Source organism: Paraburkholderia edwinii, assembly GCF_019428685.1.
Classification (GTDB): Bacteria; Pseudomonadota; Gammaproteobacteria; order Burkholderiales; family Burkholderiaceae; genus Paraburkholderia; species Paraburkholderia edwinii.
Genome location: NZ_CP080095.1, coordinates 2,299,414 through 2,414,756 on the forward strand (window position 1 = coordinate 2,299,414; position 115,343 = coordinate 2,414,756).

General features: G+C 63.6%; 92 protein-coding genes, 3 tRNA genes and 1 pseudogene (1 of these 96 running past the window's edge). 55 read left to right on the forward strand and 41 right to left on the reverse strand.

Annotation, left to right across the window (positions count from 1 at the left end):
• The first annotated feature begins 157 nt into the window (after positions 1 to 157).
• The 5 genes from rimO (at position 158) to KZJ38_RS10250 (ending at position 5,912) form a co-directional block, all read left to right on the forward strand.
• The gene (gene rimO / locus KZJ38_RS10230; protein WP_425518339.1) at positions 158 to 1,618 is read left to right on the forward strand and encodes a 30S ribosomal protein S12 methylthiotransferase RimO; all 1,461 of its coding nucleotides are present in this window, start codon (positions 158 to 160) and stop codon (positions 1,616 to 1,618) included.
• Between the two features lie 3 nt (positions 1,619 to 1,621).
• Positions 1,622 to 2,560 carry a sugar kinase gene (locus tag KZJ38_RS10235; protein WP_219799931.1) on the forward strand — a complete coding sequence of 313 codons (939 nt, stop codon included), beginning with the start codon at positions 1,622 to 1,624 and terminating at the stop codon, positions 2,558 to 2,560.
• A 194-nt stretch (positions 2,561 to 2,754) separates the two neighbouring features.
• Positions 2,755 to 3,939, forward strand: a complete 1,185-nt coding sequence (bktB, locus tag KZJ38_RS10240; protein ID WP_219799932.1) for a beta-ketothiolase BktB — start codon at positions 2,755 to 2,757, stop codon at positions 3,937 to 3,939.
• Positions 3,940 to 4,010: 71 nt separating this feature from the next.
• A complete protein-coding gene (locus KZJ38_RS10245; RefSeq protein ID WP_219799933.1) occupies positions 4,011 to 4,655 on the forward strand; it encodes a hypothetical protein in 645 nt (214 codons plus the stop codon).
• A 60-nt stretch (positions 4,656 to 4,715) separates the two neighbouring features.
• Positions 4,716 to 5,912, forward strand: coding sequence for a cystathionine beta-lyase (locus tag KZJ38_RS10250; RefSeq protein WP_219799934.1), 1,197 nt, complete (start codon positions 4,716 to 4,718; stop codon positions 5,910 to 5,912).
• Between the two features lie 130 nt (positions 5,913 to 6,042).
• Here the strand turns inward: KZJ38_RS10250 and serB are convergent, their stop codons facing one another.
• Positions 6,043 to 6,888, reverse strand: a complete 846-nt coding sequence (gene serB, locus KZJ38_RS10255) for a phosphoserine phosphatase SerB (RefSeq protein WP_219799935.1) — start codon at positions 6,886 to 6,888, stop codon at positions 6,043 to 6,045.
• A 372-nt stretch (positions 6,889 to 7,260) separates the two neighbouring features.
• Between serB and ku the strand changes: the two genes are divergently transcribed.
• From ku to KZJ38_RS10270, 3 genes are all read left to right on the forward strand, one after another.
• Complete coding sequence (ku, locus tag KZJ38_RS10260) at positions 7,261 to 8,256, forward strand: non-homologous end joining protein Ku (RefSeq protein ID WP_219799936.1); 996 nt, start codon at positions 7,261 to 7,263, stop codon at positions 8,254 to 8,256.
• Positions 8,257 to 8,293: 37 nt separating this feature from the next.
• Positions 8,294 to 11,287 carry a DNA ligase D gene (gene ligD / locus KZJ38_RS10265; RefSeq protein ID WP_219799937.1) on the forward strand — a complete coding sequence of 998 codons (2,994 nt, stop codon included), beginning with the start codon at positions 8,294 to 8,296 and terminating at the stop codon, positions 11,285 to 11,287.
• A gap of 142 nt (positions 11,288 to 11,429) precedes the next feature.
• Complete coding sequence (locus KZJ38_RS10270; RefSeq protein ID WP_219799938.1) at positions 11,430 to 11,732, forward strand: hypothetical protein; 303 nt, start codon at positions 11,430 to 11,432, stop codon at positions 11,730 to 11,732.
• A gap of 62 nt (positions 11,733 to 11,794) precedes the next feature.
• Here KZJ38_RS10270 and KZJ38_RS10275 read toward each other — a convergent pair whose 3' ends face one another.
• Positions 11,795 to 12,745, reverse strand: coding sequence for a LysR family transcriptional regulator (locus KZJ38_RS10275; protein ID WP_219799939.1), 951 nt, complete (start codon positions 12,743 to 12,745; stop codon positions 11,795 to 11,797).
• 121 nt (positions 12,746 to 12,866) lie between these two features.
• On the opposite strand from KZJ38_RS10275, the gene KZJ38_RS10280 reads away from it, so the two are divergent.
• Both KZJ38_RS10280 and KZJ38_RS10285 read left to right on the forward strand, forming a co-directional pair.
• Positions 12,867 to 13,883 carry a zinc-binding alcohol dehydrogenase family protein gene (locus KZJ38_RS10280; RefSeq protein WP_219799940.1) on the forward strand — a complete coding sequence of 339 codons (1,017 nt, stop codon included), beginning with the start codon at positions 12,867 to 12,869 and terminating at the stop codon, positions 13,881 to 13,883.
• Between the two features lie 144 nt (positions 13,884 to 14,027).
• Positions 14,028 to 14,609: a DUF6013 family protein gene (locus tag KZJ38_RS10285; protein WP_425518340.1), complete on the forward strand. Its 582-nt coding sequence runs from the start codon at positions 14,028 to 14,030 to the stop codon at positions 14,607 to 14,609.
• A gap of 17 nt (positions 14,610 to 14,626) precedes the next feature.
• Here the strand turns inward: KZJ38_RS10285 and KZJ38_RS10290 are convergent, their stop codons facing one another.
• Positions 14,627 to 15,424 (reverse strand): ABC transporter permease, encoded by a 798-nt coding sequence (locus KZJ38_RS10290; RefSeq protein ID WP_219799941.1) that lies wholly within the window; start codon positions 15,422 to 15,424, stop codon positions 14,627 to 14,629.
• 140 nt (positions 15,425 to 15,564) lie between these two features.
• A pseudogene (locus KZJ38_RS10295) lies at positions 15,565 to 16,263 on the reverse strand (ABC transporter ATP-binding protein); the annotation flags it as partial.
• A gap of 180 nt (positions 16,264 to 16,443) precedes the next feature.
• Here KZJ38_RS10295 and KZJ38_RS10300 point away from each other — a divergent pair.
• Positions 16,444 to 18,981: an AsmA family protein gene (locus KZJ38_RS10300; RefSeq protein ID WP_219799942.1), complete on the forward strand. Its 2,538-nt coding sequence runs from the start codon at positions 16,444 to 16,446 to the stop codon at positions 18,979 to 18,981.
• A 283-nt stretch (positions 18,982 to 19,264) separates the two neighbouring features.
• On the opposite strand, the gene KZJ38_RS10305 is transcribed toward KZJ38_RS10300, so the two are convergent.
• Positions 19,265 to 19,756: a hypothetical protein gene (locus tag KZJ38_RS10305; RefSeq protein ID WP_219799943.1), complete on the reverse strand. Its 492-nt coding sequence runs from the start codon at positions 19,754 to 19,756 to the stop codon at positions 19,265 to 19,267.
• A gap of 654 nt (positions 19,757 to 20,410) precedes the next feature.
• Between KZJ38_RS10305 and KZJ38_RS10310 the strand changes: the two genes are divergently transcribed.
• From KZJ38_RS10310 to KZJ38_RS10320, 3 genes are all read left to right on the forward strand, one after another.
• The gene (locus KZJ38_RS10310; protein ID WP_219799944.1) at positions 20,411 to 22,024 is read left to right on the forward strand and encodes a sensor histidine kinase; all 1,614 of its coding nucleotides are present in this window, start codon (positions 20,411 to 20,413) and stop codon (positions 22,022 to 22,024) included.
• A 109-nt stretch (positions 22,025 to 22,133) separates the two neighbouring features.
• The gene (locus KZJ38_RS10315; protein WP_219799945.1) at positions 22,134 to 22,625 is read left to right on the forward strand and encodes a response regulator; all 492 of its coding nucleotides are present in this window, start codon (positions 22,134 to 22,136) and stop codon (positions 22,623 to 22,625) included.
• Between the two features lie 167 nt (positions 22,626 to 22,792).
• A complete protein-coding gene (locus KZJ38_RS10320) occupies positions 22,793 to 24,775 on the forward strand; it encodes a hybrid sensor histidine kinase/response regulator (RefSeq protein ID WP_219799946.1) in 1,983 nt (660 codons plus the stop codon).
• Here KZJ38_RS10320 and mscL read toward each other — a convergent pair.
• The 5 genes from mscL to mfd all read right to left on the reverse strand — a co-directional run bounded on the left by mscL (position 24,772) and on the right by mfd (position 32,951).
• Positions 24,772 to 25,218, reverse strand: coding sequence for a large conductance mechanosensitive channel protein MscL (gene mscL, locus KZJ38_RS10325; protein WP_219799947.1), 447 nt, complete (start codon positions 25,216 to 25,218; stop codon positions 24,772 to 24,774). The two genes, KZJ38_RS10320 and mscL, sit on opposite strands and share 4 nt — an antisense overlap.
• A 104-nt stretch (positions 25,219 to 25,322) precedes the next feature.
• On the reverse strand, positions 25,323 to 26,345 hold the full coding sequence (locus tag KZJ38_RS10330; RefSeq protein ID WP_219799948.1) for a threonine/serine dehydratase family protein: 1,023 nt from the start codon (positions 26,343 to 26,345) through the stop codon (positions 25,323 to 25,325).
• A 57-nt stretch (positions 26,346 to 26,402) separates the two neighbouring features.
• Positions 26,403 to 27,713: an acetylornithine deacetylase gene (argE, locus tag KZJ38_RS10335; RefSeq protein ID WP_219799949.1), complete on the reverse strand. Its 1,311-nt coding sequence runs from the start codon at positions 27,711 to 27,713 to the stop codon at positions 26,403 to 26,405.
• A gap of 182 nt (positions 27,714 to 27,895) precedes the next feature.
• Positions 27,896 to 29,401, reverse strand: a complete 1,506-nt coding sequence (locus tag KZJ38_RS10340; RefSeq protein ID WP_246641709.1) for a M20 family metallopeptidase — start codon at positions 29,399 to 29,401, stop codon at positions 27,896 to 27,898.
• Positions 29,402 to 29,408: 7 nt separating this feature from the next.
• Positions 29,409 to 32,951, reverse strand: a complete 3,543-nt coding sequence (gene mfd, locus KZJ38_RS10345; protein WP_219799950.1) for a transcription-repair coupling factor — start codon at positions 32,949 to 32,951, stop codon at positions 29,409 to 29,411.
• 215 nt (positions 32,952 to 33,166) lie between these two features.
• On the opposite strand from mfd, the gene ispD reads away from it, so the two are divergent.
• Entirely contained in the window at positions 33,167 to 33,895 is a 729-nt protein-coding gene (ispD, locus tag KZJ38_RS10350; RefSeq protein WP_219799951.1) for a 2-C-methyl-D-erythritol 4-phosphate cytidylyltransferase, read from the forward strand.
• A gap of 31 nt (positions 33,896 to 33,926) precedes the next feature.
• Positions 33,927 to 34,406, forward strand: coding sequence for a 2-C-methyl-D-erythritol 2,4-cyclodiphosphate synthase (ispF, locus tag KZJ38_RS10355; RefSeq protein WP_219799952.1), 480 nt, complete (start codon positions 33,927 to 33,929; stop codon positions 34,404 to 34,406).
• A gap of 201 nt (positions 34,407 to 34,607) precedes the next feature.
• Here the strand turns inward: ispF and KZJ38_RS10360 are convergent, their stop codons facing one another.
• The 4 genes from KZJ38_RS10360 to ompR form a co-directional block, all read right to left on the reverse strand.
• Positions 34,608 to 35,132, reverse strand: coding sequence for a carboxymuconolactone decarboxylase family protein (locus KZJ38_RS10360; protein WP_219799953.1), 525 nt, complete (start codon positions 35,130 to 35,132; stop codon positions 34,608 to 34,610).
• Positions 35,133 to 35,208: 76 nt separating this feature from the next.
• Positions 35,209 to 35,757, reverse strand: coding sequence for a peroxiredoxin (locus KZJ38_RS10365; protein ID WP_219799954.1), 549 nt, complete (start codon positions 35,755 to 35,757; stop codon positions 35,209 to 35,211).
• A 381-nt stretch (positions 35,758 to 36,138) separates the two neighbouring features.
• Positions 36,139 to 37,488 carry an ATP-binding protein gene (locus tag KZJ38_RS10370; protein ID WP_219799955.1) on the reverse strand — a complete coding sequence of 450 codons (1,350 nt, stop codon included), beginning with the start codon at positions 37,486 to 37,488 and terminating at the stop codon, positions 36,139 to 36,141.
• A 43-nt stretch (positions 37,489 to 37,531) separates the two neighbouring features.
• A complete protein-coding gene (gene ompR, locus KZJ38_RS10375; protein WP_007585880.1) occupies positions 37,532 to 38,266 on the reverse strand; it encodes an osmolarity response regulator transcription factor OmpR in 735 nt (244 codons plus the stop codon).
• 228 nt (positions 38,267 to 38,494) lie between these two features.
• On the opposite strand from ompR, the gene KZJ38_RS10380 reads away from it, so the two are divergent.
• Entirely contained in the window at positions 38,495 to 38,830 is a 336-nt protein-coding gene (locus KZJ38_RS10380) for a hypothetical protein (protein WP_219800222.1), read from the forward strand.
• 90 nt (positions 38,831 to 38,920) lie between these two features.
• A complete protein-coding gene (locus KZJ38_RS10385; RefSeq protein ID WP_219799956.1) occupies positions 38,921 to 40,012 on the forward strand; it encodes a DUF1501 domain-containing protein in 1,092 nt (363 codons plus the stop codon).
• A 135-nt stretch (positions 40,013 to 40,147) separates the two neighbouring features.
• Here the strand turns inward: KZJ38_RS10385 and KZJ38_RS10390 are convergent.
• A tRNA-Leu gene (locus tag KZJ38_RS10390) sits at positions 40,148 to 40,234 on the reverse strand.
• Between the two features lie 294 nt (positions 40,235 to 40,528).
• On the opposite strand from KZJ38_RS10390, the gene hpnD reads away from it, so the two are divergent.
• From hpnD to KZJ38_RS10405, 3 genes are all read left to right on the forward strand, one after another.
• Positions 40,529 to 41,362, forward strand: a complete 834-nt coding sequence (hpnD, locus tag KZJ38_RS10395; protein WP_219799957.1) for a presqualene diphosphate synthase HpnD — start codon at positions 40,529 to 40,531, stop codon at positions 41,360 to 41,362.
• A 461-nt stretch (positions 41,363 to 41,823) separates the two neighbouring features.
• Complete coding sequence (locus tag KZJ38_RS10400) at positions 41,824 to 42,621, forward strand: class II aldolase/adducin family protein (RefSeq protein WP_219799958.1); 798 nt, start codon at positions 41,824 to 41,826, stop codon at positions 42,619 to 42,621.
• A gap of 6 nt (positions 42,622 to 42,627) precedes the next feature.
• Complete coding sequence (locus KZJ38_RS10405) at positions 42,628 to 43,668, forward strand: 2-dehydropantoate 2-reductase (protein ID WP_219799959.1); 1,041 nt, start codon at positions 42,628 to 42,630, stop codon at positions 43,666 to 43,668.
• Between the two features lie 227 nt (positions 43,669 to 43,895).
• On the opposite strand, the gene KZJ38_RS10410 is transcribed toward KZJ38_RS10405, so the two are convergent.
• Together KZJ38_RS10410 and KZJ38_RS10415 are read right to left on the reverse strand one after the other, a co-directional pair.
• On the reverse strand, positions 43,896 to 44,351 hold the full coding sequence (locus KZJ38_RS10410; RefSeq protein WP_219799960.1) for a MarR family winged helix-turn-helix transcriptional regulator: 456 nt from the start codon (positions 44,349 to 44,351) through the stop codon (positions 43,896 to 43,898).
• A gap of 64 nt (positions 44,352 to 44,415) precedes the next feature.
• Positions 44,416 to 45,570, reverse strand: coding sequence for a glycerate kinase (locus KZJ38_RS10415; RefSeq protein ID WP_219799961.1), 1,155 nt, complete (start codon positions 45,568 to 45,570; stop codon positions 44,416 to 44,418).
• Between the two features lie 621 nt (positions 45,571 to 46,191).
• Between KZJ38_RS10415 and tig the strand changes: the two genes are divergently transcribed.
• From tig to KZJ38_RS10455, 8 genes are all read left to right on the forward strand, one after another.
• Positions 46,192 to 47,541, forward strand: a complete 1,350-nt coding sequence (gene tig / locus KZJ38_RS10420; protein WP_219799962.1) for a trigger factor — start codon at positions 46,192 to 46,194, stop codon at positions 47,539 to 47,541.
• A 159-nt stretch (positions 47,542 to 47,700) separates the two neighbouring features.
• The gene (clpP, locus tag KZJ38_RS10425) at positions 47,701 to 48,372 is read left to right on the forward strand and encodes an ATP-dependent Clp endopeptidase proteolytic subunit ClpP (protein ID WP_075157265.1); all 672 of its coding nucleotides are present in this window, start codon (positions 47,701 to 47,703) and stop codon (positions 48,370 to 48,372) included.
• 226 nt (positions 48,373 to 48,598) lie between these two features.
• Positions 48,599 to 49,870 carry an ATP-dependent Clp protease ATP-binding subunit ClpX gene (gene clpX / locus KZJ38_RS10430; RefSeq protein WP_219799963.1) on the forward strand — a complete coding sequence of 424 codons (1,272 nt, stop codon included), beginning with the start codon at positions 48,599 to 48,601 and terminating at the stop codon, positions 49,868 to 49,870.
• Between the two features lie 187 nt (positions 49,871 to 50,057).
• The gene (gene lon, locus KZJ38_RS10435) at positions 50,058 to 52,481 is read left to right on the forward strand and encodes an endopeptidase La (protein ID WP_219799964.1); all 2,424 of its coding nucleotides are present in this window, start codon (positions 50,058 to 50,060) and stop codon (positions 52,479 to 52,481) included.
• Between the two features lie 358 nt (positions 52,482 to 52,839).
• A complete protein-coding gene (locus KZJ38_RS10440) occupies positions 52,840 to 53,112 on the forward strand; it encodes an HU family DNA-binding protein (protein WP_075157262.1) in 273 nt (90 codons plus the stop codon).
• Positions 53,113 to 53,272: 160 nt separating this feature from the next.
• Positions 53,273 to 53,348: transfer RNA gene (locus KZJ38_RS10445), tRNA-Val, on the forward strand.
• 67 nt (positions 53,349 to 53,415) lie between these two features.
• A tRNA-Asp gene (locus KZJ38_RS10450) sits at positions 53,416 to 53,492 on the forward strand.
• 149 nt (positions 53,493 to 53,641) lie between these two features.
• Complete coding sequence (locus tag KZJ38_RS10455; protein ID WP_219799965.1) at positions 53,642 to 55,582, forward strand: SurA N-terminal domain-containing protein; 1,941 nt, start codon at positions 53,642 to 53,644, stop codon at positions 55,580 to 55,582.
• Positions 55,583 to 55,740: 158 nt separating this feature from the next.
• On the opposite strand, the gene KZJ38_RS10460 is transcribed toward KZJ38_RS10455, so the two are convergent.
• Together KZJ38_RS10460 and KZJ38_RS10465 are read right to left on the reverse strand one after the other, a co-directional pair.
• Entirely contained in the window at positions 55,741 to 56,082 is a 342-nt protein-coding gene (locus KZJ38_RS10460) for a hypothetical protein (protein WP_219799966.1), read from the reverse strand.
• A gap of 118 nt (positions 56,083 to 56,200) precedes the next feature.
• Positions 56,201 to 56,974 (reverse strand): arylesterase, encoded by a 774-nt coding sequence (locus KZJ38_RS10465; protein ID WP_219799967.1) that lies wholly within the window; start codon positions 56,972 to 56,974, stop codon positions 56,201 to 56,203.
• On the opposite strand from KZJ38_RS10465, the gene KZJ38_RS10470 reads away from it, so the two are divergent.
• The gene (locus KZJ38_RS10470; protein WP_219799968.1) at positions 56,973 to 57,659 is read left to right on the forward strand and encodes an ABC transporter ATP-binding protein; all 687 of its coding nucleotides are present in this window, start codon (positions 56,973 to 56,975) and stop codon (positions 57,657 to 57,659) included. The genes KZJ38_RS10465 and KZJ38_RS10470 overlap by 2 nt on opposite strands.
• A 179-nt stretch (positions 57,660 to 57,838) precedes the next feature.
• Here KZJ38_RS10470 and pgi read toward each other — a convergent pair whose 3' ends face one another.
• Entirely contained in the window at positions 57,839 to 59,461 is a 1,623-nt protein-coding gene (gene pgi, locus KZJ38_RS10475; RefSeq protein WP_219799969.1) for a glucose-6-phosphate isomerase, read from the reverse strand.
• Between the two features lie 443 nt (positions 59,462 to 59,904).
• On the opposite strand from pgi, the gene KZJ38_RS10480 reads away from it, so the two are divergent.
• A complete protein-coding gene (locus tag KZJ38_RS10480) occupies positions 59,905 to 60,765 on the forward strand; it encodes a CPBP family intramembrane glutamic endopeptidase (RefSeq protein WP_219799970.1) in 861 nt (286 codons plus the stop codon).
• Between the two features lie 42 nt (positions 60,766 to 60,807).
• Here KZJ38_RS10480 and KZJ38_RS10485 read toward each other — a convergent pair whose 3' ends face one another.
• Entirely contained in the window at positions 60,808 to 62,439 is a 1,632-nt protein-coding gene (locus KZJ38_RS10485) for an NAD(P)H-hydrate dehydratase (protein WP_246641754.1), read from the reverse strand.
• Between the two features lie 232 nt (positions 62,440 to 62,671).
• Positions 62,672 to 63,973: an FAD-dependent oxidoreductase gene (locus tag KZJ38_RS10490; RefSeq protein WP_219799972.1), complete on the reverse strand. Its 1,302-nt coding sequence runs from the start codon at positions 63,971 to 63,973 to the stop codon at positions 62,672 to 62,674.
• Between the two features lie 348 nt (positions 63,974 to 64,321).
• Between KZJ38_RS10490 and purL the strand changes: the two genes are divergently transcribed.
• The gene (gene purL / locus KZJ38_RS10495; RefSeq protein WP_219799973.1) at positions 64,322 to 68,434 is read left to right on the forward strand and encodes a phosphoribosylformylglycinamidine synthase; all 4,113 of its coding nucleotides are present in this window, start codon (positions 64,322 to 64,324) and stop codon (positions 68,432 to 68,434) included.
• Positions 68,435 to 68,555: 121 nt separating this feature from the next.
• On the opposite strand, the gene KZJ38_RS10500 is transcribed toward purL, so the two are convergent.
• The 7 genes from KZJ38_RS10500 to KZJ38_RS10530 all read right to left on the reverse strand — a co-directional run bounded on the left by KZJ38_RS10500 (position 68,556) and on the right by KZJ38_RS10530 (position 77,190).
• Positions 68,556 to 69,989, reverse strand: coding sequence for a virulence factor family protein (locus KZJ38_RS10500; protein ID WP_219800223.1), 1,434 nt, complete (start codon positions 69,987 to 69,989; stop codon positions 68,556 to 68,558).
• Between the two features lie 107 nt (positions 69,990 to 70,096).
• A complete protein-coding gene (gene mprF / locus KZJ38_RS10505) occupies positions 70,097 to 72,712 on the reverse strand; it encodes a bifunctional lysylphosphatidylglycerol flippase/synthetase MprF (RefSeq protein ID WP_219799974.1) in 2,616 nt (871 codons plus the stop codon).
• 365 nt (positions 72,713 to 73,077) lie between these two features.
• Complete coding sequence (locus tag KZJ38_RS10510) at positions 73,078 to 73,860, reverse strand: peptidylprolyl isomerase (protein WP_219799975.1); 783 nt, start codon at positions 73,858 to 73,860, stop codon at positions 73,078 to 73,080.
• 217 nt (positions 73,861 to 74,077) lie between these two features.
• Positions 74,078 to 74,392, reverse strand: a complete 315-nt coding sequence (locus KZJ38_RS10515; RefSeq protein ID WP_219799976.1) for a BolA family protein — start codon at positions 74,390 to 74,392, stop codon at positions 74,078 to 74,080.
• Positions 74,393 to 74,396: 4 nt separating this feature from the next.
• Positions 74,397 to 74,927, reverse strand: coding sequence for a septation protein A (locus KZJ38_RS10520; protein WP_219799977.1), 531 nt, complete (start codon positions 74,925 to 74,927; stop codon positions 74,397 to 74,399).
• A 131-nt stretch (positions 74,928 to 75,058) separates the two neighbouring features.
• Positions 75,059 to 75,502 (reverse strand): peptide-methionine (R)-S-oxide reductase MsrB, encoded by a 444-nt coding sequence (gene msrB / locus KZJ38_RS10525; RefSeq protein ID WP_219799978.1) that lies wholly within the window; start codon positions 75,500 to 75,502, stop codon positions 75,059 to 75,061.
• Between the two features lie 113 nt (positions 75,503 to 75,615).
• Entirely contained in the window at positions 75,616 to 77,190 is a 1,575-nt protein-coding gene (locus KZJ38_RS10530; RefSeq protein ID WP_219799979.1) for a protein adenylyltransferase SelO, read from the reverse strand.
• Positions 77,191 to 77,371: 181 nt separating this feature from the next.
• Between KZJ38_RS10530 and KZJ38_RS10535 the strand changes: the two genes are divergently transcribed.
• From KZJ38_RS10535 to KZJ38_RS10550, 4 genes are all read left to right on the forward strand, one after another.
• Positions 77,372 to 79,075 (forward strand): 3-(methylthio)propionyl-CoA ligase, encoded by a 1,704-nt coding sequence (locus KZJ38_RS10535; RefSeq protein WP_219800225.1) that lies wholly within the window; start codon positions 77,372 to 77,374, stop codon positions 79,073 to 79,075.
• 186 nt (positions 79,076 to 79,261) lie between these two features.
• Positions 79,262 to 81,352 carry a 3-hydroxyacyl-CoA dehydrogenase NAD-binding domain-containing protein gene (locus KZJ38_RS10540; protein ID WP_219800227.1) on the forward strand — a complete coding sequence of 697 codons (2,091 nt, stop codon included), beginning with the start codon at positions 79,262 to 79,264 and terminating at the stop codon, positions 81,350 to 81,352.
• Between the two features lie 78 nt (positions 81,353 to 81,430).
• Positions 81,431 to 82,117 carry a bifunctional nicotinamidase/pyrazinamidase gene (gene pncA / locus KZJ38_RS10545; protein ID WP_219800228.1) on the forward strand — a complete coding sequence of 229 codons (687 nt, stop codon included), beginning with the start codon at positions 81,431 to 81,433 and terminating at the stop codon, positions 82,115 to 82,117.
• 81 nt (positions 82,118 to 82,198) lie between these two features.
• Positions 82,199 to 83,029, forward strand: coding sequence for a DMT family transporter (locus KZJ38_RS10550; protein WP_219800229.1), 831 nt, complete (start codon positions 82,199 to 82,201; stop codon positions 83,027 to 83,029).
• Position 83,030: 1 nt separating this feature from the next.
• Here KZJ38_RS10550 and KZJ38_RS10555 read toward each other — a convergent pair whose 3' ends face one another.
• Both KZJ38_RS10555 and KZJ38_RS10560 read right to left on the reverse strand, forming a co-directional pair.
• On the reverse strand, positions 83,031 to 83,531 hold the full coding sequence (locus KZJ38_RS10555) for an LEA/WHy family protein (protein WP_219799980.1): 501 nt from the start codon (positions 83,529 to 83,531) through the stop codon (positions 83,031 to 83,033).
• 242 nt (positions 83,532 to 83,773) lie between these two features.
• The gene (locus KZJ38_RS10560; protein ID WP_219799981.1) at positions 83,774 to 84,067 is read right to left on the reverse strand and encodes a GYD domain-containing protein; all 294 of its coding nucleotides are present in this window, start codon (positions 84,065 to 84,067) and stop codon (positions 83,774 to 83,776) included.
• Positions 84,068 to 84,365: 298 nt separating this feature from the next.
• Between KZJ38_RS10560 and KZJ38_RS10565 the strand changes: the two genes are divergently transcribed.
• The 5 genes from KZJ38_RS10565 (at position 84,366) to KZJ38_RS10585 (ending at position 89,120) form a co-directional block, all read left to right on the forward strand.
• The gene (locus tag KZJ38_RS10565; protein ID WP_219799982.1) at positions 84,366 to 84,668 is read left to right on the forward strand and encodes a Dabb family protein; all 303 of its coding nucleotides are present in this window, start codon (positions 84,366 to 84,368) and stop codon (positions 84,666 to 84,668) included.
• Between the two features lie 7 nt (positions 84,669 to 84,675).
• Positions 84,676 to 85,164: a PaaI family thioesterase gene (locus KZJ38_RS10570; RefSeq protein WP_219799983.1), complete on the forward strand. Its 489-nt coding sequence runs from the start codon at positions 84,676 to 84,678 to the stop codon at positions 85,162 to 85,164.
• 29 nt (positions 85,165 to 85,193) lie between these two features.
• Complete coding sequence (locus KZJ38_RS10575; protein WP_219799984.1) at positions 85,194 to 86,192, forward strand: NADP-dependent oxidoreductase; 999 nt, start codon at positions 85,194 to 85,196, stop codon at positions 86,190 to 86,192.
• Positions 86,193 to 86,450: 258 nt separating this feature from the next.
• On the forward strand, positions 86,451 to 88,136 hold the full coding sequence (locus KZJ38_RS10580; protein ID WP_219799985.1) for a hypothetical protein: 1,686 nt from the start codon (positions 86,451 to 86,453) through the stop codon (positions 88,134 to 88,136).
• Between the two features lie 114 nt (positions 88,137 to 88,250).
• Positions 88,251 to 89,120, forward strand: a complete 870-nt coding sequence (locus KZJ38_RS10585; protein WP_219800231.1) for an SDR family oxidoreductase — start codon at positions 88,251 to 88,253, stop codon at positions 89,118 to 89,120.
• A gap of 49 nt (positions 89,121 to 89,169) precedes the next feature.
• On the opposite strand, the gene KZJ38_RS10590 is transcribed toward KZJ38_RS10585, so the two are convergent.
• Positions 89,170 to 91,299, reverse strand: a complete 2,130-nt coding sequence (locus KZJ38_RS10590) for a prolyl oligopeptidase family serine peptidase (protein WP_219799986.1) — start codon at positions 91,297 to 91,299, stop codon at positions 89,170 to 89,172.
• Positions 91,300 to 91,510: 211 nt separating this feature from the next.
• Between KZJ38_RS10590 and KZJ38_RS10595 the strand changes: the two genes are divergently transcribed.
• Positions 91,511 to 92,488, forward strand: a complete 978-nt coding sequence (locus KZJ38_RS10595) for an alpha/beta hydrolase (protein ID WP_219800233.1) — start codon at positions 91,511 to 91,513, stop codon at positions 92,486 to 92,488.
• 22 nt (positions 92,489 to 92,510) lie between these two features.
• Here the strand turns inward: KZJ38_RS10595 and KZJ38_RS10600 are convergent, their stop codons facing one another.
• Together KZJ38_RS10600 and ygfZ are read right to left on the reverse strand one after the other, a co-directional pair.
• Entirely contained in the window at positions 92,511 to 93,338 is an 828-nt protein-coding gene (locus KZJ38_RS10600) for an NRDE family protein (protein WP_219799987.1), read from the reverse strand.
• Positions 93,339 to 93,573: 235 nt separating this feature from the next.
• Entirely contained in the window at positions 93,574 to 94,689 is a 1,116-nt protein-coding gene (gene ygfZ / locus KZJ38_RS10605; protein WP_219799988.1) for a CAF17-like 4Fe-4S cluster assembly/insertion protein YgfZ, read from the reverse strand.
• Between the two features lie 80 nt (positions 94,690 to 94,769).
• Between ygfZ and mltG the strand changes: the two genes are divergently transcribed.
• The 10 genes from mltG to KZJ38_RS10655 all read left to right on the forward strand — a co-directional run bounded on the left by mltG (position 94,770) and on the right by KZJ38_RS10655 (position 105,665).
• Positions 94,770 to 95,780 carry an endolytic transglycosylase MltG gene (gene mltG, locus KZJ38_RS10610; RefSeq protein WP_219799989.1) on the forward strand — a complete coding sequence of 337 codons (1,011 nt, stop codon included), beginning with the start codon at positions 94,770 to 94,772 and terminating at the stop codon, positions 95,778 to 95,780.
• The gene (gene tmk, locus KZJ38_RS10615) at positions 95,780 to 96,400 is read left to right on the forward strand and encodes a dTMP kinase (protein ID WP_219799990.1); all 621 of its coding nucleotides are present in this window, start codon (positions 95,780 to 95,782) and stop codon (positions 96,398 to 96,400) included. Before mltG ends, tmk begins: the two co-directional genes overlap by 1 nt.
• 11 nt (positions 96,401 to 96,411) lie before the next feature.
• Positions 96,412 to 97,461: a DNA polymerase III subunit delta' gene (locus KZJ38_RS10620; RefSeq protein ID WP_219799991.1), complete on the forward strand. Its 1,050-nt coding sequence runs from the start codon at positions 96,412 to 96,414 to the stop codon at positions 97,459 to 97,461.
• Between the two features lie 112 nt (positions 97,462 to 97,573).
• Entirely contained in the window at positions 97,574 to 98,365 is a 792-nt protein-coding gene (locus KZJ38_RS10625) for a TatD family hydrolase (protein ID WP_219799992.1), read from the forward strand.
• Positions 98,366 to 98,520: 155 nt separating this feature from the next.
• Positions 98,521 to 99,222: an ankyrin repeat domain-containing protein gene (locus KZJ38_RS10630; protein WP_246641756.1), complete on the forward strand. Its 702-nt coding sequence runs from the start codon at positions 98,521 to 98,523 to the stop codon at positions 99,220 to 99,222.
• Between the two features lie 64 nt (positions 99,223 to 99,286).
• Entirely contained in the window at positions 99,287 to 99,643 is a 357-nt protein-coding gene (locus tag KZJ38_RS10635; RefSeq protein WP_219799994.1) for a Rap1a/Tai family immunity protein, read from the forward strand.
• Between the two features lie 417 nt (positions 99,644 to 100,060).
• Complete coding sequence (locus tag KZJ38_RS10640; RefSeq protein ID WP_219799995.1) at positions 100,061 to 101,446, forward strand: mechanosensitive ion channel family protein; 1,386 nt, start codon at positions 100,061 to 100,063, stop codon at positions 101,444 to 101,446.
• Between the two features lie 152 nt (positions 101,447 to 101,598).
• Positions 101,599 to 103,074, forward strand: coding sequence for an alpha,alpha-trehalose-phosphate synthase (UDP-forming) (otsA, locus tag KZJ38_RS10645; protein ID WP_219799996.1), 1,476 nt, complete (start codon positions 101,599 to 101,601; stop codon positions 103,072 to 103,074).
• A 110-nt stretch (positions 103,075 to 103,184) separates the two neighbouring features.
• Positions 103,185 to 104,303, forward strand: coding sequence for an AAA family ATPase (locus tag KZJ38_RS10650; RefSeq protein ID WP_219800235.1), 1,119 nt, complete (start codon positions 103,185 to 103,187; stop codon positions 104,301 to 104,303).
• A gap of 291 nt (positions 104,304 to 104,594) precedes the next feature.
• The gene (locus KZJ38_RS10655) at positions 104,595 to 105,665 is read left to right on the forward strand and encodes a glycosyltransferase family 4 protein (RefSeq protein WP_219799997.1); all 1,071 of its coding nucleotides are present in this window, start codon (positions 104,595 to 104,597) and stop codon (positions 105,663 to 105,665) included.
• A 112-nt stretch (positions 105,666 to 105,777) separates the two neighbouring features.
• On the opposite strand, the gene KZJ38_RS10660 is transcribed toward KZJ38_RS10655, so the two are convergent.
• The 5 genes from KZJ38_RS10660 to KZJ38_RS10680 all read right to left on the reverse strand — a co-directional run bounded on the left by KZJ38_RS10660 (position 105,778) and on the right by KZJ38_RS10680 (position 108,981).
• Complete coding sequence (locus KZJ38_RS10660; RefSeq protein WP_219799998.1) at positions 105,778 to 106,020, reverse strand: hypothetical protein; 243 nt, start codon at positions 106,018 to 106,020, stop codon at positions 105,778 to 105,780.
• Positions 106,021 to 106,171: 151 nt separating this feature from the next.
• Complete coding sequence (locus KZJ38_RS10665) at positions 106,172 to 106,435, reverse strand: hypothetical protein (protein WP_219799999.1); 264 nt, start codon at positions 106,433 to 106,435, stop codon at positions 106,172 to 106,174.
• A 318-nt stretch (positions 106,436 to 106,753) separates the two neighbouring features.
• Positions 106,754 to 107,341 (reverse strand): BPSL1445 family SYLF domain-containing lipoprotein, encoded by a 588-nt coding sequence (locus tag KZJ38_RS10670; protein WP_219800000.1) that lies wholly within the window; start codon positions 107,339 to 107,341, stop codon positions 106,754 to 106,756.
• A gap of 362 nt (positions 107,342 to 107,703) precedes the next feature.
• Entirely contained in the window at positions 107,704 to 108,246 is a 543-nt protein-coding gene (locus KZJ38_RS10675) for a hypothetical protein (protein WP_246641711.1), read from the reverse strand.
• A 438-nt stretch (positions 108,247 to 108,684) separates the two neighbouring features.
• Positions 108,685 to 108,981 (reverse strand): PsiF family protein, encoded by a 297-nt coding sequence (locus KZJ38_RS10680; protein WP_219800001.1) that lies wholly within the window; start codon positions 108,979 to 108,981, stop codon positions 108,685 to 108,687.
• 298 nt (positions 108,982 to 109,279) lie between these two features.
• On the opposite strand from KZJ38_RS10680, the gene KZJ38_RS10685 reads away from it, so the two are divergent.
• Both KZJ38_RS10685 and KZJ38_RS36470 read left to right on the forward strand, forming a co-directional pair.
• Positions 109,280 to 109,576: a YciI-like protein gene (locus tag KZJ38_RS10685; protein WP_219800002.1), complete on the forward strand. Its 297-nt coding sequence runs from the start codon at positions 109,280 to 109,282 to the stop codon at positions 109,574 to 109,576.
• Positions 109,577 to 110,411: 835 nt separating this feature from the next.
• Entirely contained in the window at positions 110,412 to 112,043 is a 1,632-nt protein-coding gene (locus tag KZJ38_RS36470; protein WP_246641712.1) for a transposase, read from the forward strand.
• Positions 112,044 to 112,360: 317 nt separating this feature from the next.
• Here KZJ38_RS36470 and KZJ38_RS10695 read toward each other — a convergent pair whose 3' ends face one another.
• Entirely contained in the window at positions 112,361 to 113,899 is a 1,539-nt protein-coding gene (locus KZJ38_RS10695; RefSeq protein WP_219800003.1) for a mannose-1-phosphate guanylyltransferase/mannose-6-phosphate isomerase, read from the reverse strand.
• A 69-nt stretch (positions 113,900 to 113,968) separates the two neighbouring features.
• On the reverse strand, positions 113,969 to 114,391 hold the full coding sequence (locus KZJ38_RS10700; protein WP_219800004.1) for a hypothetical protein: 423 nt from the start codon (positions 114,389 to 114,391) through the stop codon (positions 113,969 to 113,971).
• A 48-nt stretch (positions 114,392 to 114,439) separates the two neighbouring features.
• On the opposite strand from KZJ38_RS10700, the gene KZJ38_RS10705 reads away from it, so the two are divergent.
• A protein-coding gene (locus KZJ38_RS10705; RefSeq protein ID WP_219800005.1) for an undecaprenyl-phosphate glucose phosphotransferase crosses the window boundary here: on the forward strand, positions 114,440 to 115,343 show its 5' portion. The gene runs 521 nt beyond the window's last position; the window shows 904 of its 1,425 coding nt (coding positions 1-904); the start codon lies at positions 114,440 to 114,442; the stop codon falls past the right edge of the window.

The following is a 115,343-nucleotide window of genomic DNA, read 5'->3' on the forward strand; positions in this document are numbered from 1 at the left end:
TTAGCAAATTTGCTATCCACGCACAAGCCCTGCGTGCGGAACAGCGAATGGGGGAAAGCGGCCGGGGCAACCGCGGAGAAAGCGACGGGGGCGACTGTGGGGAAAACGGGCTGACTCATTTGAACTCTGTCCTTTGGCAACTGCCGCTGCGGGTAAAATGCGGACAGCCAGTCTCTCTACGCGGCGATTTTTTCGCCCCTCGTCCGGAAGTAATAAGTTGAACGCCAATACAAACCCCACAGAGCCCGGGAATAAGCCATCGGCAACGCCGAAGGTAGGATTTGTCTCCCTCGGCTGCCCGAAAGCCCTGGTCGATTCCGAACAGATCATTACGCAACTGCGCGCCGAAGGTTACGAGATCTCCGGCACGTATGACGGCGCCGACCTCGTCGTCGTCAATACGTGCGGTTTTATCGACGAAGCGGTGCAGGAAAGTCTCGATGCGATCGGCGAAGCGCTGACCGAAAACGGCAAGGTCATCGTGACCGGCTGTCTCGGCGCGAAGAAAAGCGCGAGTGGGTCGGGCCTGATCGAGGAAGTGCACCCGAAAGTGCTCGCGGTAACCGGTCCGCATGCGGTCGGCGAGGTGATGCAGGCAGTGCACAGCCACTTGCCGAAGCCGCACGATCCGTTCGTTGATCTCGTGCCCGCGGCCGGCGTGAAGCTCACGCCACGGCACTATGCGTATCTGAAGATTTCCGAAGGGTGCAATCACCGTTGCACCTTCTGCATCATTCCGTCGATGCGCGGTGATCTCGTGTCGCGCCCCGTCGCCGAGGTGATGCTCGAAGCGGAAAATCTGTTCAAGTCCGGCGTCAAGGAACTCCTCGTGATTTCGCAGGACACGAGCGCGTACGGTGTCGACGTCAAATACCGCACCGGCTTCTGGAACGGCAAGCCGATCAAGACGCGCATGACGGATCTCGTCGCCGCGCTCGGTGAACTCGCCGCGCAGTACGGCGCATGGGTTCGGCTGCACTACGTCTATCCGTACCCGAGCGTCGACGAAGTGATTCCGATGATGGCCGAAGGGCCGTTCAAAGGCCACGTGCTGCCGTATCTCGACGTGCCGTTCCAGCACGCGCATCCCGAGGTGTTGAAGCGCATGAAGCGCCCGGCCAATGCGGAGAAGGTGCTTGAGCGCGTGCGCGCATGGCGCGACATCTGCCCCGATCTGACGATCCGCAGCACGTTTATCGCGGGCTTTCCAGGCGAAACCGAAGCGCAGTTCGAAACGCTGCTCGACTTTATCCGCGAGGCGGAACTCGACCGCGTCGGCTGCTTCGCCTATTCGCCGGTCGAAGGCGCGAGCGCGAACGAACTCGACGGTGCGCTGCCCGACGCGGTGCGCGAGGAACGCCGCGCGCGCTTTATGGAAGTGGCCGAGCAGGTCTCCGCGAAGCGCATCGCGCGCAAGGTCGGCAAGACGCTGAAGGTGCTCGTCGACGAAATCAATGCAGACGGCGGCATCGGCCGCACTGCCGCCGATGCGCCGGAAATCGACGGCGTCGTCTATATCGCGCCGACGACGAAAGCGTCGAAGCGCTACAAGGTCGGCGATTTCGTTTCGGTGAAGATCACGGGCGCGGACGGCCACGATCTGTGGGGCGAGGTCTGAGCGATGGCCAATGACGCGCGCGCCGCGGCGCCCGAGATTCTCGCGCTCGGCGAGGCGATGATCGAATTCAACCAGGCGCAGCCGGGCCTGCCGACGTGGCTGCAAGGCTTCGGCGGCGACACGTCGAATTTCTGCATCGCGGCCGCGCGTCAGGATGCATCGGCGGGTTTCGTCTCAGCGGTGGGCAACGACCGGTTCGGCGAGTTGCTGCTCGAGTTGTGGCGCGGCGAACGCGTCGATACCTCGTGCGTGCGCGTCGACGAAAGCGCGCCGACCGGTGTGTATTTCGTGTCGCACGGTTCGACGGGGCATCATTTCGATTATTTGCGCGCGGGTTCGGCCGCGAGCCGTTACGCGCCGCACGATCTGCCGCTCGATACGATTGCTGCGGCAAAGGTCGTGCATCTGTCGGGTATCAGTCTTGCGATCAGCGTCACTGCCTGCGATGCGGCGTTTGCCGCAATCGCGCATGCGCGCGCGCATGGCGTGCGCGTCAGCTTCGATACGAACCTGCGGTTGAAGCTGTGGCCGCTCGCGCGGGCGCGTGCGGTGATGCTCGAAGCGATACGGCAATGCGACATCTGTCTGCCGAGCTGGGATGATGTCACCGTGCTCACGGGGCTGACGGACCGCGACGAGATCGTCGACTTCCTGCTCGCGCAGGGGCCGCGCATCGTCGCGATGAAGCTGGGCAGCGAAGGCGCGTATATCGCGACACGCGACGAGCGTCGCGTCGTGCCGGCGCTGCTCGTGAACGCCGTCGATGCGACCGGCGCGGGCGACTGCTTCGGCGGCGCGTTCGTCGCGCGTCTCGTGGCCGGCGACGATGCATTTGCCGCGGCGCGTTACGCAAACGCGGCGGCTGCGCTGTCGACGCAAGGTTATGGCGCGGTCGCGCCGATTCCCGATCGCGAGACGGTCGAGCAGTTGCTTGCGGCGTAGTGGCGCGGCATCGGCGCATGGCGCGCCGCGAACTCGCGCGACAAGCCGCGCAACGAGATTGCAACGGGCGATTGTGCGAGGAAGCGACGCAACTGAATCGGGTAACTGAACTGAGCGGCAAAGCGATCCCCCGCGCGGGCTCGCTGCTATCGGTCGGAACCCGGATCAAGCCCATCAGGAAGGAGGAGCGAGCAATGCAACGTGAAGTAATCGTGGCAAGCGGCGTACGGACGGCGATTGGCGACTTCGGCGGCAGCCTGAAAGATTTCGCGCCGACGGATCTGGCCGCGCGCGTCGTGCGCGAAGCGTTGTCGCGTGCGAGCGTGGCCGGCGACGAAGTCGGGCACGTCGTGTTCGGCAACGTGATCCACACCGAACCGAAGGACATGTACCTTGCACGCGTCGCGGCAATCCAGGGCGGCGTGACGCAGCACGCACCGGCGCTCACGGTGAACCGTCTGTGCGGTTCGGGGCTGCAGGCGGTCGTGTCCGCCGCGCAAAGCGTGCTGCTGGGCGACGCGGACATCGCGCTCGCCGGCGGCGCCGAAAGCATGAGCCGCGCGCCATACATCATGCCGGCCGCGCGGTTCGGCCAGCGCATGGGCGACGCGCGTGTCGTCGATATGATGCTCGGCGCGCTCAACGATCCGTTCCAGACCGTCCACATGGGCGTCACCGCCGAAAACGTCGCGCAAAAGTACGGCATCACGCGCGATGCGCAGGACGCGCTCGCACTCGAATCGCATCGCCGCGCGGCGCATGCCATCGCAGGCGGTTATTTCAAGGACCAGATTCTGCCGCTCACGATCGCCGCGAAGAAAGGCGAGACCGTGTTCGACACCGACGAGCACGTGCGCACCGATGCAAAAGCGGAAGACTTCGCCAAACTCAAGCCGGTATTCGCGAAGGAGAACGGCACGGTGACGGCCGGCAATGCATCGGGCCTCAACGACGCGGCCGCTGCGCTCGTGCTGATGGAACGCGGCGTCGCCGAAAAGCGCGGCATCGAGCCGCTCGGACGTCTCGTCGCGTACGCGCATGCAGGCGTCGATCCAGCGTATATGGGTATCGGCCCGGTCCCGGCCACGCGCAAGGTGCTCGAGCGCGCCGGCCTGACGGTCGCGGATCTCGACGTGATCGAAGCGAACGAAGCGTTCGCGGCTCAGGCGTGCGCGGTCAGCAACGAACTGGGCCTCGACTCCGCGAAGGTCAATCCGAACGGCTCGGGCATTTCGCTTGGGCATCCGATCGGTGCGACCGGCGCGTTGCTGACGGTCAAGGCGTTGTATGAATTGCGGCGCACCGGCGGCCGCTATGCGCTGGTGACGATGTGCATTGGCGGCGGGCAGGGTATTGCTGCGATCTTCGAGCGCGTATAGAACGCTTGCATCGAGTCGCAACCGCAACCGCAGCACAAGCAAGCATGACGAAAGAACCACAGGAATCACGAATGCAGCATACGAAGCCGAATGAGATTCGCGCAACCGTGCGCGGCACGCTCCGGACGATCGCCGTTGCGCTGGTCGTTGCGAGCGCAACGATGGCGCCCGCGGCGCATGCGCAAAGCAATGCGGTGAAGGAACTGGCCGCGCCGCCGCCGATCCAGTTGCCGCTGAAGCCGAGCGCCGAATTCGCGAAGTTTCCGCGCTACGCCGGCATGCTCGGTGCGCGGCAGATCGTGTTGCGGCTCGGGCCGAAAACCGACGATCCGTCCGGCGTGCATGGCGAATATCAGTTCACCGACAACGGCGAGGTGATCCTGATCGCCGGCGACCGCACGGACGATACACTCGAAGTCGAAGAGTCGAACGACGGCACGCATATCACCGGCAACTGGGTCGGCAAGTTCGCCGCCGACGGCACGCTGACTGGCGAGCGTATGAACGTCGACGACTCGAACCCGCAGGAATTCGATTTGCGCCCGCTCGCGGCAGGGGCGGCCATACCACCGCCGACTGCACCCGCGGCGCCTGCAGCGCCCGCAGCAGCGGCGCCCGCCGCCCCAACAGCAACGACGCCGTCGCAGCAGCAAAGCGGCGCGCAAACCGGCGGCCAGGCCGTCAACGGCGTGAGCAACCTGCGCACTGGCGAATAACTTCAACGAGAAAAGCAGATCGGCAAAGCCCGGCCGGTCAAACCCCAGCGGAAAACGAATATGAGCCAATCCCCTCCGAAACACGGTTTGCAGACACGCATCGTCCATCCAAAGGATGACCTGACGCCGGGTTTCGAATCGTTATCGGTTCCGGTTGCACGTGCGTCGACGGTGATCTTCCCGGATCTCGCGACGATGCGTGCGCTCGACTGGCGCAATGACGCGCAGTGGCGCTATGGCCTGCACGCGACGCCGACCGCGATCGTGCTCGCACAGCGGCTCGCGGCGATCGAAGGCGGCAATCACACGCTGTTGCAGCCGTCGGGGCTGTCGTCGATCTCGAATGTGTACTTCGGGTTCGTGAAGTCCGGCGACGACGTGCTCGTGCCCGATAACGCGTACTCCCCGAATCGCGATCACGGCGACTGGCTCGCGCGCGACTTCGGCGTGACCGTGCGCTACTACGATCCGATGATCGGCGCGCGTATCGCCGATCTGATCCAGCCGAACACGCGCTTGATCTGGCTCGAAGCGCCGGGCTCGGTGACGATGGAAGTGCCCGATATTCCTGCCATCACGGCGGTCGCGCGCGCGCACAACATCGTGACAGCGATCGACAACACATGGTCCGCGGGCATTGCGTTCCGGCCGTTCGACCATGGCGTCGACATCTCGGTGCAGGCACTGACGAAGTATCAATCGGGCGGTGCGGATGTGCTGATGGGCGCGACGATTACGGCAGACAAGGCGCTGCATCACAAGCTGAAACTGGCGCGTATGCGCATGGGCCTAGGCGTCTCGTCGGATGACTGCTCGCTGGTTCTGCGCAGCCTGCCGACCATGCAGGTGCGCTTCGAGCAGCACGACCGCACCGCGCTCTCGCTCGCCAGGTGGTTGAAGACGCGCCCTGAGATCGCCGCGGTGCTGCATCCCGCGCTGCCCGATTGCCCGGGCCACGAGTTCTATCAGCGCGATTTCACTGGCGCCGGCGGCCTGTTTTCGGTCGTGTTCGACGAACGCTACAGCGCCGCGCAGATCGATACGTTCTGCGAGTCGCTCGAACTGTTTGCGATCGGCTGGAGCTGGGGTGGGGTCGCGAGCCTCGTGATGCCGTACGACGTCGCGTCGATGCGCAGCGCGTCCGCATGGCCGTACCGCGGTACGCTGGTGCGTTTCTTCATGGGGCTCGAGGACGAGGCGGACTTGCGCGCGGATATCGAACACTGCCTCGGTGCACTTGAGGCGCTTGCCGGCTGACAGCAGCGCTGAATCGCGCGCGAAATGACGCGGCCATGCGCCGCGTTCAGTCGAGAACGGCTCGTCGCCGCGCAAGGCGGCCCGGCAAACGCATATCAAGCACGCGCGGCAGCTCGGGCCGCCCGCGTACTCAAGCTGAAAAAAGCCTTAGCAACCCGTCGAGCCCGACGTAATTGAACGCGACGCTCGCCGCTTCGCGCACCACGGGCTTCGCGCGAAACGCGACGGAAAGCCCCGCATCGGCCATCATCTTCAGATCATTCGAACCGTCGCCGAGTGCGATCGCACGGCTCGGTTCGATGCCAAGCGTCGCGCACGTTTCGCGCAGCGTGCGCGCCTTGACATCCGCGTTGACGATCTCACCGAGCACGCGCCCGGTCAGCTTGCCGTCGACAATTTCCAGCGTATTCGCGCGCGTGAAATCCAGCTTCAGGCGCGCCCGCAGTTTTTCGGTGAAGAACGTGAAGCCGCCCGACACGAGCAGCGTCTTGAGCCCCGCGGCCTTCGCGCCCGCGAGCATCCGTTCGGCGCCCGGCGACAGCTGCAGCCGTTCTTCGTAGACGCGCTCGAGCGCACTCGCATCGAGCCCCTTGAGCAACGCGACGCGCCGCGTGAGGCTCTCGTTGAAGTCCTTGATCTCGCCGCGCATCGACGCTTCGGTAATCGCGGCGACTTCGGCCTTGAGCCCGCAAAAATCGGCGATTTCGTCGATGCATTCGATCGTGATCAGCGTCGAATCCATATCCATCGCGACGAGGCCGAAGTTCGTGAGGCGCTGGCCCGGTTCGACGAACGCGTAGTCGAGCTGATGGGTGCCGCAGTACACCTCGAGATCCGCGCGCTGGGCCACGTTGACGTTGTCGACGCGAATCGCGTGTTCATCGATGACGACGGCCGGCGAGCCGTGCGCAAGCGCGGCAAGCGGTTTGCGATGATCGGCGGAAAGCGGCACAGGGCTTTGAATGACGAGGTTCATGTCGACGCGGAAAAGGGCTGGAAAGCAGGGGCCACAAAGCACGGCTAAAAAGCGCGCGCAAAAATGATGCAGAAAATCTGCGTGTGGCGCAGAAAATCTGCATATTGTAACGGGTGCGGCTCGGTCCCCCGGCAGGGTTGCGACTTGCGCATATATCGACGCGTACCGCAGCGCGGCCGTCGCTTCGCCGCGAGGCTTGGTGCCCAACATTCGCCGCAACCGGCCCCGCATGTTTTGCCGCCCGCCGCGCAACTCTTACAGCCCGCCCACGGCGCGATACGCACACGAATCTGCGCGCCTGCGCGGCGACGCACGGAAAGCCGCGTGGCATGCTTGCTGCTTCAACCGAAGTCTGAACCTCGGGAGCGCACGATGGCACATATGATCTGGAAGGGCGCAATCAGCTTCGGTCTCGTGCACGTGCCGGTGCAGCTGTACCCGGCGACGCAATCGGAGAAGGTCGGCTTTAATCTGCTCGACAAGCGCTCGATCGACCCGATCGGCTACAAGCAGATCAACAAGCGCACCGGCAAAGAGGTTGCGCGCGAGAACATCGTGCGCGGCTTCGAGTACGAGAAGGGCAAGTATGTCGTGATGTCCGATGCGGAAATTCGTTCTGCGAACCCGGAATCGACGCAGACGGTCGACATTCTCGCGTTCGTCGAAGCGCCGGAAATCTCGTTCCTGTATCTCGATACGCCTTATTACCTGACGCCCGATCGCAAGGGCGAAAAAGTCTATGCGCTCCTGCGCGAGGCGCTCAGGGAGAGCGGCAAGGTCGGCATTGCGAACGTCGTGATGCATAACAAGCAGCATCTTGCCGCGCTGATTCCGATCGGGCCGGTGCTCGCGCTGAATACGTTGCGCTGGGCCGGCGAGGTTCGATCGTACGACGAACTGAAACTGCCGGACGAAAATCGCAAGAAGGCCGGCGTCACGCCGCGCGAACTCGAGATGGCGAAAAAGCTGATCGACGATATGAGCGACACGTGGGACCCGTCCGCGTACCACGACACGTTTCACGACGACATCATGGCGCTCGTCGACCGCAAGATCGGCGAGGGCAAGACCGAGGAAATCGGCGAGGTCGAGGAGCCGGCCGAAACGCGGCCGAGCGCTGACATTCTCGATCTGTCGGAGCTGCTCAAGCGCAGCCTCGGAAAAGGGAAGGCCACGCGGAAGACGGCGGCGAAAGCGACAGGCAAAGCCACAGCGAAGTCCGCGCGTGCGCGCGCGAACGGCAACGAGGAAGCCGATGATGATGCGGAAGAAGAAGCCCGTCCCGCACCGCGCCGCGCCGCAAAGAGCAAGACGCCTGCGCGGCGAACCGCAAGCAGTCCGAGCGCGCGCAAACGCCGCGCTGCCTAGGCGTGCCGCCTCATGGAGCCAACCGTCACGATGAATCATGGCCGACAAACTCGAGACCTATCACCGCAAACGACGCTTCGATGAAACACCCGAACCGTCCGGTGCGACCGCGCGGCGCAAAACCGGCAGCCGCAGCGCGGGCGCCGCGCGCAAGTCGACGCACGCGCTTGCCTTCGTCATTCAGGAGCACGATGCGCGGCGTCTTCACTACGATTTCCGGCTCGAACTCGACGGCACGCTGAAATCGTGGGCGGTGCCGAAAGGACCGAGCCTCGATCCGTCGGTGAAGCGCCTCGCCGTGCACGTTGAAGACCATCCGCTCGACTATGGGTCGTTCGAGGGCACGATTCCGGAAGGCCACTATGGCGCGGGCGACGTGATCGTCTGGGACCGCGGCACGTGGGAGCCCGTCGGCGGCGAGGACGAGGCGCGCGCGGCCTACGAAGCGGGCAAGCTCAAGTTCCAGTTGCACGGCGACAAGCTGCATGGCGGCTGGACGCTCGTGCGCAGCCATATGCGCGGCAGCGGCGACAAGGAGCAGTGGCTGCTCATCAAGGAGCGTGACGGCGAAGCGCATGGCGAAAGCGAATTCGACGTGCTCGATGCGTATCCGGGCAGCGTGCTGTCCGATGCGCCGGGTGCGCGAGATACAGGTGCTGCAGATGGCGATGGCAAAGCCGGTCGAGTCGCGGCAAAAGGCGCGCAGGGCACACGCAAGCGCGCGACTACGCAAGGCGCGCACGGACCCAGCGACAGCGCCGCCAACGGTAGCCGGACCTCGCGTCGCAAAGTGGCCGCTTCGCTCGGCGCCACCGCGCTCGCGCAGCCGAACACGACACGCCGTGCGAGCGCCGCGAAGCGCGCCGGCCACCCCGACATCGTCGCGACGCGCAACAGCGAGTCGCTGCGCGAACTCGCCCAAACACCCGCGATCGAAGGCGCGAAAAAGGCCTCGCTGCCCACCGCGATGAAACCGGAACTCGCCACGCTCGTGGATACGCCGCCTGCCGGCGATGCATGGGTCTATGAGATCAAGTTTGACGGCTACCGAGTGCTCGCCCGCATCGATCGTCGCCAGGCCAAGGACCCGGTGCGCATCTTCACGCGCGCGGGCAACGACTGGACCGAAAAATTCAGCAAGCAGGCGAAGGCATTCGCGAACGTCGGCGTCGACACCGCCTGGCTCGACGGCGAAGCCGTAGTGCTCGACGAGCATGGCGTACCGAGCTTTCAGGCGCTGCAAAACGCATTCGATACGCACCGCGAACGCGACATCACCGTGTACCTGTTCGATGTGCCGTACCTGAATGGCTACGACCTGCGCGAGGTGCCGCTCGAACAACGCCGCGCCTTGCTGCGCGCGCTGCTCGAACCGCTCGACGACGACGCGTTGCGCTACTCGGCCGACTTCGGCACCGACGCTGACGCACTGCTTAAAAGCGCGTGCGAGATGTCGCTCGAAGGCATCATCGGCAAGCGGCGCGACAGCCGCTATGCGTCAGGCCGCTCGTCGGCGTGGATCAAGCTCAAATGCCGGCGGCGCCAGGAGTTCGTGATCGGCGGCTATACGGAACCGGGCGGTAGCCGCGCGGATTTCGGCGCGTTGCTGCTCGGCGTCTACGACGAAGACGGCAAGCTCCGTTATGCGGGCCGCGTCGGCACGGGCTTCGATGCGAAGCGGCTGCGCGCCGTGAAAAAAGAGCTCGACGCGCGCGAGACCTCAAAGATGCCGTTCGCGAGCGTGCCGAGCGAACGCAGCCGGACACCCGTGCATTGGGTCAAGCCCGAGCTGGTCGCCGAATGCAATTTCGCCGAATTGACCGATGAAGGCATCGTTCGCCAGGCCTCGTTTATCAGCCTGCGCAGCGATAAACCCGCGCGACAGATCGTGATCGAAGCACCGCGCAAAGGAGCTGATGTGCAACAGACCAGTGACGAAGAGACTGCCGCTTCGCGAAGCACACCGCGCACGAAGACGCGCGCGGCGGCGTCGCAGGGCGCAGCGAAAGACGACGGCACGGCGGCAACGAAACGCGCCGGCAAGGCGTCCGCTTCACGCAAAGCCGCGCACTCTGAAAGCGACAATGAGCCCGAAGCGGCGCCCGCCTCGCGCACGTCGAAAGCGAAGGGCGCCACGCAGACCGTCGCAGGCGTGCGCATTTCGCATCCGGACCGCGTGATCGACAAGCACACCGACACCCGGAAGATCGAGCTCGTGCGCTACTACGAATCGGTGGCCGACTGGATGTTGCCGCATCTGCGCGATCGCCCGGTGTCGCTCGTGCGCGCGCCCGAGGACATCGGCGGCGAGCTGTTTTTCCAGAAGCACGCGGAAAAGCTGTCGATTCCGAATATCACGCAGCACCCGGGGCTCGACCCCGGACACCCGTCGCTGATTACGATCGATAGCGCGAAGGCGCTGGTCGGCGCGGCGCAGATGGGCACGATCGAACTGCATACCTGGAACGCGGTGGCGTCGAATATCGAGAAGCCTGATCGCGTCGTGTTCGATCTCGATCCGGATGCGGCGCTCGGCTGGGAGCGCATGATCGAAGCCGCGCAACTGACGCACACGCTGCTCGACGAACTGGGGCTGGTGTCGTTCTGCAAAACGAGTGGCGGCAAGGGCCTGCATATCGTGGTGCCGCTCACGAAACACGAGGGCTGGGACGAAGTGAAGGCGTTCTCGCAGGCTGTCGCGCAGCATATGGCGACGACGCTGCCGAAAAACTTCGCCGCGAAGATGGGCGCGCAGAACCGCAAGGGCAAGATTTTCGTCGACTACCTGCGTAACAACCGCGGCTCGAGCACGGTCGCTGCGTATTCTGCACGCGCGCGCCCGGGCCTTGGCGTCTCGGTGCCGCTGACATGGGATGAAGTGCCGGAAACGACGGCCGGCGACCAGTGGAATATCGCGAATCTGCACGAGCGCTTGCAGTCATTGCGCGAGGATCCGTGGGCCGCTTACGCGAAGACGCGGCAGCGCATCACGGCGGCGATGCGAAAACGCCTCGCGGGCGAACGCGGGTAGCGGTTATACGGCCATGGCCACTCGCTATCCGCTGTCGACGCGAACCCGGATCCGAACCCGAACCCGAACCCGAACCTAAACGTGGACCCAGGCGTAGACCCAGGTTCGGACCGAACCCCGAAACCAGACGGAGAACCCGATCATGAAGACTTCGACTCAACGCGCAACCGGCGACCAGAAGCCGTCGGCCGAGCGCGACAAGCAGCACGTGGGGCGGCAGCACGCGTCGCATGAAGCGTCGGCGCCGTTGCCGCACGAGACCGATCAAAGCCCCGAATCGCAGCATGAGGACGATGCGCGCGGTATCGGCAAGCAGGCGCATCGCGACGTCGAGCAGGGCCTCGAAGACACGGACCGGCGCGGCGGCGATGACTATCAGGAGCGCACGCAGAACGACGCGCATGCGAACCGCAATTCGCGAGGCAAGGGCACGCGCAAACACTAACCGGCCGTCCGACGTCGCTTTATTAGGGGCTGTCCCATTACGGGCGGTCCCACGTCGCTTTATTACCACCCGTCCCAATGCGGGCCGTCCCAATACGGCGGGTCGCCGAAGCGTTCGGCCAGAAATTCGATAAACGCGAGCGTCTTCGGCGGCACGAACGCGCGGCTCGGGTAGACGGCCCAGATCGCGACAGTCTCGGCAAGCGGATAGCTGTCGAGCACCGTGACGAGCGCGCCGCTCTTCAGATGCGGCGCGACGTCCCACATCGACTTCAGCGCGATGCCGAAGCCGTCGAGCAGCGCGTCGCGAATCACTTCGCCGTTATCGGTTGCGAGCCGTCCTTCGACGCGTACGCTGACCGGTCCCGCAGGCGTCACGAACGACCAGTCGCGCTGCTCCGACAACACGATGCACTCGTGCGCGGCAAGGTCCGACGGATGATGCGGCGCACCGTGTTCGGCGAGATAGGCGGGCGCGCAGCACAGTACGCGCCGGTTCGCCGCGAGCCGCCGCGCGACCAGCGACGAATCCTTGAGTGCGCCGATGCGGATGGCGAGATCGACACCGCCGTCGACGAGATCGACGATGTGATCGGTTAGCCGCAAATCGACGCTGACGCCGGGATAGCGCCGCAGAAACGCCGCGATCGCCGGCGACACATGCTGGCGCCCGAACGACGACGGCATCGAGACGCGCAGCCGTCCCTGCGGCTCGGCCTGCGCGCGTCCGACCGATGCGCGCGCCGCGGCGGCCGCTTCGAGCAGCGTCTGCGCGCGGCTCATAAATACTTCGCCATCCTGCGTGAGGCTGATGCGGCGCGTGGTCCGATGCAGCAGGCGCGCGCCGAGTTCGTGCTCGAGGTTCGCGATGCGCGCGCTCGCCACTGCCGGCGAGAGCCCGAATTCGCGGCCGGCCGCCGACACATTCGCGAGCAGCGCCGCGCGCACGAACAGAGCGACGTCGAGCAGATCGAGCCTGTCGCGCGGATCGGGAGCGGGGGCGGCAAAGGTCATTCTTCGGAAATTCCTGAAAATGTTTTAGTGATTATCGCTGTTTTCGGCGAAGCGGCGAGTGACTACGATGTGTTCATCTACACCGACGCATCTACACCGACATCACTGAAAAGGAGCCGTCATGAAAGCCGTAGGTCTTTACCGTTATCTGCCGATCAGCAACCCTGAAGCGCTGATCGATCTCGACATCGACAAGCCCGCGCCGGCCGGCCGCGACCTGCTGGTGAAGGTCGAGGCGATCTCGGTGAACCCCGTCGACTACAAGGTGCGCGCGCCGAAGGACACGGTCGAGAAAACGCCGCGCGTGCTCGGCTGGGATGCCGCCGGTACGGTCGCCGCGGTCGGTCCGGACGTCACGTTGTTCAAGGTCGGCGACCCGGTGTTCTATGCGGGCAGCATCACGCGGCCCGGCGCGAACAGCGAGTTTCATCTGGTCGACGAACGGATCGTCGGACACAAGCCGGCGTCGCTCGATTTCACGCATGCGGCCGCGCTGCCGCTGACGGCGATTACCGCCTGGGAAGCGCTGTTCGCGCGGCTGCATGTGTCGCCGCAAGGGGCTGACGAAGGCCGCACGGTGTTGATCATCGGTGGCGCGGGCGGGGTCGGCTCGATCGGCATCCAGCTCGCCAAACAACTGGCGAAGCTCACGGTGATCGCGACCGCGTCGCGGCCGGCGTCTGCGAAGTGGGCGAAAGAACTCGGCGCCGATCATATCGTCGACCATTTCGGCGATATGCCCGCGCAGATGAAAGCACTCGGCATTCCGCAAGTCGACTATGTGCTGATGTTCAACGATACGGACCAGCATTTCCCGACCGCTGCCGAACTCGTCAAACCGCAAGGCGGAATCTGCACGATCGTCGAGAACGAACGGCCCGTGCCCGTCGAATTGCTGAAAGCGAAGAGTGCGGCGTTTCATTGGGAGTTCATGTTCACGCGCGCGATGTTCGGCACGCCCGACATGATCGAGCAGCACAAGCTTCTGACGGAGGTCGCGCGCCTCGTCGACGCGGGTACGCTGCGCACGACGGTCGGCGAGGATCTTGGCCGTATCAACGCGGACAATCTGCGTCGCGCGCATCAAATGCTCGAAGAAGGGCGCGCGATCGGCAAGCTCGTGCTGACCGGCTTCTGAGCGGGGGCGTCAACGTGCATCGCGCACGGCAAGCGGGGTAATACCCGATCCGGACGATGCACGCACGCGCGGCGCACCGCGTTAGACTGACTGGCAGGGCGTTTGCATGAGGTACCGCCCGCCAGCACAACAACGAGGTGACCTATGAGCAAAAGCATGCGTATCAGCTTGAGCTTCTCCGCCGTTTCTGTTGCTGCCTCTTTTGCCTGCGCGCTTGGCGCACTGGCCGTCGTCCTGCCTGCCGTCGGCTTCGCCGCGACGCCGATCACGGTCACGTCGAAAGCGGCGACCGATGGACCGATCCGCTACACGGTGAAGGTCACGTCGAAGCAGTTCGGCAATTCGCAGGAAACCCGCACGATCCGCTCCGGCGAGTCCGACGACTTCACGTGGAAGACCGTACCGCCGGGCGGCCCGGTGCCCACCGCGAGCGATTGCCCGAATTACGCGTCGTTACCTATCGATTCGAACGGCGCGATGATCCGCCAGACTCAGATCCGCTTCGCGCCGGTCGTCGCGAAAGACGGCACCGCGACCGTGCAGCTGCATTTCCAGGCGCAGACGCCGAACGGTACGAAGGATGTGACGAGCGACGGCAAGTCGATCAAATGTCCGAACTATACGGCGGTGAGTCAGGTTCTGCGTTTCACGATGCCGACCAACGGCAGCACGAAGACCCTGACGCTCAGCGATGGGTCGCAGGTCGCGGTGAGCGCGAAGCGTTAAGCGCTAGCGGAGCGGCCTTATTGGGCGCGCTCGATAAGCCGTGATGCAAGGAACCGGTGCTCGGCCGAAAACAGCTTGCGGTACGTGAGCAGCACGGCGCCGACCGTGGCGAGCGCCGACGCGGCCGCGATCAGGAACATGATGACGATCTGATAGCGGACCGCCTGCAACGGCGACTGGCCGGCGAGCACCTGGCCCGTCATCATGCCGGGCAGACTGACCACGCCGACCACCGTCATCTGATTGAGCGTCGGAATCATGCCGGCGCGCACCGCATCGCGCGCGGGTCCCTGCGCGGCTTCCCAACGCGTCGCGCCGAGCGCGAGCGCCATTTCGACGCGGTCGCGCCGCGCGGTCAGTTCCTCGGTCATGCGCTCGATGCCGAGTGAGACGCCCGTCAGCGCATTGCCGAGGATCATGCCGAGAATCGGAATCGCGTATTGCGGCTCGTACCACGGATGGATGCGGATCACGACGAACAGCCCGACCGCCGCGACGAGCCACGAACTGGCCCAGATCGACAGAATGCTGTCCGCGCGCTGGCCTGCGTAAGTCCGCTTGCCGCGCCCCGCGCCCGCGAAGCCGGCGATCAGTGTCATGACAATCATCAGCGGCAGCACGAAATACCAGTGCGCGTGGCTGAACACCCAGCCGAGCACGTAGCCGACCGCGAGCAACTGGACGATCGTGCGCGCGGACGCCCACGCGAGCTTGCGTTCGAGATCGAGTTTGAGCAGCAGCGACAGCGCGCCGTTGACGACGATCAGCAGCGCGGCGATGCCGACTTGCCACAGGCTCAGGTCTTGCAATGTCATCGCGTCGCTTCCTTGCTGACTTTGATGCCGGTGGGTGCGCGGTCTTGTACGTCGCCTTGGACGCCTGGTGCATCGGGTGCGCTGTCATGTGCGTTGCCTTGCGCGCCTCGTGCGCTCGGCGCACCCGGTGCGCTGTCATGATGCGCATCGGGCAAGCCGTCCGCGCGTTCGCTCAGTACGCCCGCGCGCATGGTCAGTTGCCGCTTGCCGACACGCGCGGCCTGTGGCGCATCGTGCGAGACCCAGACCCACGCGCGCGGTGTCGCGGCATCGTCGAACCATGCGTTGATCAGTGCCTCGCACGCCACCGTCGACTCGGGGTCGAGCGAGGCGGTCGGCTCGTCGAGCAGCAGCACGTCGGGCACGAGCTGCAACACACGGATCAGCGCGACGATCTGCGCTTCGCCGCCCGAAAGTTCACTCGCCTGACGCGCGAGAAAACCCGTGCCGCGGCCCGCGCGCGTCGCGAGTGCTTCGGCGTACGCGCGATCGAAGCGCGCATCGCGATAGACGGAGAGCGAGAACGGGTAGCGCAGATTGTCCTCGACGCTGCCGTCGAGCAGCGCGGGGCGCTGCCGGATATACGCGACCGCGCGCCGATAGCGCGGAATGGCCGCGCGCGACACAGTCTTGCCGCGCCAGAGCACCTGTCCGGCCGAAAGCGGATCGAGCAGCGCTAGCGCGCGCAGGAGCACGCTTTTGCCCGAGCCCGACGGACCGGTGATTGCGACGCGATCGCCGCTGGCGAGCGCGAAATCGGTCGGCTGCAGCAGGGTCGTGCCGTGCCCGGCGTCGCGGCGCACGATGCCGTCGGCTTGCACGAGGGGAGTAGCCGTCATCATGTTCGTATGTGGGGAATGTCGGGCCGCTTCGTCGCGTCATTGCGTCGCATTGCATTGCACAACCCGGCGACGGCGGCGCGGCTGTCATGTTAAGCCGCGCGGCGCCCGAGGGCAAACCGGGCACGGCATCTGCTGACGAATCGGCGCAGGGAATAAGACCGGAGGAGCCCAGGCCTCATGAATGTCTCGCAGAAGACCCACCCGTCGCTCGCACGACGCATCGGAAAAATCGTCGCATGGTGTATCGCTGTCCTTGCGATACTGATCGCGGTGCTGGTCGTCTTCATCCTTACGTTCGACTGGAATCGCGCCCGCCCGTGGGTCAATGAAAAGGTTAGCGAAGCAATCGGGCGGCAGTTTGCGATCGAGGGCGACCTGAAGGTCGGATGGCGGCATCCGGTCGGCGAGACGGGCTGGCGCGCATGGGTGCCGTGGCCGCGATTTTCCGCCGCCAACATTACGATCGCGAATCCGGACTGGACCAGGCAGCCGCACTTCGCGACGCTCGATGAAATCGACTTCCAGGTGAAGGTGCTGCCGCTGCTCGCGCATGACATCGTGATTCCGGCGATCCATCTCGTGAACCCGTCGATCGATGTCGAGCGGGTTATCGACGGGCGCAATAACTGGACGTTCAAGTTCAAGCAGTCGGCGAGTCCGTCGGAATGGAAGCTCGATCTGCACGACATCGAGTTCGACAAAGGGCATATCGCGGTAAGCGACGAGCAGAAGAAAGTCGATATGCAAGTGGTCGTCGATACGTTAGGCAAGCCGATTCCGATCGGCGAGGCGCTGCAGCAGCAACAGGACAAGTCGCGTGCCGAGTCGGCGCAACAGGTCGGGCGTGCCGGCGCGAACCAGCTCGCGAAGCAGGCGAAAACGGCTGAGGCGTCGGCTGCTTCCACGGCGTCGGGCACGTCGACCGTGGTCGAGCCCGCGCATGATGCGTCGGGCGCCGTTGCGTCGGGGGCGTCGACGGTTGTCGCCGCGCCGGCAAGAGGGGTGAGCGCTGAAAGTGCCGGCGGCGCCGGCACGGCGGGAAGCAGCGCTATTGTTGAAAGTGGCGCGAGCGGCGCAACCGCGCCTGCCGTTGCGGGAACGCGACGCCAGGTGATTGCGCCATACGCGATCGGCTGGACCGTCAAAGGCGCGTATAACCGGCAGCCGGTATCGGGCGAGGGCAAGGTCGGCGGCGTGCTGGCGCTGCAGGATCCCGATCGCCCGTTCCCGATCCAGGCCGATGTGCGCGCGGGCGACCTGCACGTCGCGCTGGTCGGCACGATCACCGATCCGATGCATCTGGCCGCGCTCGATTTACGCCTGTGGCTGCGCGGCACGAGCCTTGACCGTCTGTACGGCTTCACCGGCATCACCTTGCCCGGCACGCCGCCGTATGCGACCGAAGGCCATCTGATCGGCCAATTCAAGGACAGCGGAAACGTATTCACGTATGAAAATTTTACAGGCCGGGTCGGCGGCAGCGACCTGAACGGCACGGTGACGTACGTGGGCCGCCAGCCGCGGCCGCTGCTGCAGGGCGAGCTGGTGTCGAACGAGCTGCGCTTCGCCGATCTCGCGCCGATCATCGGCGCGGACAGCAACGCAAGCAAGGCCAAACGCGGCGATGCGGCGAGGCAGCCGTCGAATAAGGTGCTGCCGGTCGAGCCGTTCAAGACCGACCGCTGGAAGGCGATCGATGCGAACGTCAAGTTCACGGGCCGGCGCATCATCAAGGATCCGAGCCTGCCGATCACGGACCTCTACACGCATGTGATCATGAAGGATGGCGTGCTGACGCTCGAGCCGCTGAAGTTCGGCGTCGCGGGCGGGTCGCTCGCGTCGAATATCAATCTCGACGGCAGCGGCACACCACTCAAAGGGCGTTTCTCGACCTCGGCGCGTCACGTCAAGCTCAAGCAGCTGTTCCCGAAAGCCGGGACGATGCAAAGCGCGCTGGGCGAGATCAATGGCGACGCGGCCTTGTCGGCAACCGGCAATTCGCCGGCGGCGCTTGCGGCGACGTCGAACGGTGAGGTGAAACTGCTGGTGACGGACGGCACGGTGAGCCGCCTGCTGATGGAAGCGGCGGGGCTCAACGTCGCGAATGTGATATACGAAAAACTCTTCGGCAAAAACGATGTGAAGATCAACTGCGCGGCGGCGGACTTCGTCGTGACCGACGGCGTGCTCGATTCGCGCGTCTTCGCACTCGATACGACCGACGCGGTGATCAACATCGACGGCAATATCAACCTGCGTGACGAGACTCTCGATCTCGGCGTGCATCCTCATACGAAGGGTTTCCGTGTCTTTTCGCTGCGCTCGCCGCTCTACGCGAAGGGCACGTTCAAGGACCCGCATGTCGGCGTAAATGCGGCTGCGCTCGCGTTGCGCGGCGGCGCCGCAGTCGGGCTCGGTCTTATCAATCCGTTCGCTGCCCTGATACCGCTGATCGCGCCGAGCAACAACAAGCCGTTGCCTTGCGACGAACTGCTGGCGAAGGTCGGCACGAAACCGGTCGCGCCGCCGCCGGGCCAGAAGCAGCCACCGAAGGCGCCGTTGCTGACGCCGGACAATACGCCGGCAACGGATGCGCAATCGACGCATGGGAAGCCGCCGGCGCATGCACCTGCGGGTGCACCCGCTCATGCGCCTGCAAAACAGGCGCCGAAAACCTCGACGCCCGACAAAGCCGCTGAATACAAGGGAAGCTGACGTGTCGCGTATCGGTCACGCGCAAAAATCAAATCTCGATAAGGATTGGCATCGTGCAGGTCATCGAACGATACGGGCGGCGAAGTATTGCGCGCGACCAGACCGCGATGAAGTCGCGATAAAGTGCGCGCGGTAACGTGCGTTCTCGCAAAAACGAAGAAGGCCGCGCATGTACGCGGCCTTCTTCCTGTGCATGAACGTTTGATGATGCAGTGACGGGCGTGAGAACCGGGCTTACGTGACGCGCAAAACCTGAACCATCTGAGTGAAACGTGAGAGAAGCCTAGCGCAGCGATCGCGGCGTTGCGTCGCCGGCATCCTGCCGCCGCATGCGCCGCGCGCCCGCGGCTGAACGCGTGGCGCCGAACTCCGGGAGAATGCGCGCACGCGCGCGGCTTGCGAATACGAGGAAGCCGAAGCCGTCCGCCTCGTACCAGTAGCCGCCGTTCTCGAGGCCATCGAGCGGCTGCTCGAGCGCGTTCGCTATCGATTCGATGCAGCGGCGGCGCAACTCGGCGGTGGCCGGATACGGCGGCTGGGCACCGCGCACGCAGCATAGCAACACATCGAGCCCGGGCAGCACGTGGGCATAGAGCACTGGCTCGTCCTGCGCACGGGCACGCGCGATTTTCGTATCGAGCTGGCCGAACGCCTTGAAATGACGTAGTACCGCGAGGAACGACTCGTCGCCGTCCACCTTCGCGCGTCTACGCTTTTTCGGGAAGGACATAAAAATTCGCCTGAAAAAGAATTGCAAGAAACGCAGCGTCCTCATGCGACCACTCCCGGCTTCGCGCGCCGCACGTCGATCTTTTATAGCATACGAAAATGCCGGATTCACGGTGATTCGACATTGTTCCGTCTCACACCGGCCCGTGCGGAACATGCCGAATCGTGTCGCCGTGCGCTTTCGCATTCTGTGCATCTGTCTCCATGATAGACGCATGGGCTACGCGATTGATTCCGTCACCGATAAAAAAGGCATTTTTGTGTGCGCCAGCACTTCTCCAACATAATTTGCCGCGCGGCATGACACATCGCTTCGCATGCGCCATGCCGCACCGCCCGGCCGCGTTGAAATCTCGACCATTCACGTCGATAATGACTCGATTCCAGCCGCGCAGCGCTCGTCGCGCCGGTGCTGCCCGGTTTTGAGGCTACCTGAGGTCGTAGTGGTTGCCTACCCGTGCATGTCCTGATGCCTCGTCTTCGCGCGCGATTCGTTGCCCGGTTCGCTGCACGGTTCGTTGCCCAGTTCGCTGCTCAGTTCGCTGCTCAGTTGGCTGCACGGTTCGCTGTTCATTGTGCCGCACGTCATCTTGCCGCTGGTCCTGTCCGCTTGTCTTGCGATCGCCTTCGTCTATCGATCGCGCTGTCTGTCCTTGCGGCCGGAACGACTGTTTGTGGCCGGAAAGTTTGCCAGGCGAATATGAAACTATTCACAAAGGGTTTGCTGCTGATCGCATTGCCGAGCGTCGTCGAGCTCGCGCTGCTCGGGGTGGTGTTCGATACGCAGGAGCAAACCGCGCTTGCGGTGCAGTCGGCCGCAAATAGCAAGCAGATTCTCTATCAGGCGTCCGCGCTCGAAGACCCGCTATTGCGCCAGGCGGCGCGCGTGCGCACAGGGCTAATCGTCGGCGACCCGGCGTTTATCGAGCGTCATGCGGCGTGGGTCGACCTGTCGGACCGGCTCATGCATCTCGATCAGCTGGTGGCCGATACGCCGCAGCAGGCCGCGCGCGTGCGCACGATGCGCGATGCAATCGACCGTTATCACGCGCAGGCCATCGATGCCGCGGACGTGCTGCGCGAAGGCCGCAGCACGAAGGCCTATGTTTCGCTCGAGGCGAACGCGGTGCCGGCGCAGATCGGCATCGTTCGTAATGAACTCGACGCTTTTGTCGCGGAAGCATCGCGTCTTGACGCACAGCGCAGCGCATCGGTAATGCAAACGCGTGCGCGCCAGCAATATGCGCTGATCGCCGCGGTGGTCGGCTCCATGTTGATCTGGGCGGTCACCGCGCTCGTGTTCGCGCGCAATATCGGCCGCCGCCTCGAAGTGCTGACCGATAACGCCGAGCGTCTCGGCAACGGTCAGCCGTTGAGCGCGCCGCTTGCCGGCAACGACGAAATCGCGGCCCTCGACCGCGCGCTGCACCAGACGAGTGCCCGTCTGCGCGTCGCCGAGCAGGAGCAGGTCACGCTGCAAAAGCGGCTCGAAGCACGCGCGGCCGAGCTGGCCGGCGTCAACGAGGCGCTGCGCCAGGAGACGCAGGACAACGAGATGTTTATCTACAGCGTGTCGCACGATCTGCGTTCGCCGCTCGTGAACCTGCAGGGCTTTTCGAAGGAACTGCAGGTGTCGTGCGACGATGTGCGCGCAACGATCGATGCGGCGAAGCTGCCCGATGTCGAAGAACGGCGCCTTGCACGCGTGCTCGACGGCGATATGCGTGAGTCTCTGCAGTTTCTGCGCTCGTCGGTCACGCGCGCGGCGGCGATCATCGATGCGCTGTTGCGCATCTCGCGCGCGGGCCGGCTCGAGTATCAATGGCAGCGCGTGAGCGTGGGCCGCGTGGTCGCGCGCGCGGTCGATGCGCTGGAGACGCAGATTCACCAACGGTTCGCAACGGTCACGGTGCGCGACCTGCCGACCGCGTGGGGCGACCCGGGCGCGATCGAGCAGGTGTTCAGCAACCTGCTCAGCAATGCGCTGAATTTCCTCGATCCGGGCCGGCCGGGCCGCATCGAAGTGGGCGCGCTTCCCGCCGAACCGGAGGACGAAGCCGACCCGCAAGCGCCGACGACGCGAACCTTCTATGTGCGAGACAATGGCCTCGGCATTCCGGCCGCCTACATGCCTAAAATGTTTCGCGCATTCCAGCGGCTGCATGGCGATATCTCGAAGGGCGACGGCATCGGCCTCGCGCTCGTGCGGCGCACGGTGGAACGGCACGGCGGACGGGTCTGGGTCGAATCGGCGGAAGGGGCGGGGTCGACGTTTTTCGTCGTGCTGCCGGATCAGCCGGTGCGCACGGGGTGAACTTGCAGGCGCAGCAGCCTGAAAGCGAAGTAGCCAGAAAAAGCGGCAACACGATTGTCAAAAACAGCGGCGGGGGCAGCAGTCAATGCACGCAGTGGACGGAGAAAACATGACAGGGTCGGCAGCAGTGGGCAAGACGGTGGGCATCGTGCTCGTCGAGGATGACGATGGGCACGCGACGCTCGTCGAGCGCAACCTGCGCCGCGCCGGCATATCGAATGGTTTCGTAAGATTTGCGGATGGTCAGCAGGCGCTCGACTATTTCTTCGGCGACCGGCCGCTCGGCGAGAACGCCGGCAAGTATCCGCCGCGCGACGATCTGACGAACTACGTCGTGCTGCTCGACCTCAAGATGCCGCGCGTCGACGGCTTCGAGGTGCTGCGGCGGCTGAAGGAGTCGCCCACGACGGCGGCGATGCCCGTCATCGTGCTGACGACCACCGACGATCCGCGCGAAATCGAACGGTGCTATGAACTAGGCTGCAACGTGTACATCACGAAGCCCGTCGAGTACGACGCGTTTATCGAAGCGGTGCGCCGGCTCGGGTTCTTTTTGCAAGTGGTTAAACTGCCGCCCGGGCAACGGATGATCGTCGCGTGATGGTGCGCACGCCATAGCGCATGGCGATGCGCGAGGGTAGGTGACGGTGCGGTCGAGGTCGTTGGCGGCAGTCAAGGGCCGCAGTCAAGGGCCGCAGTCAACGGCCGCAGTCAACGGCCGCAGTCAACGGCCGCAGTCATCGACAGCAGAGACAACGAAGATACAGCATGACACAAGAAGGATCCACGCTACCTGCGGCTCATGTGCTCGTCGTCGACGACGACGAGGGCATCCTGCGTCTCGCGCGCAAGTCGCTCGAACGCGCGGGCTGCAAGGTCGCGCTGTGCGCGGGCGTCGGTGCGGCGCGCGCGCGCATTGCCGAGAGCGAACCGGACCTGCTCGTGCTCGACTATCAGCTGACCGGTGCGGAGACGGGGCTCGACTTTTTCCGGCGGTTGCGCAGCGAAGGCGTGCGCGTGCCCGCCATTCTCGTGACCGGCTTCACCGACGAATCGCGCGTGATCGAGGCATTGCGCTCGGGCGTATCCGACGTCGTGCCGAAGGCCGGCGACTATCTCGACTATCTGCCCGAAGCGGTCGAACGCGTGCTGTCGCAGGTGCGGCTGCAACGCGCGTCGGCCGAAGCGCTGATGCTGCGCGACCGCGAGCAGCATTACCGAACGCTTTCGGAAGCGCTGCCGCACCTCGTGCTCACGTGCAGCGCGAGCGGCGCGTGCGACTTCGTGTCGAAACAGTGGGTCGACTATACGGGGCTCGAAAGCGCCGCGTCGCTAGGCCTGGCGTGGCTCGACGCCGTGCACCCCGACGATCGCGAGGAAGTGCGCCGCACATGGTTGAGGACCGTGCGGAGCGGCACGTCCGAGTATCGGCACGAATTGCGCATTCGCCGCCACGATGGCGTGTATCGCTGGTTCGACACGCGTATCGTCGCGATGCGCGATGCCGACGGCACGGTCAGCAAATGGTTCGGTAGTTGCACGGACATCCATTCGCAGCGCGAGGCGATCGAGGAGCGCGAACGGCTGCTCGAATCGGAGCAGACCGCGCGCCAGGCAGCTGAAGAAGCAAACCGCGCGAAAGATCGCTTTCTCGCGATGCTGTCGCATGAGCTGCGCACGCCGCTGACACCGGTGCTGGCCGGCGCACGCATGGTCGAGATGATCCCGGGGCTGCCCGAAGCGGCGCGCTCGGGCATCGCGATGATTCGCCGCAATGTCGAACTCGAAGCGCGGCTGATCGACGATCTGCTCGACCTGACGCGCGTGGCGAACGGCAAGCTGCGTCTATCGCACGAAACGGTCGATGTGCACGAGGTGATCGATAGCGTGCTCGAACTCTTTCGCAGTGAGATTCAAGTCAAGCAGCAGGACGTGCATGTCGACAAGGCGGCTCAACACCACTATGTGCTCGGCGATCGCGCGCGGCTGCAGCAGATGCTATGGAATCTGATCCGCAACGCGGCGAAGTTCACGCCGGATGGCGGGCATATTTATGTGCGCACGCGCGACGAGCGCATGCATGTGCAGATCTCGGTTGAAGATACGGGCGTCGGTATCGAGCCTGAGCAGATCGGCAAGCTCTTCAATGCGTTCGAGCAGGGCAGCCAGAATATGTCGCGGCAATTCGGCGGACTCGGGCTCGGGCTTGCAATCACGAAGGCGCTAACCGATGCGCATGGGGGCACGGTCACCGCCTATAGCCCCGGCGCGCATTGCGGCGCGACCTTCACGATCACTTTGCCGACTGCCGAAGCGCCGACCGAAAAGCCGGTCGTTGCGGACGCATCGACGCGTCATCCGGCCGGCGCGCTCGCGATTCTGATGGTCGAAGACCATGAAGATACCGCCGAGGTGATGGCGCAACTGATTCGTACGCTCGGGCACGAAGTGACGGTGGTGGGGCGGGTGTCGGATGCGCTTGCGGCGACACAGACCGCATCGTTCGATCTGATCGTGAGCGATGTCGGCCTGCCCGATGGCACGGGCATCGACTTTATCCGCGCGTTTCGCGAGCGCTCCGACGTGCCGGCCGTCGCGCTGACGGGCTTCGGCACCGACGAGGATATCCGGCGCTGTATCGATGCGGGATTCAACGCGCATCTGACGAAACCCGTCAACTTCATGCAGCTCGAAAAAGCGATTGAAAGTGCGGCGAACGCGAAAGCGGAGAAGGCCGCAGGCCGATCTTAACGCGGCGAACTCTTCAGCGAATCGCGGATCTCGCGCAACAGCAACGTATCTTCGGGCGGTGCGGCCGGCGCTGCCGCTTCGGCTTCAGTCGGCTTGCGCAGGTTGTTGATGAACTTGACCATCAGAAAGATGATGAACGCGAGAATCGCGAAGTTGATCACGGCTGTGATGAATGCGCCGTAGCCGAACACCGCAACGCCCGCGGTCTGCAGGTCTTTATACGAACCGGGGTTGCCTTTGAAGCTGTCGGGAATATGCCCGAGCAGAATAAACAGATTCGAGAAATCGAGGCCGCCGGTTGCCGTGCCGACGATCGGCATGATCAGGTCTTTCACCACTGAATTGACGATGGTGGAAAACGCGCCGCCGATAATCACACCGACTGCCAGATCCATGACGTTGCCCTTGAGGGCGAATTCCTTGAATTCCTTGATCATGCTCATAAGGCATCTCTCCTGGTGGTCAATGCACGCATGATAGCGAACGATCGGACAGGCGGGGTAGAAGGTTTGATGGACGTGCCCTTGCCGCGGGCGTGATTGTGCTCCTACACCTGCGCCGAACGCGCGCGCTCGATATGCGTCGCGAACGTGAGCGTATCGGTATTGGTTCCGCATAGCAGCACGCCGACGCGTTTGCCCTGCAGCGTTTCGCGTAAGGGGCCGAGCAGGGCCGCGGTCGCCGCCGCGCAAGCAGGCTCGACCGCGAGTTTCAGTTGCGAGAACAACGTGAGCATCGCCGCGCGCAATTGATCGTCACTAACGGTCACGAGGCGGTCGATATGCCGGCGGCACAGTTCGTAGCTGTATTGCTCGGTATGCGGCGACATCAGCGAATCGGCGATCGAATGCATATGGCCCATCTTCACCGTGTGATTCGCCGCGAAGCTGCGGCTCATGACGTCGGCGCCTTCAGGTTCGACACCGAACACATGGACGCGCGGATTCGCCAGACGCAGCGCAGTCGATACGCCGGCCGCGAGGCCGCCGCCGCCCACCGGCACGATCACCGCATCGAGATCGGGCGTTTGCGTGGCCCATTCGTAACCGAGCGTCGCGCTGCCGAGCACGGTGCGATAGCCGTTGAACGGGTGCACGAAATAGCGGCCTTCTTCCGCTTCAATGCGGCGCACGATCTCGAAGGCCTCGACGGCGTTTTCCGCGATCACGACTTCCGCGCGAAACTGCCGGCAAAGCGCAATGCGCGCCGGGTTCGCCGAACGGAACACGACGACCTTCGCGCTGATGCCCAGCCGCATCGCTGCATACGCGACCGCGATCGCGTGATTGCCGCCCGATACGCATGTCACGCCCGCGCTGCGCTGCGGTTCGTCGAGCCCAAGCAGATTCGTAAACGCGCCGCGTGCCTTGAAGCTGCCGCCGGCTTGCAGCAGCTCGAACTTGAAGTTGACGAGCGTGCCCTCGAGCGTTGGGAAGTCCATCCGATCGAACACCGGTGTTCGCACGACCCACGGCGTCAACGCAAAATGCTGCGAAGCGATCGCATCGAGCGTCGGAATCGGCTCGCCGTCGATCGTGTGGTCGGTGTGCTGCTGGATGGCGGTGGACATGGCGTGATCGTACGTGGGTTGCGTTCGTGGGGGGATGATTGCGCCGGGCTAAAACACTCAGTTGGTGTGTGCGTCGAGCGACATGCTGTGGATGAACTTGCCGAGGAAGCGCTCGCACTGCACAAGCTGTTCGAGTGCGACGAATTCGTTTGCCTTGTGTGCCTGCTGGATATCGCCGGGCCCGCAGACGATGCTCGGAATGCCGGCGCGCGAAAAGAGTCCGGCCTCGGTGCCATAGGCGACCTTGCGCTTGTCCTGATTCGCGGTGAGCGCGCGCACGAGTTGCGTGATCGCGGTTTGCTCCGCCGCGTCGAGCCCCGGCGCTGCGGCCACCTTCGTGAATTCGATCGCGGCCGCCTCATGCTCGCGCTTCATTTTCGGCAGCAGCGTTTCGCGCGCGTACTGCTCGATGCGCGCAAAGATCGGCTCGGGGTCGAGCGTCGGCAGATTGCGGAACTCGAACGCGAAACGGCATTCGGCCGGCACTGTGTTGACGGCGTTTCCGCCTTCGATCGTGCTGGTTTGCGCAGTCGAAAACGGCACGTCGTAGAGTTCGTCGAACGGACCTTGCTCGCGGAACTGATCGGCCATATCGCGGATATAGCAGATGAGGCGCGCCGCATATTCGATCGCGTTGACGCCTTTAGGCGTAAGCGACGAATGCGCGGCCTGGCCACGCACGCAGCATCGATACACGTTGATGCCCTTGTGCGCGATGATCGGCCGCATGCTCGTCGGTTCTCCGACAATGCAGCCGTCAGGCTTGATGCCGCGTTTGATCAGATCTTCGATCATCAACGGCGCGCCGATGCAACCGACTTCCTCGCCAAACGATAGCGCGAGATGAATTGGCCGCGCGAGTTTTGTATTTTGCATTTCAGGCACGAGCGTCAGCGCCGCGCCGATAAACCCCTTCATATCGCAGGTGCCGCGGCCGTACAGTTTGCCGTCGCGTACTTCGGGCTTGAAGGGATCGGAGTCCCAGTGCTGGCCGTCGACCGGCACGACATCGGTATGTCCGGACAGCACGACGCCGCCGTTCGTTTCGCCGTCGTGCGCCGGAATCGTCGCAAAGAGATTGGCCCATGTGCCGCCTTCGCCGTGCGTCAGCGTGGCGTCGATGCCGTGCTTGCGCAAGGCGTCGCGCACGGTTTCGATCAGGCCGAGATTGGGATTGCGGCTCACCGTGTCGAATGCCACGAGTCGCTCGATCCACGGCAGCGAAACCGGAGCAGTGCTTGAATGGCCCTGTGAAGAGACGTCGGGAAGTGCGTTGGAAGAAGCGTTGGCGGAAACGTTTGACACAGCGGATGCGGATCGAGAAGACATTCTTGAGGGCTGAGCTGCTGATTCAGCGACCTGGGACATGACGGGACTCCGCTTGATTGTCTGCCCGATCATACCGAAAAACCCTTAATAAGCCAAAGCGCTAAAGGGCACATAAAGGGGACAAGCGAGGGTACATAAGCGGCTTTTAAAGCGTTTGCGCAATGCAGCATAAAACGCTTATGTGCGCGCTTGCAATTGCAATTGCCTCGTATTAGCAGGCGCTATTGACGCAATAACTCGAGCAACGCGTGTTCGTAGATTTGATAGACGGGCGCGATGCTCGCCAGTTCGACGCGCTCGTCGCTGGCGTGCAGCTGTTCGCCGCGCGGACCGAAACCGCATAGCGCGGGGATCGACAGCGACGCGAGATAGTTGCCGATATTCGAAGGGCCTGCGACTTCACATGGCGGCACTGCACCGAATATGTGCCGTGCCGCTTTGCACAATGTGTTCAACATAGGATGCGTATCGGACACCCGATAAGCGGGCCAGCCGTCGATCCATTCGATGTCCGTCAATAGATTATTTGCAGGACTGGAGGTGTAGGCGATGTCGTGTGCGCGAATCGCATCGGCAATCAGACCGCGCGCGTGCTCAGCATCGAAGCGCGGCGTGAGCCGGATATCGACCTTGAGTTCGCAACGATCGGGTACTGCAGTGAAGCCGTCGTCGCCTGCCTTGATGCCGGTCACGGTCAATTGTGCCTGGCGGTCAAAAGTCCCGTAGTCGATGCGGGGCAGCGGCATATCGTGCAGCGCGTTGGCGAGTGCGCCACCGCGTACCGCCGCGTTGAGCCCGCGCGAGCTGCCGCTGCCCGAATGCGCGGCGATGCCGTGCACAACAAGCTTCGCGCGCAGAAAGCCGCGCGCACCGACCATGATGCGGTCGTGTCCCGGATAGCCGATCAGCACGCCGTCGGGGCGTGAGGCGCGGGCGTGCCCGGTTTGATTGGCAACGCTGTCAAGCTTCGCGGTCGTGTTGCCCTGGTTGTCGACGAAGCTGTCAAAGAACGCACGCGCGCCGCCGAAACGGCCCGTGTGTTCGTCGAGGTCGAGCAGCAGGCCGATGCGTCCGGCGAATTCCGTGGTCCGTTGTGAAAGCGCTACCAGCAGATGCGCAAACAGCGCGGCGCCTGATTTGCTATCGGCGGCGCCGCGGCCAATCAGCCAGCCATCGACGATATGCGCGCCGAGCGGCGGTTGAGTCCAGACCGCTTCGTCGCCGAAGCCTGCCGTGTCGAGCGTCGCGTTGAGCACATAGTAGGGCGGGTTACCGGACGTGATGCGGGGCGCGGGACCGGATGCTTTGTCCGATGAATTGGATGGTGCATGCGCCGTGGTTTTGGTCGAAGGGTTGGTCGAAGCGTTTTCCGAAGCCTTCGCCGTGGTGGCAGCGCTTCCACACACTTCCGCATACAGCGCGAGCGGCTCGCCGCTCGCGGACACGATGCGTGTACGCGGCAAGCCCGGCGCGTGTCGCGCGAACCATTGCTCGATGCATTCGAGGATCGGCGTCGTGGGATCGATGCCGCCGCGGCTCGGAATGCGCACGAGCGCCGCGAGCAGATCGACGATCGATGCCGTGCGTGCGTCAAGTGCGGCGAGTGTGCCGCGTGCATCGCCTGTATCTCGTGTGTCGCCTGCATCCGGAGCGCCATCCGCGCGTGCGGTCCGATGCACATCGTACGCACGCTTCTGGTTGTTGCCGCTCCCGGATGTGTCTGTCATCTTGGCTTCACTGCGCTGTCACACGCTGACCTGCCGCGCCTCGTGCGGGCGCACCGAGCGCGCGCAGCGTTTCCTTGACGGTCGCGACGCGCACCGCGAGATCGGGGCTGCGCGTTTCGATGCGCAGCTTGTCCTGTCCCGCCAGCTTGATGTGCTTGTGCTTCTGAACCATTTCGATAATGCGCATCCCGTCGACCGGTGGATTAGGAATGAATTGCAGCGCGATCACCGCTTCACCCGCGTCGATCTTCGAAATACCGAGCGGTCGCGCGGCGAGCCGCAGCCGATGCGTTTCGACGAGCGCATGCGCCTGCGGCGGCATCTTGCCGAAGCGGTCGATCAGTTCTTCCTGAATGCCGTCGATTGAATCGTTGTGTTCGCAATTGGCGAGCCGCTTGTACAGCGATAAGCGTTCCTGCACATCGCCGCAGTAATCGGCGGGCAGAATCGCGGGTGCGTGCAGATTGATTTCGGTCGTCGCCGCGAGCGGCGCGGTGAGGTCGGGCTCCTTGCCGTCTTTCAGCGCCTTGACCGCATCGTTGAGCATATCGGTGTAGAGCTGGAAGCCGATCTCGTGAATCTCGCCCGACTGCTTGTCGCCGAGCACTTCGCCGGTACCGCGAATTTCGAGGTCGTGCATCGCGAGATAGAAGCCGGCGCCGAGTTCTTCCATCTGCTGAATCGCTTCGAGCCGCCGTTGCGCCTGCTTCGTGAGGCCCTGCGGATCATGCACGAGCAGATAGCTATAGGCCTGGTGATGCGAGCGGCCGACGCGGCCGCGCAACTGGTGCAATTGCGCGAGGCCGAACTTGTCGGAGCGGTGAATCAGGATCGTATTCGCGCTCGGCACGTCGATACCGGTTTCGATAATCGTCGTACACAGCAGCACGTTGGCGCGCTGCGCGACGAAATCGCGCATCACGCGTTCGAGTTCGCGCTCGTGCATCTGTCCATGCGCGACCGCAATGCGCGCTTCGGGGACGAGCGCTTCGAGCATCGCGCGGCGATTCTCGATCGTCTCCACTTCGTTATGCAGAAAGTAAACCTGGCCGCCGCGCTTCAGTTCGCGCAGCATTGCTTCGCGAATCACGCTGTCTTCCTCGCGCCGCACGAAGGTCTTGATGGCGAGCCGCTTTTGCGGCGCCGTGGCGATCACCGAGAAATCGCGCAAGCCCTCGAGCGCCATGCCGAGCGTGCGCGGAATCGGCGTCGCGGTCAGCGTGAGCACGTCCACTTCGGCGCGCAACGCCTTGAGTGCTTCCTTCTGACGTACGCCGAACCGATGCTCTTCGTCGATGATCACCAGACCGAGCCGCTTGAACTGCACTTCCGACGAAAGCAGCTTGTGCGTGCCGATTACGATATCGACGCTGCCTTCGTTGATCTGCTGGATCGCCGCGTTGATTTCCCTGGTGGTCTTGAAGCGCGACAGTTCGGCGATGCGCACGGGCCAGTCGGAGAAGCGGTCGCTGAAAGTTTGCGTGTGCTGTTCGGCAAGCAGCGTGGTGGGCGACAGCAGCGCGACCTGCTTGCCGCCCATCACGGCGATAAACGCCGCGCGCAGCGCGACCTCGGTCTTGCCGAAACCGACGTCGCCGCAGACGAGCCGGTCCATCGGCTTACCGCTCGTCATATCGCCAATCACGGCGGCGATTGCCGCGGCCTGGTCCGGCGTTTCCTCGAAGCCGAAGCTTTCCGCGAACTTCACGTAATCGCGCGGATCGAGCTTGAAAGCGTGGCCTTCGCGTGCCGCGCGGCGCGCGTACAGATTCAGCAATTCGGCGGCCGTATCGCGGATCTGCTGCGCGGCCTTGCGCTTCGCCTTTTCCCACTGGCCGGAGCCCAGCGAATGCAGCGGCGCGCTTTCGGGGTCCGCGCCGCTGTAGCGCGAGATCACATGCAACTGCGCGACCGGCACATAGAGCTTGCTTTCGCCCGCGTATTCGAGATGCAGGAACTCGGTCTCGCCTTCGCCGAGATCCATCGTCACGAGGCCCATATAGCGGCCGATGCCGTGCTGCGCGTGGACGACGGGATCGCCGACCTTGAGCTCGGACAGGTCGCGCACCATCGAGTCGACGTTGCTCGCCTGTTCCTGACGGCGCCGTCCGGCACGGCGCGCGAGCGGCCCGTAAAGCTCGGTTTCGGTGATGATCGCGATGCCTTCGCCCGGCAGCGCAAAACCGCTCGCGAGCGGCGCGACGCCGATCGAGAAGCGCGCGTCGGCGCTGAGCCATGCTTCGAAACTGTCAGCTGGACCGCCGCGCAGATCGTTTTCCGCGAGCAGCTGCGCGATGGTTTCGCGACGGCCCGCCGATTCGACCGCGAACAACACGCGATTCGGCGTCGTATCGAGATACGCGCGCAATGCGGTGACGGGGTCTTCCGCGTGACGGTCGAGCGCGAGGTTCGGCAGCGGCGCGGCCCAGCCGCCCTCGGCTTTTGCGGGCAGCGTCAGGCGCGCGAACGGCTTGGCGAGCGTAAAGAAATCTTCGTCTGACAGAAAGAGCCGCTGCGGCTCGAGAATCGGCCGGTCACGATCGTGCGAGAGGAAGTTGAAGCGTTGTTTCGTGTCGGCGGTGAAGCGCTTGATCGATGCGTCGAGGTCGCCCGTGAAAACCAGATGCGAGCCGTCGGGCAGATAGTGGAAGAGGGTCGCCGTATCTTCGAAAAAGAGCGGCAGATAGTATTCGATACCCGCCGACGGTACGCCGTTGCCGATGTCCTTGTAGATCGACGCACGGCTCGGATCGCCCTCGAACACCTCGCGCCATCGGCTGCGAAATGCGGTGCGCGACGCTTCGTCGAACGGAAACTCGCGGCCCGGCAGCAGGCGGACGTCGCGTACGGGGTACAGGCTGCGCTGGGTGTCGGGATCGAAGGCGCGGATCGAATCGACCTGATCGTCGAACAGGTCGAGCCGGTACGGCAGGGGCGAGCCCATCGGAAACAGATCGATCAGCGAGCCGCGCACGCAGTATTCGCCGGGGCGCATGACCTGGCTGACGTGCTCGTAGCCGGCCAGCGTGAGCTGCGACTTCAGTTTCGCTTCGTCGAGACGTTCGCCCTGCGCAAACGCGAACGTGTACGCAGCCATGAAGGACGCGGGCGGCATGCGGTAGAGCGCCGTGGTGGCGGGCACGAGCAGGATGTCGCAGCGGCCCTCACCGAGGTCGTGCAGCGTCGCGAGCCGTTCCGAGACCAGATCCTGGTGCGGCGAAAACGTGTCGTACGGCAGCGTTTCCCAGTCCGGCAGCAGCCGCACGCGTGCGTTCGGCGCGAAGTACGGGATTTCCTGCGACAGGCGCTGTGCGTCGACGGCGCTGGCGCAGACGACGGCCAGCAGCGGCAGTTGTTCCTTGTACGCGAGGTGGTAGCGGGCGATCAGCAGCGCGTCGGCGGAACCTTGCGCGCCGTCGAACGCAAAGCGCTGGCCGGCTTTGACGGGTGCGACGGGGGGCTTCCACTGGGCAGCATACCGCTCTACGGCGGTCCCCTGCGGAGGAGTCGGCTGCGGCGGATTCGACGGGGATGCGGCGGTGTCGGACATAAATAAGGAGGAACGGCCGTGAATTGTGGCAACTAGTGTGTCAACTGCGGTGTCTAGCTTCGGGAACTCATGTCCGGCTAACACTTCGAGGCTATCTTCGGTGCAAGCGTCGGCTGAAGCGCGACAGAAACGGCAAGTTTACGCGTGTCGGGACGTGCGAGCGAAAGACCTATTATAAAATCCGACCTTCACTTTGACTTCGCAGCATCCGTTCTGTGACTCCCCGCCTCTTTGCCCTGATTCCCGGTGCGGGCACCGGCAGCCGTTCCGGCGCGCCGATGCCCAAGCAATACCGAAGCGTCGCCGGACGCGACATGCTGCATTACTCGCTCGCGGCGTTCGACGCGTGCAGCGAGTTTTCGCAGACGCTTGTCGTGCTCGCGCCGAACGACCAGCATTTCGACGCGCGCCGCTTCAGCGGCCTGCGCTTTGCGGTGCGGCGCTGCGGCGGCGCATCGCGGCAGGCGTCGGTATTGAACGGGCTGCATGCGCTCGCCGAGTTCGGCGCGCACGACAACGACTGGGTGCTTGTGCACGACGCGGCACGCCCCGGCATTACGCCCGCGCTGATCCGCTCGCTCGTCGACGCGCTGAAGGACGACGCGATCGGCGGCATTATGGCGCTGCCCGTTGCCGATACGCTCAAGCGCATCGCGCCCGACACCGATACGCGCATCTCGCGCACTGAAGGCCGCGACGGGCTCTGGCAGGCGCAAACGCCGCAGATGTTCCGCATCGGCATGCTGCGCGAGGCCATTTTGCGCGCGCAGCAGGACGGCCACGATCTGACCGACGAGGCGAGTGCGATCGAGTGGATCGGCCATGCGCCGCGGCTCGTGCAGGGGAGCCTGCGCAATTTCAAGGTCACCTATCCCGAAGATTTCGATCTTGCGGACGCGATCCTGAGCCGGCCGGCTGCCACGCTCAACGCCGCTTCTTCATAAAAACAACGCGCTAAAAAATACGGACCCCACCATGGATTTCAGAATCGGACAAGGCTACGACGTGCATGCGCTCGTGCCGGGCCGGCCGCTTATCATCGGCGGCGTGACTGTGCCTTACGACCGCGGCCTGCTCGGTCATTCGGACGCGGACGTGCTGTTGCATGCGATTACCGATGCGCTTTTCGGCGCCGCGTCGCTCGGCGACATCGGCCGTCATTTTCCCGATACGGACAAGGAATTCGCCGGCGCCGACAGCCGCGTGCTGCTGCGCGAATGCGCGGCGCGCATTGCGCGCGCCGGCTTTTCGATCGCGAATGTCGACAGCACGGTGATCGCGCAGGCGCCGAAGCTTGCGCCGCATATCGATGCAATGCGCGCGAATATCGCGGCGGATCTGCAACTGCCGCTCGAGCGCGTCAACGTGAAGGCGAAGACCAACGAGAAGCTCGGCTATCTCGGGCGCGGCGAAGGGATCGAGGCGCAGGCCGCGGTGTTGTTGATGCGGGCCTGAGGCTGAAGCGCGGATTGGCGCGAGCGGGGCGCGGAGCGGGGTAGACGCGCCCGTGCGTCGGCGAGCAGCATGCGAAAAAGCCATTTCTGAAAAGCAGAACGCCACGCAGATCATGCGTGGCGTTTTTGCATGAGCGCGGCGATATCGTGTATCGCCGCGCGCAAAAGTGCGCGTTTTTGCCGCGCGGCGTGCGTGCCTGCGTTACTTGCCTTCAGCCGCAATCACCAGCGCCGCGGCATTGACCACCGCTGCAATCCGGCCGACGTCGCGCAGTTGCGTCGAGCTCATGCCTTCCTTGAGCAGCGTCTCGAAGTGCGACTTCACGCAGAAGTGGCACTTGCCGATGATCGATGCGGCCAGCGCGTACATCTCGAAGCGCCGCTTGTCGACGCCGCCATGCGACGCATAGGCATTCATCCGCAGACCGGCCGGCTGTCCCTTCAAGTCGGCGTTATCCGTCATCTCGACGTACGGATACCAGACGTTGTTCATGCCCATCAGCGCGGCGGCCGTCAGCGCGCCGTTCGTTTCTTCGGGCGACAGCACGCCCGCGTTGCGGATCGCGGCGACCAGCGCCGGACTCTTCGACGCAAACGCGGCAGCCAGTGCGACGCCGACCGCGTCGTTGCCTTCGAGCGACGAGCGCGCGATCGTGCCGTCGAGGTTCAGCCGGATGTCCTTCGCATAGTCGGGAACAAGTTCTTTGATCGCGGACAAGAATTCCATAGATATCTCCTATCGAGTTGCCGATAAAAAAGCCCGCCGGCTTTTTCAAGCTTAGCGGGCTTTCAGCTGCAATGGCTTACAGCGTGGCGCCGCCGACTGCGCGGTTGCACGGGCACAGTTCGTCCGTTTGCAGGCCGTCCAGAATACGCAGGATTTCCGTCGGGCTACGGCCGACGTTCAGGTTGTTGACCGACACGTGCTGAATCGTGTTGTCCGGATCAACGATGAACGTTGCGCGCAGTGCGACACCGGCTTCGCGGTCACGCACGCCCAGTTGGTCAACCAGTTCGCCCTTGACGTCGCCGAACGAGTAGTGGTTCAGCTTGTCGAGGTCCTTGTGAGCCTGGCGCCATGCGAGCTTCACGAATTCGTTGTCGGTGCTGCCGCCGAGCAAAACAGCGTCGCGCTCTGCGAAATCCTTGCCGAGCTTGCCGAATTCGACAATTTCCGTCGGGCAGACGAACGTGAAGTCCTTCGGATAGAAGTAAATGATTTTCCACTTGCCCGGGAACGACTGTTCGGTGATTTCTTCGAACGCCGACACGCCGTTCTCTTCGTGGTGATTAAAGCCAGGCTTCGCAGCGGTGACGGTGAAAGCTTCGAGTTTATCGCCGATGGTTTTCATGCAGACACTCCTATGTGAAAGTGGCAAACGGTCAGGAACGGGTCATTCAAAACGGGGATTGCTAAACACGGAACCGCAATCGTCCGGATAAATCTGTTTGGGTTTGTTCGGTGCTGCCGAGCGTCAAGGCTCGCTGGAGCCGTACGTCGCGCCCCACGAACGAAACTATAACTCTATTGCTATTTGTGGTCAATAGTTTTTCACTAACGGAACGGATAGATTTTCTTCAAAGCGCCGATAGTGTGCAGCCGGGAGATTGTTTCGGTTTCACCGGAGGCAGTCTTGTTTTATATAGGGGCGAATCGGAGAAAACGGTGAATCTTCCGATCAAACCAAGAAACTGCGTGCATCTTCTGAAAGATCTGCCGCTTTCGATCCGGCTCAACCGCTCTTCGCGAGCGGAAATTCGATCGTCACCTCAAGGCCCGGACCCGGCGACCGGTTGCGCAGCCGCAACGCGCCACGATAGCGGCCGACCAGCCGCTGCACGATCGCCATGCCGAGGCCGGTCCCGTTTGCCTGCGTACGCGCCGAATTGACACGGTAAAACGGTCGTGTGACAAGCGCGAGTTGGTCTTCCGGAATGCCCGGACCTTCGTCGACGACGGACAGCTCGACGCGCGAATGCGATACCCGCGTTTCGAGAATCACGTGCGGAATGCCGTCTTCTTCGCTCAAGCCGTACTTGCGCGCGTTCTCGATCAGATTGCCGACGACGCGCCGGATATCCGTTTCATCCGCCTCGATAACCGCCGAGGGCGCGAGGCGCGTGATCAGCCGGATGCCATCTTCGGTCGACATCCGCGCCGCGAGTTCTCCCGCGATCACCGACAGATCGACGGGCTCGGGCATACGCTGCACCGGGCGCGCGTAATCGAGGAAACGCCCGATGATCATATCCATCTGCTCGATGTCGTCGATCATCGCGTCCTTGGTCGTCTGATCGGACGGGCTCATTTCCGTCTCGAGTCTTAAGCGAGCAAGCGGCGTGCGCAGGTCGTGAGAAATGCCGGCAAGCATCAGCGCGCGATCGGCTTCGAGCTGCTCGAGATCGCGCACCATCTGGTTGAAGCTTCGATTCGTTTCGGCCGCCACGCCGAGGCCGCGTTCAGGCAACTGCTCCGGCGATTGCCCGGAACCGACCCTGCGCGCCGCCATCGCGAGGCGCGCGAATGGCCGGTTCACGAGACTCGTGATAAACGCCGCGCCGAATAGCGACAGCGCGAGCGCAAATATGCCCCAGCCGGCCCATTGCAGGCCGGTCACGTTATCGAGCTGATCGCGATCGAGCGCGACCCAGTAATCGTCGTCGTCGATCTTGAAGCTGATCCACACACCCGGTATGTCGTTCACCGACTGCGCGATGATCGTATCGTCGCCAAGACGTCCGCGGATGTCATGCTCGATCAGGCGGTTCAGCGATTCGTCGGGTTGCAGCTTGTATTTATCGGTGGTTTCGCGCGGGTATACGCGCACGCCTTCATTGCTCTCGAGGTCTTGCAGCAACGCGCGGCGCAGGTCGGGATCGGAGTAGAGCAGTGCGGTGCGCGTGAGCTTCACGATCGCGACGAGCTGGAGCGCGACGCGCTGCGCGCGAGGCTCGCGCTCGATCACGCGAAAGCTCTGGAACCACGCGGCGAGACTGACCGCGATCAGCAGCGCGATCAGCAGGAACGTACGCCAGAAGAGGCCGCCGAACGCGAGCGTCAGGAGGCGCCGGTCGATCCGCATGCGGCCTTCTTATCGAAGAACAGACTCCACGCAGCGAGCAAATTCAGGCTGCGCCGTCAGGAATGAACACGTATCCGAGACCCCAGACGGTCTGGATAAAGCGGGGACTGCCGGGATCGGGTTCGATCAGTTTGCGCAGACGCGAAATCTGCACGTCGAGACTGCGATCGAAGACTTCGTATTCGCGGCCACGTGCGAGCTCCATCAGCTTTTCGCGCGACAGCGGCTGGCGCGGATGGCGGGCAAACACCTTCAATACCGAGAACTCGCCGGTGGTGAGCGGAATTTCCTGGCCGGCCTTGGTGAGCGTTCGCGTGGCGAGATTCAGCGCAAACTCGCCGAACTCGAACACTTCGGACGTTTCCGAGGGCGCGCCCGGCAATTCGGAAGGCGACTGGCGTCGCAGCACGGCATGAATGCGCGCGACGAGTTCGCGTGGGTTGAACGGTTTCGGCAGATAATCGTCGGCGCCCATTTCGAGGCCGACGATGCGGTCGACGTCTTCGCCCTTCGCCGTCAGCATGATGATCGGCGTGCGGTCGTTGCTGCCGCGCAGACGGCGGCAGATGGAGAGCCCGTCCTCGCCCGGCAGCATCAGGTCGAGCACGAGCAGATCGAAGCGCTCGCGAACCCAAAGCTTGTTCATCGACGGCGCGTTTTCCGCGACATATACGTTAAAGCCCTGCTCGCCAAGGTAGCGGCGCAGCAGATCGCGCAAGCGCGGGTCGTCGTCGACGACGAGGATTTTCGAAGGGTTTTTGGTTTCCATGGTCGGCATCTTAGCGCGATTAGAAAGGGGAACGCGTTTGAGGCATTTATCGAGTAACAGTCAGTTACAAAATTTACCCGGCCTGTGGCACGGCGTAAAGCGGGCGCGCTTACACTCCTTTACTGTTTGCGCCTGTTCGGTAGATACTTCACAAGACCAAAACTTTCGCGCCCGGTTTTTGCCGGAATCACCATACGCATTTGAGGTAGCCGGTTGCTGCGTCACGAAGGGAAAAAGATGAAGGGAGGGGTTTGGCCGAACGTGCGCCTGAGCGTGATTGCGCTGGCTGCAGCGAGTACGTTCGCGGCCGCGTTGAGCCCGCCTGCGTATGCCGATCCTCCGCCTCTTGCCGACCGCGCCGTTCCTCCTCATCCAGCTTCGCATCCCCGTTCGCGGGCGTCTCACTCACCACGCAAACAGCCCCAGGAAACACCGGCTTCCGATCCGATCGTGCGCACGGCGGTGCCGCCGGATCTTGATCAACGCCGTCGCGATGGGCATATGACGCCCGAGGAGCGGCGGCTGCTGCGCCAGCATATCGAAGATGCGGTACGCGAGTTGTACAAGCGTTAAGCGTGTTTCTTAGGCAGGGTTCGTGTATCGGGCATGTTTTGTTTGCCGATTGGCGAGCCATGCCTTATCGACAACGGAGCGAGACACGGCATGAAGCGACGCGAGTTTCTGTCGGTTGCGGCCGCTGCGGGAGCGGCGTTTTCGTTGCCGCGTATTGCGCTCGGCGCTGCGCTGACAGGTGCCGGAAACTTCGCTTCGGGTTGCGTTAATGTCTCCGCGAACGGCGCTTTAGCGTCCGCATCTGCATCTGCATCTACGTCTGCGACGTCCGCGGGCGGCGGTCGCAAACTGCTTGTTCTCATCGAGCTCAAAGGCGGTAACGATGGACTCAACACCGTCGTGCCTTATGCCGATCCGCTCTACTACCGTCTGCGACCACGTGTCGCTGTGAGCCGCGATACGGTGCTGCCCATCAGCGAGCGCGCGGCGCTGCACCCCGCGCTCGCGCCGCTGATGCCGCTTTGGCAAAGCGGTCAACTTGCGGTCGTGCAAGGGCTCGGTTATCCGCAATTCAACCGGTCGCATTTTCGTGCGAGCGAGATCTGGGACACCGCGTCCGATGCGCATCGGTACTTGCGCGATGGATGGATTGCGCGCGCGCTGGCGCAACGCGATGCGGGCCACGCGATGCGGGGCGGAGGAGGGCTCGTGGTTGGTAGCGCGGAGCATGGGCCGCTTGCTGGTGCCGCGTGTGCCGTGCCGACGTTGATGTCGTCGTCGATGGGGGAGGTGGCACGCGCGCAGTGCATGCTCGATGCCTCGGTCATTCGTATCACGTTGAACGGCTTCGACACGCACTTCAATCAGCGCGAGCGGCACGCGGCGCGGCTCGCTCAGTTGGCGCAGGGTATCGACGCGTTGCGTGCGTCGCTAGTCGAACTTGGTCTCTGGAACGACACACTTGTCATGACCTGTTCGGAGTTCGGCCGCCGGCCTCGTGAAAACGATAACGGCGGTACAGAGCACGGCAGCAGCGCGCCGCACTTCGTGATCGGCAGCCGGGTGCGCGGCGGACTTTATGGCGCGCCGCCGGCGCTGTCGCAACTCGACGGCAATGGCAATCTGCCGATGGCGATCGACTTCAGGTGCCTTTATGCGACCGTGCTTCGGTCATGGTGGGGATGCGACGCGGCCGCGGTGCTCGAGCGGCGCTTCGAGCCGCTGCCTTTGCTGCGTGTATAGCGGGGAGCTGATCGGTGTGTGACGGACGACCCCGAGGGCAACCATACGTGCCGCGCTATGCCTAACGCGTGCCGCGCGCCTCCGATGGAGGCGTTCCGGCCGATGGGCAAAGCCCACCGGTTTTCATGCGCTTTCTGGTGCGAGGAGCGGGACTCGAACCCGCACACCCTTGCGGGCGTCAGGACCTAAACCTGGTGCGTCTACCAATTTCGCCATCCTCGCCGCCGGGCGCATAGCGCCCGATGTCTGGTCGTCTCAACAGATGCCGGTGCATTTTGACTCGTCGTCGAGTGCTCTTATTGCTGATCGTCTGCCACATCTTGCACCGGCGCGGCATGGTCGAAAGCGTGAGCGCGAGATTCTACCCGATCGGCATTCGCTTGTCTGCAACCGGGCGTCGATTGCAATGCTACAATTTTCGACTCGCCAGAAGAAGCGACGCGGCGCCGTCGGGCGCCTGCCGATGATTCACCTACGCTTCGCCACGTCACCCCCTACGCCAATATCGCCCATCCCGTGAATTTCGACGACTATTGCCAGCAAAAAGCGGCGCCTCCCGGGTCGAGCATCTACTACGCGCTCAGGCAAGCGCCGGTTGCGCGGCAACCGCTGCTTACCGCGCTTTTCGCGCTGCGTCGTGAATTCGAAGAAACGGTGAAGGAAACGAGCGATCCGACCATCGGCCGCACGAAGCTCGCGTGGTGGCAGAAGGAAGCCGCGGCGCTCGCGGCCGGCGAGCCGTCGCATCCGGTGTCGCAGGCGCTTGCCGCGCACTGGCCGAACGTTCAAACCGAGTATCCGGCCTTGCAGACGCTGCTCGCCGGTTTCGAGATGGATCTCGATCAGGCGCGCTACCTCGACTATCCGAATCTGCGCCGCTATGTCGATAGCGTCGGCGGCACGTTTGCGACGGTCGTCGCGCGCGCGACCGCGAAAGATCCGCAAGCGGCGGCAAACTGGGCTGCACCGCTCGGGCAGGCGTTGATGCTCGCGCAGTTCGTCGTCGAGTTGGGCAACGATGCGCGTCATGGGCGCATCTATATTCCGATCGATGAGATGCAGCGCTTTAACGTGACGGCAGCGGACCTGATCAACCGCCGGTATAGCGACGCGTTCACCGACCTGATGCGCTTTCAGACGACGCGCGCGCGCGACGCGATCGATACCGCGCTTGCCGCGCTGCCCGGCGCCGAGCGCCGCACGCAGCGCACGTTGCGCGCGCTCGCGGCGCTCGCGCTCGCGCTGCTCGATGAAATCGAGCGCGACGGGTATCACGTGCTGCACCAGCGCATCGCGTTGACGCCGATCCGCAAGCTCTGGGTTGCGTGGCGTGCGGCGCGGCGCGGTTGAGCCGCGGTTGATCTGCAGCCGGCGCCAACAAAAAACCCCGCGCAATGCGGGGTTTAGCTGTGAGTCACGGCGCGCGTCACATCTCGCGAGTCACATCGTCAATCAGTGGTGGCAGCGACGCTCCCAATGATGATGGACCCGCACCTTGTGACACACTTCGTGGTGGTTGTCGTACGCGAATGCGGACGAAATGCTACCCATTCCTGCCGCGACGGCAACCAACACCAGTAAAACCTTCTTCATCCTGAATCCTCTGAAATCAAAAAACGGGAAAGGGGCGGTCATCCTAGCAAGGCCGTATTACGATTGGCTAAAAGCGCTCTAGAAAAAGCGTGGTTTATAGCTTGCATTTTCGTTGCGCATGCAACCAGGTTGACCTATGCTGCGCTGACCGTAACGTGAGCCGCGCTGCAGCCGTTTTCTGCTCGCGAATCGCACGTGCCGCCGGAGAGGAGACCGCCATGTCCGCTGTCGATATTGAGCAACCCGCTCAGCAATCCGTCCAGCAATCCGCGCCGACCGCGAGTCACGAAAGTGCGGAGCGCGCGTTGCGGATCGAGCTCGCCGGCACCTATCGCGCCTTCGCGATGCTCGGCTGGACTGAGCTGATCTATAACCACATTACGGTGCGCATACCCGGCCCGGGCACGCATTTTCTGATCAATCCGTTCGGACTGCACTACACCGAAGTGAACGCGTCGAATCTCGTGAAAATCGATGTCGACGCGAATGTGATCGGGTCGTCCGCGTATCCCGTGAATCCGGCCGGATTCGTCGTGCATGCGGCGATTCATCGCGCGATACCCGATGCACACTGCGTAATGCATACGCATACGACCGCGGGTCTTGCCGTTGCGTGTTCGCAGGCGGGACTCGAAAATACGAACTTTTATTCGGCGCAGCTTCATGACATGGTCGCGTATCACGATTTCGAAGGCGTCACGGTTCGCGCCGATGAAGGCGCGCGTATCGTCGCCGACCTCGGCGACAAGCGAGTGATGATCTTGCGCAACCATGGCTTGCTGTCGATCGGTTCGACGATTGCCGAGGCGTTCGTGCGACTATGGACCCTCAATCGCGCCTGCGAAGTGCAGCTTGCCACTGCGGCGCTGGGCACGGCACGTGCAATTCCCGACGATATCGCCGCGCGCAGCACACGCGATGCGTTGCAATTCAATCCGCGCCATGGCGCCGGTGCCGATGTGCTGCAGGCGCTGCTGCGGCAGGTCGATCGTATCGATCCGTCATACAGGGAGTGATGCGCGATGAGCTCCGAGCCGCAATCGGTCGGGCAAGCAGGGCAACAGGCTGCTTCACAGCCCGTTCCACAGCCAGTCCGCACGGCCGTTGTCGGCGCGGGTGCAATCGGCGGTCTGATCGCGGCGGCCGCGGCGCGCGCCGGTCATTCGGTCAGCGTGCTCGCGCGCGGTAAAACGCTCGATGCGTTGCGCGCGGACGGGCTCAAGGTGATCGACGGCTCGTGCGAATCCGTCGTGCGCGTGAATGCTGGCGATGCGCCGGACGCGTTCGGTGTGCAGGACTACGTGGTGATTGCGCTCAAGGCGCAGACGCTGCCCGCCATCGTCGCGAGCCTGCAGCCGATGATCGGGCCGCGCACCGTGATCGTCGCGGCCATGAATGGGTTGCCGTGGTGGTTCACGCACGGACTCGCCGGGCCGCTCGAGAATCAGACCGTCGAAGCGGTCGATCCCGGCGGCAGTGTGTCGGCGGCATTGCCGCCGGCGCGCTCGATCGGTTGCGTCGTGCATCTGTCTTCATCGACCGATGGGCCTGGCATCGTGCGGCGCGGGCGCGGCAATCAGCTGATCGTCGGTGCGCCGAACGGCGGCTTGAGCGAGCAGGCGGCCGCGTTTGCGGACGCGATGCGCATCGGCGGCTTCGACGTTGTGTTATCCGACGCAATTCGCGCCGAGATATGGGCGAAGCTGTGGGGCAATATGAACATGAACCCGCTCAGTGCGCTGACCGGCTCGACCGCTGACCGTCTGCTCGACGATCCGCTGACGCATGCGCTCGTGCTGCGGATGATGGACGAGGCCGCGGCGATCGGCGCGCGACTCGGGCTGTCGACGGGAATGAGTGCGGCCGATCGTCTCGCGGTCACGCGCAAGCTCGGCGCGTTCAGGACATCGATGCTGCAGGACTTCGAAGCAGGACGGCCGCTCGAAGTCGAGCCGATTCTCGGCGTGTTTCCGGAGCTGGGCCGCAAGCTCGATGTACCGACACCGTTCTGCGATGCGGTGCTCGGGTTGCTGCGGCAGAGGGCGGCGAATAGTGGGCTGTGAGGCGCGGGCCGTGAAGCGCTGGCTGCGGAGCGTGGGCTGTGAGGCGTGGGCTTTTAACGCGCGCACTACGAAGTGTGGACAGTGAAGCGTGGCCCTTGGCGCGCGACCCATGATGCACGGCTATGACGCCGCGGCACGTGACCCTCGGCCGTTGAAGCGCGGTGATTCCACGCGCCAGGCGCAGCCGCTAAAGCCTGCGTTCAAAGCGACAACGCTACCGGGCGTCGCTACTCTTCGTCGCGCTCGAGTGCTGAATCGATGACCTTGTCGAGCGTCGCGCCAAGCACCGCCTTTTCGCGCTCATCGAGGCAATCGAACAGATCGCTGTTCCACTTGCGCGCAATCGGCATTACCTTGCGATACAGCGCACGCCCTTCGGTGGTCAGCGACACGAGCACGACCCGTCCGTCGTCATCGCTTGCTTCGCGTTGCACGAGCCCTTGCTTGATCAGCGCTTCGGCCGCGCGGCTCGCCTGACTTTTGTCGAGATTTGCATGGCGCGCGAGGTCCATGATTGAAAACGGACCGAACGAGCCAACCGATGCAATCACGCGTGCTTCAGGCAGCGTCACGCCAAGCTTCTCCAGATATCGATCACTGATACCGCGCTCGGAGAGTTTGTTGAGTATGTGCAGACGATACGTCAGAAACTGTTCGAGTCCGGCTTTATCGGAGGCCTTCATGGTCTTCCTGTTAGGAGTGAATGCGGTCGTGGCGCTGTGATTGTTGCCGCATCCGCTGCCCGGGTCAACGCATGCTGCGCATCTCGTATCGCAGACGCGTCAGTTGCTCCGCTTCATTCGCAAGCAGACGCGCCGCGTCGCGAATCGCGGTCTCGAGCGTGATCGGACCAGGTGCGGGCGAGAAGCATCCACTGAAGTGTTCCGTGAGTCGCGGCAGCGCGGCCGGATCGACCGCGCCCGAGAGCAGCGTAGCGGGCACACCGGCCGCGCGAGCATGGCGGCAGGCGATGAAGGGCGCCTTGCCGTGCAGCGTTTGCACGTCCGAACGGCCTTCGCCGGTGATGAGCCAGTCCGCGCCCTGCAAGGCTTCGTCGAGACCGATTTGCCGCGCAACGACTTCGGCGCCCGGTTCGAACTGCGCGCCAAGCATATGCAGCGCGAAGCCGAGGCCACCCGCAGCGCCGGCGCCCGGCAGATCGCGTGCATTGTGCGCAAGCGCAGGTTCGAGCAGGTCGGCGAAGCGGGCGAGGGCGGCGTCGATTGCGATGATCTGATCGGGCTTCACGCCCTTCTGCGGACCGAATACCGCGGTGGCGCCATGATCGCCCGTGAGCGGGTTATCGACATCGGACATGCCGATGAATGTCGCTTCGGCGAGCCGTGCATCGAGCTGCGATGCATCGACGCGTGCAGCGCGTGCGAGTTGCTCCGGCGTCGGTTCGAGTTCGTTGCCCTGTGCATCGAGAATTTTCAGGCCGAGGCCGACCAGCAGACCCGCGCCGCCGTCGTTCGTGCTGCTTCCGCCGAGCGCGACATAGAAGCGGCGCACGCCTTCGTCGAGTAGTGCGCGAATCGCTTCGCCCATGCCGCGCGTGCTGCGGTCTTCGACCGGCACACCCATGCCGACCGGATCTGTAATGCCGACCACTTCGGCCGTTTCGATGATCGCGCTACCGTCGCTGACCAGACCCGTGGCCGCATCGCGCGCCGGGCCGGCCGCGCCGCGCACGGTCAGTGTGCGGCGCCCGCCGCCGCGCGAGAGCATCGCGTCGAGCGTGCCTTCGCCGCCATCGGCCATTGGACAGATGCGAATGATCGCGTCCGCGCGTGCGCGGCGGATACCGTCGGCGATCGCCTGCGCGACCCCTTCGGCGCTAAGCGAGCCTTTGAACGAATCGGGAGCGATGACAACGACAGGCGCGGACGACGGATTAGGCATGATGTCTCTTCGTGATTGGAGTTCTGGCCGGAGTGCATGGTGCGGGCAATGTTCCTGAAACCGGCTTGCCCGACCGCGTCCGCTAGCTTAGCAGTATGGCGCTCGCGACTGAATATGCCGGATGGCATAGCGCGGATCGTTGCGCGAACGCACGTTGCGCGAAGCGATGAAAGGCCGTTGCACACGGATTGCGCGAGGTGTTCGGATGGTTGAACGCTTCAAGCATGAACGCTGCGCTAGCAGATGGAAATCGACTGCAAGCCGGTTGCAAATTCGCCGGAAAATGCCGCCGTGTCCGGCCGAACGTCGATTCGCGGTGGGCCGCGCAAATAGTTTGGTAAAATATTCGGCTCTCTGACCCAATCTGCGTCCGCACCGCGCGTGCGACCAGCGGCATGCAAGGCGTACAACCGGGTGTACAACCTGTGGTGTACATCCCGCGGTGTACAACCGGCGTGTAGCCGGTGCGAAGCTGGCATGAACCTGGTGTGCAGGCGGCGAGACTGAGGAGCGGCGTCGAAGCGGCACTCGATGGTCGAGTGCCGTCAGCAATTCGGACGTCGGCGGAAGGCGCAGAAAAGATAACTGATTCGCTCGAATAATTTTAGGACGATTGAAGCCATGGCTAACGTTGTTGAGAACCTCGGCAAGCTCGAACGCCGCGTGACGATTTCCCTGCCGAAGGATGCCGTGCAGAAAGAAGTGGATTCGCGCATCCGCCAACTGGCGAAAAACGTGCGCATGCCCGGCTTCCGTCCGGGCAAGGTGCCGCTCAAGATGGTGACTCAGCAGTATTCCGGCCAGGTGGAAGCCGAAGTGCTGAGCGACAAGGTCGGCAAGGAGTTTTTCGACATCAGCCGTGCGGAGAATCTGCGCGTGGCCGGTCAGCCGAGCTTCAGCCCGAAGACCGATGCGCAAGAGGACGCTTATGCGTTCGACGCGACCTTCGAGGTCTATCCGGACGTGCAGCTGGGCGACGTGGCGACCGCCGAAATCGAGCGCACCACCACCACGATCAGCGAAGCTGAAATCGACCGCACGCTCGACATCCTGCGCAAGCAGCGCGTGCACTATCACGCGCGCGGCGAAGCCGGCGCGCATGGCGACGGCGGCACGGACACGGCCGCGAAAGACGGCGACCGCGTGACGGTCGACTTCGTCGGCAAGCTCGAAGGCGAAGTGTTCGAGGGCGGCAGCGCGGAAGACTTCGCGTTTGTGCTCGGTGAAGGCCGGATGCTGCCGGAATTCGAAAAGGCTGCGCTCGGCCTGAAGGTCGGCGAAGCACGCGAATTCGATCTCAAGTTCCCGGACGACTATCACGGCAAGGAAGTGGCCGGCAAGACCGCGCAATTCACGATCACGATGAAGAAGATCGAATGGCCGCACCTGCCCGAGATCGACGGCGAGTTTGCGAAGTCGCTCGGTATCGAAGACGGCGATCTGACGAAGATGCGCGGCGAGATCAAGGATAATCTCGAGCGCGAAGCGAAGCGCCGCACGCAGGCCGTCGTGAAGAACCAGGTCATGGACGCGCTCCTGAAAATTTCGGAGCTCGAGGTGCCGAAGGCGCTTATCGAACAGGACCAGCAGCGTCTCGTCGAAATGGCGCGCCAGGATCTCGTGCAGCGTGGTGTGCCGAACGCGCAGAACGCGCCGATTCCGGGTGAAATGTTCAAGGAGCAGGCGGAGCGTCGCGTGAAGCTCGGCCTCGTGCTTGCCGAACTCGTGAAGGCGAACGAACTGCAGGCGAAGCCTGAGCAGATTCGCGCCGAAGTCGACGAATTCGCGAAGAGCTACGAAGACCCGAAGGAAGTCGTCCGCTGGTATTATTCGAACCAGCAACGCCTCGCCGAGATGGAAGCGTTCGTCGTCGAATCGAACGTCGTCGATTTCGTGCTCAGCAAGGCGAAGGTGACGGATAAGGAAGTGAGCTTCGAAGAGCTGGCAAGCGCAACGGCGCAACAGGCTTAAGCGTTGCTGCTACGGCGTGCCGGCTGTCCGAGCGACAGCTGCACGCCGTTTTTGCTTTCTGGATTTTGTTGTGCGGTTTTTGTTGTCCGCCTGATACTTGAATAGCGCTTACGCAGCACTCACCTGTCCAGTACTTATTTCCAGACAAGGATCCATTGCATGACCTTCCGCGCTCAAATGCTGGACACGTTGACTTCCCAGACGCTGACCTCGCAGTCGAGGGATCGTGATCTCGAAGCGCAGGCGCTCGGCCTCGTGCCGATCGTCGTCGAAACGAGCGGCCGTGGCGAGCGCTCGTACGACATCTACTCGCGTCTCCTGAAAGAGCGCGTGGTGTTCCTCGTCGGCGAAGTGAACGATCAGACTGCGAATCTCGTGATCGCGCAGCTGCTGTTCCTCGAGAGTGAAAACCCGGATAAGGACATCAGTTTTTACATCAACAGCCCGGGCGGTTCGGTGTCGGCCGGCATGGCGATTTACGACACGATGCAGTTCATCAAGCCCGATGTGTCGACGCTGTGCATGGGCCTTGCCGCCAGCATGGGTGCGTTCCTGCTCGCGGCCGGCGCGAAGGGCAAGCGTTTTGCTTTGCCCAATGCGCGCGTAATGATTCACCAGCCGCTGGGCGGCGCGCGCGGCCAGGCGTCGGACATTGAAATCCAGGCCCGTGAAATCCTGTATTTGAAGGAACGGCTGAATCAACTACTGTCCCATCACACGGGTCAGCCGGTCGAACGCATCCAGCGCGATACGGACCGCGACAATTTCATGTCCGGTGACGACGCGCAAGCGTATGGCCTCGTTGACCAGGTGCTGCATAAGCGTCCTTGAGCGACGTCTTATGCAGCGTCCTTGAGAGGTGCCTGGGCGTCGCTGATCCGGCGCGTTTTTCCGACAAATAGGGAAAGAGCGCCGGGTAAAAGCGTTGTGAAATAATAAGACCCGTCTGATCGCCTGCGGCAAACGCCGTCAGCTTTTGCACATTGGTCTGCCTCGGAGAAGGGGCGGGGCAAACGGCGTATCATGTTACTCGGAGTGTCCGGAGGCTTACATATCTATGGCGGACAAAAAAGGTTCGAACAGCGAGAAGCTGTTGTATTGCTCGTTTTGCGGCAAAAGTCAGCACGAGGTCAAAAAGCTGATCGCCGGCCCGTCGGTGTTCATCTGTGATGAATGCATCGACCTGTGCAACGAAATCATCCGCGACGAAGCAGCGGGCGCCGGGCTCGAAACCGGTATGTCGAAGTCAGATTTACCGAGCCCGCAAGAAATCCGCGAAATTCTCGATCAATACGTTATCGGCCAGGAACGCGCGAAGAAAATTCTCGCGGTGGCTGTGTACAACCACTACAAGCGTCTCAAGCATCTCGACAAGAAGGACGAGATCGAGCTGTCGAAGAGCAACATCCTGCTGATCGGCCCCACGGGCTCCGGCAAGACATTGCTTGCGCAGACGCTTGCGCGCCTGCTCAACGTGCCGTTTGTGATTGCGGACGCAACGACCTTGACCGAAGCCGGTTACGTCGGCGAAGACGTCGAGAACATCATTCAGAAGCTGCTGCAAAACTGCAACTACGAAGTCGACAAGGCGCAGCGCGGCATTGTTTATATCGACGAAATCGACAAGATCAGCCGCAAGTCGGACAACCCGTCGATCACGCGCGACGTGTCGGGCGAGGGCGTGCAGCAGGCGCTGCTGAAGCTCGTCGAAGGCACGATGGCGTCGGTGCCCCCGCAAGGCGGGCGTAAGCATCCGAACCAGGATTTCATCCAGGTCGATACGACCAATATCCTGTTCATCTGCGGCGGCGCGTTCGATGGCCTCGAAAAGGTGATCGTCGACCGTACCGAGAAGACCGGCATCGGCTTCGGCGCGAGCGTGAAGAGCAAGCAGGATCGCGACGCGGGCGAAGTGCTGCGTGATGTCGAGCCGGAGGATCTGATCAAATTCGGGTTGATTCCCGAATTGATTGGCCGTCTGCCGGTGGTCGCGACGCTCGGCAAGCTCGACGAAGCGGCATTGATGAAAATTCTGGTTGAACCGAAGAACGCGCTCGTCAAGCAATACCATAAGCTCTTCAACATGGAGCGCGTTGAACTGGAAATCCGGCCCGCCGCGCTGCAGGCGGTCGCTCGCAAGGCGATCCGCCGTAAGACGGGCGCCCGTGGTCTGCGCTCGATTCTGGAACAGGCGTTACTCGACGTGATGTACGAATTGCCGGCGATGAAAGGCGTCAGCAAGGTCATCATCGACGATAACGTGATCGATGGCGACGGCAAGCCGCTGTTGATCTATGAAGACGCACCGAAGGTAGCGGGTTCGAATTGATCGGCGCTTCCCGATTTTTGAGAAAAGGCCGTTCATGGCGACGTGAACGGCTTTTTTCGTTTATCTTGTGGTCAGGTTGGACTGCTTTTTTGGTGTCACTGAACTTTTCTCCACACGCGTAGGCTTGCAATTGTTTCTCGCGGCCTTAATTACCGAACGAAACTGATTCCACTCATGGGGAAATGAAATGTCAGGAACCCAACTCCTCCCGCCGGAACGCGTCACGCTCCCGCTGCTCCCGCTGCGAGACGTGGTCGTCTTCCCGCACATGGTGATTCCGCTCTTCGTCGGGCGGCCTAAGTCGATCAAAGCGCTCGAAGCGGCGATGGAAGGCGGCAAGCACATCATGCTTGTTGCCCAGAAGACGGCAGCCAAGGACGAACCCACCGAAAAGGACATGTACGAAGTAGGATGCGTCGCGAACATCCTGCAAATGCTGAAGTTGCCCGACGGCACGGTCAAGGTGCTGGTCGAGGGGCTGCAGCGCGCCAAGACGCTGTCGATCGAAGAACAGGAAACGCAGTTCTCGTGCGAAGTCATGCCGCTTGAGCCCGATCATGCGGATAGCGCCGAGACCGAAGCGCTGCGCCGTGCGATCGTCTCGCAGTTCGACCAGTACGTGAAGCTGAACAAGAAGATCCCTCCGGAAATCTTGACGTCGCTGTCGGGCATCGACGAAGCGGGTCGCCTCGCCGATACGATTGCCGCGCATCTGCCGCTCAAGCTCGACCAGAAGCAGCACATTCTCGAGATGTTCCCGGTCATTGAGCGCCTCGAGCATCTGCTCGCGCAGCTTGAAGCCGAAATCGACATCCTGCAGGTCGAAAAGCGCATCCGTGGGCGCGTCAAGCGTCAGATGGAGAAGAGCCAGCGCGAGTACTACCTGAACGAACAGGTCAAGGCGATCCAGAAGGAATTGGGCGAAGGCGAAGAGGGCGCGGATCTCGAAGAACTCGAGAAGCGCATCACGGCCGCGCGCATGCCGAAGGAAGCCAAGAAGAAGGCCGATGCCGAGCTCAAGAAGCTCAAGCTGATGTCGCCGATGTCGGCTGAAGCGACCGTCGTGCGTAACTATATCGACACGCTGATCGGCTTGCCGTGGCGCAAGAAGAGCAAAGTCAACAACGACCTGTCGAATGCGGAACGCGTGCTCGACGAAGACCACTTCGGCCTCGAGAAGGTCAAGGAACGGATTCTCGAGTACCTCGCGGTTCAACAACGCGTGGACAAGGTGAAGGCGCCGATCCTGTGCCTCGTTGGGCCTCCGGGCGTCGGCAAGACGTCGCTTGGGCAGTCGATTGCGCGCGCAACGAATCGCAAGTTCGTGCGTATGGCGCTCGGCGGCGTGCGCGACGAGGCTGAGATTCGCGGCCACCGTCGTACGTATATCGGTTCGATGCCGGGCAAGATCCTGCAGAGCCTGACCAAGGTCGGCGTGCGCAATCCGCTCTTCCTGCTCGACGAAGTCGACAAGATGGGTATGGATTTCCGCGGCGATCCGTCGTCGGCGCTGCTCGAAGTGCTCGATCCGGAACAGAACCATACGTTCGCCGATCACTACGTCGAAGTCGACTTCGATCTGTCGGACGTGATGTTCGTCGCGACGTCGAACTCGCTGAACATCCCGCCGCCGTTGCTCGACCGGATGGAAGTGATCCGCCTGTCGGGTTACACGGAAGACGAGAAGGTCAGCATCGCGCAACGTTACCTGCTGCCGAAGCAGAAGAAGAACAACGGCTTGCGCACCGGCGAGATCGAAGTGACTGAAGCCGCGATTCGCGACATCATTCGCTACTACACGCGTGAAGCGGGGGTCCGTTCGCTCGAGCGTGAAGTGTCGAAGATCTGCCGCAAGGTCGTGAAGATGCTGCTGCTGAAGAAGGCGGATGGCGCGGTGATCGTCGATGGCGGCAACCTCGACACGTTCCTCGGCGTGCGCAAGTACGACTTCGGTCTGGCTGCGAAGGAAAACCAGATCGGCCAGGTTACGGGTCTCGCGTGGACGGAAGTCGGTGGCGATCTGCTGACGATCGAAGCGGCGGTGATGCCGGGTAAGGGCAACGTGATCCGTACCGGTTCGCTCGGCGACGTGATGAAGGAGTCGGTCGAAGCGGCGCGTTCGGTGGTGCGCTCGCGGTCGCGTCGTCTTGGCATCAAGGACGAGGCGTTCGACAAGCAGGACATCCACATCCACGTGCCGGAAGGCGCGACGCCGAAGGATGGTCCGTCCGCCGGTATCGCGATGACGACGGCGCTCGTGTCGGTGCTGACGGGCATTCCGGTGCGCGCCGATGTCGCGATGACGGGTGAAATCACGTTGCGAGGCGAAGTGCTGCCGATCGGTGGGCTGAAGGAGAAGTTGCTCGCGGCGCACCGCGGTGGCATCAAGCTCGTGCTGATTCCGGAAGAGAACGTCAAGGATCTGACCGAGATTCCGGACAACGTGAAGAACGCGATCGAAATCGTGCCGGTCCGCTGGATCGACAAGGTGCTCGAACTCGCGCTCGAGCGTACGCCGGCGCCGCTGCCCGAGGAAGAGCCGAAGCCGGCGACGCCTGTGGGCGAAGCGGCGACGGAGTCCGGCACGGCCAGCGAAGTCGTCAAGCATTAAGCTGAATAAAGCTGACAGAAGCGAAAGCTTCAGGCAAAAACCCGCGGCTCACACCGCGGGTTTTTTATTTTCCGATCGCCGACGGGAGACACCAGAGACAACGCTTTCATAGCGACCACTGCCAAACGTTTGCGTTACCGCCGGGCCTTGCGCAATTAGTTGTGCGCGCATCGACCCGATCGCAAAATTTTGTCACGAAAACCCTGTAAAAAACCGCCAGGAATTGGGCGCAACCCCGGTTGACACGGCGGTTTCGGCTCATTCTAATAAACGGCCCGGCGTTTCTGTCGGGCCGTTTTATAAAGCGAGCGCATTTCAGGCGCATTAACGATAGCCAACAACATTCTCGGGGGTTGGAATGAATAAAACGGAATTGATCGACCACATCGCCGAACAAGCCGATATTTCGAAAGCGGCGGCAGGACGTGCACTCGACGCCATGATCGGTGGCGTCAAGGGCACGTTGAAGAAGGGTGGTTCGGTCACGCTGGTCGGCTTTGGCACATTCGCGGTCGGCAAGCGCACCGCGCGCACGGGCCGCAACCCGCGCACCGGCGCCGCGATCAAGATCAAGGCAGCCAAGGTGCCGAAATTTAGGCCTGGTAAAGCTCTGAAGGATGCGTTAAACTAATCGACTCTCTGGTTGAGAGCCGGTTGGAAGTCAAGCGCTTCTGAAGGAATGCAATGCTTCAAGCGTGCCGCACAAAACAACCAGCACAACCAGCAGCGAACGACGATGCGAACGCCACGTGGCACATAAAAATGGCACATGAGTCGCGCGCATCAGGAACGGGTGCTTAGCTCAGTTGGTAGAGCGGCGCCCTTACAAGGCGTAGGTCGGGAGTTCGAGCCTCTCAGCACCCACCAGTTCCAGTCGTCGCGAGCATTGAGCGATCAAACTGAGCAGTCACACTGAGCAATCAGTCAGTAACAGGGAGTGGTAGTTCAGTCGGTTAGAATACCGGCCTGTCACGCCGGGGGTCGCGGGTTCGAGTCCCGTCCACTCCGCCAGCATCCTAGAAAGGCGAACTGCGAGGCGAACTCCGGTTCGCCTTTTTTGTTGTCCGCTGTTGTACTATCGGGCGTTCCGTTTTTCGGCCACCCCGTTTTTGCAACCCTGTCCACTGGGTTTCCTTTGGACCGTTTCCGCGCTTGAGAGCATGCTCGATTTTTTCCGCAATCACCAACGTCTGATGATGTTCATGCTCGTGCTGGTTATCCTGCCGGGCTTGGGCTTCGTGGGCATCCAGGGCTTCCGCGGGTTCTTTGACGAGAGCGCGAACGTCGCAAGCGTCAACGGACACAAGATCACCCGCGCCGAATACGACAACTCGATGCGCATGCAACTCGATCGCGCGCGTCAGATGCTAGGCAACCAGTTCGACATGAAGGCGTTCGACACGCCGGAGCGTCGCAAGGACATGCTCGACGGCCTGATCCAGCAACGCGTGCTGGCCGACGAAACGCAGCGTCTGCATCTGACGGTGTCCGACGATGCGCTGCGCCGCGCGCTGATGAACGACCCCGTCATCGCCTCGCTGAAAAAGCCCGACGGCTCGATCGATCTCGATCGCTACAAGCAGTTGCTCGCCATGCAGGGTATGACGCCCGATCAGTATCAGGAGCAGGTGCGCTACGGCATGGCCATGCAGCAGTTGCCGGCTTCGATCCAGAGCACGGCTTTCGTGCCGAAGGCGCTCGCGCAACGTCTCACCGAACTCGCCGAACAGCAGCGCGAAGTGCAGGGCCTCGCGTTCCGCGCGCAGGACTACGCGTCGAAAGTGCAGCCGACCGACGCGCAACTGCAGGCATTTTACGACGCGCACAAGAGCGAGTTCCAGACGCCCGCGACGGCGACCATCGAATACGTCGTGATGTCGCCGGGCACGCTCGCGGCCGCCACGCAGCCGACCGACGCGGACCTCAAGAAGTACTACGAAGACAACATCGCGCACTACCGCACCGAAGGCGAAGTGCGCGCGAGCCACATCCTGATCACGGCACCGAAGGACGCGAGTGCGGCCGATAAGGACAAGGCGAAGCAGAAGGCCGAACAGATTCTCGCGGAAGTGAAAGCGCATCCCGACCAGTTCGCCGCGATCGCGCAGAAGGAATCGCAGGATCCGGGCTCCGCATCGAAGGGCGGCGACCTCGGCTACTTCACGCGCGGCATGATCGCGGGCGGCAAGGCCTTCGACGACGCAGTGTTCGGCCTCAAGAAGGACGAGGTCAGCAATATCGTGCAGACCGACTTCGGCTATCACATCATCAAGGTGACCGACGTGAAGCCGGCCGTCACGAAGCCGTTCGACGACGTCAAGCAGGCCATCCAGAAGGACGTGCAGGCGCAGCAGGCCGCGAAGACCTTCAGCGACGATTCGGAGGGCTTCACGTCGATCGTCTATGAGCAGGCGAAGAGCCTCAAGCCGGCTGCCGACAAATACAAGCTGCAGGTTCAAACGGCCACCGTCACCGATCATCCGAATCCGGCGCTGCCGCCTGATAGTCCGCTCAACAATCCGAAGTTCCTCGCGGCGGTATTCGCAAGCGACTCGGTCAAGGACCGCAACAACACGCAGGCCATCGACGTCGGCAACAACACGCTGATCTCCGCGCACGTGACCGACTTCAAGCCTGCCGAAGTGCCGGCGCTCGACAAGATCAAGGACGTGGTTCGTCAAAAGGTGATCGCGCAACAATCAGCAGCGCTCGCGCAGAAGGATGGCGAGGCGAAGCTTGCCGATCTGCAGAAGTCGAAATCGACGGCAGGTTTCTCGTCGGCGTTGAAGGTGTCGCGCAACGATCCGCAAGGTGTGCCGCCTGCTGCATTGAGCGCAATTTACAAGGTCGATTCGCAGAAATTGCCGGCTTATGTCGGTGTCGATCTCGGTAGCGACGGTTATGCGATCTATCGCGTGAACTCGATCGTGCCGCCGGCAGCAGTGGATCCGCAGCATCTGGCGGGCGCGCAGCAGCAGATCGCGCAGGTCGATGCGCAGGCGCAAATGCAGGCGTATCTCGATTCGTTGCGCGCGCGTTCGAAGGTCAAGATGTTCGGCTCGCTCGACGGCGCGCAAACGCAGTCGAGCGGCGACGAATAACGGACCAACGCTCGACTTCAAACCGCAGGCGCGTGCGCGTTTAAGTGCCGAAGCAAGTGCAAAGCAGAAGTAGCAACAAAAAAGCCCCGCAAATGCGGGGCTTTTCCTTTTCGCTTGTCCTCTTCTTTGGTACTTCGAAGGGTTGAGGAAAATGCGCGTTACAGACAGGCGCTGATATCGCTGGTGTCCGCGCCGCCGCCGCCTGTGCCCGGCCGGAAGCCGACCCACGTTCCGGAGCCCTGATACGACGGACGCACGAGTGCGGCTGAGCCGTTAGGCGGTTGCTGACCAGGCACATACACATCCATCGCCTTATCCCAGGCGAGCGTGTTCTGCGATACGACCTGTTGTTGCGACTTGTCGGCCCATTTCTTCGCGATACACGTGCCGACGGTTGCGGGAGTTTGCTGGCTCGTACCCACCGACTGCACACCTGCAGGCGGTTGAGCGGCACAAGCGGAGATCGCCACTGTCAAAGCGATAAGAGGTAAGTGTTTCACGTCATCTCCTTCATAGTCGCTTACAAAGAGAGCCGGTTTGCGAGGCCGGCGATAGTGTCAGATAGACGTCATCCGGGCACGTTCCCCAATATTAGGAAACAAGATGTTAGCGTGCTGTTCACCGCGTCGAACTTGTGTGCAACAGCGGTTTGAGTGCAGGCCACACGTTGTCGAGTAGCACGGGCTGTGCCTGCTGGGTCGGATGGATCTGATCGGCCTGAAACATATCGGGTTTGCTCTCGATGCCGGCGAGCAGAAACGGCACAAGCGGCACATGAAGTTCGCTCGACAACGTGCCGTACATGCCATGGAACTTTTGTGTGTAGTCGGGACCGTAATTAGGCGGAACGTACATACCGACTAGCACGACCTTCGCATGAGCCTGCTGCGATTGCTCGATGATCGTGCGCAGGTTGTCTTCGGTGGTTGAAAGCGGCACGCCGCGCAGAGCGTCGTTGGCGCCCAGTTCGACAATCACGATGGCGGGCTTGAGCCGCTCGAGCAGCACCGGCAAACGTGCCCGCCCGCCGCTCGTGGTGTCGCCGCTGATGCTTGCGTTCGCAACGCTATAATCGAGCCGCTGATCGGCGAGACGCTGCCGCATCAGTTGCACCCAGCCCGTATCGCGCGGCAGGCCGTACTCGGCGGAGAGACTGTCGCCGAGCACGATGATCACCGGTTTGGCGGCAACCGCGGGCTTGTTCGCAGGCGCATTGGTCTGCGTATAAGCAGGATGTGAAGCAGGATATGAAGCGGAGCTTGAGGCAGAACCCGATGCGGACGCTGCATCGGCATGAGCCGCAAAGCCCGCGACCAGCACGATAGGCGTCACGCGAGCGGCGACGAGCGCGGCCTGAAAAAGCGCATGCACTTTCAACCTACGCTTCAACATGCAAAACAAATCCGATCCAGTCATCGAAGTGCGGGGTTTGACGAAGAAGGTTAAGGACGCGACAGGCGAGCTGACGATACTCGACAACATCGACATGTCGATCGAAGCCAGCAGCCGTGTTGCGATTGTCGGCGCATCGGGGTCGGGCAAGTCTACGCTGCTCGGCTTGCTCGCGGGGTTGGACAGCGCAACGTCCGGGTCGGTTCGTTTGCTCGGACGTGAGTTGTCCGAACTCGATGAAGACGGGCGCGCCGCGTTGCGTAGCGGCTCGGTCGGCTTCGTATTCCAGTCGTTCCAGTTGATGCCGCACCTGACGGCGCTCGAAAACGTCACGCTGCCGCTCGAACTGCAAGGCGGCATGGCGGCGCGCGACATCGTCGCGCGGGCGCGCACGCTGCTCACGCAGGTCGGGCTTGGCGAGCGCATGCGGCACTATCCGAAGCTGCTGTCGGGCGGCGAGCAGCAGCGCGTCGCGTTGGCGCGCGCATTCGTCACGCATCCGGCGATTCTCTTCGCCGACGAGCCGACAGGCAGCCTCGACGCCGCGACGGGCCATGCCGTCATCGATCTGATGTTCGAGATGAATCGCGCCAACGGTGCGACGCTGGTGCTTGTCACGCATGACATCGAGCTGGCGCGCCGCTGCGACACGACGGTGACGATCGAAGCGGGGCGGCTCGTTTAGCAAAGCGTAAAGCAAGGCAGCAAATCAGAGCGCACTAAAGAGAGCGCACTAAAGAGAGTACAGAAAACAGAACGCACAAAGCAGGACGCAATAAGCAGGACGCAATAAGCAGGACGCAAAAAACAAAAAAGCGGGCCATTCGAATCGAAGGCCCGCTTCTTCTATCCAACCCAACAAGCTTATTTCTTCAACGCGGCCCGTGCCCGCGCGATCAACGCGGACGTCGACGAATCGTGCTTGCCCGCATCGGTGCTCGCCGCGGTCAGATCGGCCTCGACCACCTTGCCGAGAATCTTGCCGAGCTCGACGCCCCACTGATCGAACGAGTTGATGTTCCACACGGTGCCTTGCGTAAGCACCTTGTGTTCGTAAAGCGCGATCAGCGCACCGAGCGAATGCGCGGTCAGCGCATCGACGAGGATCGTCGTGGTCGGCCGGTTGCCGGGGAACATGATGTGCGGCACGAGTTGAGGCTTGTCGGGTCCCGCGACCTTCTTCGCTTCCTCCTCGGTGCGCCCGAGCATCATCGCCTCGCTTTGCGCGAAGCAGTTCGCGAGCAGCTTCGGATGATGGTCGGCAAGCGGATGCTCGGGCGTCAGGACCGCGATGAAATCGATCGGTACGATCGTCGGGCCCTGGTGCAGCATCTGGAAGAACGCGTGCTGTCCGTTCGTGCCGGGCTCGCCCCACGTGACCGCCGAGGTTGCATAGTCGACGAACGTGCCGTCAAGCCGCACCTGCTTGCCGTTGCTCTCCATTTCGAGCTGCTGCAGATACGACGGCAGGAAATGCAGCGCTTCCGAATACGGCGCGACGAGATAGCTCTGCGAGCCGAAGAAGTTTCGATACCAGATGCCGATCATGCCGAGCAGCACCGGCAGGTTTTTGTCGAGCGGTGCCGTGCGGAAATGCTGGTCCATTTCATTCGCGCCGGCGAGCAGTTCGTCGAAGTGCTTCGGTCCGATCGCGATCATGATCGACAGGCCCACCGCCGACCACAGCGAGTAGCGGCCGCCGACCCAGTCCCACATCTCGAATACGTTCTCTTTGGCGATACCGAATTTGACCACTTCCGTCGGATTCGCCGACACACCGACGAAATGCTTCGCGAGCTGGTTTTCCGGGCAGCCGTTCTGCGTGAACCAGTCGCGCATCGAGCGCGCATTCGTCATCGTTTCGAGCGTCGTAAACGTTTTCGACACGACAATCGCGAGCGTTTCTTCGGGATCGATGTTTTCGATCACGCGGTACAGATCCGCGCCGTCGACGTTCGATACGAAGTGCGCGGAGATATCGGGCGATGCAATGTGCTTCAACGCATGCACGACCATCTTCGGCCCGAGGTCCGAGCCGCCGATACCGATATTGACGATATGGCGGATCCGCTTGCCGGTGTAACCGGTCCACTTGCCGTCACGCACCTGCGTGGCGAACGCGGCCATCTTGGCGCGCTCGGCTTTGACCTGCGCGTTGAACGGCGCGTTAGGGTCGCTGGCGCGCAAGGCCGTATGCAGCACCGCGCGGTGCTCGGTCGGATTGACGATTTCGCCCGCGAACATTGCGTCGCGGCGCTTCTCGACGCCTGCTTCGCGCGCGAGCTGCACGAGCAGCTTCAGCGTTTCGTCGGTGATGCGGTTCTTGGAAAAATCGGCCGAGATGCCGCCGCCCGAGTACGTCAAGCGTTCGGCGCGGGTCGGGGCAGGGTCGTTCTCAGGTTTGAACCAGTCGCGCAGCCGTGCATCGCGAATCTGCTCGTAATGCGCTTGCAGCGAGGTCCAGGCGGGAAAAGTGATCTTGGTCATAACCGTCCGTCAAACGAAGGGGCACGAAGGGAGGCGGCGCACCCGGCATGTGCATTCCGGGAATCGCGGCAGGGCGCCGTCGACGCATGCAGTCACTCAGTATAGCGGCGCACGATCGCTGTGTTCAGTGTGGGCGCTGCAGCCCCAGATAACGGGACGTCGAGGGGCGCGACCCAATGCTCGATGCGCTGGCCCGATTGTCGAACACCGATGGTCGAATGCCGCTCGTGAATGCCACTCGCAAATAGCCGGTCACCGTATGCCGGCTTCAGCGCGCGTTATGCAGCGATACGGTATCGTCGCGCTTGACCGTTTTATTCAGATCATTCGCTCTGCGCCACGAGCTGGCAGCGATCCGGTCAGCCATGCAGCCGGCCATCCGCCGGAACGATGCGAGGCGCTGGCCGGCCGCGCGCGAGAGCGCATTCTTTTGCGGGGATTCGATGTTCGTCTTGTCCTGGGTCGCGATTTTTCTGGCGGTGCTCGCGACGTGGCTGATCGAGCGGCGCGCGATCGGCGTCGTGCTGCTCGTGATCGGTTATGGCGCGGCGCTTGCGTCGGGGATGCTCGGCGCCGCCGCGCTCACCACCATCGTCGTGCTGATCGTGCTTGCGTACGCGGTGCTGCCGCCTCGTCCGCCGGCCGTGCGCCGCGTCGCGCATGCGCTGTTCATCGTGCTCGGCGTCGCGCTGATCCTGCATTGGGTGCCGGGCTTCCATAACCCACGCGTGATTCATGCGGAGCGCTTCACGGCCGATGCGCTGCCGTTCTCGATGTACCTGAATCTCGACAAGCCGCTCGTCGCGTTCTGGCTGCTGCTGATGTTCCGCTGGATACGCGGGCCGCAGAATGCGACGCTTGCGCTTGCCGCGGGCATCGGCGGCTGGCTGCTGACGGCGGCGGTCTGCATCGGCACCGCGCTCGCGATGCGGCTCGTCGTCTGGGAGCCGAAGTGGCCGGCCGATGCGTGGCTTTTCCTCGTCAATAACCTGTTGCTCGTTTCGGTGGTCGAGGAAGCGTTCTTTCGCGGCTATCTGCAAGGCGGCCTGATGCGGCTGCTCGACGGCCGTCCGTTGGGCAAAGCCATCGCGCTGGTCGTCGCGTCGGCGTTGTTCGGCCTGATGCATTTGCCGGAAGGCGGGTGGCTGTGGGTCGTGTTCAGCGCGGTCGCGGGGCTCGGCTATGGGCTCGCCTACCGCTTCGGTGGACTGCGGGCCGCGGTGCTAGCGCACTTCGCGCTGAACGCGACACACTTCCTGCTGTTCACATATCCGATGCTGCAGCCGGGGCTGCATGCGGTGTGATGCCGCATGCATCGGCTGGCTGCATCGTCTGGCAGTCGCCGTCTACCCCTGCGTCGGATAAAACAACCGGTTCAGCAGCTTGCGCACCATCGGCGCGAGCTCGCCGGCCGTGCATCCCGCAGGACCGTCGCCGCGCGCGGTGAGCGCATCGGCGGCGAGCCCATGCAAATAGACGCCCGCCAGCGCGGCCTCATACCGCGGCAAGCCCTGCGCGAGCAGCGCGCCGATCATTCCGCCGAGCACATCGCCGGTGCCGCCCGTCGCAAGCGCCGCGTTGCCGGTCGGATTGATCGCGACGCGGCCGTCCGGCGCCGCAATCACCGTGCCGGTCCCTTTCAGTACGACGACGCTCGCGAAGCGGCGCGTCAGCGCGCGCGCCGCGGCGAGCCGGTCGCGCTGGACGGCCGGCGCGTCGATGCCGAGCAGGCGCGCGGCTTCGAGCGGATGCGGCGTGAGAATCGCGGGGTCGTTATCGCGCGAGCCGCGCGCCTCGAGCGCCGCCGCAAGCGACGCGTCGCGCGCAAACAGATTCAGCGCATCGGCATCGAAGAGCTTCGGCAGATCGAGCGGCAACACGTCCTTCAGCACGCGCGTCGCGCGCTCGCGATGACCCATGCCGCAGCCGATCGATAGCGCATCCATGCTGCCGAGCGGCAAGTCGTCGATGGCATGCAGCATCAGTTCGGGGTGGGGCGGATCGTAGGCGGGGCCGCCTACGCCTAGCAGCGCGACATGTACCTTGCCGGCGCCCGCATAAAGCGCGGCGCGTGCCGCGAGAATCGGCGCGCCGCACATGCCGGTGTCGCCGCCGACCACCGCGAGGCTGCCGAACGTGCCTTTATGGGTCGCGAAATCGCGCGGCGGGAAGTGCGCGGCGAACAGCGCTGGTGCGTTCAGCTGCGCGGCGGCTGGATGACTCGCGCTGCTTGTTGTGTCGAGCTCGAGCGGCGCGATGCTAACCTCGCCCGCAAGGTCGCGCCCTGAGGCCATGAAAAGCCCGGGCTTCGCGCCAATAAAGGTGACCGTGCATGTCGCGCGGACCGCGATACCGCCGTCGACGACATTGCCGGTGTCGCTATCGAGGCCGCTCGGCACATCGAGTGCGAGCACGCGTCCATGCGCGGCGGGTCGGTTTGCAGACGCCGTCGTCGCGGACCCTGAGATATGCAGCGACTGCGCCGCGTCGCCCGGCGTGCTCGAGGTGCGCGCCGCGAGACGCTGCGCAAGCTCGGCAAACACGCCTTCGAGCGGCCGCGCGAGGCCGATGCCGAACATCCCGTCGACCACCCAGCCATAGCCGTCGAACGAGGCGGGCGGCGTCGACGTGATCTTCACGCCCGCGACGCGCGCTTCGTTAAGCGCCCAGCGCGCATCATCGGGTTTCACTTCGACCGGCATGCAGACTTCGACCGCGAAGCCCGCGCGCTGCAATTCGGCCGCGACGACGAGCGCGTCGCCGCCGTTGTTGCCGGGCCCCGCGATCAGCAGCACGGGATGCGCGGCATCGACAGAGCCATCATGCGCGATCCGCTCCATCAGAAAGCGCGCGGCCGCGGCGCCGGCGCGCGCCATCAGCGTGTGCGGCGGCAGCGCGGCGGCGGCCTGCGTTTCGAGCGCGCGCAGTTCAGCGACCGTGTACAGCGGCAGCGGCCGGTCATGCGGATTGACGAGCATCGGCGTGGCAACGGCGGCCTGAGCCGACGATGAAGCAGACGAAGCGGAAGAAGCAGACGAAGACGCGGAGGACTTGGCGACGGTCATGGCGGCGTTCGGAAGCGCGTACGGGTAGGAAGGGCGCAGACCGCAGCGCACCGGAAGGCACGCGCCGCGGGGGCGATTACCTTGATGTTAGTGGCAATGCGTGTACCCGTGCCAGCGGGGCTGGCCACGACGACGGCGCCGCCCCTCAATGCCTGAACCGCTCGGGCGCGAGCGCCGCCACCGTTTCCTGCGGCACATCGGCCGCGCGGCCCGTCATCATGTCGGCGATCAGCTTGCCCGAGCCGCACGCGAGCCCCCAGCCGACCGGCCCATGCCCGATATTGACGAAGAGCCGCGGATGCAGCGCATTGCCGGTCACCGGCAAGCCATCGGGCGACAGCAGCTTGATGCCTTCCCACGGCAGCGCCTGCGAGATGCGCGCGGCGCCGGGCACCCAGTCGTGGGTTGCCTGGCCGAGCAGCGCGAGCGCTTCCTTGGTCAGCGGTTCGCCGAGCGGCTTGTCGGTTTCTCGTGCGCTTTGCAGCACCGCGCCGCCGGCAATGCGCAACCGGTGATTGCTGCGCGTGATGGTGATGCGCTTGACCGCATCGATAACCGTCATATGCGGCGCGAATTCTTCGCGCGCGATCGGCGCGACAAGGTTATGCAGCCGCAACGGATGCAGCGGCAATTGCAGCCCCACGCGATCGAGCAGCGGCAAGCTGCCGACGCCCGCCGCGACGACGATCGCATCGGCGCCGATCAGGTCGACTTCGCGCGATCTGACGGGGTCGCCGGGCCGTGGCGCGAGTTCGACCGCCGCGCGGCTGCTGTCGAGCCGGATCGCCGTGACTTCGCGGCCGAACTGGAACTGCACGCCGCCTTGCGTATCGAGCGTCTGCTTGACGAGCTTCGCGAAGAGCGGGCAGTTCGCCGTGCGTTCGTCGCGAAACAGCACGCCGCCCGCGAACGGCGGATCGGCCGGCACCGAATGCTCGAGCGCGACGCACTCGTGCGGCGTCAGTACGTGATGCGGCACTTCGAACTGGCGCAGCAGTTCGAGCGCGGGCTTGATCTGCTCCCATTCCTGCTGCGTGCGCACGAGATACAGCTGGCCGTTCGCCTGCTCGAAATCGAGACCGAAGCGTGCTTCGATATCGGCGAGCGCCTCGCGCGCCGATTCGATCAGCGGCCGCAGCCGCGCGTATTGCTGGGAGAAAGCGTCGGGCGCCTGCAAGGCACCAAGCCGCTTGACGAAGTCGCGCGCCGCGCCGTTAAAGCCGGTCTTGCGGATGACCCCGTTCTTCGCCGACCCTCGGTGCGGCATGAAGGTGGGGCCGAACCAGACGTCGAGCGAAGTGGGCAGCACGGTGCCGCCGTGGCCGTAGGTGGCGCCTTGCGCGACGGTCGCATGCCGCTCGACCACGCAGACCCGGTGACCGGCCGCGCGCAACTGATAGGCGGTGGCGACGCCCACGATCCCGCCGCCGATGACAATGACATCCATGTTCTGTTTCGTATTGCCGGCGGAACCCCGATGGCCCATGCGGCGCGGCGCCCGCGATGCCGCGCCCGTCTGATGAAAGGCCGCATGATAGCAGCCAAAGCGGGGGAATCGCACGAGCAGCACAGCGTGGCGATGCACGACGGGTACGTGAGGATGCCGGATCGGTCGCGGCAAGGGTCCGGTAAGGGCGTCCTTCCGGGTTATAATCTCGGACTTCCCTTCGCCCCGACGGCGCCCCGGATGCGCGATCCGCGAATCAACCTGGAATCCAGCCAGGAACCGGCAGGATCGGCACCTATGTGGCAACCCGAGGGGCCACCCGACGTACAGTCAAGCACCGTCAAGTCCATGGCCCACTTCTCGTGTTTTCCCGGCGCTTCGGCCCTCTCTGATTTCCGTCAAACCCGTCTGCTCGACACGCTTACCCGCATCGACGCCAATATCGTCGGCGTGCGCGGTCAGTATCTGCACTTCGTCAACGCGCAAACGCCACTTTCAGGCGAAGACAGCGCGAAGATCGAGGCGCTGATGCACTACGGCGACCCGTTCGACGCGGGCAACGGACATAAGGAAAAGGGCGCGGTCGAAACCTTCCTCGTCGTGCCGCGCTTCGGCACCGTGTCGCCGTGGGCGAGCAAGGCCACCGATATCGCGCACCACTGCGGCCTGACGCAGGTGCGCCGCATCGAGCGCGGCATCGAATTCACGGTAGTGCTCAAAGGCGGGCTGCTCGGCGGCAAGAAGGCACTGTCCGACAGCGCGCGCGAAGCAGTCGCCGCGGCGTTGCACGACCGCATGACCGAAAGCGTTGCGCCGTCGCGCGACCATGCGATGCATCTGTTCGACGAACTGCCGGCCAAGCCGCTGCTTACCGTCGACGTTCTCGGTAGCGGCCGCCAGGCGCTCGAACGCGCGAACGCCGAACTGGGCCTCGCGCTCGCCGACGACGAAATCGACTATCTCGTCGACGCCTTCACGAAGCTCGGCCGCAATCCGACCGATGTCGAACTGATGATGTTCGCGCAGGCGAACAGCGAACACTGCCGCCACAAGATCTTCAACGCGCAATGGACGATCGACGGCGAGGCGCAGGACATGTCGCTGTTCGCGATGATCCGCAACACCGAGAAGCTCAATCCGCAGGGCACGATTGTCGCGTATTCGGACAATTCGGCGATCATGCGGGGCGCGCAGGCGGAGCGCTGGTTCCCGCGTCCCGCGCAACAGCAAGGCGCGCTCGCGGAACACTACGGCCGTCACGTCGAGCTCACGCACACGCTGATGAAGGTCGAGACGCACAACCACCCGACCGCGATTTCGCCGTTCCCGGGTGCGGCAACCGGCGCGGGCGGCGAGATTCGCGACGAGGGCGCGACGGGCCGCGGCGCGCGGCCGAAGGCGGGTCTCACCGGCTTCACAGTCTCGAACCTCGATCTGCCCGATGCGCGCGAATCGTGGGAAAACGAGCGCGACGCGACGCAGCCGGTCGGCCACCGCAACAGCGCCGACCAGCATGGCGCATATGGGCGTCCGGACCGCATCGCTTCGCCGCTGCAGATCATGATCGACGGGCCGCTCGGCGGCGCCGCGTTCAACAACGAATTCGGCCGCCCGAACCTCGGCGGCTACTTCCGCACTTACGAGCAGAACGTCGCGGGCCGCGTGCGCGGCTATCACAAGCCGATCATGATCGCGGGCGGCATCGGCAATATCTCCGATGCGCACACGCACAAGCACGATCTGCCCGAAGGGTCGCTGCTGATTCAGCTGGGCGGCCCGGGCATGCGCATCGGCATGGGCGGCGGCGCGGCGAGCTCGATGGCGACCGGCACGAACACGGCTGAGCTCGACTTCGATTCGGTCCAGCGCGGCAACCCGGAAATCGAGCGGCGCGCGCAGGAAGTGATCAACGCGTGCTGGCAGATGGGCGAGCGCAATCCGATTCTGAGCATTCATGACGTCGGCGCGGGCGGGCTTTCGAACGCATTCCCCGAACTGGTCGACGGCGCCGACAAGGGCGCGCATTTCGAGCTGCGCAAGGTGCCGCTCGAAGAGAGCGGATTGTCGCCGCGCGAGATCTGGTCGAACGAAGCGCAGGAACGTTACGTTCTCGCGATCGCGCCGGCGGACCTCGCGAAGTTCGAGGCAATCTGCGACCGCGAGCGTTGTCCGTTCGCGGTGGTCGGCACCGCAACTTCGGAACGCCAGCTGAAGTTGACCGATGACGCGGCAGACGGCGCCGGGCCGCATGACGCCCATGCGCACGAGCCCGTCGATATGCCGATGGAAGTGCTGCTCGGCAAGGCGCCGCGCATGCATCGCGACGTGCAGCGCGCATCGACGGCGCTGCCGGCGGTGGATCTCACGCATGTGTCGTTGAATGAGGTGGCGGCAAGCGTGCTGCGTCACCCGACGGTCGGCAGCAAATCGTTTCTGATCACGATCGGCGACCGTTCGGTCGGCGGCACGACGGTGCGCGACCAGATGGTCGGCCCGTGGCAGGTGCCGGTGGCCGACTGCGCCATCACGACGATGGACTACGCGGGCTTCCACGGCGAAGCGATGACGATGGCCGAGCGCACGCCGCTCGCTGTGATCGACGCGCCGGCGTCGGGCCGCATGGCGGTCGGCGAAGCGGTGACGAATATTGCGTCCGCACCGATTGCCTCGCTCGACAAGCTCAAGCTGTCGGCGAACTGGATGGCCGCATGCGGCAGCCCCGGCGAAGACGCGGCGCTGTACGACACGGTGAAGGCGATCGGCATGGAGCTTTGTCCGGCGCTTGGCATCGGCATTCCGGTCGGCAAGGATTCGCTGTCGATGCGCACCAAGTGGGATGAGAACGGCGTCGCGAAGGAAGTGGTCGCGCCGGTGTCGCTGATCATCTCGGCGTTCGCGCCGGTCGACGATGTGCGCCAGCATCTGACGCCGCAACTGCGCCGCACCGACGAGGCCGGCCACGCAATCGACACGGTGCTGATCGCGATCGACCTCGGCCGCGGCAAGCATCGCATGGGCGGCAGCATTCTCGCGCAGGTCACGCAGCAGGTCGGCGACACGGTGCCCGACGTCGATAGCGCGGAGGACCTCAAGCATTTCTTCGACGCGATCCAGGCGCTGAACGGTGCAGGCAAGCTGCTCGCCTACCACGACCGCTCGGACGGCGGCCTGTGGGCGACGGTCTGCGAAATGGCGTTCGCGGGGCACGTCGGCGTGTCGCTGAACGTCGATATGCTGACGCTCGATCCGAACCATGAGTTCGACTACGGCGATGCGAAAGACTGGGCGAAGCAGACGAGCGGCCGTCGCGAAGACCGCACGCTGCGCGCGCTGTTCAGCGAAGAGTTGGGCGCGGTCGTGCAGGTGCGCGCCGACGAGCGCGATGCGGTGCTCGCGACGCTGCGTGAATTCGGCCTTTCCGCGTGCTCGCACGTGATCGGCAAGCCGAACGCCAACGACGCGATCGAAATCTATCGCGACGCAAAGAAGATCTACGAAGCACCGCGCGTCGAACTGCAGCGCGCGTGGAGCGAAGTAAGCTGGCGCATCTCGCGTCTGCGCGACAACCCCGCATGTGCGGACGCCGAATACGATGCGTTGCTCGACGCGGCCGATCCCGGCATCGCGCCGCAACTGAGCTTCGATCACGCGGAAGACGTCGCTGCGCCGTTCATCGGCAAAGCCACGCGGCCGCGCGTGGCGATTCTGCGCGAGCAGGGCGTCAACTCGCACCTTGAAACCGCGTATGCATTCGACCGCGCGGGCTTCGATGCGCACGACGTGCATATGAGCGATTTGCTCGCCGGCCGCGCCTCGCTGGCGGACTTCGCGGGCGCCGTCGCATGCGGCGGCTTCTCGTACGGCGACGTGCTCGGCGCAGGCGAAGGCTGGGCCAAGACGATCCGCTTCAATGCACAACTCGCCGATATGTTCGCCGCGTTCTTCGCTCGCAAGGACACGTTCGCACTCGGCATTTGCAACGGCTGCCAGATGATGAGCAGCCTTGCGTCGATGATCCCGGGCGCCGAGGCGTGGCCGAAGTTCACGCGGAACAAGTCGGAGAAATTCGAAGCGCGGACCTCGCTCGTCGAAGTGCAGGCTTCGCCGTCGATTTTCTTTGCCGGTATGGAAGGCTCGCGTATTCCGGTGGCGGTCGCGCACGGAGAAGGATTCGCCGATTTCTCGCAGCAGGGCGATGCGTCGCGTGTCGCGGTGGCGATGCGCTTCGTCGACCATCGCGGTCAGCCGACGGAGCAGTATCCGTTCAACCCGAATGGGTCGCCGCACGGCATTACGTCGGTGACGACGCCTGATGGTCGCTTCACGGTGCTGATGCCGCACACGGAGCGCGTGCACCGTACTGTGCAGATGAGCTGGGCGCCGGCGCAATGGGCGGCGGCGAAGACGGACGGCAGCCCGTGGATGCGCGTGTTTCAGAACGCGCGGAAGTGGTTGGGGTAAAAAGAGTAGGGAAGGTAGTGAGTCAGACGCGCTCGAGCTTAGCCGGGCGCGTTTTGCTTTCAGGTGTGGCGCGGGCGTGGGCGCTTTGTTTCAAGTGGCGCTAGCCGCTACCCGCGCACCACTACCCACGCGCCGCAATCTGCTTCTTCCAGCTTTCCACCATATGCTTCGCCAGATCATCGTATCGGCCGCCGAAATGATGATCGCCCGGCGTGCGCACGAGCTCGATACCCGTCTTCGATAACGACGGGCACAGCGTGTCTTCCTCTTTCTCGCCGTACACACACTGGATAATCGCCGGCGGCATCTTCGCCAGTTCCGGTTTCACGGGCAGTGCGTTCTCGCTCGCGGGCATGCCGAGCCAGCCGGTCACGCGAATCTGAAAATCGGCATCGGGCGCAAAGCCAAGCAGCGACACGAACGACACCTTGGCGCGCAGCGCGTCGGGTAGCCGGTTGTACGCGAACGGCATCACGTCCGCGCCGAACGAATAACCGACCAGCGCGATCTGGTTCGCGTGCCAGCGCGCGCCATAGGTCTTCAGAACGCGCGCAAGATCGTGACTTGTCTGCGCGGGCGTCTTTTCGCTCCAGAAATAGCGCAGCGAATCCCAGCCGATTACCGACACGCCTTGTCGCTGTAGAGATTCGGCAATCGTCTTGTCGAGATCGCGCCAGCCGCCATCGCCTGAAATCACGACTGCGAGCATGTCGGTCGGATGCGCGGCGGGCAGTTCGATCAGCGGCAGGTCAGACACATCTTCTTCGCGTGAGGCGTCTGTGCGCAGATACGGTTCGGTCAGCGCAGCGAGGCGCGCGGCTTTCGTCATGCCGGGCGCGAAGGTGCGACGCGTGGTCCTCGCATTGTTCGGCTGCGCAGCCGCGGCGAACACCGGCGATGCACCGACACCGACGCCGCTGGCGCTGCCACCGCGATCGGCATTGGTCACGCCTTGCGCCAGAAATCCCGGCAGCCCCGTGCCGCGGCTCAACGTCGGATCAGCCGGGCAGGGCGCAAAGCGCTTGTCGAGCGTGCCGTTCGCATCGAGCGACATCGCGCCGCCGATCGTATTGGCCGGCGCCTGCGCAAGCGCGCGTTCGGCGACTAACGCGCCTTCGCCCGTGCCTGCCATGATCGGCGAAAAGTAGCGGCTCGATTGCACCTGGCGTTCGAGCTGATGGCCGATGTCCTCGGCATCGCTATAGAGGTTGTGGCAGCTTTCGCGTTTGCCGGCGGCAAGCTTTGCCGCATAGCGCGGCGTATCGACACCAACCACGAGCGCGCCGTCATGCGCGAGCGCGTCGGCTGCCTGTTGGTCTGACGCTGCCCAGCCGCCCGCTTCCGAAAACAGCACGACAAACCCGCGCATCTCGCCGGTGGGCTTCGTCACCGTGACGTCGCCATAGCGGCCGCCCGCGACGGTCGTGGCGGTGTCGGCGTGGGCGGCGGAAACCAGCGGCCCGACCGGCGCGAACGCGACCAGCGCTAAGAACGCGGCGCATGCCGCGCGAGCGATGCGCACTGCACGCGCCGTCGGCGCGAGGCCGCGCGCCATTGGGCGCACGCTTTTGCCATTTACGTCCGCGGCGCCGGCGCGACCATGCGCAACGCTCACCCCATCTTCAACCGTTTTCGACATCACACCCTTCACTCCCACACCCCTCACGACCGCGCTCCACCCGCTAAACGCGACAAATCCGCCAACGTCAGAAACACGCTCATCGACCCCGACGCTGCCAGATAACGCGGCTCCCAGCGCGGCTGGAACTTGTCCTTGAAGCTGCGCAGCCCGCGGAAGTTGTAGAACCAGCCGCCGAAGCGCCACGCGAGCGCCGCGCCGCGATGCAGGGGCGACGCAAGCGGCGTCGGCCGCATACCGGACAGCGGCGCGACGCCGAGGCTCAGCGAGCTGAAGCCCGCGCTTTTCAGATGCAACGCGAGCTGCGTGAACAGATATTCCATGGCATAAGGCGAAGCGCCGGGCAAATGGCGCATCACGCCGACCGTTGCCTCGGTATTGAGGTCGGTGGTCATAAACGTGACGAACGCAAGCGGCTTGCCGTGCTGACGCAACAGCATCACCGACTGCGCGGCGAGGTAGCCCGCCGTGAAAGCCGCCACCGAAAAGCTCTTCTCGCGCGCGACGCGGCTCGCCAGCCACGCATCCGATATTTCGCGCAGACCGGGCAGCGCATCGGGCACGCAAGCCGGTTCGATCACGTCGATCGAGAAGCCATCGCGGTCGCCGCGCTTTAACGCATAGCGCAGATGCGCGCGATGCGAGCCGGCCAGTTCGAACGCGGGCAACGCGATATGTGCTTCTTCGCCAAGCTTCATCAGGGTGAGGCCGGCATCGAGATAAAGCGGCAACGCATCGGCGCGCACCTGATAGAACGCCGCGCGGCCGCCGTGCGCATGCGCGAGCGCGACGAAACGCTGGATCAGCGCGGGCCATTCGCTGCGCGGCCCGACCGGATCGTGCAGCGCCGCCCACGTGCGCCCGCGTTTCGCGTACATCAGAAAGGCGTTGCGCGACTCGGAAAAGAGGAAGCTCTTGTCGCCCATCATCGCGAGCACCGCGTCGCTGCGCTCCTGCGCGCGCACCACGCCGGCTGCTTCGATCAGGTCTTCTTCGGCCGGCTTTTCGAAGCGGCCGGCGGCCGGCCGCAGCAGCTGCCAGCATGCGAGCGCCGCCGCGAAGAGGCCGGCCGCGAGCGTCGCGCGCAGCGCACGCGGGGCGCGCTCGTCGAAGGCGAATTGCCACCACAGGTGCTGCGAGTATTCGACGTCGCGAAACGCGAAGAACAGCACCCAGACCGCCAGCGCAATCACAATGCCGACCGAAGCGAGCCAGCCCGGCGTAAAGCGCTCGGTGAACAGCGACGAATGCCGGTCAAAGCGCGTGCGCGTCGCGAGCAGTAGCGCGATCAGTACGCACAGCACGCCCGTTTCGACGAATGCGAGCCCCTTCGCCAGCGACAGCGCGAGGTTCAGCGCGGCGACGATCAGCGCGAGCCACCAGGCGGCGTCGAGCCGCCTCAATAGACCACGCGCCACGAACAGCAGCAGCACGCCGAACAGGCTGGCGAGCATCTGCGAGCTTTCGAGCACCCACAGCGGCAACACGGTCTGCAGAATCGCAATGCGCTTCGAGAACGCCGGCGTCGCGCCGGAAATGACCAGCATGCTGCCGACCACAAACGTGCTGATCGCCAGAAACAGCGGCGCAAGCTGCGACACGCTTTGCGCGCCGCGCTGCGCGAGTTCGGAGGCGAGCGCCTTTTTCTGCGCGTGTCCCTCGAACACGGCCAGCACGCCCGCCGACAACACGAGCGGCGCGCCAAAGTAGATCGCGCGGTAGGCGAGCAGCGCCGCGAGCATATGCGGCGTCGGCACGCTCGAGCCCAGCGCATAGACCATCGCCGCTTCGAATACGCCGACCCCGCCCGGCGTGTGGCCGATCATGCCGAGCAGCATCGCGGCGGCGTAGACCGTGACGAACTGAACGAAGCCGATGTGCGCGCCGGCGTGCGGCAGGAGCGTCCACAGCGCGAGGCCGGCCGCCACGACGTCGACGACCGCGAGCGCCAGTTCCGCGACCAGATCGCGGCGCGCCGGCACCATAAAGGCAATCCTGATGCGCGCGGATAGCTGCACGCGCTGCGCAGCCGGGCGGCAGGCAAAAATCAGCACCGCGAAGCCCACGAGCAGGGCGCCGCCGATCACGCGCAGCGTGCCGGGAGCGAGGCCGGTCATGTGGGCCAGCGTCGGCGCATCCGCGACCATGCCGGCTGCCGTCATCAGCGCGAGGGCGAGCGCCAGCGTGACGCTCGTGAACACGGTCATCTGGCCGACTTGCACGGGCGTCACGCCGGCGACGCCGTACACGCGGCAGCGCACGGCGCCGCCCGTCAGCGCGCCGAAGCCGGTCGCATTGCCGAGCGCCGAGCCGACCGTCGCGCCGACCCACAGCGGCGCACGTGGCACGCTCGCGCCGACGTAGCGCAGTCCGACCGCATCGCGCCCGACCAGCGCGATGTAGCTCGCCGCGGTTGCGCCGAGCGCGCCGACCCATTCCCTGACCGACAGATGACATAGCTGGACGACGACCGAACGGTAGTCCACGGTCTGCGACAGATGCTGGAAGACGACGAGCAGAAGCGCGCAGACGCCGAGCGCGATGGCGGGAACGAGACATTGGCGCCAGTGCTGCGCGCCGGGCAGGCGCCTTACGCGTGCGAGAACGCGTTCAAGGCTGGATAAGTCTGTGTCATGCATGTGTTCAGAGCATGGGGACCCGCGTTACTGCGCCGCACCCTCGACACCTGAGTCTCGAGGCGTGATTGCCGCGGCGCGCGGCGAATCCTTTACGTCGTTTTTATGATTGAGCGCGGGAGCCGACCGTGGCATGTGCCGTTAATCGTTACCCGGCGCGGCTCTTTACCAATATCGTTTGTGCAAATAGTGAGTAAAGACTGCAAACGGCTATAACGGCCGCCTGGTTGACCGGCTTTAGAAAATTGTTTGGATTTGTTTGAAAAACGTAAGACGGCACGGCCCGGCGCCCCAAAAAGCAAAAACCCCATGCTCCGGAAAGCATGGGGTTTACGAGAATGCCGGTACGCGTATGAAAACGCGCGCGCTTACTGGATCTTCGCGTTCTTACGCAGGTTCTCTTCGAACGCCTGCAGCTTTTCCTGCTGCATCTGCTGGACGATTTGCGGCTTGACCTGTTCGAGCGGCGGCGGCGGGGTTTCGCGCACATCGTCGACGCGGATGATGTGCCAGCCGAACTGCGTGTGCACCGGCGTGTCGGTCATCTGGCCTTTCTGCAGCTTCTCGGCTGCCGTCGCGAACTCAGGCACATACGCCTTCGGATCGGACCAGTCGAGGTCGCCGCCGTTCTTGGCCGAGCCCGGGTCCTTCGAGTATTGCTTCGCGAGGTCTTCAAAGCTCGCGCCGCCCTTGATCTTCGCGATCAGATCCTTCGCCTGCTGCTCGCTCTCGACGAGGATGTGGTGCAGGTGATATTCCTTGCCGCCGCCTGCTTCCTTGACGAGTTCGTCGTACTTCGCCTTGACCTCGGCGTCGCTCGGCTGGTTGTTCTTCACGAAGTCTTCGATCAGCGCGCGCAGCACGACGGTCTGCTGTGCGACCGCGACCTGCGCCTTGACGTCCGGACGCGCGGGCAGACCGCGGCGCGCCGCTTCCTGCATCAGGATCTCGCGATTGATCAGTTCCTCGCGCACCGCCTGCTCGAGATGCGGCGAATCCTGCTGACCTTGTGCCACGAGTTGCTGAACGAGCGCATCGGCACGGGATTTCGGAATCGGCGTACCGTTCACGACGGCGATGTTCTGTGCAAACGCGGGAGCCGCCGCGCACGCGGCCAGCAAGACCCAGTAGCGGGTGTTTTTCAAGGTCATCGGAAGTTCCTAATGGAGCAGACTAACGGGGGCTAACGTAACGTGGGTGAATAGCGGCGGCCGATCAGAGTGACTTCGAAGGTACTAGCCAGAGCAACGGGCCAAGCCACGCTCATCGCAAGCACGGGGCTCACTCGGGGCTAACTCGAGGGCTCTAACCCAAGGTCTAACCCGGCGCCAACTCAGGGGCCATCGCATGGACCGATTCGCACAGGGATTAATGCGGCAGCTGCCTGAATTCTTGCGGCGTGTAAGCCGTGATTGCGAGTGCGTGAATGCCGCGCTGCATCGCATCGGCCAGCGCATCATACACCAGCCGATGCCGCGCCACCCGCGGCTTGCCCGCGAATGCGTCGGCCACGATCGTCACGCTGTAATGGCCGCCCGAGGCGGCTCCGGCGTGCCCCGCATGCTGCGCGCTGTCGTCGCGCACGGCGATCGATTCGACCGGCGCGAGCGCGGCGGTGAGGCGCGCTTCGATCAATGCGATGCGCTCGGCCGGGGTGGCGTGAAGGAATGCGTCGGCGCTCATGGTGTCACTCTTCTTTCATATATTTCGCGAGCCACAAACTCTGCCCGACGATAAACACGATCAGGCAGCCGGTCGCGCCGAACAGCTTGAAGTTGACCCACGTGTCGGTCGAGAAGTGGTACGCAACGAGAAGGTTCAGAATGCCGAGCAGCACGAAGAACACGGCCCAGACAATATTCAGATGCCCCCAGATCCGATGCGGCAGCGTAATCTGCTTGCCCATCATCGCTTCGATCAGGTTCTTGCTGAACGCGAACTGCGAGACGATCAGCACCACCGAGAATGCCCAGTAGAGCACGGTGGGCTTCCATTTGATGAAGGTGTCGTTGTGCAATACGAGCGTGGCGCCGCCGAACACCGTGACGACGCCGAGGCTGATCCACAGCATCGGATCGACCTTGCGATGGCGGAACGCCACCCACGCGATCTGCACGAGCGTCGCGCCGATCGCCACCGCGGTCGCGGTGAAAATGCCCCAGATCTTGAACGCGACAAAAAACAGGATGATCGGGAACAGATCGAACAGGAATTTCATTATCAGGTCGGAGGAATCCGGTAGCGAAGCGCACATTGTGCGCGCTTCGCCACGCGGGTTGCGGCGGGTTGCCCCGGGTTACAAACCAGGCGGCCTGAGCCCGGACTTTCGCCGACCCGAAATCGGCCGGCTTACTTGGGCTCGAATTGTAACGCAGCCGAGTTGATGCAGTAGCGCAGGCCCGTCGGCGCCGGGCCGTCTTCGAACACGTGGCCCAGATGCGAGCCGCAGTTCTTGCAGCGCACCTCGATGCGCAGCATGCCGTGCGAGCGGTCCGTGCGTTCCTCGATCACTTCGCCGTTGAGCGGCTTGAAGTAGCTGGGCCAGCCGCAGCCGGCGTCGAACTTCGTGTCGGATTCGAAAAGCGGCGTGCCGCACGCGACGCAATCGTAGATGCCGCGATCCCAGTGGTCCCAGTAGCGGCCCGTGAACGGGCGCTCGGTGGCCGCGTGACGCGTGACCTCGTACTCGGTCTCGGACAACTGCTTGCGCCACTCGGCGTCGTCTTTCTGGACCGGGTATTCGGTGGTGTCGGCGGAGGTCTTCGCGGGGTTGTTCAGATCGTCTGCGTTCATGATCGGGTCCTGAGGAGAATGCGGGTCGGGCAATAGGGCAGGCTACGAAGCCGGCTGTGAAGCCGGCTGTGAAGCGCACTACAAAGCGGGCTATAAAGCCCCGCGGCCGTCGACTACGACGAACAGCTGACTTCGAGCGAACCCGCCCAATCGGGCGGCAGCGCCGCATACGCGGCATGCTCGGGCTGTTCATCGAATGGCCGGCGCAGCACCGCTGCAAGCCGTTCGACTTCGGAAAAATCCTTTTCCTTCGCGTGGCGAATTGCCGTTTCCGCAAGGTGATTGCGAAGTACGAATTTGGGGTTCACACGGTTCATTGCAAGCGCGCGCGATGCATCGTCACGTGCTTCGTGTGACAGCCGCGCGCGATAGTCGTTCGCCCATGCATCGAAGGCGGCGCGATCGAGAAAGAGATCGCGCACGCTCGTATCGCCGCTCGCATCGTGTTTCGACATCCGCGCGAGATGGCGGAACGTCAGCGTGAAGTCCGCGCGGTTCGCATGCATGATCTCGAAGAGTTTGTTCGCGAGCGCATCGTCGCCGTCACGTGCGGTTTCGAGGCCGAGCTTGTCGCGCATGCGCGCTTCGAGCCCCGGCGCAAAACGCGTCTTGAAGCCTTCGAGCACGCGCTGCGCGTCTTCGACCGATCGCTCGCCGCGCGTGCTTTCTTCATACCGAGCACCGAACAGCGGCAGCAGCGCCTGCGCAAGACAGAACAGATTCCAGTAGCCGATCTGCGGTTGCATCCGGTACGCATAGCGGCCCTGCGAGTCCGAGTGGTTGCAGATGTGATTCGCGTCGAAGCCGTCGATAAAGCCGAATGGGCCGTAATCGATCGTGAGGCCGAGAATCGACATGTTGTCGGTGTTCATCACGCCGTGACAGAAGCCGACCGCCTGCCAATGCACGAGCATGTCCGCGGTCGACTGCACCGCTTCGTTGAGCAGCGCGAGATACGGGTCGTCGGCTTCCTTGCAGGCCGGATAGAAGCGCTCGATCACATGGTCGGCGAGGGCGGTCAGCGCATCGATGCGGTCGTTCGAATAGAAGTGCTCGAAATGACCGAAGCGCACGAAGCTCGGCGACACACGCGTGACCACCGCCGCGGTTTCCATTTCCTCGCGGCGCACGGGCTGGTCGGAGCCGGTTACGCACAGTGCGCGCGTCGTCGGAATGCCGAGGTGATGCATGGCCTCGGAGCACAGAAATTCGCGGATCGACGAGCGTAGCACCGCGCGGCCGTCGCCCATGCGCGAATACGGCGTGCGGCCGCCGCCTTTCAGCTGCAATTCGAAGCGCTTGCCCGCGTGTTCGACTTCGCCGAGACCGAGTGCGCGGCCGTCGCCGAGCTGGCCCGCCCAGACGCCGAACTGATGGCCGGAATAGACCGACGCATACGGCAATGCCTCAGCGGGCCATTCGCGCGTGGTATTGCCCGAGAAGAATTCGGCGAAGCCGGGCGCACTTGCGAGCGTGGCCGGGAAACCGAGCAGCGCCGCGCATTCGTGCGAAAAGCCGACCACATAGGGCGCCGGCAGCGGCGCGGCGGGCAAGCGGGTCAGAAACGCCGGGCCGAGTCCGGCGAATGAGCCCTCGCGCTGGCTGGCAATGGCCGCACTGGCCGCGGCGAGCGGACCGGAAGACGTGCCGGCTTCGGGAAGTTCTGCGGTGCCTGGTGAAAACGTCATATTGAGCGCCTCTTTAATAGCCGATATTGTAAATCCGCGTGTCTTGCGCTGCAGGCCACCCATTTGCTTCGCATAGGCCATACCTCGGCACGGAATAGAAACTGCGGCCCTCGCAACGTGTCGACGATCAAGACAACGCACCGGTAATCGCACCAGGAATAGGGGGATGCGGGACATGCCAATGACGCCGTCGCTGCACGGTCAGATGATGGATATGCCGCTGACGGTGTCTGCGCTGTTAAGACACGCGGCGCGCTTTTATGGCCCGGTCGAAATTGTGTCGCGGCGTATCGAGGGCGACCTGCATCGCTATACCTATCGCGATTGCGAGCAGCGCGCGAAACAGCTTGCGCAGGCGCTGATCGGGCTCGGCGTGCAGCCGGGCGAGCGCATTGCGACGCTCGCGTGGAATGGTTACCGGCACCTCGAAACCTACTACGGCACCACGGGCTTTGGCGCGGTTTGCCATACGATCAATCCGCGGCTGTTCCCCGATCAGATCGCGTTCATCATCAACGATGCGCAAGACCGCTACGTGCTGTTCGACATCACATTCGCGCCGCTCGTCGATGCGCTTGCGCCGCAGTGCCCGCACGTACGCGGCTGGATCGCGCTGACCGACGACGCGCATCTGCCCGACATGCGCACCCGTGCGTCGAGCGATGTATCAAGCTATGTATCGAGCTATGTATCGAGCTATGAAGCACTGATCGCGCCGTACGACGGCGCGTTTGAATGGCCGCTGATCGACGAGCGCAGCGCATCGTATCTCTGCTATACGTCCGGCACGACCGGTCATCCGAAAGGCGCGCTGTACACGCATCGGTCGACGGTGCTGCATGCGTACAATGCCGCGCTGCCCAATGCGATGGCCTTGTCCGCGCGCGATGTCGTGATGCCGGTCGTGCCGATGTTCCATGTGAACGCATGGGGCCTGCCGCATGCGGGGCCGCTCGCGGGATCGAAGCTCGTGCTGCCCGGCAAGGAGCTCGACGGACGGTCGCTCTATGAGTTGATGGAAGCGGAACAGGTGACGTATTCGGCCGGCGTGCCGACCGTGTGGCTCGGCCTGCTTGCGCATATGAAGGAAACCGGCGCGCGTTTTTCGACGCTCGAGCGTACGGTGATCGGCGGCTCGGCCTGTCCGCCCGCGATGCTGCGCGCGTTCGAGGACGACTACGGCGTCGAAGTGATTCACGCGTGGGGCATGACCGAGATGTCGCCGCTCGGCACGCTCGTGAAGCTGACGGGCGAAGAGGCGCAACGGCCGCCCGCCGAGCAGCGCGCGCTGCGCGAGAAGCAGGGGCGGCCGCTCTTCAACGTCGATATGAAAATCGTCGGCGACGACGGCCGCGAGCTGCCGTGGGACGGCGTGTCGTTCGGCGATCTGCATGTGCGCGGGCCATGCGTGATCGACCGCTACTTCGGTGCAGAGACGTCGCCGCTGATCGACGGCTGGTTTCCGACCGGCGATGTCGCGACGCTCGACCCCGACGGCTTTATGCATATCACCGATCGCAGCAAGGACGTCATCAAGTCCGGCGGCGAATGGATCAGTTCGATCGATCTCGAGAACATTGCGGTCGCGCATCCGGCCGTGGCCGAAGCGGCGTGTGTCGCCGTTGCGCATCCGCGCTGGACGGAGCGGCCGCTGCTCGTGGTCGTCAGGCGGCCGCGCGCCACGCTGACGCGCGAAGATTTACTCGCGTTCTATGCGGACAAGGTCGTCAAATGGTGGGTTCCCGACGATGTCGTATTCGTCGACGAATTGCCGCATACGGCCACCGGCAAGCTGCAAAAAGTCAAGCTGCGCGAGCAGTTCCGCGACTATGTACTGCCGTCCGTGCTGGCTGATAAGGATTGTCCGTTGACACCGCGTGCCTGAATTGAACGATCGTTCCTGTCTGTGTATCCTGCGTGCTCACAAAACGTTCGCTGCAAATCGCGGACAATGACCGATATGTCCCGCTGAAACCGTGTGAACGTCATGCGTTACACGCATCGTGCGTTCCGTGCACGCGGTATGCGGCTCCCCGGTCAACACGGAGGCACGCAGATGGCAGTCGCGCAGATGACAGTCGATTACACGACGCACGACGGCGTCGCCGTTATCACCCTGAATAACCCGCCCGTGAACGGCCTTGGGCACTCGACGCGCGCCGGCATCGTCGCTGGACTCGAACGCGCGCGGCAGGATTCGCAGGTGAGCGCGATCGTGCTGACCGGCGCCGGCAAGGTGTTCTGCGGCGGCGCCGACATTACCGAATTCAACACGCCGAAAGCCACGCAGGAGCCGATGCTCGGCGCCGTGATTCGCGCGCTCGAAAGCAGCGCGAAGCCGGTCGTCGCGGCGCTCCATGGCGTGGCGATGGGCGGCGGGCTCGAACTCGCGCTGGGCGCGCACTATCGTGTCGCCGCGCGCGGCACGCAGATCGCGCTGCCGGAAGTGAAGCTCGGCATTCTGCCCGGCGCGGGCGGCACGCAGCGCCTGCCGCGTGCGATCGGGCTGCAGCGCGCGCTCGATATGATCGTGACGGGAACGCCGGTGATGTCCGAAGCGCTTGCGGACACCGCGCTATTCGACAAGCTCGTCGACGCCGATTTGCTTGCCGCCGCGCGCGAATTGGCGTGTGAAGCAGCCGCGCGGCCCGGTCCGCACCCGACACTGCGCGACCGCGCGATCGGCGATCACGATGCGGCGGCAACTCACATCGCATCCGCGCGCAAACAGATCGCCGAAACCGCGAAGCACTTCCCGGCGCCGCATCGATGCATCGATGCGATCGAAGCCGGCGTGTTGCACGGTTTCGATCAAGGCCTCGCGTTCGAGCGCGAATGTTTCAACGCGCTTGTGCAGTCGACCGAAAGCCGTGCGCTGCGCCACGCGTTTTTCGGCGAACGTGCGGCCGGTAAGATCGCCGATGTGCCGTCCGATACGCCGACGCGCACGATTGCACAGGTCTGCGTAATCGGCGCGGGCACGATGGGCGGCGGCATCGCGATGAACTTTGCCAACGCGGGTTTACCGGTTACGCTGATCGACACGAGCCAGCCAGCGCTCGAGCGCGGTCTCGCGACGATCCGCAAGAATTACGACAACACTGTCAAAAAAGGCAAGCTGGCGGCCGATGTTGCGGAACAACGGCTGTCGCGTATTACGCCATCGCTGTCGTACGACGATTTGAAGCAGGCGGATCTGATCGTCGAAGCGGTATTCGAAGACCTCAGTGTGAAAGAGCAGGTGTTTCGCCAGATCGACGCGCTCGCGAAGCCCGACGCGATCCTCGCATCGAACACGTCGACGCTCGATCTGAACCGGATCGCCGCGTTCACGCAGCGGCCGCAGGACGTGGTCGGCATGCATTTCTTCAGCCCGGCCAATGTGATGAAGCTGCTCGAAGTCGTGCGTGGCGAAAAGACGGCAAAGGACGTGCTTGCCACCGTCATGAAGCTTGCGAAGAAGATCGGCAAGACGGCGGTTGTCGCGGGCGTCTGCGACGGCTTTATCGGCAACCGGATGATCGAGCAATACGTCCGCCAGTCGTTCTTTATGCTCGAGGAGGGCGCGCTGCCGGCGCAGGTCGACCGCGCGATTGAGGCGTTCGGTTTTGCGATGGGGCCGTTCCGGATGAGCGATCTCGCCGGCAACGATATCGGCTGGGCGATTCGCAAGCGCCGTTATCGCGAGCATCCGGAGCAACGCTATTCGACAGTCGCCGACCGGTTGTGCGAGATGGGACGCTTCGGTCAGAAGACCGGCGGCGGCTGGTACGACTACGCGGCGGGCGATCGCACCGCGCGTCCGTCGCAGCTTGTCGACGAAATGATCGTCGCGCATGCGCAGGAAGCGGGCATCACGCGCCGCGAACTGAGCGATGAAGAAATCGTCGAGCGTCTCGTCTACGCGCTCGTCAACGAAGGCGCGAGGATTCTCGACGAAGGCATTGCGTCGAAAGCGTCCGATATCGACATGGTCTATTTGACCGGTTACGGTTTTCCACTGTGGCGCGGCGGACCGATGCTGTATGCGGATACGGTCGGTCTCGCCGAGGTGGAGCGCGCGATCGGGCGTTATGCGGCGGCGCAACCGAACGGCGATGCATGGGATATTGCACCGGGACTCGTCGAGCGCGCGACGCAGGGGCGGCGTTTCAACGGCTAGCTCGCCAGCGGAAGCTAGCTAGCGGATAAAACAACGGGAGAGGCAAGAGAAAGCATGACAACGGAATCGAAATACAGGATCAACCAGACCGAAGATGTGTTGCTGGTGGTCGATCTGCAAAACGACTTTATGCCGGGCGGCGCGCTCGCGGTCGCCCGCGGCGATGAGGTCGTGCCGATCGCGAACCGGCTTGCGCGTCTGTTCACGCACGTCGTGCTGACGCAGGACTGGCACCCGCGCTCGCATATTTCGTTTGCCGCGAATCACGCGGGCCGCAAGCCGTTCGAGTACATGACGCTGCCGTACGGCGAACAGGTGATGTGGCCCGTCCATTGCGTGCAGGAAACGCCGGGCGCCGCGTTCCATCGCGACGTCGATATACCTCACGCGCGGGCGATCGTCCGCAAGGGGCATCACCAGCATGTCGACAGCTATTCGGCATTCGTCGAAGCCGACCATGTGACGCCGACCGGACTTACCGGTTACTTGCGCGACACCGGTGTCAAACGTGTCTGGTGCTGCGGGCTCGCAACCGACTTTTGCGTGGCGTGGTCGTCGCTCGATGCGCGCGCGGCGGGGTTCGACGTATTCGTCATCGAAGACGCAACGCGCGCGATCGACCTCGACGGCTCGCTCGATGCGGCGTGGCGCGAGATGCAGGCGGCCGGCGTGCAGCGCGTGCGCTCGCCGGATCTGCTCGGTGAATCGTCTGCGGATCGGGCCGAGGGACTGGCGGCTCATTTGTCCACTCATTCGCCCAACTAGGTGGCGCCGCCTTTCGTGTCCATCGCCATCGCCCGACCGCAGGCCGTCACGGCGCGCAGCATCGTGCAGATTCTGCTCGCGATGTTCTGCTTCGCGCTCGTCGACGCGCTGGCGAAAGCGGTCTCGCTCAATTATCCGGCCAACGAGCTCACGTTTTTTCGCATGCTGTTCGGTCTCGCGCCGGCGCTTGTGATGTGTCTGCGCGGCACGCCATTGCGCGAGCGGTTTAAAACATTGAGCCTGCGCAGGCAAACATTGCGCGCACTCACGCTGCTCGTCACGCTGGGACTGTTTTTCGCAGGGCTGCCGTATGCGCCGCTTTCCGAAGCGGTCGCGATTCTGTACTCGGAGGCGCTCTTCGTTACCGTGCTCGCGCCGCTGCTGCTGAAGGAATCGCTGCGCCGCCGCGATGCCGCGGCGGCCGCCATCGGTTTTATCGGCGTGCTGCTGATCGTGCGGCCGACGGGCACTCACTCGAACTGGATCGGACCGCTGCTGCTGATTCTGAGCGCAATCACGGGCGCGCTATCGATCATCCAGATCAAGAACTTCAAGCCCACCGAAGATTCGAGCGTCGCGGTGCTGTATTTCACGCTGATCGGCATGCTGGTCAGCGGCTTGTCGCTGCTGTTTCTATGGCGCACGCCGACGCTTGAGGCGCTTGGATTGATGGCGCTGATCGGCGTGCTCGCGGGCACAGGCCAGATTCTGATGACCGTCGCATTTCGCGATTCGAGCGCTAGCGCGCTCGCGCCGTACAACTACACGACCATTGTCTGGGCGACGCTGTTCGGTTATCTCGCGTGGGGTGAAACGATCGGGGTCGTTTCCGTGGCCGGCATCGCCCTGGTGGTGGGCAGTTCGATCGTGGTTGCGTTGCGCGGCAAGCCGGTCGAAGCGCCGACCGTGTGAATCACGAATCGGCGCCGCCGATATACGGGAACGGTACCGACAGCGACCCCTGATCGGTAAAGCGTGTGCCGCCGGTTATGCCGGTACCGGCCAGCCGACCGCGCAGGATGTACTCGATCTGGCTGTATTGCGACCGGTCGACAAACACGAACATCTGATGGAGCACGGCGAGCGCGGGGACGGTAACGGGCACGCTGACGACGGTTTCGCCGAATGCCGGCACGCTGCCGGACGCGGGGCTCACGCCGGTCGCGAACGCCTTGCCGTTCACTTCGAGGTCGACGGAAATGCCGCTGTAACTGACGGCTGAACTGCTCGGGTTCTGGATGCGCAGCTTCATGTTGAAGCGCACCTCCATGCCCTGGCTGTCGAGCGGCTCGAGGCCGGCGACGTTCACGCGCAGCGGATCGCTGCCGAACCACGTGGCGCAGCCCGCCAGCGCGGCCATGGCCATCATGGCAACCATGAAGCGAACCAACCTGGCGAAGCGATCGGAGTACATGGCCGGCACCTCGGTGAAAGCGGGGATGGTTCGGCCATTGTAGCCGGGGTCGCGGGGTTTCGGCGCGGTGCGGTTACTGAGATACGTATGCGTGTACGTTTGCCTCGGGCGCGCCCGGCGTTCGTTTGGTCATGGAAGTCGACCCATCCTATGCGCCGCTATCAGAGGAAGCGAAGCGTGTGGCCCGGGTCGCGAAAACCGCAGCGTCGGGCCCGACAGCGCGCAAGCCTGGTCAAAAAAGCTCACTTAAGCCCGGCCAGAATCCGCTCCATCTCGTCTTCGCCGAACGCGCGCAAAGTCGACGTTCGCACATTCCCTTGCAGACCGAGCGCAAGTCCGATACGCGTCGCGGTCTCGTCGTCGGGACAATCGAATGACACAACGAGATCGTAGGCGCCGAGCGTCCACTTAAGCGAGCCGATCTTCGTGCCGAACGCCTGCGCGGTTTCCTGAAACGCCTTTGCACGCTTGACAGTGTCCTTCACGTTACGAATACCCTGATCGGTCCAGTTCACGAGCATGATGTAGGTAGCCATGGTGCCCCCTCGAAGTCGGATGGCGATGTGCCGTGCCGATGTGCCGTACATGTCGCGCGGGTACCCGCGCGATGAAAAAAGTATAGGAAACAGCCAGGCTGCCGGCGGCAGTCGCATGTGCGTCAAGCGTCTGTCTTTTCCGCTTCGTTGCGGCTGATGCAAGTACATATTGACGAATCGTCTGTACGTGCCTCCTTCAATGCAAGCAATACGGCGGGTTATCATTTGCGGATGCGAGGTGCAGCGATATTGCGCGACCGGCATTCATCAAAACGTTTCATTCGACACGGAGAAGACCATGATTCGTCACATCGTGATGTGGAAGCTTAAAGAGCAGGCCGAAGGCGCGACGCGCGCGGAAAACGCCGTGAAGCTGAAAGAGAAACTCGAAGGCTGCCGCTCGATCGTTCCGGGCATTCTGCATCTCGAAGCCGGCATCGCGAAGCCGGGCCTCGAATCCAGCTACGACGTCGTGCTGGTTTCCGATTTCGCCGACAAGGCCGCGCTCGACGCCTATCAGATCCATCCGACGCATGAAGCGCTGAAAGCGTTTGTCGGCAAGGTGCGCGAGTCGCGCGAATGCGTCGATTACGAAGTGTGATTTCCTCATGAACGATCCGCAACAGCCGCAGGGCCGTGCCGCGCCGCCGGCGATCGAAAGCCCGTTCGTCGATCATCTCGGCGTGCGCGTCGTCAGCGCCGCGGACGGCGTGAGCGAAGTCGTGCTGCCGCTCGCGCCCGACCATCTGAATACGTGGAACGTGGCACACGGCGGCGTGACGATGACGCTATCCGACGTCGCGCTCGCGATGGCTGCGCGCAGTCTTGCCGCCGATGGCGTCGGCGTGGTCACGGTCGAGATGAAGGTCAATTTCATGCAGCCGGGACGCGGCGAGTTGCGCGCGACCGGCCGTGTGCTGCATCGCTCGACCACGATGGCCTATTGCGAGGGCGAGATTCGCGACAGCGAAGGCCATTTCGTCGCGAAAGCGCTCGGCACCTTCAAGTACATGCGGCGTCTTGCGGTGGGCCGCGACGTCGTGCAGCAAAGGCAGCGCACCGATCCGTCGGCAAGGCCGGGGCCGAGCGACGGTTGAGCGCGAGGCCCTCCCGGAGGAGACCCGAAATGCCTGAAATCAATCGCCAGATTCTGCTCGTATCGCGCCCGCAGGGCGCAGCGAGCGCCGACAATTTTCGCCTTGTCGAAGCACCGCTCGCACCGCTCGCCGATGGCGAGTTTCGTGTGCGCAATCACTATCTGTCGCTCGACCCGTATATGCGCGGCCGGATGAGCGACAGCAAGTCGTACGCGGCGCCGCAGCCGCTCAACGAAGTGATGATCGGCGGCACCGCGGGCGAGGTGGTCGAATCGAAGCATCCGTCGTTCGCGGTCGGCGACAAGGTCACCGGCATGTTCGGCTGGCAGGAGTTCGGCACGTCGGATGGCCGCGGCATCACGAAAGTCGACGACACCCGCGTGCCACTGTCCGCATATCTCGGCGTGGTCGGCATGACGGGCGTTACCGCGTGGTACGGCCTGAATCGAATCATCGCGCCGCAGGCGGGGGAGACGGTCGTCGTCAGTGCGGCGAGCGGGGCGGTCGGCAGCGTCGTCGGGCAACTCGCGAAGCTGGCCGGCTGCCGTGCGGTCGGCATCGCGGGTGGCGAAACGAAATGTCGCTACGTGGTTCAGACGCTCGGCTTCGACGCGTGCGTGGACTACAAGGCGGGCAGGCTGTGCGAAGACCTGGAAAAGGCCACGCCGAACGGCGTCGACGGCTGCTTCGAAAACGTCGGCGGCGTGGTGTTCGACACGACGCTCGCGCGCATGAACGCGCATGGCCGCATCGCCGTGTGCGGGATGATCTCGCGTTACGACCCGAATCACGCGGCGCTGGCGAATGCCGGTGCGATTCTCACGCAGCGGCTCGCGCTGCGCGGCTTTATCGTCTATGAGCATCCCGACGTGTGGCCCGAAGCGTTACAGCAACTCGGCGAGCTCGTCGCATACAGGAAACTGCATTACCGCGAAAGCGTCGCCGAAGGGCTCGAAGCCGCGCCGCAGGCGTTTCTCGGCATGCTCGAAGGCCGAAACTTCGGCAAGCAGATCGTCAAGCTGATCTGAACCCCGTTCACACCAAACGCTGTCGGAGTCGTCTGTTCATCGCTTCCTTCCGGCGGTCTTCGTGTACCGCTGTGCATCCTGATGATGCATTTGTTTCTCAAATATGTAAAAAGTATGCTGACATAAGCAGATATTGCTTCAGTCAAATTTTGGCTCATAAGAATGGTCCTCGCATGCTCGTGATCGGACGACTTCTCCTGCTGGAGAGCGATTGCCCGATTATTTCGACATGCTTACTAACATGCGAGGAGTTATTCAATGAAGACGAACGACACTATTGTCCGGCAGTCGACGTATCGCTTGTATGGTGAGGAAAGCGCGAAGAGCGGTGCGCCTCAGCAGGCAGCATCACCTGCACCAACGTCGCCGGGCCGCAATCGCAGGTCCCCATTGCCCGCGCCGCCGGGCTGGTACGGTAAAGCAGACGGTAGCACGGCGCCGTCTTCCGTTTCGCAAACCACCAACGGCGTTGGGAACAACCTTGACGCGGTGACGCGGGTGCAACTCCAGGGTGTTCAGATCAAGACAGACTACTCGGCGAAGGAAGTATTGACGATTGCCGCAGATGCGTTCTCAAGGCCGATTTCCGCTTTTCTGGAGTACATGGGGAACGCGGGTTCGCTGCTCATCGATGGGCGGCCGGCGACGGAAGAAGAAAAACATACCATTCGTTCGTTTACCGAGAAATTCGACGCCATTGCGGGCGCGGCTGGCGGAGGCAGCATCCAGGCGGTGGGAAAAATGCTTCATCACATCAACGATGCGGCCAACGGCAAAATGCCGAGCCGGGACGAGATGGTCGCCAATATGATGGATGGCGTAAATATGATCGACGTTAAGATTCCGGACTTCAAGGGGAAGGTGCTAACGCGTCCGGACCCGCCTCCGCCGGAGGGTCCGGACGCGCCGCCGCCGGCGTCTGCGAGTAAACCGGCAATCAGTCAGCCGGCAAATCCCGCATCGACACAGCAAGCGACGGCACAGAACGCATCAGCACAGAACGGGACGCCCACGAACCTCGTGAAGGAACTGTCGAACCAGGGACCGCTTATCCTGCCGCCGCCGCTTACCCGGCAGGAAGATCAGCAAAGGATTGACGCGTTCGGGGGGCCGGTCACGTTTTACAGGAAAGACCGCGTGGTGCCGAACCCCGATGCCGCGGCTTCCCTTCGTGCAAGCGAGTATCGCGATCGGCGCGGCGTGCTGACAGTCGGCAAAGGCAAAGACCTGACTTCCTATGATCCGGGGATGAAAGCGGTTTTGAATCGCAATCGAAGCGCCGACGTCAGTCCGGCGCTCGCAAACGCGGATGTCATTGCGCTACGCAGTGGCCGGGACGGTGTGGCGGCGATCAACGTGAATTTTGCCGATCTGGCACCGGGTTCGACCACGATCGTCACCAGCGGGGCCATGCGCGGAGACATGACATTATTCACCGCCGACGAATCAGGTTTTTCCGCGTATCGCGCGCAGGCGTCGAAGAAGACGCGAGCGAAATCGGCCGATGCGGCTGCGGCCAGCATTGCGAGCGCTCACGAACGTTTCGGCAAAACCGATACGTATGCCAAGCCGCCGGCGAGCGGCTTCGACGCGGTGTTTCGCGCGGCGAAAAGTCACCCGTTTTCGGCGCTTGTCTATAGCTACGACGTTGCGCCGAACGGTCAGCCGCACCCGAAATTCGGCCCCACGAGCGATGTGGGGCTGCGCCCGGACGGCAGACCCTGGAGTTCAGTGAATTTTAATTATCTGGCTCCGGGCAAGAGTTCCAGCGAGGTCGGTACGGCGCAAGCGATAATCGTGAAAGACCTGAACGGCAAGGTGACCGTGCGGGTATTGGCTCAGCGTGGCAAACTGGAAAACCCGCTGCGCGGTCCACGTCCGTCTTACACGTATCGCCCGATCGAGAGCTCCGTGGGTTCCTTTACGACGCGCGATCGCGTTTAATGCTACGCGGCGCATGACGTGTAGAACGTCAACCTGGTAGGGTGACGCACTCCCTGTCGCCCGACCGGATGTGCGGCGGCAAAAGAAAATCAAAAGGCAATCGCTCAAATGTCGATGTTCGAATTCACCAGCAAGGTCGCGGTCATTACCGGCGCAGCAAGCGGTTTCGGTCGGGCGTTCGCGGATGAGGGCGCGGCGCTCGGCATGAAGCTCGTGCTGGCCGATATCGACGAAGCGGCGCTCGCGCGCGCGGTCGACGAACTGCGCGCGGGGGGCGCCGACGCGATCGGCGTGCGCACTGATGTATCGCGCGGCGAAGAGGTCGAAGCGCTCGCGCAGGCGGCGCTCGACGCGTTCGGCGGCGTCCATCTGCTGTTCAACAACGCTGGTGTGGGCGCGCTCGGCTATCTGTGGGAATGCTCGGCGAACGACTGGTCGTGGGTACTCGGCGTTAACGTGATGGGTGTCGCGCACGGTGTGCGCGTCTTCACGCCGATCATGCTGCGGCAGAACGAGCCTGCGCATATCGTCAATACGGCGTCGGTCGCGGGGCTGGTGTCGGCGCCGGCAATGGGCGTCTACAACGCATCGAAACATGCCGTCGTTTCGTTGACCGAGACCCTTTATCACGATCTGCGTCAGGTAGGCGCACCGGTCGGCTGCTCGCTGTTGTGTCCCGCCTATGTGCCGACCGGTATTGTGGATTCGGGACGCACACGTCCTATCGAACTTCGCGACGATGCGCCGCCAAGCGCGTCGCGCGTGGCCGCGGACCAGCAACTGCGGCGCGCGGTGGAGTCGGGCAGAAAGAGCGCCGCCGACATTGCAAAGCTCACATTCGAGGCGGTGCGCGAAGGGCGTTTCTACGTCATCACGCATCCGTCGATTTTTGTGGCGGTGAAGTCGCGCCACGCCGATATCGAAGACGGCCGTGCGCCGACCGATCCGATGTCGCTCAGGCGTCCGGCAAAGCCCGGTGCCTAACGCGCGAGCGCCCGCCGGGTCAGATTTCCGGCGAGCGCAGCGTTGGCGCTTATCGTCCGCCGTGATGCTTGCCTTCCGCAAGCGTTGACCACAGGAACTCGCGAATCATGGCCTGTGTCGTGGCGACCGCCTCGGGCAGCACGCCGGCGCCATGCCCGCCATCCTCCCGCTCGAACAGCCAGACGCGTTGATGGCCGAGCCCCTGCATGCGCGCCGTCATCTTGCGCGCATGGCCCGGATGCACGCGATCGTCGGTGGAGGACGTCACGAACAGCACCGGCGGATAGGCCACATCGGGTTGAACGCGGTGGTAAGGCGAATAGCGCAACAGGAAGCGCAGATCATCCGGTTCGTCGGGGTTGCCATATTCGTCGATCCATAGCGCACCTTGCAGCAACAGATGAAAGCGCGACATGTCGAGCAGCGGCACTTCGGAGACGACCGCGCCGAACAGGTCGGGCCGCTGCATCATGCAAGCGGCAGTCAGCAGGCCGCCGTTGCTACCGCCGACGATGCCCAGTTGCTGTGGCGTCGTGACGCCCGTGTCGATGAGCGCTTGCGCGATCGTCATGAAGTCGTCGAACGCGACCTGGCGGTTTTCGCGCCGCGCGGCCTCATGCCAGGCCGTTCCAAATTCTCCGCCACCGCGCGTGCAGGCGATGGCGAGCACACCGCCGCGCTCAAGCCACGCGAATCCTTCGGTATCGACGTAGCTCGGCGCATCCATCGAGACCGCGAATCCGCCGTAGCCGGACAACATGCACGGCCGTGGCGTGTCGCCTTGTCCGCTCGCGCGGCCGATCACCCAGTATGGAATCGGTTCGCCGTCGGCAGCGATCGCATGGTGTCGCTGTGCCGCGAAGCCGGTCGCATCGAACTGGGCCGGCAACTGTGAAACGCGGCGCCACGGCTCGTCCGTACCGAGATCGGCGTAAAACAGCGTCGGCGGCGTGAGGAAATGGCAGACGTGGATGAGTACGGTATCGTCGACTTCGCAGTGGACCGCGGAAATGGAAACCTCGCTTTCCGCAGGGAGTGCCAGCTCGCGTTGCTGCCACGGCAAGCCCGGGCCGATGGGCGCTCGCCATTGCACGACGCGTGTTTTGCCGTTGTCGGAGAACACGACCGAGATCATGTGTCTGGTGTAGACCGCATCGGCGAGAACCTGCCTGTCGGCGGGTGCGAACAGTGTCGTGAAATCACGTGCGCCGCCAAGAAACGCATGGCGGTCAATAGCGAGCAATGAGTCTGCGGGGTAGGCAGATCCTTCGATGTCCCAGGCTGTACGCAGACTGACCATCAACCAGCCGTTCCACAGAGTCAGGGCCGCATCCATCGGCAGGTCGTATTGCCGCCAGGCACCGCTGGTTTCGTCGAGCCAAAACTTCTCGAATTCGAAAAAGCTCTTCATGCGCACGGCGTTGTGAACCTTCGCGAGACAGTCGTAAAAGACGCAAGTCCCCTGATCGTTTACGTCGCATGCGAACACCACCGGCGCAGCATCGACCGCGGAGCCCCGCGTCCATTTGCGAGTCTGCTGCGGGTATTTCGATGCGGTGAGATTGACCTCCCCATTGACGGCGCTGTTGTCCCACGCAACGTAGACCGTGTTGCGATCGATCCAGCTGATCGTGTGAACGCCGGCGACCGGAAGATTGAATCCGTCCTCGACGAACGCACGCGCGTTGATATCGAATTCCTTGACGACACACGCATCGGCACCGCCAGGCGACAGCAGGACCAGCGCGCGGTCGGCGTCCGGGTAGAGGATCTGGAAGTCTTGCAGTGTCCAGCGCGTGCTGTCGTCGTTGCGACAGTTGAGGTCGATCGCGCCGATGTCGAGCACGGTTTCCCATTGGGCGGTGCCTGCGAGCCAGACATCCCAGGGTGTTCGGCGCACGAAGCCGAGCGGGTGCGCGGCGTCGATCCAGGTGTTGTAGGCCCAGTCGTTCCAGCGCGAACAGACGATCAGTTGTTCTTCGGACGTATAGGCTTCGAGGAGGCGCCTCGACAATGCGTCGACGCGTGCGCCACGGCCGAATGCCTCGATGGTTCGTGCACATTGCGCGTCGACCCATGCGTCGACAGCCGGATCGTCGAGTGCTTCGAGGGCAAGATACGGGTCGCTGTCATTCGACGGCGGCCAGTTGACGCCTGGCGCCACGATATTTTCAGGCATAGGTATTTCCTCGCGCGGTTGAGCGAGGAGAATCTTGCTGTACGCGCCTTGTGCGCATGCAAAAATCTGTTGGCATCGGTTATTCGTGCGCTGTGAGCCGCCGACGCATCGTCGCTGCGGTGCGATTGCGCGTTATGGCATCATCGAACGCTGTTACAAACAGGCGCGAAACAGGCGCAAAGCCGGGAGCAAACATGGCGTGCGAAGCACAATGCCGCTGAATCCGAAGATCAAGGACATCCTGGAGATGATCGAGCGCGCGAAGCGCCCGCCATTTCATGAACTGACGCCGCAGCAGGCGCGCGCGTCCTATGAAAAAAGCGCGCCGATTCTCGAGATCGCGAGCGCGCCGATGTTCTCGATCGAAGACCTCGCGGTGCCGGTGCGTAAAGGCACGGTGGGCACGCCGGACACAACGATCCGTGTGCGCCTCTATCAGCCCGTCGAGCCGCATTGGGCCCAGCCGGCGCCCGTGCTCGTCTATTTTCATGGCGGCGGCTTCACGGTCGGCAGCGTCGCGACGCACGATGCAATTTGCCGGATGTTCGCGCGCGACGCGCAATGCGCGGTGCTCTCAGTCGATTATCGGCTCGCACCCGAGCGCAAGTTTCCGACTGCCGTGAACGACGCATTCGACGCATTGCGCTGGCTGTATGAAAATGCGGCCGCATATGGGATCGACGCATCGCGAATCGCGCTCGGCGGCGACAGCGCGGGCGGCACGCTCGCGACGGTGGGCGCGGTGCTGGCGCGCGACGCCGGTATTCCGATTGTTTTGCAGTTACTGGTCTACCCGGGCACCTCGAGCCATCAGCAGACCGATTCGCATGCGCGGCTCGCGAACGGCTATCTGTTGCCGGCTACGACGATCCAGTGGTTCTTCACGCAGTATCTGCGCGATGCCGGAGACCGCCTCGACTGGCGCTTCGCGCCGCTCGACGGCACGCGCGGCGCGCCGGATTTCAGCGGCGTCGCGCCCGCGTGGATCGCGACCGCCGAATACGATCCGCTCAGCGACGAGGGCGCCGCCTACGCGGACAAGCTGCGCGCGGCCGGCAACGCGGTTACGCTCAAGCGCTACGACGGCATGATTCACGAGTTCTTCAAGATGGGCGGCTACGTGCCCGAGGTCGCGCAAGCACATGCCGATGCGGCCGCCGCGCTGCGCGCGGCATTCGGCATCGATTGAATGCGACGCGTACCGACGCCGCTCACGCCTCGATATCGAACGCGAAGCTGCGTTCCGAGTTGCCGGGCCGCTTGATGATGTGGGAGCCGTTGTCGTCGCTGCGCTCTGTGGTTTGCACGCTGTAACGCGTGCTTTTACCGTGACCTTGCGCAAGCACGCGCAAGGCAGTCGTCCCGCGCGTGCCGTAGTCGGGCATTTCGATAAACGCGGCCGACAGCGCGCGTTCGAATTCCAGCGTCACGCCGGTGGCCGGCAATTCGTCGTCGCGTGCGATGCGCGTGTCGCGCATCAAGTCGATCAGATCGTCGAGCGGCGCGAGCGGGTTGCGCGCCAGGGTATCGGCGAGCGCCGCACGCTGGTTGACGAGTTTCGGCCACGGCGTATCGAGCACCGCATTCGAAATGCCGTGTGTGCCTTCGGCGAGCGGCGCCGGCGCCCGCGGCGAGCGGTTGCAGTACCACGCGAGTTCGCGCCGCGTCCAGTCGCCGACCAGCAGATTGAAGCCGCTGTACATGTCGCCGTTTTGCGCGACTTCGTTCAGATACTCGAGCGGCGCCGCGCCTCGTTCGCGCGTGAGCCAGTTGCTGACCAGCGCGCCGCGTGTCGGCGCATCGGGGCGCGTCGCGTTCGGCGCGCGATAGTTGGTGAGCGCTGCGAAACGCCCGTCGCGCGTCATGCCAAGCCATGTGCCTCCGCCCGTCAGATCGCGGCCCGCGAGCAGCGCCGGCGCGTCCTGCCACCAGTGCATCGGTTCGGCCGTGCGGCGCAGGAATTCGTCGCGGTTCGCGGCGAGCGTGAAGAGCGGGCCCCCGGTTGCGGCGGGCCGCCAGTCGAAGACGATCAGGCACATCGTATGGAGTCGCTTTTTATAGGTGGTAGGAGCGGCTGGCGTGCAGGGAGGTGAAGCCGCTAAAGCGACAATGATGGCAGGGATTCGATATTCAAGCTGATGCCGGCCATCGACGCGCTGGGCGCAAGCCGGATCGGGCGACGGCACGCGCATCGGCCCGCGCGCTCGCCCGAGGGCGGCGCGCGGCGCGTATCGTGTCTCAGGAAAAAGGAGAGGGGACCGACGAAGGTATGGCTCAGGCGTCGGCAGGCAGTGCGTAGGGCAAGGGCAAGAACGTCAGCTCCGGTCCGTCCGCCGAACCCAGACGAACAGTGCCGGCCTCCAGCGCCGCGAGTTTCATTTCGACGAGCATATCGACGCCGCCGTCCGGCGCCGCGGCGGCGTTGACGACCATCCCGCACGGCTGGGCCGCATCGTCGGCGTGAAAGAGCTCGGTGCCCGGCAGCACGGTTTCGGGCTCGCCCGCGACATTCGCAAGCGCGGTGCGCCGCTTGATCGTGCCGCGATACTGGCTGCGCGCGACGATTTCCTGGCCCGGATAGCAGCCCTTGCGGAAGTTGACGCCACCGAGCACGTCGTAGTTGACCATCTGCGGGACGAACTGCTCGACGACGCGCTGCGTGATGCGCGGCTCGCCCGCGCGGATGTCGAGCCAGTCCCACACCGCGGCGGTCGCGCGCGTGAGCTTTGCATCGAGCGCGGGCAGGCGTGCCTCGACGTCGGCCTTCGGCCCGACCCACAGATAACGCAGGCGCCCAGCCGCATCCGGCACGCGAATCAGCGACCCGTGAGGACCGTCGACTTTCACGTGCACGCCATCGGGCAATGCGTCGAACACCGTCGACAACGCGTCGCGCACGTCGCCGGCAAAGCCGACGGCGGCGAGCGTGCCGCTGGCATCGGCAAGCTTCGCCTTGGCGCGCAGCACGAACATCGACAGGCGCTTCTGCACGGCGGCCTGCACGTCCTGCGCGACGAGGAGACGGATGATGTCGCCGTCGCGCCACGTGAGGAACGACGCGAGCAGACGTCCCTTCGCCGTGCAGTAGCCGGCCAGACGCGCGCTTGCCGCGTCGAGATGCTGCGTATCGTTGGTGAGCTGGCTGTGCAGGAACGTCGCGGCATCGTCGCCGGCGACATCGATCACGCCGAATTGCGTGAGCGGCATATAGGCGCCGCGCGACAGCGCGGCGTCGAAGTCGTCGCGCGCCGGCCGCGGCAGCGGGGCAAGCGGCGGCACGGGCGCGGCCGGCGCAAGCGGCCCGCGCGCGGCAGCGCCCGCGGTGACGGAGCCAGAAGTAGAACCGGAAGCGGAACCCGCGACAGAAGTGGAATCTTGCGATGCGTTCATGGAGGAGGAAACCAGGTAGGCCATGACTCGGGATAAGGCGACCAGTTATTATATGGGTCTTCACCCGAGCCTTGTCCCGCATGACCCTTTTGAAGAAATGTCTCCTGGCCGGCGCGGCGCTCGTCGTGCTGGCCGCGGCGGCTGCCGCCGGCGGATATCACTGGGCCACCACGCCGGTCAATCTGGCCACTCCCCAACTGGACGTTACGATCAAGCCGCACGGCACGCTGCGCGGTGTGACCGCGCAGCTGAACCGCGGCGGCGTGCCGGTCGAGCCCGAACTGTTCGTGCTGATGGCGCGCGTGCTCGGCCTGCAGGCGGCGCTGAAGTCGGGAAACTACGAGTTCAGGCAGGGCATCACGCCGTACGAAGTGCTGCAGAAAATCGCCCGCGGCGACGTGAACGAATACGTCGCCACGGTGATCGAAGGCTGGACCTTCAAACGGATGCGCGCGGAACTCGATGCGAACCCGGCGTTGCGGCACGATTCCGTGGGCCTGACCGACGCCGACCTGCTGAAGGCGATCGGCGCGCAGCAAACGCCGAGCGGCAACGCGGAGGGCCTGTTTTTCCCGGACACCTATCTATTCGACAAGAATACGAGCGACCTCGACGTCTATCGCCGCGCGTACCGGCTCATGCAGCTGCGTATCGACGAGGCATGGGCGACGCGCGCGGCAGGCCTGCCGTACCGCACGCCGTATGAAGCACTAACCATGGCGTCGATCATCGAGAAGGAAACGGGCAAGGCGTCGGACCGGCCGATGGTGGCCGGCGTATTCGCGAACCGGCTCAAGGTGGGCATGCCGCTGCAGACGGACCCGACGGTCATCTACGGCATGGGCGAAAGCTACACGGGCCATCTGCACAAGCGCGACCTGCAGACGGACACTCCTTACAATACCTACACGCGCCAGGGCTTGCCGCCGTCGCCGATCTCGCTGCCGGGCGTCGCTTCGCTGCAGGCGGCGCTCAATCCGGCGCAGACGAGCGCGCTGTATTTCGTGTCGCGCGGCGACGGCAGCAGTATCTTTTCAGACTCACTCGGCGATCATAACAAGGCCGTCGACAAATACATTCGAGGGCAATAATGGCGCGCGGCAAATTCATCACATTCGAGGGCATCGACGGCGCGGGCAAGACCACGCACCTCGGCTGGTTCCGGGAACGGCTCGAGGCGAAGGTGGCGGGCAGCGGCCGGTCGGTGGTCGTCACGCGCGAGCCGGGCGGCACGCCGCTGGGCGAAGCGCTGCGCGATATCCTGCTGCACCAGCCGATGGATCTCGAAACCGAAGCATTGCTGATGTTCGCGGCGCGCCGCGAACATCTTGCGCAGGTGATCGAACCGGCGCTCGCGCGCGGCGACTGGGTGCTGTCCGACCGTTTCACCGATGCGACCTTCGCCTACCAGGGCGGCGGGCGCGGCTTGCCGCGCGACAAGCTCGAAGCGCTCGAGCGCTGGGTGCAGGGCGGTTTCCAGCCCGATCTCACGGTGCTGTTCGACGTGCCGCCGGACACCGCGAGCGCGCGCCGCGGCGCCGTGCGCGCGCCGGACCGTTTCGAAGGCGAATCGGACGCGTTTTTCGCGCGCACGCGGGCCGAGTACCTGCGGCGCGCCGAAGAGGCGCCGTACCGGTTCGCGATTATCGATTCGACGGCGAGCGTGCCTTATATTCAGAGGCAGCTTGAAGAATTGATTGTAAATATCTGAATTTAAAAAGAATGATCTATCCCTGGCAAATCGAGGAGTGGAATCGCCTGCAGCAATTGCGCAGTGCGTGGCCGCATGCGCTGCTGCTGCACGGCCAGGCCGGCATCGGCAAGCTGCATTTCGCGCAGCATCTCGCCCAGGGCTTGCTGTGCGAGGCGCCGCAGGCCGACGGCCAGCCGTGCGGACAATGCGCGGCCTGCAACTGGTTCGTGCAAGGCAATCATCCCGACTACCGGATCGTGCTGCCCGAAGCGCTGGCGGCCGAAGCGGGCTTCGTCGCGTCGAACGGCGACGAGAAAGCCGATAAGGCGGCAGACAAAGCCGACGCCGACGACAGCAAGAAGACCCGCGCGCCGAGCAAGGAAATCCGCATCGAACAGGTGCGCGCGCTGCTCGACTTCTGCGGCGTGGGCTCGCATCGTGGCGGCGTGCGCGTCGTCGTGCTGTATCCGGCCGAGGCGCTCAATGTCGCGGCCGCGAACGCGCTCCTGAAGACGCTCGAAGAACCGCCCGCGGGCGTGGTATTCCTGATGGTGTCGGCGCGCATCGACCGGCTGTTGCCGACCATCATCAGCCGCTGCCGCCAGTGGCCGATGCCGACGCCGGCGTCCGACGCGGCGGCGGCATGGCTCGCCGCTCAGGATATCGACGACGCCCGCGCGCTGCTGGCCGAAGCGGGCGGCGCGCCGCTCGCGGCGCTGGCCCTCGCGCACGACGAAAACCGCACGCTGCGCGACTGGACGCTGCAGCAACTCGCGGCCGGTCGCGACTGCGATGCGTTCGCCTGCGGCGAAACGCTGCAAAAGCTGCCGGTGCCGCTCGTGCTGGGCTGGCTGCAGCGCTGGCTCTACGATCTGCTCGCGCAGCGCACGGCCGGCGCGCCGCGTTATTTCCCGGGCGCAACGGCCGCGCTCGCGCGCTGTGCGCAGGAGGCCGACGCCGGCGCCTTCGCGCGCTTTATGAAAACCGTCACGCGGCAGCGCGCCGTCGAAAACCATCCGCTCAATGCGCGGCTGGTTTTCGAAGAGCTGTTTCTCGGCTATCGCGACCTGTTCGCCTAGCGCACAGGCTTGAACGCGTCAGCCGGGCGCGCGTCGCCCGACTGGCCCGTGCCTGGCTACGCGACTCGCCAGGGACTCACCAGGGATTCACCAGGATTCGATAGGACCTGCCATGTTTGTCGATTCACACTGCCATATCAATTTCGAAGGACTCGCCGACCGCCTGCCGCAGGTGCTCGACAAGATGCGCGAACATGCGGTCACGCATGCGCTGTGCGTCTCGGTCGATCTCGAAACGCTGCCGTCGGTGCTCGATATCGCCGCGCGGCACGACAATATCTACGCGTCGGTCGGCGTGCATCCGGACCATGAAGATATGCGCGAGCCGAGCGTCGCTGAGCTCGTCGAGCTGGCGAAGCACCCGAAGGTGATCGCAATCGGCGAGACGGGCCTCGACTACTACCGCCTCGAAGGCCGCACGATCGACGATATGGAATGGCAGCGCGAGCGCTTTCGCACGCATATCCGCGCTGCGCACGCAACGAAAAAGCCGCTCATCATCCACACGCGCGCGTCGGCCGACGACACGCTGCGCATCATGGCCGAAGAGCGTGCGGGCGACACGGGCGGCGTCATGCATTGCTTCACCGAACCGTGGCCGGTTGCCGAGCGGGCGCTCGAACAGAACTTCTATATCTCGCTGTCGGGCATCGTCACATTCAAGAGCGCGGCCGATGTGCAGGACGTCGCGCGCCGCGTGCCGCTCGATCGTCTGCTGATCGAAACGGACTCGCCGTACCTCGCGCCGGTGCCGTATCGCGGCAAGCCCAATGAACCTGCGTACGTAAGTTATGTCGGACGCTTCATCGCGCAGCAGCGCGAAATGACCGACGAGGAACTGGCCGCGGCAACGACGCGTAACTTCTTCCAGCTGTTCGGTCTGCAGACACCGGCCGGCGCTTAAGCCGGCATGCCGTCCCTAGTTTTGGACGTTTTATTTTGATATCAATAAGATATCGAATACTTTTAAAGTTAAATATGCAGAACTATTTCACAGAACTCCTGATTCGTGGGCAGCGCCAACCGCGTGAATCGCGCCTCGGCGTCGCGCTGGCCACCATGCGTACCTTCGCGGCCGGCATCGTCGCCTGCGCCGCATTTGCCGCGCTCGTTTCGCAGCCGGCAGCGGCCGCGCCGCGGGACACGATGATCAAGGCCGTCAAGTTCGACGACGTGAGCGAAGTGAAGAAGCAGCTGGCCAACGGCATGGATCCGAACATGACCGACGACTACGGTTTCCCGCTGCTCGTGCTGGCCGCGCGCGAAAAATCGGACAACGTCGTGGCGCTGCTGCTCGCCAATCCGAAGACGAACATCGAGATCGTCGACAAGGCCGGCGAAAACGCAATGATGATGGCGGCGCTGAACGGCGACGTCGAACTTGTGAAGCTGCTGATCTCGAAGGACGCCGAGGTCAACAAGAAGGGCTGGGCGCCGCTGCACTACGCGGCGACCAACGGCCACGACGACGTCGTGAAGGTACTGCTCGACAACTCCGCCTATATCGATGCCGGTTCGCCGAACGGCACGACGCCGTTGATGATGGCCGCGCGCGGCGGACATGTATCGACGGTGAAGCTGCTGCTCGATAACGGCGCGGATCTGAACGTGAAGAACCAGCTGGGCCTGACCGCGCTCGACTTCGCGAAGCAGTACAAGGAACCGGATGTCGTCGACGGGTTGACGGCGCGCATGAAGCAGGTCCAGCAACAGCAGCCCGCCGGCGGCGCTGCGCCGGCGTCGCAAAACAGTGCAAAATAGCGGACCGGCCGAAGCACGGAGTGGCCGGAAAAAATCTGCTCCGCTTATACCTCGAAGGATCAACATGCTGCGGGTTCTGATTTGCGCCAGCGTGCTCGCCGTGCCGCTGACGGCGAACGCGTTTACGGGGGCCGACCTCAACAAGCTGTGTACGAAGACCGATATCGCATCGCGAAGCGCGTGCGGTGCGTATATCGAAGGCGCGGCTGACGGGGTATTCAATACGATCGATGCGATCGGCGGCACGACCGGGCCGCGCGTCGGGCAGTACTTCTGCCTGCCGCCTGAGGCGCGCTCACAGCAGTTGACCGATGCGGTACGCAAATACATCGCGGAAAATCCGAATGCAGCGAGCTTCAACGCGAGCACGGCAGTGTCGCTCGGGCTCGGCAAGGCGTTTCCGTGTAAAGGGTCGAACTGAAAACGAACTGAGGGGCGAACGGGCGCGTGTGCCTGAGCGCGCCACGTGATCTTCGTACCCAGATGCTTGACTACCCGTACTATTCGTAGCACCGGCAGTATCCCCAAGGCGGTTTGCCCGCGCACGGCGCGGCGTCTGCCTTCCTCCGCCTGAGCCGTCAGGCACGGGCACGAGCGCTGCTTCTCCGCTCGGCCTGCCCGAGGGAAGCGCCTCAGGTGGTACCGCATGTAGCACCTCATGTGGCACCTCAGGTAGCACTTCAGGCAACGCATCGCGCGCAACGTGCGCGCACAGTCCGCCGCTCATTGGCTGCTCATCAACTGCGCATCGACGCCTGAGCCGCGCGGACCCGGCCCTTGGCTCAAGGCTTTGCGCCGGCCCCTTTCTCCGTAACCTTGACGAGGAATCATTGCGTTGATGGTGACGTTCGACGACTTCAGCCGCATTGCCGCGGCACCGCTTCATTCGTGGCTCGGCACGCTCGTCGTGTCCGTATGCCTGGTCGCATTCGCCAGTGGCGTGCACTGGCTCGGGCAGCGCGTGCTGATGCGCATCGCGCGTCCGTATCCGCTGATGAGCGTCGTGCTGCGCCACATCGGCCGGCCGGCGCAGTTCGTGATGGCCATCGTCGCGCTCGAGATCGTCTGGTGGGAAGCGCCCGATACGCTGCTGCTGATCGGCGGCTTACGCGATGCGGCCGCGTTCGCATTGATTGCGGCCATCACGTGGCTCACGGTGCGCATCGCGGCCTCGATCGGCGAAGCGATCGTCGCCGCGCATCCGCTCGATACCGCCGACAACCTGCAGGCGCGCCGCATTCATACGCAGGCGCGCGTGCTCGCGCGCTCGGTGATGGTGGTGATCGTCATTATCGGCATCGGCGCGGCGCTGATGACTTTCCCGAATGTCCGGCAAATCGGCGCGAGCCTGCTGGCGTCGGCCGGTGTCGCCGGTCTGGTCGCCGGTATTGCGGCGCGGCCGGTGCTCGGCAATCTGATCGCGGGCTTGCAGATCGCGTTGTCGCAGCCGATCCGCCTCGACGACGTGGTCGTGATCGAAGGCGAGTGGGGGCGCATCGAGGAGATTACCGGCACTTATGTGTCGGTGCGCCTGTGGGACCAGCGGCGCCTGATTGTGCCGCTGCAATGGTTCATCGAAAATCCGTTTCAGAACTGGACGCGCAACGATGCGCAGATTGTCGGCAGCGTGTTCATGTTCGTCGATTACCGGATGCCGCTGGCGCCGTTGCGCGACGAACTCGCGCGCATCGTCGAGGCGGCGCCGGAATGGGACGGCCGCGTGCAGGTGCTGCAGGTTACCGATGCGACCGAGCGCGCGATGCAGTTGCGCGTGCTGGTCAGTTCGAACGATTCGGGGCTGAACTGGGACTTGCGCTGCCGCGTCCGCGAAGGGCTGTTGAGGTTTGTGCAGCGGCACTATCCGCAGTATCTGCCGCGCGCGCGGGCCGATCTTGCGGCGAACTGGGGCGCCGGTTCCGGCGATCTGGCGCACGCGGCTGAAGGTATCGCCGCGAACCCGACCGGTGCTGCGACGGACACCGGCGAGCTAGACTGGATGCCGAAGGCGACGCCCGCGCCGGCATCGAGCACCGCGGCGGACACCGCGGCCGACCCGGTGGCGAAACGAAGCGGGCGCGGCGAGCGCGGCAAGTCCGATGAGCAGTCCAATCAGCTGCCTGATGAACAGCCCAATGAGCCGCACAACGAGGCATCCAACGAGAAGCGCGGAGCAGAGACGCGCAGCGAACCGGGCCGCGAGCGCATACCCGATCGCACAACCTGACCGCGCACGCAACACAGCGTCGGACCGCATCGCCGCACCGCATCGCCGCCGCGCAACCGGATGTTTGTGCAACCGATCCGCCGCAACGCCGGTCGAACCAGATACAAGGCTCGGCCTGATCTGAACCGTAACCGGACAAGGAGGACTACAGCATGGGCCGACTGATCGTCGTATCGAATCGCGTGGCGACACCGACCGAAACCAAAGGCTCCGCAGGCGGGCTCGCGGTCGGCGTGTTCGGCGCGTTAAAGGACACGGGCGGCGTCTGGTTCGGATGGAGCGGCGATGTCGTCAGCGAGACGGTCGCGAACGCGGGTCCGACGCTCGAGCAGGATGGGGCGGTGACCTTCGCCACCGTGGGCCTGACCCGCAAGGACTACGACCAGTACTACCGCGGTTTTTCGAACGCGACGCTCTGGCCGGTGTTCCACTATCGCAACGACCTCGCGCGCTATGAGCGCGACGAATACGCGGGCTACCGGCGCGTCAACGCATGGCTTGCGCATAAGCTCGTCAAGCTGCTGCAGCCCGACGACATCATCTGGGCGCACGACTACCACCTCCTGCCGTTCGCCGAAGCATTGCGGGCCGAAGGCGTCACGAACCGGATCGGCTTCTTTCTGCATATTCCGTTTCCGTCGCCGCAGATTCTCATCAACATTCCGCCGCATGAAGAGCTCGTGAAGTCGCTGTGCTGTTACGACCTGATCGGCTTTCAGACCGATACGGATCAACTGGCGTTTCACGACTATATCGAGCGCCACGCGCGCGGCACCGTGAAGCCGGGCGGGAATGTCGAAGCGTTCGGCCGCAAGCTGCGCACGGGTGTCTATCGCATCGGCGTGTTTCCCGACGAGATCGCCGAGCAGGCCAAGCGCTACGAGAGCCGGCAGCATGTGATGGATCTCAAGCAGAGCCTCGAAGGGCGCAAGCTGATCATGAGCGTCGACCGGCTCGATTATTCGAAAGGGCTCGTCGAGCGTTTCCGCGCCTTCGAGCAGCTGCTCGAGCGCTCGCCCGAATGGCGCGGCAACGTCACGCTCGTGCAGATCGCGCCGCCCACGCGCGCCGATGTGTCGACGTATCAGCATATCCGTCAGGACCTCGAATATGAAGCAGGACGCATCAACGGCCGCTACTCGGGCCTCGACTACACGCCGATCCGCTATCTGAACCAGCGCTACGACCGCTGGAAGCTGATGTCGCTGTTCCGCGAATCGCAGATCGGCTTCGTCACGCCGCTGCATGACGGCATGAACCTCGTCGCGAAGGAATACGTCGCCGCGCAGAACCCGGACGATCCGGGCGTGCTCGTGCTGTCGATGTTCGCGGGCGCCGCGGCCGAGCTGACCGGCTCGCTGATCGTGAATCCGCACGATTCGGTAGGCATGTGCGAGGCCTTGCAGCGCGCGCTGTCGATGCCGGTCGACGAACGCCAGCGCCGCTACGAAATGAATATGGCCGCGCTGCGCAAGAACGACCTCGGCGTGTGGCGCGATACGTATCTGCGCGATCTGCGCGCGGTGCCGCTTATGAAGGCTGCGCCGAATGGCGCGCATGGCACGGGCGCTGGCGCGTCGCGCAAGACCCAGGATGGGGCGCCGGACGACGCGCCAGCGGCATCCTGAGCGCCGCGCCGCGGCGCATTTACTCCGCATTTACTCCGCATTTACCCAACAACAAGACAACCTGCGTGCTAACCACACTCGCGATCGCCAACTACCGCTCGCTGCGCGACATGATCGTGCCGCTTGGCCGGCTCAATGTCGTGACCGGACCGAACGGCAGCGGCAAATCGAACGTCTATCGCGCGCTGCGGCTGCTCGCGGCGACCGCGCGCGGCGGCGTGATTCCGTCGCTGGCGCGCGAAGGCGGCCTGCAGTCGACGCTATGGGCGGGGCCCGAACGCTTCTCGCGCGCGATGCGTGAAGGCGAGCAGCCGGTGCAGGGCACGCGCCGCCACGAGCCCGTGAACCTGCGTCTGGGCTTTGCCGGCGACGAGTTCGGTTATGCGATCGACCTCGGCCTGCCGATTCCAGGCCCAACGCAGTTCGGGCTCGACCCCGTCATCAAACGCGAATGTATCTGGAGCGGACCAGTCTTGCGGCCCTCGGCGCTGCTCGTCGACCGGCACGGCGCGTCGCTGCGCACGCGCGCCGACGACGGCGACTGGCAGACCGTGCCGCAAACCGTGGCGAGCTTCGACAGCATGATGACCGAGTTCGCCGACCCGCGCGGCGCGCCGGAAATGCTCGCAGTGCGCGAGCAGATCCGCTCGTGGCGCTTCTACGACTACTTTCGCACCGACGCGACCGCGCCGGCGCGGCTGCCGCAAATCGGCACGCATACGCCGGTGCTCGCCGACGACGGCGCCGATCTTGCCGCCGCGCTGCAGACGATCCGCGAAATCGGTTCGCCGCGCGCCCTCGACGACGCGGTCAGCGATGCGTTTCCGGGTTCGCGCATCGACATCGCGAACCTCGACGGACGCTTCGAAGTGACGATGCGGCAACATGGGTTGCTCAGGCCATTGAAGGCCGCCGAACTGTCGGACGGCACGCTGCGCTATCTGCTGCTGATCGCAGCGCTGCTGACGCCGAGGCCGCCGGCGCTGCTGGTGCTGAACGAACCGGAGACGAGCCTGCATCCGGACCTGTTGCCCGCGCTCGGAAGGTTGATCGCGCAAGCATCGGCGCATTCGCAGATGCTGGTCGTCTCGCACGCGGTGCGCCTGATTGCGGCACTCGAGCGCGAAAGCGACAGCCAGTCGCTGGTGCTTGAGAAGGAACTCGGCGCTACGCGCATCGCGGGCGCGGACGAGCTCGACATCCCGGCGTGGAAGTGGCCGGCGCGCTAGGACGCACGCTGCATGGCCATTCGTGAGCGAATGTTTCCCGACTGTAACAGCGCTCTGCAAGTGAAATAGACGCGGTTTTTTTCGTCAGTCCAGGCAATAATCGAGTCACGAAAGCAAAACGACAGAAAACGACAGGCAAATCGCCATAAGAGACAAGGCACAAAGCCATTGCGCATGGGAGGCTGGCATGCGGAGCGGATCGCGTGGTCGCGCATAGCCGACCCTGCGGTTCGCTCCAATTGCTCGCTGGCCTACCGCACTGGCATACTCGCTCGCCACTACGGAGACGCCATGAGAATTGCGCAGATCGCCCCCTTGACCGAATCGGTCCCGCCGAAGCTCTACGGCGGCACCGAGCGTGTCGTGTCGTACATCACCGAGGCGCTCGTCGACCTCGGCCACGACGTGACGCTCTTTGCAAGCGGCGATTCGGTGACGAACGCGAAGCTCGAAGCGGTCTGGCCGCGCGCGCTGCGCCTCGATCCCGGCATTCGCGACCGCGTCGCGCCGCATATGCTGCTGATGGAACTGGTGCGCCGCCAGGCCGATCAGTTCGACGTGCTGCATTTTCATATGGATTACTACTCGTTCTCGGTGTTCAAGCGCCAGGAAACGCCGTTTGTCACGACGTTGCACGGCCGTCTCGATCTGCCCGAGCAGCAACCGGTGTTCGACACGTTCAATACCGCGCCCGTTATTTCGATTTCGAACGCGCAGCGCCAGCCGTTGCCGCAGGCGCGCTGGCTCACGACCGTCTACCATGGGCTGCCCGAGACGCTGTATACGCCGCAGCCCGTCGAGCAGAAGTACCTCGCGTTTCTCGGCCGGATCTCGCCGGAGAAGCGCGTCGATACGGCGATTCGCATCGCGGGCCGCTGCGGCTTGCCGATCCGCATCGCGGCGAAAGTCGACGCGGCCGACCGCGAGTATTTCGAGCGCGATATCAAGCCGCTTCTCGAATTGCCGTACGTCGAATTCATCGGCGAGATCGCCGACGAGCAGAAGGCCGAATTTCTGTCGGGCGCGCATGCGCTGCTGTTTCCGATCGACTGGCCGGAGCCGTTCGGCCTCGTGATGATCGAGGCGATGGCGTGCGGCACGCCCGTGGTCGCGTTTAATCGCGGCTCGGTGCCTGAAGTGCTCGATGACGGCGTATCGGGTTTTATCGTCGAAGACGAGATCGGCGCGGTCGCGGCATTGAACCGCTTGCACAAGCTGCCGCGCGCCGGTGTGCGGCAACGCTTCGAAGAGCGCTTCACATCGCATCGCATGGCTCAGCAATATGTGGATGCGTATCAGTCGGTGATTCGCGCGCAAAAGCGCTCGCGCTTCAAGGTGATCGATACGTCGACCAGCACGTGATGTGACGCCGGCGGCGCGAGTGCGGCTACCCGGGACGAGAGGGTTCGGGCAGCCGCTGACGCGTTTGATGGGTGCCGGCGCGTGCCTTTAAGGAAAGTACTGCTACACCCGTTTAGCCATGTTCGCCAAAGCCGCAGCGGGTGGCGATATGCATCGACGATTGATCGCGCGGCAGAATATCCGTCATGGTTGGACGCTGGACTCGAACATCGTCATGCGGCTTGTGCTGATAAGAGGGCAGTCGGACACCCCGAACGGAATCTGTCGTTTTGAGGCGGTTCAATTCATCGACGAGCGATTGTGCGTTGCTGTTGTCTACGCGACCGAACGCATACGAAGTATTTGAAACGTTCATTTCCAAAATCTCCATTCTGAAAAGACGGTTTCCCGATCCACTGCATCGCTGGGATCATGGGTTAGCTGATGGGGAGGGCGGCGTCGAAGCGAACACGGCCACCGTGTTGCGCCTGCCATGCGCGGCGTCGATACCTGCGCAAGCGCCAACGTCAGTATTGTGGCGCGCGAGTTTCAATGTATGCGGCGAGCCTGGCTGCGGTATATCGTGCGGCATCGTCCTTGCCCTTGTTACCCGACGGGCAACCCGCGATACCGCCCCCCGGGTCGGTGCAACCGCAACCGGAATGACGACGTTTCACTTCCGTGCGCTCATGGTGATGCTGGTCTCTGCCGTGCGGAATGCCATGCGGGGGCACCTGCGGGGTGAGCTGAACAGGGTGGCTGTTGAGCAACGGGAAATTTGAAATATTCATTTCGAAGACCTCCGGTTCGAGAAGGAAATATCAGCCTCTCCGCGATTCCAGATGGAAAGGTGGAACGGTCGGCTCAGGTTGCTTCGTGGCGAAGCGAACCTGAATTGATTCTCGCGAATCGTGGACTCCGGAGGCGCTATCGGGCTATGACCTGGGATATGACTTCGGGCGGGCAGCTGGGGCTATGACCCGGGCGATCACTTCAGGCGAAGCCGTGAGCCGGGCGCAAACAAAACCCCACGCCTGCGCCAAACGTGGGGTTGATCTTCGATGTTCTGTCGCGTCGCGCCTGCGGTGCGCGACGGACGACGCGTCGCGTCAGATCTTCAGCTTCGATACTTTCGTGCCGGCCAGCGACACGTCGGCCATCAAGCCCGCATTGGTCAGGATGAACACCTCGACCGGGGCCGTTGCCGTGGTCGAATCGACCGCGCCGTTCGCGCCGACCTTCACGAGCGCGACCGACGCATCGGCGCCGACCGACCAGCCGTCCGCGCTGCGGAAGCGATCGAGTGCATCCTGCGTCATGAAGCAGAAAATGATGGCCTTCGATTGCGCGCCTGCTTGCAGACCAAACGAGCCCGACACGGTGCTGTAGTACCCGACCGAGCTGCCGCCCACGCGCAGCGCGCCTTCGCCGTATTGGCCGCCGACGATGAAGCCGACCTGAAGCACGGAGGGGAAGACGAGTACGCCGCGCGACTTCGCGACCAGTTCGCGCGAACCGGTGACCGTGGAATAGAGCCGGGACATCGTGCCGTCGACGCTCGCGTCGATCGACTGGCGCTTCGACATATCGGTCGCGGCCGATTCTCCCGACTTCCCGGTGGTGGTGCAGCCTGCCAGTGCAAGACTTCCGAAAGCGAGCGCAGCGCTACTTTTTAGAATGAAGTTTCGTCTTTGCATCGTTTTTCTCCATCGTGGTTCCGGGGATGCAGCCTCTCAGTACACGCGGGTTGCCGTTTAGTTATAACACACAGATGAGTAAAGAGTGCCTTTTGGGGGCTGCCCGCAGCGCCTTGTGTGATGGGCGTTTCCGGCCGTGAGGCCGGAACTTCGGGTAAATCTGACCTCGCAAATGACGCACACGGCATCGCCGCGCACCGCGGATTCGCATGGCGCGCGGCGCTTGCCGCAGCGGCTTTCCGCTGATGATTGGCAGGCTACGCGACACCTGCAAAAGCGGGTGTTTTTACTGCGTTCGCACAACCTTGATGGCCCATTGAAATGATTTTGAAAGTGTTGCGGTTGCGCATCAGCGCGCGAGCCTAGCGATTCGCTGTGCCTTTGCCCGATTGCTGGGATGAACCCGGCGATGGGCCCGGCACTGCGGCGCCCGATGTGACGTGACCTGCAACGTGATTCGTGACGTGACCCGCAACGTGACTCGCAGGCGGCCGGCGCAGCGCCCGCCGGATGCCGCCGATCAGCACGCCGATGACGAAGAGCGTCGCCGCCGGCACGACCCAGTAGCCTACGAAGGCGTGCCACAGGTACGAGGCGAGGGTCTTGCGCCGCAGGTTATATTCGTCGACCGCTTCCTGCTGGCGCGGCGCGTTCGCGGCGAGCACCTCCGCCGGACAGCCGGCGTCGCGCGCGACCTCGGGCTTGCCGTGGCACCGTGCCGGCGCACCGGCGGCACGCTGCGCGTCGGTGAACTGCCAGCTTGTGAGTGCATTGTTCAGGTCGACCCGGTTATAGGCCATCTCCTCCTGAATCTCGCGCACCGCGACAATCCCCACCGGCACCGACCAGAAGATGATCGTGACGAGCCAGCGGCGCAGCCATCGATTCTTGTGTCTCCCAACCATTGTTGCCTCCGTGCATGCGCTTCGGCATACGACCAAGCGGGCGGCCCTTGCTGGTGTGTCGGCTTGTCTTTTGTATTGCGTATTGTGGGCCGTCTGTGCCGCCATCATAGAAGAAAACGGACGCGGCGTAACTTGGCGATCTCAGGGGGAGCGCAAATGCTTGCGGGTGCAACGAAGATGATCCATCGGACATAAGCGCGCCGGTTGACGCGCGGGCATCACGCTCGTGCGGGACGCTCAGGCAGGACCCTCAGGCAGGACGCTCAAGCAGGACGCTCAAGCAGGACGCTCAAGCAGGACGCTCAAGCAGGACGCTCAAGCAGGACGCGATGCATGCGGGCGCGAAGCGAGCGGCCAACCGGCGCGTTGCGCGAACGCGCCGGCTCAGGCCCGGCGATCCGCCTGGTCTGCGCCAGGCGGCGGATTAGCCCTTGCTTTCTAGCCCTTGTTGCTCAGGCAGGTCTTCATGAACGCCTTGCGGTCGTCGCCTTTCTTGTCGCCGGCCTGGACGTTGCACGCCTTCATCTTTTCCTGCTGTGTCATCGGCGCCGAAGCGGCCATTGCCGACGATGCCGACAGGCAGTTCTTCATAAACGCCTTGCGGTCATCGCCTTTCTTGTCGCCCGCCTGCTTGTTGCACATCGTCATTTTGTTCTGCTGGCTGTTTTCGGCGAAAGCGGGTGCCGCGAGCAGTCCGCCAAGCACGAGTGCGGCGATTGCGGATTGGATCTTCATGGGACCTCCATCGGTTATCGGTTATTCGTCGTTATGTGACCCGGGGCCAAGGCGTCCGGCTGGTTGACTACGCCATCGTATTGAATGGTAATTGTCAGAACGGGCAAACGGGCGCGCCGGTTGACGGTTATGTGCGCCGGCGGGGCAGGTGTTTCCCTGGTATTTGGGTAAAGCGAGTATGGCGGCATGCCTGAACGCACAATCTGAACGTCGCGCTATACCGCGTCTCTGCTCATTCGCTTATTTGCTCATTTAAGCATTCATCCATTCACTCGCTTTCCCGATAAGGAGACTCGCGATGCATTACCTGTTGATGTACGACCTCGTCGACGATTACCTCGAGCGGCGCGGCGAATATCGCGCCGAGCATCTGAAGCTCGCATGGGAATCGGCCGGGCGCGGCGAACTGCAACTCGGCGGCGCGGTCGGCGAACCGGTCGACCTGGCGGTGCTGCTTTTCAGCAGCGAGTCCTCGAAGGTGGCCGAAGACTTCGCGAAAGCCGATCCGTATGTCCGTTCGGGGCTCGTCAAGCGCTGGCGCGTGCGTCCGTGGACAACGGTAGTCGGTGAGGATGCCGCAACTCCTGTGCGTTGAAAGCGGAGCAAGTGGAGGCTCGCGGCTTGCACGCCGTCATTCACGATTTGCGTTCATCGTCAGGATGACGATCGGGATAGGCTCATGAGCGCCGCGCATATCGGCTGGCCCATCGGCAATGAAGCGGCGGCAATGAAGCGGCGGCAATGAAGCCGGCGGCAATCGCAGCGGAGGCATTCGCAGCGGCGGCAATCGCAGCGGAGGCAATCGAAGGCAATCGAAGCGTCGGCGCAAAACGCGCACTCGCGAGCCGCGGTAGCGATGCGCGAACGAGTCGACAAACGCATCGACAAACGCACCGGCAAGCGAAAAGCATCTCGCCGAAATGAGCCATGAAAGCAGCACGCAAACGGCATGCGTCACGAAGCGTATGAATCGCGCAACGCCTGTGTTGCGCGCCGGTCGCAAAGTGGGTTGTGCGGCGGATCAGGGCATCGTTTGAATAAGTTAAACGAAGAAGCGCCCGGACGAACGGATGCGAGCCGCGAAGTTCGCGTTCGCTGCAACAGAATGCGCGACGTTTCCGTGACAAATGCGCGCAAAACATCCGGGCAAACAGGACAAGATTGTTTCTATCCGTAACACTTGCCCACGCCACATTCATGCTTACCCTGGTAATGGTATGCTTCGTGCACAAATTCTCCCATGCATGAGTGAGACCACGTTTCGTGCGCGCTAATTGGGAAAACACGCACTGGCGCCGTGCGCCATGCGCTTTCTTCGCAATGCAGCCGGAACGGAAAACATATTGTGCAAACCGGGGGCGCTTACACGAGCCATAGAAGTTCGTGACGGCCCAAAGCCGCGGCCTGGCCTGGCCCGCGTGGAGAAATGCATGTTTTTCGATGAGCTAAGCAATGACGAATGGGCACGTTTGTCCGCGCTCGTTTCCGATGAGCCAGCCGTCCGGTTGAATCGCCGTGGACGGCCCCGGGCCGAACCACGTATCGTCGCCAACGCCGTGTTGTGGATTCTCACTACCGGCGAACCCTGGTCGAAGCTGCCGGGACGTTATCCGTCCGGCCCGACCTGCCGCCGCCGTTTCGAAGAATGGCAGGCAAATGGAACCCTGATTGAAATGGTTCGTCTGCTGTCCGAGACGGGCCGTGCGTTCGCGTATATCCCTGAACCGACTCCGCCCGCCGCGGCGAAGCCGGCGCCTGAAGTCGAGCAGCAGCCGAAACCGCGCGACGACACCGTGCGCGGCGTCTACTGGAAGAGCCCCGAGTCGTGGCAGGCGTCGAGCGCCGCCACGGGCGTTACGAACGGCTGGCGCCCGCTGGGCGCCATGGCCGATATCACGCGCCAGCTTGCCGGCGGGGTCGACCCGCAAACGTTGTCGGAAGACACGGCACCGCCGGCCCATGCCGCTGCGTCGGGCGCCGCTGCGTCGAGCTCGCTTGCCGAGGGCGTGGCGCGCGAAGCCAAACCCGCGCACGCGGCGCATGCGCATCCGCAACACCCGATGCTTGACACGCGCGTCGAACGCGACGCGCGATATGGCGCGGCATACGACGCCGAGTCGGACGGTGCATCGTCGGGCGAGTCGCAGTTCGACGGTTCGCGATTCAACGATCACCTGAACGGTGCCCGCCCGTTCGACGGTCAAACTAGCGCTTACGCGATCGACACGCGTTCCGATGACCGTTCGTTCGACGGCCACGAAGACCCCTACGCTCAGGCCTACGCGGGCCACGCGCAACACGATGCCGGCTTGGACGACGACTGGGGCCACAGCCGTCAGCACGACCTCGCGAACTATCACGCACCGCTGTGGATGAATCTCGCGATGCCGGGCGGCGCGCAGTTCGACGACGAACGCGGCTATGTGATTTACGTTGTGGCCGAACGGGTCGCAAGCTCGATGTATCGTGCATGGGCCGAGATCATGAGAGACGGACGTCGCATCGAGCGCTCGGGCCTGATCGGCCCGCGTTTCGAAGACGACGAGGCAGCGCGCCGTTTCGCGCTCGAATGGGCGACCGACTGGATCGATCGCGAATGCGGCGAGTTGGCTGCGCACGCGTACGGCGACGGTGGCGCAGCAGTGGCCGAGCATGCCCGCGTGGCGAACCATGCATCCGCGAATGCCACTACGAACGGCATGCAGCAGAGCGTCGCCGGACTGGCGGGCAATGCGCCGGGGCAGGCGATGTCTCAAGCAGCGCAGGCGCCCGTGACGCGCGCGATGCCGGAGTCGGCCGCGGTGAAGAACTCGTTGCCGGCCGGCGCGAACCGCAATGGCAACGGTAGTGTTAACAGCGGCAGCGGCAACGGCGGCGCGAACGGCAGCGGTAGCGCCAATGGCTCCGCGCAATCGTCGGGCACGTCGTCATACCCGCAGCATGCAAACGCACATCGCATGCAATTGCGCCGTTATCCGAGTGAAGGCAGCAACAACACGTCGAACGACAAAACGACGGACCGCTTTCCGCCGACGCGCAAACTCCTGTCGCACGCGCGCTGAACCGCAGGTGACCTCAAGCGCCGGCGACAACCGGTAGGTAATTCAAGCGACTTCAAGCGACAATCGCGCCGCGGACCTGTTCTGGCCCGCGGCGCGATTTTCTTTGGATTCCCGCTTTTGTTGAACCTTGGTTGAACCTTGGCTTTCAGCCTGGCGCACACCACTCGTGCAACGAGGAAAGCGAGCGCGCGTGTAAGAACGACCTGGCCACAAGTCTCAACGCGCCAAGGGCAACAAAGGGCAACGGGCAACGCGCTAACAGCAAAGCAACAAGCAGCAGCCAAGGCCGCCGCCCGCGCGCCGCCCAATCACTCGCCTTACCGCCGTCCGTATGTATCGTCGAACCGGACGATATCGTCCTCGCCGAGATACGAGCCCGACTGCACCTCGATGATTTCGAGCGGCATCTTGCCCGGATTCTCGAGCCGGTGCGTGACACCGAGCGGGATATACGCCGATTCGTTTTCCGACACAATGAATCGCTCTTCGCCGCGCGTAACGAGCGCCGTGCCGCGCACGACGATCCAGTGCTCGGCGCGATGGTGGTGCATCTGCAGCGACAGCTGCGCGCCCGGTTTCACGACGATGCGCTTCACCTGGAAGCGCTCGCCCGTATCGACCGAATCATAGTGGCCCCACGGACGGTGCACCTTGCGGTGGTTGGTCGCCTCGGTGCCGCGCTCGCTACGAATGCGGCCGACCACCTTCTTCACATCCTGCACATGCGCTTTATCGGCGACGAGAATCGCATCGTCCGTTTCGACGACGACGAGATCCGTCGTGCCGACGCAAGCGATCAACCGTCCTTCCGAATGCGCGAACGTCGATTCGGCGCCTTCGAAAATCACGCGGCCGCGGCTCACGTTTTCCGCATCGTCCTTCGGCGAGATCTGCCAGATCGCGTCCCACGAACCGACGTCGGACCAGCCGGCCGCGAGCGGCACGACCACGCCGCTTGCCACCGACGCATCGCTGCCGAGCTTCTCCATCACCGCATAGTCGATCGAATTCGACGGACAGTTGCCGAATGCCTCGCGCTGCAGGCGGAAGAAGTCGCCGTCCGCAGTGCCGCCCGTATAAGCCGCCTCGGCCGCATCGTAGATCGCCGGGTGGAAGTGCCTGATCGCCTTCAGCCACGTCGACGCGCGCATGATGAAAATGCCGCTGTTCCACCAGTAATCCTGCGATTCGATATAACGCTGCGCGAGTTCGAGATGCGGCTTCTCGACAAAGCGGTCGAGATGCCGCGCGCCGCCCGCGGGCGCGCCTTCGTCGGACGCGGCCGGCATCGGCGCGCCGAGGCGGATGTAGCCATAACCGGTTTCGGCGCGCGTGGGCACGATGCCCATCGTCACGACATGGCCGGCCGCCGCGTGCTGGACACCGGCGGCCACCGCCGCCTGAAAGCCGGCGAGATCGGCGATCGAATGGTCCGCAGGCATCACGACCATGATTGCGTCCTCGTCCTGCGCGGCGACCGACAGCGCGGCCGCGGTCAACGCGGGCGCCGTGTCGCGGCCGACCGGCTCGAGCATGAGCCGGCTCGCCTTGCCGGCCACGCGCAACTGCTCGGCCGTCGTAAAGCGATGCTCTTCGTTGCAGACCACGACGAGTTGCTCGGCAACCGCATAACCCGCATCGAGCGCGTCGAGACGCCGGGTCGTCGATTGCAGGAGCGAGTCCTCACCTAGCAGGCCGATCAACTGCTTGGGATGCTGCTCGCGCGACATCGGCCATAAGCGCGTGCCGGAACCGCCGGCCAGAATCACCGGCTGGACCTTGAGCTTGACGGAAAGCGGCGCAGCGGAAGCGGGCCGGGATTGGACGGCGGTGGACGCCGTACCGAGAGCACTCATGGTTGACTCCTCGAGCTGGAATGAGTGCTCCGAGTTTTATCACGTAGTAAATAGTCAATAAAAGAGAGCTTAATTCGCAGCGAATTTTTCTAAAGATTTTTCCGCATGGAATTGCGATAGATTTAAGTCACTCCCACTCAAAAAAATCAAATAAATATGAGAATTAATGAAATGCTGTTCCGGTGTGCAGGACAAATTCCGGATGCATGAATACAACAGGCGGTTGAAAGTAATGTAAGAAATGCCGAGAAGGCCAGCTGGATAGCGGTGGAAACCGGTTTCCAGTGACCCGAAAGAGGTAATAGTTGCCGCAGAAATCAGAAAAAAATCGGGAAATAGTTTCCGATACAAATTGTTTTTTTTAGAAACTTGCGGCAGGAATTTTAATGCCTCTTTATTCATACTAGTACGAGGGTATTCACCAATTCGCCAGTGCATCCCCGCGCGAATAAAAACCGGAGCAGCCGGATTTTTATGAGCAGTCGCCCGCATGGGTTGCTGCCATGGTCCGGACCGTATTGATCAACGAGGTGCAGCAGTATGTTGAGCGTGCTATCGAGAATCATCGACATTGCGATGGTCGCCCTGGGCGCCATGATCGCGGCCGCGGTGCACAGCGGGCACTTCGTGTGGCTCGACGATATGCAAAGCATTTCGTTGACCTTCGACTGTCTGCTGATCGTGCTGTTTTTTCCGGCACTCGGCATCTATCAGTCGTGGCGCGGCAAATCGCTGTACGACCTGATGTGGCGCGTGTCGTGCGGATGGCTGCTGGTCGAGGTGACCGGCATCCTGATGAGCTTCAGCCTGCATCGCGCGGAACTTCTGTCGCGCCTGTGGCTCGGTTATTGGGCCGTGGCGAGCATCGTGCTGCTGATCGTTTCGAAAGCGCTTGTGCATACCGTGCTCAAAGGCTTGCGTCGCGAAGGCTTCAACCAGAAGGCGGTGGCCATCGTCGGCAGCGTGCCGTACGGCAAGTTTCTGGTCGAGCAGATCCGCAGCCGCCCCGATGCGGGCTTCACGCCGGTCATCGTCTATACCGAGGACGGCGCGCATAACCGTCGCGACGGCGATCCTCTCGACGATCCCGCCGCGAGCGAGCTCGGGCCGCACGATCTCGAAGGCGTGCCGGTCGTGCGCGACTTCGCGCATCTCGTGCAGATGATGCGGCGCGACGCGGTGCGCGAACTGTGGATGGCGCTGCCGATGTCGAAGGAACGCACGATCCATCGCTTCGTCACCGAGTTCCGCAACGACTTTGTGAACATCCGTTTTATTCCGGACGTGCGCAGCCTGACGCTCTTCAACCAGCCGATGGTCGATCTGCTCGGCGTACCGGCCATCAATCTCGCAGCCTCGCCGATCACCGATCTGCGCGTGCTGCCCAAGCGCGTATTCGATCGCCTGTTCGCGCTGTGCGCGCTGACCGCGTTGTCGCCGGTGA

Coding starts and splice junctions, on each gene's coding strand:
- rimO (WP_425518339.1), top strand. CDS start 158: ATGCGGACAGCCAGTCTCTCTACGCGGCGATTTTTTCGCCCCTCGTCC.
- KZJ38_RS10235 (WP_219799931.1), top strand. CDS start 1,622: ATGGCCAATGACGCGCGCGCCGCGGCGCCCGAGATTCTCGCGCTCGGC.
- bktB (WP_219799932.1), top strand. CDS start 2,755: ATGCAACGTGAAGTAATCGTGGCAAGCGGCGTACGGACGGCGATTGGC.
- KZJ38_RS10245 (WP_219799933.1), top strand. CDS start 4,011: ATGCAGCATACGAAGCCGAATGAGATTCGCGCAACCGTGCGCGGCACG.
- KZJ38_RS10250 (WP_219799934.1), top strand. CDS start 4,716: ATGAGCCAATCCCCTCCGAAACACGGTTTGCAGACACGCATCGTCCAT.
- serB (WP_219799935.1), bottom strand. CDS start 6,888: ATGAACCTCGTCATTCAAAGCCCTGTGCCGCTTTCCGCCGATCATCGC.
- ku (WP_219799936.1), top strand. CDS start 7,261: ATGGCACATATGATCTGGAAGGGCGCAATCAGCTTCGGTCTCGTGCAC.
- ligD (WP_219799937.1), top strand. CDS start 8,294: ATGGCCGACAAACTCGAGACCTATCACCGCAAACGACGCTTCGATGAA.
- KZJ38_RS10270 (WP_219799938.1), top strand. CDS start 11,430: ATGAAGACTTCGACTCAACGCGCAACCGGCGACCAGAAGCCGTCGGCC.
- KZJ38_RS10275 (WP_219799939.1), bottom strand. CDS start 12,745: ATGACCTTTGCCGCCCCCGCTCCCGATCCGCGCGACAGGCTCGATCTG.
- KZJ38_RS10280 (WP_219799940.1), top strand. CDS start 12,867: ATGAAAGCCGTAGGTCTTTACCGTTATCTGCCGATCAGCAACCCTGAA.
- KZJ38_RS10285 (WP_425518340.1), top strand. CDS start 14,028: ATGAGCAAAAGCATGCGTATCAGCTTGAGCTTCTCCGCCGTTTCTGTT.
- KZJ38_RS10290 (WP_219799941.1), bottom strand. CDS start 15,424: ATGACATTGCAAGACCTGAGCCTGTGGCAAGTCGGCATCGCCGCGCTG.
- KZJ38_RS10300 (WP_219799942.1), top strand. CDS start 16,444: ATGAATGTCTCGCAGAAGACCCACCCGTCGCTCGCACGACGCATCGGA.
- KZJ38_RS10305 (WP_219799943.1), bottom strand. CDS start 19,756: ATGAGGACGCTGCGTTTCTTGCAATTCTTTTTCAGGCGAATTTTTATG.
- KZJ38_RS10310 (WP_219799944.1), top strand. CDS start 20,411: ATGAAACTATTCACAAAGGGTTTGCTGCTGATCGCATTGCCGAGCGTC.
- KZJ38_RS10315 (WP_219799945.1), top strand. CDS start 22,134: ATGACAGGGTCGGCAGCAGTGGGCAAGACGGTGGGCATCGTGCTCGTC.
- KZJ38_RS10320 (WP_219799946.1), top strand. CDS start 22,793: ATGACACAAGAAGGATCCACGCTACCTGCGGCTCATGTGCTCGTCGTC.
- mscL (WP_219799947.1), bottom strand. CDS start 25,218: ATGAGCATGATCAAGGAATTCAAGGAATTCGCCCTCAAGGGCAACGTC.
- KZJ38_RS10330 (WP_219799948.1), bottom strand. CDS start 26,345: ATGTCCACCGCCATCCAGCAGCACACCGACCACACGATCGACGGCGAG.
- argE (WP_219799949.1), bottom strand. CDS start 27,713: ATGTCCCAGGTCGCTGAATCAGCAGCTCAGCCCTCAAGAATGTCTTCT.
- KZJ38_RS10340 (WP_246641709.1), bottom strand. CDS start 29,401: ATGACAGACACATCCGGGAGCGGCAACAACCAGAAGCGTGCGTACGAT.
- mfd (WP_219799950.1), bottom strand. CDS start 32,951: ATGTCCGACACCGCCGCATCCCCGTCGAATCCGCCGCAGCCGACTCCT.
- ispF (WP_219799952.1), top strand. CDS start 33,927: ATGGATTTCAGAATCGGACAAGGCTACGACGTGCATGCGCTCGTGCCG.
- KZJ38_RS10360 (WP_219799953.1), bottom strand. CDS start 35,132: ATGGAATTCTTGTCCGCGATCAAAGAACTTGTTCCCGACTATGCGAAG.
- KZJ38_RS10365 (WP_219799954.1), bottom strand. CDS start 35,757: ATGAAAACCATCGGCGATAAACTCGAAGCTTTCACCGTCACCGCTGCG.
- KZJ38_RS10370 (WP_219799955.1), bottom strand. CDS start 37,488: ATGCGGATCGACCGGCGCCTCCTGACGCTCGCGTTCGGCGGCCTCTTC.
- ompR (WP_007585880.1), bottom strand. CDS start 38,266: ATGCCGACCATGGAAACCAAAAACCCTTCGAAAATCCTCGTCGTCGAC.
- KZJ38_RS10380 (WP_219800222.1), top strand. CDS start 38,495: ATGAAGGGAGGGGTTTGGCCGAACGTGCGCCTGAGCGTGATTGCGCTG.
- KZJ38_RS10385 (WP_219799956.1), top strand. CDS start 38,921: ATGAAGCGACGCGAGTTTCTGTCGGTTGCGGCCGCTGCGGGAGCGGCG.
- KZJ38_RS10400 (WP_219799958.1), top strand. CDS start 41,824: ATGTCCGCTGTCGATATTGAGCAACCCGCTCAGCAATCCGTCCAGCAA.
- KZJ38_RS10405 (WP_219799959.1), top strand. CDS start 42,628: ATGAGCTCCGAGCCGCAATCGGTCGGGCAAGCAGGGCAACAGGCTGCT.
- KZJ38_RS10410 (WP_219799960.1), bottom strand. CDS start 44,351: ATGAAGGCCTCCGATAAAGCCGGACTCGAACAGTTTCTGACGTATCGT.
- KZJ38_RS10415 (WP_219799961.1), bottom strand. CDS start 45,570: ATGCCTAATCCGTCGTCCGCGCCTGTCGTTGTCATCGCTCCCGATTCG.
- tig (WP_219799962.1), top strand. CDS start 46,192: ATGGCTAACGTTGTTGAGAACCTCGGCAAGCTCGAACGCCGCGTGACG.
- clpP (WP_075157265.1), top strand. CDS start 47,701: ATGACCTTCCGCGCTCAAATGCTGGACACGTTGACTTCCCAGACGCTG.
- clpX (WP_219799963.1), top strand. CDS start 48,599: ATGGCGGACAAAAAAGGTTCGAACAGCGAGAAGCTGTTGTATTGCTCG.
- lon (WP_219799964.1), top strand. CDS start 50,058: ATGTCAGGAACCCAACTCCTCCCGCCGGAACGCGTCACGCTCCCGCTG.
- KZJ38_RS10440 (WP_075157262.1), top strand. CDS start 52,840: ATGAATAAAACGGAATTGATCGACCACATCGCCGAACAAGCCGATATT.
- KZJ38_RS10455 (WP_219799965.1), top strand. CDS start 53,642: ATGCTCGATTTTTTCCGCAATCACCAACGTCTGATGATGTTCATGCTC.
- KZJ38_RS10470 (WP_219799968.1), top strand. CDS start 56,973: ATGCAAAACAAATCCGATCCAGTCATCGAAGTGCGGGGTTTGACGAAG.
- KZJ38_RS10465 (WP_219799967.1), bottom strand. CDS start 56,974: ATGTTGAAGCGTAGGTTGAAAGTGCATGCGCTTTTTCAGGCCGCGCTC.
- pgi (WP_219799969.1), bottom strand. CDS start 59,461: ATGACCAAGATCACTTTTCCCGCCTGGACCTCGCTGCAAGCGCATTAC.
- KZJ38_RS10480 (WP_219799970.1), top strand. CDS start 59,905: ATGTTCGTCTTGTCCTGGGTCGCGATTTTTCTGGCGGTGCTCGCGACG.
- KZJ38_RS10485 (WP_246641754.1), bottom strand. CDS start 62,439: ATGCTCGTCAATCCGCATGACCGGCCGCTGCCGCTGTACACGGTCGCT.
- KZJ38_RS10490 (WP_219799972.1), bottom strand. CDS start 63,973: ATGGATGTCATTGTCATCGGCGGCGGGATCGTGGGCGTCGCCACCGCC.
- purL (WP_219799973.1), top strand. CDS start 64,322: ATGGCCCACTTCTCGTGTTTTCCCGGCGCTTCGGCCCTCTCTGATTTC.
- KZJ38_RS10500 (WP_219800223.1), bottom strand. CDS start 69,989: ATGGCGCGCGGCCTCGCGCCGACGGCGCGTGCAGTGCGCATCGCTCGC.
- mprF (WP_219799974.1), bottom strand. CDS start 72,712: ATGCATGACACAGACTTATCCAGCCTTGAACGCGTTCTCGCACGCGTA.
- KZJ38_RS10510 (WP_219799975.1), bottom strand. CDS start 73,860: ATGACCTTGAAAAACACCCGCTACTGGGTCTTGCTGGCCGCGTGCGCG.
- KZJ38_RS10515 (WP_219799976.1), bottom strand. CDS start 74,392: ATGAGCGCCGACGCATTCCTTCACGCCACCCCGGCCGAGCGCATCGCA.
- KZJ38_RS10520 (WP_219799977.1), bottom strand. CDS start 74,927: ATGAAATTCCTGTTCGATCTGTTCCCGATCATCCTGTTTTTTGTCGCG.
- msrB (WP_219799978.1), bottom strand. CDS start 75,502: ATGAACGCAGACGATCTGAACAACCCCGCGAAGACCTCCGCCGACACC.
- KZJ38_RS10530 (WP_219799979.1), bottom strand. CDS start 77,190: ATGACGTTTTCACCAGGCACCGCAGAACTTCCCGAAGCCGGCACGTCT.
- KZJ38_RS10535 (WP_219800225.1), top strand. CDS start 77,372: ATGACGCCGTCGCTGCACGGTCAGATGATGGATATGCCGCTGACGGTG.
- KZJ38_RS10540 (WP_219800227.1), top strand. CDS start 79,262: ATGACAGTCGATTACACGACGCACGACGGCGTCGCCGTTATCACCCTG.
- KZJ38_RS10550 (WP_219800229.1), top strand. CDS start 82,199: ATGTTCTGCTTCGCGCTCGTCGACGCGCTGGCGAAAGCGGTCTCGCTC.
- KZJ38_RS10555 (WP_219799980.1), bottom strand. CDS start 83,531: ATGTACTCCGATCGCTTCGCCAGGTTGGTTCGCTTCATGGTTGCCATG.
- KZJ38_RS10560 (WP_219799981.1), bottom strand. CDS start 84,067: ATGGCTACCTACATCATGCTCGTGAACTGGACCGATCAGGGTATTCGT.
- KZJ38_RS10565 (WP_219799982.1), top strand. CDS start 84,366: ATGATTCGTCACATCGTGATGTGGAAGCTTAAAGAGCAGGCCGAAGGC.
- KZJ38_RS10570 (WP_219799983.1), top strand. CDS start 84,676: ATGAACGATCCGCAACAGCCGCAGGGCCGTGCCGCGCCGCCGGCGATC.
- KZJ38_RS10575 (WP_219799984.1), top strand. CDS start 85,194: ATGCCTGAAATCAATCGCCAGATTCTGCTCGTATCGCGCCCGCAGGGC.
- KZJ38_RS10580 (WP_219799985.1), top strand. CDS start 86,451: ATGAAGACGAACGACACTATTGTCCGGCAGTCGACGTATCGCTTGTAT.
- KZJ38_RS10585 (WP_219800231.1), top strand. CDS start 88,251: ATGTTCGAATTCACCAGCAAGGTCGCGGTCATTACCGGCGCAGCAAGC.
- KZJ38_RS10590 (WP_219799986.1), bottom strand. CDS start 91,299: ATGCCTGAAAATATCGTGGCGCCAGGCGTCAACTGGCCGCCGTCGAAT.
- KZJ38_RS10595 (WP_219800233.1), top strand. CDS start 91,511: ATGCCGCTGAATCCGAAGATCAAGGACATCCTGGAGATGATCGAGCGC.
- KZJ38_RS10600 (WP_219799987.1), bottom strand. CDS start 93,338: ATGTGCCTGATCGTCTTCGACTGGCGGCCCGCCGCAACCGGGGGCCCG.
- ygfZ (WP_219799988.1), bottom strand. CDS start 94,689: ATGAACGCATCGCAAGATTCCACTTCTGTCGCGGGTTCCGCTTCCGGT.
- mltG (WP_219799989.1), top strand. CDS start 94,770: ATGACCCTTTTGAAGAAATGTCTCCTGGCCGGCGCGGCGCTCGTCGTG.
- tmk (WP_219799990.1), top strand. CDS start 95,780: ATGGCGCGCGGCAAATTCATCACATTCGAGGGCATCGACGGCGCGGGC.
- KZJ38_RS10620 (WP_219799991.1), top strand. CDS start 96,412: ATGATCTATCCCTGGCAAATCGAGGAGTGGAATCGCCTGCAGCAATTG.
- KZJ38_RS10625 (WP_219799992.1), top strand. CDS start 97,574: ATGTTTGTCGATTCACACTGCCATATCAATTTCGAAGGACTCGCCGAC.
- KZJ38_RS10630 (WP_246641756.1), top strand. CDS start 98,521: ATGCGTACCTTCGCGGCCGGCATCGTCGCCTGCGCCGCATTTGCCGCG.
- KZJ38_RS10635 (WP_219799994.1), top strand. CDS start 99,287: ATGCTGCGGGTTCTGATTTGCGCCAGCGTGCTCGCCGTGCCGCTGACG.
- KZJ38_RS10640 (WP_219799995.1), top strand. CDS start 100,061: ATGGTGACGTTCGACGACTTCAGCCGCATTGCCGCGGCACCGCTTCAT.
- otsA (WP_219799996.1), top strand. CDS start 101,599: ATGGGCCGACTGATCGTCGTATCGAATCGCGTGGCGACACCGACCGAA.
- KZJ38_RS10650 (WP_219800235.1), top strand. CDS start 103,185: ATGATCGTGCCGCTTGGCCGGCTCAATGTCGTGACCGGACCGAACGGC.
- KZJ38_RS10655 (WP_219799997.1), top strand. CDS start 104,595: ATGAGAATTGCGCAGATCGCCCCCTTGACCGAATCGGTCCCGCCGAAG.
- KZJ38_RS10660 (WP_219799998.1), bottom strand. CDS start 106,020: ATGAACGTTTCAAATACTTCGTATGCGTTCGGTCGCGTAGACAACAGC.
- KZJ38_RS10665 (WP_219799999.1), bottom strand. CDS start 106,435: ATGAATATTTCAAATTTCCCGTTGCTCAACAGCCACCCTGTTCAGCTC.
- KZJ38_RS10670 (WP_219800000.1), bottom strand. CDS start 107,341: ATGCAAAGACGAAACTTCATTCTAAAAAGTAGCGCTGCGCTCGCTTTC.
- KZJ38_RS10675 (WP_246641711.1), bottom strand. CDS start 108,246: ATGGTTGGGAGACACAAGAATCGATGGCTGCGCCGCTGGCTCGTCACG.
- KZJ38_RS10680 (WP_219800001.1), bottom strand. CDS start 108,981: ATGAAGATCCAATCCGCAATCGCCGCACTCGTGCTTGGCGGACTGCTC.
- KZJ38_RS10685 (WP_219800002.1), top strand. CDS start 109,280: ATGCATTACCTGTTGATGTACGACCTCGTCGACGATTACCTCGAGCGG.
- KZJ38_RS36470 (WP_246641712.1), top strand. CDS start 110,412: ATGTTTTTCGATGAGCTAAGCAATGACGAATGGGCACGTTTGTCCGCG.
- KZJ38_RS10695 (WP_219800003.1), bottom strand. CDS start 113,899: ATGAGTGCTCTCGGTACGGCGTCCACCGCCGTCCAATCCCGGCCCGCT.
- KZJ38_RS10700 (WP_219800004.1), bottom strand. CDS start 114,391: ATGCGGGCGACTGCTCATAAAAATCCGGCTGCTCCGGTTTTTATTCGC.